The sequence below is a fragment of the Mammaliicoccus sp. FSL K6-3158 genome (genome assembly GCF_038005105.1).
Lineage (GTDB): Bacteria > Bacillota > Bacilli > Staphylococcales > Staphylococcaceae > Mammaliicoccus > Mammaliicoccus sciuri.
In genome coordinates this window covers 2,363,984-2,479,326 of record NZ_JBBOSL010000001.1, presented here as the reverse complement: position 1 = coordinate 2,479,326, position 115,343 = coordinate 2,363,984, and the positions used below count along the sequence as shown (strand labels likewise).

The window sequence follows — 115,343 nt, the reverse complement described above, 5'->3', positions numbered from 1 at the left end:
TTTACAGGTGGCGGTATCATTTCAGATAAATTAGAGAATCCGACAGAAGCATCTTATCAAGCGCTACATCATCAATTATTAGCATCTAGTTTAGCAACAAAAGCTCTTAGAGAAATTGATGCAGATGCACAAATTGGTTGTATGTTAGCGAGAATGAAACATTATCCATATACATGTAATCCAGAAGATGTATTAAAAGCTATGCAAGAAGATCAAATGAATCTACTTTATACAGATGTTCACGCATTAGGAGAATATCCGAACTACTATAAACAATTTTTAAAAGAAAATGATTTTTCATTAAAAATTGAAGATGGTGACTTAGAAATACTTAAAGCATATACAGTTGATTATATTTCATTTAGTTATTATATGTCGTTACTATCCGCAAACAGTGAAGAAGGAGAAGTAACAGAAGGCAACTTGATGAATAGTTTGAAAAATCCATACTTAGAAGCATCAGATTGGGGTTGGCAAATAGATCCAATAGGACTCCGTATCGTGTTAAATGAATTCTGGGATAGATATCATAAACCATTATTCATTGTAGAAAATGGATTAGGTGCGAAAGACGTCGTAGAAGAAGATGGAAGCATTCATGATACTTATAGAATAGATTATTTACAAAAACATATACAAGAAATGAAAAAAGCCGTACAAGACGGTGTAGATTTAATGGGATACTTAGCATGGGGCCCAATCGATTTAGTATCAATGTCTACTAGTGAGATGAGTAAACGTTACGGATTTATATATGTCGATAAAGATGATGATGGTAACGGAACGGGTAATAGATCTAAAAAAGATTCTTTCGAATGGTACAAAGAGGTTATCTTAACAAACGGCGCGCAATTATAGAATGGTGTGAACAACTAAATAGCTGATTTAATAAAAATTCGCATAATCTGACCACAATCAGATTATGCGGTTTTTTTATGCAATAATGCAATCAGTTGCATTGATGTGAAATGTTTCGGATTATATAACGAAGTAGATTACACATCTATAACAATCAGTAAACGCTTACAATAAATGCAGGGAGGTTATTTGATTGCTTAGTAAACGACAGAGAAATATATTGTCTTATTTATCATCTGAGAACAACTTCGTCACGATTTCTGAATTGGCATCTTTATTTCAAGTGAGTGAACGTACGATTCAATATGATTTAGAATATATCGAATCCTTTAAAGACAAATTGAATATTGATGTTGAAAGAAATAAAAGTTTAGGCGTCAAATTATCACATAAAGAAAGCTACATGGCATCAAATGATGTTGAGTTAGATATTCATTATTCCAAGAATGAAAGAAAAGAACAGATTATTCTAAGATTATTTGAATCAACACATCCAATCAGTTCTCAAAGTTTAGCAGATTTGTTAAATGTATCACGACGAACGGTTGTAGATGATTTAAAAAGTGTTCAAGCTTGGTTAGAAATGTATGGCCTTATGCTTGAATATAAAAAGAACAAAGGTTTTGTAATTGAAGGTAATGAAAAGCAGCTTAGAGAAGCGTATGCGCATGTGGTGAATGAATACTTTAAGAAATCTACTGCACAAATTGGTATTGAAGTATTCTCGAAAGAAGAGCTTGAGAAAATACGACGAGCTGTGATTACGACCATTAATAATCAAGATTTTCAATTAGTTCAAGTTGGTATTGATGGATTAATATATCACATTATTATTGCCATTCATCGTGCCAAAGCAGAATTTGTATTTGAAATCCCTGATGAAGAGTATAAGCGGCTACGTAAGACAGAGGCATTTCAAATTGCCATTCAAATAACTGCCGAGTTAGAAAAGTTATTTGATATCGTATTTCCTAAAAGTGAAGCGGCATTTATAACTTTGCATTTATTAGGTGCACGTGTAAACAAGTATCATCAAGAACAATCACAACAAAATATTACGGAACTATCTAAATTATTTATTCAAAAGGTCAGTGCTCAAATAGGTGTTCCACTAATGCATGATCATAAATTGATAACAGGACTTGTCACACATTTACAACCGGCAATTCATCGTATGTCATTCAATATGCAACATGAAAACCCACTAAAGCAAGAGATATTAAGAGAATATTATGAAGTCGTTTTAGCGATTAAACAACAAGTTTGGATATTTGAAGAAACCTATCAAGTTAAATTCAACGAAGATGAAATTGCATATTTAGCACTTCATATTGCATCTACAATAGAACGCATGTCTAACGAGGAAACGACACATATTAAAGTCATCTTATTATGTGGTTCTGGCGTTGGGACATCACAATTGTTGAAAAGTCGAATAAAAAATATTTACCCAGAGTTAGAAATATTAGATGCCTTTTCAATATATGACATTTCAGAAAGCTTTTTGAAATCTCATGGTGTAGATTATATACTGTCGACCGTTCCAGTAGAAGGTTTTTCAGTGCCTACGATAGAAGTGTCACCATTCTTGAATAAAGATGATAGAAACAAGATCAATGAAATGATTAATGATTATAGAGAACGATATATATCCAGTTTCAAAACGGTCGGTCCGAGTTTAGAAGACGTCATTCCAGAAGAACATATCGAAACACACGTGAAAGCTGGAAGTAGAAATGAAGCCATCCAAAAGAGTGTTGAAATGCTGGTGAATTCAAAACATGTAAATGCTCAATATGGTACCGATATTATGAAGCATTTAGATAAATTTGGACCGTATATGGTCATTGGTCCGAATATTGCTTTACTGCATTCGAATTTTGAAAATGTAAATGTACCGGTCAGCATGTCTATTACACATTTCGAGGATGGTATAGACTTCGGACATGATAGATTTGATCCTGTAAAAGTTGTGATTACACTTGCGACGAGCCAACCACAAATACATTTGAATGCACTTGGTCAGTTGAGTCAAATCATTATGGATGAAGACGCAAGGGCAGAATTAATGAAAGGCGAAAAAGCAGTAATACGACAACTCATAAAAAAAGCAAGCCAAAGTGAGGAGAGTGTCTAAATTTGACCTTGATTATAAAAGAAGAACACATTCAAATTAAAGAAAAAGTATCCAATTGGGAAGAGAGTATTCAAATTGCAGCTCAGCCGTTATTGGAAGTGGGTTATTTTAATCAAGCTTATATCAATTCAATGATTCAAAGTGTGCATGATATGGGACCATACATTGTTATTGCGCCAGAGATTGCGATTGCACATGCAAGACCGAATGATGATGTTCATAAAGTAGGATTAAGCTTACTTAAATTAAATGAACATATTAATTTCTCGGATAATAGCCATTATGCATCGTTAATATTTGTCTTAAGCGCAATTGATAACGAAGCACATCTTGAAATTTTAAGGAAATTAGCAGCTATTTTAAGCGACAAAGAAACAGTTCAATCATTGATTGACGCAAACAGTAAATCAGAAATTATCAATATATTTAAGGAGAATGATTAATATGAAAATTTTAGTAGTATGTGGACACGGTTTAGGAAGTAGTTTCATGGTAGAAATGAATGCACAAGAAGCTTTGAAGAATTTACAAGCACCATCTGATATAGAAGTAGAACACAGTGATATTATGACAGCTAGTCCAGATATGGCAGATATATTTATTTGTGGAAGAGACTTAGAAGAGAATGCGCAACGTTTAGGTGAAGTAGTCGTGTTAGATAACATTTTAGACAAAGAAGAATTACAAAACAAACTAGAAGAAAAATTAAAAGGATTGAACATATTATAAGCAAAGGGGAGACACCAACATGAATTCAATTTTAGGATTTTTTGTAGATGTATTTAGTCAACCAGCTATACTCGTAGCGCTTATCGCGTTAATCGGTTTAATTGTACAAAAGAAATCAGCAGCAGACATTACGTCAGGTACAATTAAAACGATACTCGGCTTCCTAGTCTTAAGTGCTGGGGCAGGCGTCGTAACAAATTCACTAGAACCATTTGGGAAAATGTTTCAAGAAGCATTTGGTGTTCAAGGCGTCGTGCCAAATAACGAAGCCATTATATCAATTGCGCTGAAAGATTATGGTACAACAGCAGCATTAATTATGATGTTCGGTATGCTAGTTAATATCTTTATAGCAAGATTTACAAACTTGAAATACATTTTCTTAACAGGGCATCATACATTTTACATGGCAGCGTTTCTAGCGATTCTTCTAACTGTTGGTAACATTACAGGTACGATGACAGTTGTCATGGGATCCATTATTTTAGGATTGATTATGGCTGTATTACCTGCACTTGGTCAATCTACAATGAAGAAAATTACAGGTTCTGATCAAGTAGCAATTGGTCACTTTGGAACAGTTAGTTATTGGGCAGCAGGAGAAGTTGGTAAATTATTTTCTGGGAAATCAAAATCAACAGAAGATATTAACTTCCCTAAAGGATTGAGTTTCTTAAGAGAAAGTACAATTAGTATCTCACTAACAATGATTGTTCTATATATCATAGCAGCTTTATTTGCAGGTCCAAGTTTCGTTCATTCTGAATTAAGTGATGGCACTAACTTTATTGTCTTCTCTGTTATTCAAGGCGTGACATTTGCTGCAGGTGTGTTTATCATTTTAACAGGTGTTAGACTGATCTTAGCTGAAATTGTACCAGCATTTAAAGGTATTTCTGAAAAGCTTGTACCAAATACGAAACCAGCATTAGACTGTCCTATCGTATTTCCTTATGCACAAAATGCAGTATTAATTGGATTCTTTGTAAGTTTCATTACAGGTGTCATCGGTATGTTTATTATGTTCTTAATTGGTGGCGTCGTTATATTACCTGGCGTTGTCCCACACTTCTTCTTAGGTGCAACAGCAGGTGTGTTCGGTAATGCAAGAGGTGGTATTAAAGGTGCAATAGCCGGTTCAGCATTAAATGGTATCTTAGTAACATTCTTACCATTATTACTATTACCATTCATGGGTGATTTAGGCGCAGCATCCACTACATTCTCAGACACAGACTTCTTAGCAGTCGGAATTGTAGTCGGTTATATCGCGAAATTCCTAGGAATCGCAGGTGTTATTGCAATCATTGTTATCATTGGAGCAGTTGCTGTATTATTACAACAACGTTCAAATAAAAAACTATCCGAAGAAAAGTAGAAAAAGGCTTAGGATATATTAGGAAAAACTGAACTTATTAAATTAAGTTCAGTTTTTTTCGTGTACTGGGAGTTAAAGAGGTGATAAACTCACAGCTAACAAAAAATTTCTATTTCATACCATTTCTATAAGCATTAAATTGGCATGTTATTTTCTGATGGTGGTATAGTGTTATTTCATAAGGAGGAGTTATTGAAAATGAACAAAAAATATGAACCTTTATTTAAATCTTTAAAATTACCTAATGGTGTGGAAATTAAGAATAGATTTGTGCTTGCGCCATTAACACATATTTCATCAAATGAAGATGGTACGATTTCTGATATTGAAATTCCATATATAGAAAAGCGTTCTCAAGATGTTGGTATTTCTATTACTGCTGCGAGTTATGTTGAACCGCTTGGCCAAGCTTTTCCTGGACAGCCTTCTGTATCTAAAGAAGCGGATCTTGCTGGGCTTAAGAAACAAGCTGAAGTTATGAAGAAAAATGGTGCGAAAGCTTTAATTCAAATCCATCATGGTGGTGCGATGTCATTACCTGGATTAACGCCAACTGGTGAAGCAGCTGCTCCTAGTGAAGTTGAAGTGAAGGGCTTCGGACAACAAGAAACACATGTTGCGAGAGCATTAACTGTAGAAGAAATTGAACATACTATTGAATCTTTTGCTAACGCTACTAAAATAGCAATCGATGCTGGCTTTGACGGTGTTGAAATTCATGGTGCTAACCATTATTTAATTCATCAATTCTTCTCACCTTATTACAACAGAAGAGATGATGAATGGGGCGAACATCTGAAATATCCTTTAGCAGTTATTGATGCTGTGCTTAAAGTTGTACGTGAACATGCAACACCTGACTTTATCGTAGGCTATCGCTTCTCTCCTGAAGAAGTAGAATCTCCAGGTATTTCTATGGAATTAACAGAACAACTTGTTAAGACTTTATCTGAAAAACCACTTGATTACTTACATGTGTCATTAATGGATATTCATTCAACAACAAGAGAAGGTCAATATAAAGGTGAAGAACGTATTAAATTATTATTAGAATGGATAAATGGTCGCGTGCCATTAATAGGAATTGGTTCAATCTTTACTGCTGATGATGCATTATCAGCATTTGAAACGGGTGCACCACTCATTGCACTTGGTAGAGAATTATTACTTGATTACCAATTCGTATCAAAAATCGAACAAGGAAAAGAAGACGAAATCGTTTCTGTGTTCGATCCTGAAAGAGCAGATAAACATGATTTACCAGACCCATTATGGAAACAGTTTGTAGCAGGTTTCTACCCATTACCAAGAACTGATCAAGAAACTTCTCAAACTAAATAATCCATAATTTTATATATAGTTTTGTTGCTGAGGCATTTGGTTGCCTCAGCTTTTTTGTACTCTGAACATATATTTTTGGTGTGTTAAACTTGAAACAATAATTGAAAAAATCGAATGAGGTGTTCAATGTGAATCAAGATGGTCTTAAGAGACAAGTTGCTTATGAAGCGATTAACGATATACAAGATGGTATGACGATAGGAATTGGTACAGGTTCAACTATGCATTATGCAATAGAGAAGATAGGTGAGCGTGTTAAAGATGGTCTTCAAATTAAAGGTGTACCAACATCTGAAGATACTGCTGAGTTAGCGCGTATTCATCATATTCCGCTTACTGATTTTTCAGAAGTGACTCATTTAGATTTGGTTATAGATGGTGCTGATGAAGTTGATGAAAATCTTCAATTGATTAAAGGTGGTGGTGGTGCGCTATTACGTGAAAAAATTGTTGCGAATGCAACGGATAATTTTATTGTGATTATAGATGAAACGAAATACGTTAAGACGTTAGGTAAGTTTAAGTTGCCAGTAGAAGTTGTACCTTTTGGATGGGAAATAACAGCACGTGCAATAGAAAGTTTAGGTTGCCAAGCGACATTAAGAATGAAAGATTCGAATGTATATACAACAGACAACGATCATTACATATTAGATTGTGAGTTTGGAGAGATTCATAATCCAGAACTATTAAATCAAGATTTAATATCTATTATAGGCGTTGTAGAGACCGGATTATTTATCAATATGACGAAAAAAGTATTCATGAGTCGTTCTGAAACGCAAAGTGTTGATATAATCGAGAATTAATAATGAGTTCATAGAAGTTAATAAACAGTTAATGGTTTATTGATGTCATAGAGCATAAACTTAACATATCAACTAAAGAGGAGATGTGTTAAATGAACTTAACTAAAACAACATTTGGAGCATTTGCATTAACAACAACAATATTATTAGGTGCATGTGGTAATAATGATATGCATAAAGATGATAAGATGGATACGAAAACTGAAATGAAAGATAAAGACATGAGTAAAGAAAACATGAAAGACAGTGACATGAAAGACATGGAGATGTCTGGTATGTTTAAATCTATGAATGGTGAAAAAGTAGAAGGTAAAGCAATGATTAAAGATGGTAAATTAATGCTATCAGATTTCAAATCATCAAAAGGACCTGACTTACATGTTTATTTAACTAAAGATGGCGATGTTAAAAACGGTATGAAAATTGATAAAGTAGACTACGATAAGATGGAACAAACATTTGATTTAAAAGACATGGACACGTCTAAATATAATGAAGTGACAATTTATTGTGATAAAGCACATGTTGAATTTGGTAGTGCTAAATTAAAATAAATACGTTTCACTAAGGGGGGAATTCAGTAATTCTGAGTTTCCCTTAAACTTTATAGAAGGAGAAAGCATGTCATGACAAAGATATGTACATTCATATGTTTAATCATACGCGTTTATAGTGGCTATTTAATCTATATGCAAGGTTATGAAAAATTAACTGGTGGTTTCAGTTTACAAGGATTAACGCAAGTAATCGCTCAGAATCAAGATTCTCCAATGTGGTACAAGTGGTTCTTTGAGCATATTATTGCACCTTATACGACTTTTTGGGAATGGGTTATTCCTTTAGGTGAAATATTTTTAGGATTAGCTTTAATTATCGGATTTCTGGAGTATTACGCAGCACTTTTTGGTATATTTATAATGATAAATTATATTTTAGCAGATATGATTTTTACGTATCCACTGCAACTTGTTGGTTTTATATTAATTGTATTAAATATCAGAAGTTTACGTAAATTATCATTAGCTGCTATTGTTAAGAAGTTTATGAAGAAGGAAGCGGGATAGAGATTATGGCGCATATATTAATTGTAGATGACGAACAAGATATTCTAGATATTTGTAAGACTTACTTTGAATATGAAGGGCATCAAGTTGTGACAGCATCTGATGGACAACAAGCCATTCATCAGTTGAATGACACAATTGATTTAATGATATTAGATATTATGATGCCTGAAAAAAACGGTTATGATGTCGTAAAAGAAATGAAAACACAAGAACTAGACATTCCGTTTATCTATGTAACAGCTAAGACGCAAGAACACGATACGCTTTATGCATTGACGTTAGGTGCAGACGATTATATAAAGAAACCATTCAGCCCACGTGAACTCGTGCTAAGAGCGCATAACTTATTAAATCGTACACAAAAGTATCATAAACAAGATTACTTAACATTCGGATCTTTACAATTATGTAAACAAGAAAAAATCATTAAAGTAAATGATCAAGAAGTATCATTAAGAGTAAAAGAATTTGATTTACTTTGGTATTTAGCAGATCACGAGAAAATGGTTATTTCTAAATCAGAACTACTCGAAAAAGTATGGGGATACGACTATTACGAAGATGCCAACACAGTAAATGTACATATACGTCGTATAAGAGAAAAGTTAGAACAACATCAATATGATGAATATGTTATTAAAACCGTTTGGGGATTAGGTTATAAATTTGAAAGGGCGAAATAAATGCTTACAATTCGAACACAAATTATCACTGCATTTATCAGTAGCATTGTATTAACGACAATTATTCTAGCAATTGCATATAAATGGATGTGGTTTGATGCACATACAACATTACTTTTGACGATTAGCGCGATCATTTCAAGTTGTTTAACGACAGTTATTTGTATGTTGTTTATTAATCCATTAGTTAAACGGATTAGACTGTTGAATAAGCAAACAAAATTAATAGCCAATAGACAATATAGTGAAACAGCTATAAAAATAGATAGTCCGAAAGAAATGAAAGAATTAAGTGATGCCTTTAATACTATGGCTCGTAATATTGAAGCGCAAATACAACAAGTTCAATATGAACAACAAGAAAAAAGTGAAATGGTACAAAACTTAACACACGACTTAAAGACACCATTATCGAGTATTACGTCCTATGCAGAAGGTTTAAAAGAGGGGATTATCAGTCAATCAGATGAACAACAAAAAGCTTACAGTGTCTTAATTAAACAATCTCAAAGAATTACAATGATGTTTGATGAGCTGACTAGTGTGATGGAAATTAGTCATGATCACAAACATAATTATCCATTAGAAACGATTTATTTAGATAAACTATTTGTGACGCTTTTACAATCTTATGAACAACAAATCACGAGTGAAAATCGCACGATAGATGTTAATTTATGTGAATATATCACTTACTTTAAACAAAATAAAGTACCTTTAGAACGTATACTCATGAATATTTTAGATAATGCATTTAAATATACACAACTTGGCTCGAGGATTGAAATTAAAGTTACGAAAGAAGACAGCAATATATGCGTTGCTGTTTCCGATGATGGTCCAGGTATCGCCGAGCAACATTTACATCGTATATTTGACCGAACTTATCGCGTCGAAGCTTCTAGAAACAAAGATACAGGTGGATCAGGTTTAGGTTTATATATTGCTAAGAATCTGGCCGAACAAATGGATGGTCAGCTAAAGGTAGAAAGTAAAGAGGACGTCGGTACAACATTTTATTTAACAGTACCTATGAAATAACTTAAATAAGAACCCCCAATTCAGAATGATGAATTGGGGGTTCTTATTTGAAGTTAAGATGTCACTTCACCTAATAAATGAAGCCATTTCTTAATAATTTCACTTTGTGCATATTTTTGTGATTCTGTCATACAGTTGTCTCGGAATGTTTTTTGCAGGTCAGGATTACTTAAATAAGACTTAACGGTTTCATAAAGTTTGTCTTCATCATTTCTAGGAACAAGGTAACCATTTTTACCATTAACTATCAGTTCGCTAGGTCCATAGGGAATGTCATAACTGATTGCAGGTAACCCATTTGATAAAGATTCTAGTAATGCCAATGAAAATCCTTCCATATTACTTGTAATCATACTCGCATGAAAATGATGCATTTCATTAGTAATGTTAGTGATAAACCCACGGAATTTAATATAATTTTCTAAATTTAATGAATCAGTTAATTCTTTTAGCTTTTTCAATTCGCCACCAAATCCAAATAAATGCAGTTCAATTTCGTCGAAATCGTCTTTCAGTTTATTGACGAGTCGAATTTGATGATCAAGTTGTTTCTCAGGTGCATATCGTGCAATGGACATTAGTTTCAGAGGGCCATCAGGCACAACAGGTGTAAAATTTGGCTCTCTTTGTTGAGCATATCCAACTGGAATATTAAAGACAGGTATTTTCGATTGAATACGTTTCTCTACATCTTTCTTTTGTTGAACAGTTGATACTAAAATACCAGAAAAGCGGTCTAAGTTATTAAAGACACAGTTATAAATATTTTTAATATCTGAACCTTCAATATCATTGTTATTTTTCACATGTGTACTATGTAATACAGAAATAACCGGCACTTTTTTGTCTGTGATTAAGAAAGGTGGAGAAGTGATGGCAGTCTTATCACTAAAGAACAAGTCACCGTCTTTGTATAACTGTTCATAGAAGAATGCTGTTAGTTCATTTGTATTATCAAATGTATAATCTTTAGCGTTATAATCAAAGAGCATTATTCGAGTGACAACTTCTTTTTCTTGATAAGGATCAAAGTAAATTTCGAGTTTTACTTTACCGCTCGGTGTTAAATATGTATCACATACAGGCATTTCTTTAGTACGCATATATCTAACACGACTTAAGAAACCTCTAGAATCGTAATATTCTCGTTTCATTTTTACATTTCTCGTATCAAAGTAGTTAACATAGTCTAATAATTTATAGTCCGAATCACGGAAACTTGCATATATAATTCTTACACCATTTTGATATACTCTTAAATCATTTGTATTAGGAACATATTTAATCTCATAATTAAGATCATCTTCCCAAAATGCTATCCAGTCTCTAACCGTATTAATTTGAACGTTGATCGATTCCTGGAAAAAATCATACATAGAAAAGACTTGTTTACTTACGCCGAATGTATGGGCATTTTTATGTAAACTTGAATTCCAAGCTAACGTGATAATTTTAGCTTCCAAGTTGAAATCATTAAATAATTTTAGCCTGTTTATGACAGACTTTTCAATACCTGTTATTTTATGATTGATATTATTTACAATAAAATAGTTCACTTTGAAATCACCTGCAAAATAAAATTTTATATACATATAATATACGTCATTTTTTGTGGTAATGTTAGTGTAGTTTGTTAAAAATTTACAAATAGTTTGTTTTAAAAGAAGCTATAGATCGCTATTTCTTCAAAATTTTTGTTATAATAAATGAAATACATTTATTTATAAAAATAATCTGTTAATTTATTGAAATGAGGATAAATAAATGAGTATGAAACAAATATTCGAAGATAATGAGCCGATTTTTCAAAATCAATCGAAGTATGTGACCTTGAAGTCATGTTTGCTCATTATAATATGTATGGGTACATATACATCGATTGCGTTAGCTAGCAATTGGTTCATTGTATTAATAGGATGTTTATTATTTAGCCTGTTATTTTATTTAATACATAGATTCCAATTACAACTCATTAAATTGGAATCTTTAAAGAAAGAAGACATCATTTATACACTGAGTACATTAGGTATCGCACTTATCATGTATTGGTCTGTATCAGCAATAATAGGACAACCACAAAATCAAATGGAAGTATATAAAGATTTAAACACATTACCTCTATACATCTCTATTATTATATTTGTGATACTAGGACCATTTTTCGAAGAACTTATATTTCGAGGTTTCATTCTAAAAGGAGTGTTTAAAGGACATCTATTAATAGGATATATCGTATCTAGCGTACTATTTGGATTGTTACATGGACCATCAAGTATAGGTGAGTTTATCATTTACTTTGGATTAGGATTATTATTTGGTGCACTTTATTTAAAGACCAACCGATTAGAAGTAGCCATAGTAGCGCATGGATTAAATAATTTCATACATATTCTTATATATTTGGTGTTTTTTAATTAGATATCGTGCGCTAAGGTACAAAATAAGGGTGTATCGCACGAAGACTGAGAGATATCGTGCGCTAAGGCACAAAATAAGGGTGTATCGCACGAAGACTGAGAGATATCGTGCGCTAAGGCACAAAATAAGGGTGTATCACACGAAGACTGAGAGATATCGTGCGCTAAGGCACAAAATAGGGGTGTATCGCACGAAGACTGAGAGATATCGTGCGCTCCTCATTTTATACAGAAAAAAAGCTGGAGACATCTGTTGTTAAAGATGTCTCCAGCTTTTTCTATATAATTAAAATTACTGTACGGTATCAGTCATTTTAGATGTTAAATCTAATATGGATGTTTGATTGAGTGTATCAATAATTTGTTGATCCACTTGTGTGTAAACATCATCTAATGCAGACTGTATATTTTGACCGATAATACAATCTGGATTTGTGTCTTGGTGAATTTTAGCGAAATGCTCTTCATCTTGAATAAGTTTATAAACTTCGCCTAATAAGATTTGCTCTGCTGATTGAGCGAGTCGATAGCCAGATTTACCTTGTTGGCTTTCGATTAAGTTACCATTTCTTAAATATTTACATATTTTTCTTACAAGTGTAGGGTTACTATTAATGCTACCTGCTATAAATTTACTGGATATAGGTTCTTTATTAACAGATAATAATGATAATATATGAATTGCTACTGATATTTGTGTATTCACGCTTTTCACCTCTTAGATTCCTTATTTATTATAACTTTGAGAGATGAGAATTGCGATAGTAAATGCGAATTATTTTGATAATACTGAAATTCTTTCTTGGATATGCTTGCCTTCAGTTGCTTCATCTACTAATGCAATGGCGTAATCAGCATAGCTTATTTTACTTTCACCTTTATTGTTTAAAGTGAAGACTTCCCCTGCTAAAATATATTCTCCAGTTCTTTCACCATCAGCTATGAATTCTGCTGCAGGACTTATAAATGTCCAGCGTACGTCATCTCTTTTACGAAGGTCTACAAGTGCTTTACCTTGTGCTTTGGCAAGTGGTTTAAATACTTCTGGAAAATCAGGTGTATCGAATAGTTGATTTTCTAATTGATCATCAACGTATAAACTACCAGCGCCTCCGATAATGATTAATCGTGTGTTTGTGTTTGATAAAATATCACTTAAATGTTGAATAGAGTCTTGGTGTAAATGAAGTTTATCTTCTCTAATTTCACCGAAAGCATCTACAACAACATCGAATTGTGTTAAGTCTTCAGTTGTTAAATCAAAAATATCTTTAATAATAGATTGTGTTGCCACTGTTTTATTTTCGTTACGAACGATGGCTGTTACATCTAATCCTCTGTTAATTGCTTCTTCTGTAATGAGTTTACCTGCTTTACCGTTTGCTGCTATAACACCTATTTTCATTTTACATAACCTCTTTCTTGTATTTATTTTAGATACAAGTTGAGTATAATATGTATATCTGGTTTTGTCAAAGGTTTTGTGTATAAAAAAACTGCTATGTGGAAATCCACATAGCAGATGTTTATTTATATCTTACCACCAGTTGTTAGCTTGACGGAAAGCAATTGCAGCTTCGATTGAACCGTAACGTTCTTTAGCATAGTTGATCATGCCTTTAGTTTGTTCAGCGACACTACCTGTACCCCAAGATTCTTTAGTTTGACCAAGACCTCTGTAGCCGAGTTCATTTACGGCATTTGGGTTACCACTAGATTCAGGCATTACGATGTTATCCCATAATGCTTTTGTACCGCCAGCAGCGATAAACTCTTTATATACTTCACTTGTATTAGATGAATCAGTTGATTCTGTAGTTTGAGTTGCTTGAGTCGGTTGAGCGACTTGTGTAGTTGTATAGTTATAGTTTGTATTTTGATTAGAGTAGTTTGTATATTCACTTGCATCTGCTTGAGCGCCAAATCCTGAAGCAATAATCCCTGCTGCAGCTGTTGTTGCAAATAATAATTTCTTCATAAATAAATTTCCTCCATGAGCTATTTAAAGCGTTTATATATTTTGTATCTTTATTACTTCATACACTCTAACACCATTTTTGATATCATAGGTTACAGGAGAATAAAAATAAAATTTCTTTTATGACAGTCAGATTAAAAAGATAATAGGTATATGACAAGTTGTAATTTGAAACGTTTACAGTAACTTTATAGAAATAGAGGTGTATTATTATGGAAAGAATTAAGCTTAAGATGATTAGAAATCATTTAGACAACATACCTGAATATGAATTACCAGAAGGATACTCAATTAGAATGTTTGAAGAAGGGGACGAACGTCTTTGGGCAGAAGTTGAAACGGCTGCAGGGGAATTTTCAAATATAGATGAAGCATTGCAAAGGTTTCATAAAGAATTTGGCTCTCATATAGAAGAAATGAAATATAGATGTTTATTTATTGAGAATAATTCAGGTGACGTAATAGGGACGACAACAGCATGGTTCGGTCAATTACCTTTAACAGACTTACATATAGGTAGAATACATTTCGTAGCCATTAAACCGGAATATCAAGGTAAGAAATTATCAAAGCCATTATTAAGTGCAGCACTTAACAAAATAATTGAGCTTGGTCATAAAGAAGTGTATTTAACGACACAAACAACCAGTTATCCAGCCATTAATATGTATTTAAATTATGGTTTCGAACCATATGACCCAGACAACTCGGATCAAAAAGGTTGGTTGATGATGGAAGATATATTAAATAGGAAGTTAAACGTATAAAAAATGCCCCTATACCATTATTCCCGTGGTATAGGGGCATTTTATAAAAGATGGATTATTTATCTTTCTTAGAATCTTTCGTCCATTCTTTTACTTTATCTTGGTTATCATCTACCCATTTTTCTGCAGCTTTCTTAGGAGATGTACCTTCTTGGATATCTAACATAACAGATTCCATGTCTTTAGTAGTCCAATTAAAGTTATCTAAAGTTTCATATGCTTTAGGGCTGTCTTTTTTCAAGTCTTTACGAGCCATTGTATTAATGTGCTCAGCTTTACCAAATGAGCCTTTAGGGTCTTTCAAGTATTTCAAGTCATATTTTTGGAATTTCCAGTGTGGTGACCAACCAGTTACAACGATGTCGTCACCTTTTTTCATAGCTTGACCTAATGTTGTAGCCATTGCACCTGATGAAGAAGTTTCAACTTTCCATCCATCTAAGTTATAATCTTTAACTGCTTTTTCAGATGCTTTTACAACTCCAGCACCTGGTTCGATACCAACGATTTTCTTACCAGCTTGGTCTTTCAAGTCAGAAATTGAATCGCCATCGAAATCTTTATTTACAACAAGTCCGATTTTAGCCCCTTTAAGGTTTGGACCTAAGTCATCAAGATTTTTCTTATGTTTTTTGTATAAATCCCCGTGTGTACCTGGTAACCAAGCACTAACCATTGCGTCTGTTTCACCAGAAGCAACTGATTCCCACATTACGGCATTATCTAAAGGTGTGATTTCAACATTGTAACCTTCATCTTCTAAAACTTTTTGCATAACATGTGTTGAAGCAATTTCTGAATCCCATTCAACGTAAGATAAGTTAATATCTTTTTTACCTAAGTCTCCATCTTCACTTGAGCCACCATTGCCACATGCTGCTAACACTAGTGCTAAAGAAAGCATAAGTACGAGTACACGCCATTTGTTCTTCATAAGTAATTCCTCCTAGATTATTTGTTTTTAGATGATTGTGTAAAGCGGTCGATGATAATAGCAAGGATAACGATACTTAAACCTGCTACGAAACCTGAACCGACTTCTGCACGTTGTAGAGAACTTAACACATCTCTACCTAATCCCGGTGCACCAATCATTGATGCTATTACAACCATTGATAAAGCTAACATTACAGTTTGGTTTACACCTGCCATGATAGATGCTTTAGCAAGAGGGAGTTGTACTTTAATTAATTTTTGCATGGATGTTGTACCAAATGAATCACTTGCTTCTATTAATTCAGCAGATATTTGTCTAATACCTAAGTTTGTTAAACGTATTGTTGGTGGAGTTGCAAATATAATAGATGCGAATACACCTGGAACCATACCAATTCCGAAGAATGCGACTGCTGGAATTAAATATACGAATGCTGGCATTGTTTGCATAAAGTCTAAAATAGGTTTCATAACTGCTTGGAAACGATCGCTTCTAGACATTAAAATACCGAGCGGAACACCGATAATAACAGATAGCAAACTACTGATAATAACAAGTGTCATCGTGTTCAGTAATTGATCCCATAAATCTTGGTTATAAATGAAGAATAAACCAATACCTACTAAAATAGGGGCAACAATTTTCTTATTCATAACAAAGTAAGCAAGAACCATGATGATAATGATAAAGACAAACGGATGTAACAACTCTAGTAATGAAATGATAAGTTGCATAAAGTCACCAAGATACGTCTTAATCGGTTCAAAAATAAAACTAAAAGTTTCTGTTAACCATTCTACAAATGCGTTAGCCCAATCTGATACAGGTAAAATAGGCAACATATTAAGCATGATTCATCACCTCATTTCCCTGTGCTAATACATCGAATACATCTTGGAAATTAAGTTTCCCGACAATTTTATTGTCTTTCTTAATCCAAAGTTCGTGTGTGCCAGATTTGAAGTGAGGGAATGTTTGATAAAGTAGCGACTCGGCATCTATAAATGACATGCCATCTACTAATTCAACATTCTCAACTTTCTCCATAATATGTTTAACTTTTAATACTTTAGAACGATCAATATCTTTAACAAAGTCTTTAACGTAGTCGTCACCAGGATTAATTACAATCTCTTCCGGTGTACCAACTTGAGCGATTTCGCCATCTTTCATTAAAGCAATTCTATCACCAATATGAAGGGCTTCATCTAAATCATGTGTAATAAATATGATTGTTTTTTGCATGTCTTGTTGTAGTTGTAAAAGCTCATTCTGCATTTCTTTACGAATCAGTGGATCTAATGCTGAGAAGGCTTCATCCATTAATAAAATATCTGTGTCATTAGCAAGTGCTCTTGCTAAACCTACACGTTGCTGCATACCACCAGATAATTGTTTTGGTAATTGATCTTTATATCCCGCTAGACCAACTAAATTTAAAGCATCTTCTGCTTTTTTTAAACGCTCTTTTTTTGAAACGTTTTTAATTTCTAAGCCAAATGCGACATTCTCAACAACTGTTTTGAAGGGAAATAATGCGAAACTTTGGAATACCATACTTAAATTCTCACGTCTAAAGTTACGTAAGTCTTCTTTATTTAACGAAGAAATGTTCTTATCGTTAATTAAGATATCTCCATCAGTTGGATCAATTAAACGATTAATCAAACGAATCAGTGTTGATTTACCGCTCCCGGAAAGACCCATTACAACAAATATCTCTCCATCTTCAATTGTGAAATTTGCATTCTTGACAGCTACTGTCGAACCAGTTTCCTTAAGGATTTCTTCTTTCGTTTTATCATCCTGTAAAAGTGACTTAACCTGGTCATTGTAATTGCCGAATACTTTAGTAACGTCTTTGATTTGTATATTACTCAAAATAACCAGTCCTTATCGATTTATTGACTTCTATAACGCTATCATACGAAATTTTAATAGTCAAATTGATATCGCACAATATTTTAACATTGAGAGTATAATTCTTATGATTAAATTTTACGTTTTTGTATTTAATTTTAAAAAATAAATAGTAACAATTGTTCCTATAACTAATGTAAAGAAAGCGCTTACTTAAATAAAAAATATCGAGAATCTTCATATTTAAATTAGCGCTTTAAAATTTCTAGAATTACAGAAAAAAATTTTTTTAAATCTTTTTTAATATCATATTAAGTTGTCATAAAGTCTCCGCCATTGATGTGAATGACCTGTCCGGTGACATAAGTAGAATCTTGGGAAGCTAAATAAACAAAAGCAGGTGCATTTTCACTTGGTTGCCCTCGTCTACCTAGTGGTGTATCTGAACCAGCATTTTCTACTTTGTCTTTCTCGAAAGTTGCGGGGATTAATGGTGTATATATCGGTCCTGGTGCAACTGCATTAACACGAATCCCTTTACTAGCTAACGAAGCCGCAAGAGAACGCGTGAATGATACAATGGCGCCTTTAGTAGATGAATAATCAATTAAATGGGCTGAACCACGATAAGCCGTTACACTAGTCGTATTAATAATTGTGTCTCCTTTACTTAAGTGAGGTAATACAGCTTGGCACAAGTAAAACATTCCAAAGAAATTGGTTTCAAAAGTTTCTTGTAATTGTTCCTTAGTAATATCTTCGAAATTATCTTGTGGATGTTGGATACCACCATTATTAACTAATATATTGATTTGCCCGAAGTCTTCAATGACTTTGTTTACAAGTTCTTTGGCGTGATTTTCTATTTTTAAGTCGTGTTTATACGCCTTTGCTTTGATACCTAGTTCTTCAAGTCTTGTTAATGCATATTTAGCATCTTTGTCTTCATCATAATAAGCGATAGCTACATTTGCACCTTCTTTAGCAAATAAGATGGCAGTTGCTTCACCTATACCAGAATCACCACCAGTAATCAGTGCAACTTTTCCTTTCAATTTACCACCAGCTTTATAATCTTCATCTTCAATAATAGGCTTTGGTTCCATCTCGTGCTCTATACCAGGTTGTACGTCTTGAGTGTATCCTTCTATTTCTTCGTGCTTTTGTTCGAATTTATCTTTCATGAAGTTAACCACCTCTTGTTAAAATGATAATATACTTTACCCTAAAAAAGTAAAATGAAACGAATGGGTTTGCAAATTTATGCATTAAAATGTACTTAAAACTGCATAAGTACTATCTATATAAGGTGTTGTTAAATGATGTTTTTTGCTAATTTTGTAGATATATCCTTGTATAAACGCCGTTTCTAAAGGTTTTTTACTTATTATGTCGTAATACATACTTGTACCCATATCATCTGGATATCCTTCATAAATTTTCATAATGCTTTTTTCAAAATCATCATCAAAATAAATACCTTCAGCTTTAGCAACACGATTACCTTCAACTAATAAGTTGTAACAAAGTGCATGTATTTGATCATGCTTAAGTACACGAGCTGGTTGTCTCGTTAGTGCAGTTACCGTATTAATGCCTAAATTGACGATTAATTTATACCAAACATGTTGATCATAATCTTCGAGACATTCAAGATTGAGTAAACTATCTTTAGTTAAATTTTTAATGTCTAATGTGTACGCATGAATAGGTAATCTTAAAGTCCAATCTCTAAAATGCGTTACGACGTTGCCTTCTTTTTGTCCGCTTATATATACGACAGCGTGAAATTTGTGCGGGTGATCAATTTTTTCTAACTGTCCATAGCCATTTTGAGTTAAAATAATAACGCTATTAGCATGGAGGATATGATGAAGATATGGGATGATTGCGTCGAGTTGCGTTGCTTTAACAGCGATAAATAAAATATCTACTTTTTCATGTGCATCTTCTAAAGAGTGAACGGGAAATGAATGTTGCACATCTTGATTGTATTCTTGGAAATAGACTGTAGCGTTTGATCTTCCAAAGAGTGTAACATCAAGGTTTGATTGTGTTAAAGCAAATGTAATGGCTGTACCCACAGCACCAGGACCGATTATTCCAAACTTTTTCATTTATTATTTTCCTTTCAATGTTAATATATACATAATAACAAATATAAGAGGGTGGTACGGGATGAAAACCATTAAACAATTGTTGACCATGAAAGAACAAAAAGAAAAAATATCCATGATTACAGCATACGATTATCCAAGTGCTAAACAAGCAGAAGCAGCAGGTATAGACACTATTTTAGTAGGCGATTCTTTAGGAATGGTTGTGTTGGGCTACGATAGTACAGTCGAAGTGACAATGGAAGATATGATACATCATGCGAAAGCTGTTAGAAGAGGTGCACCAGATAGTTACGTAATCGTTGATGTACCTTTTGGAGCAGTCGGTATCGACCATACAACCGATATGAAAAACGCGATTCAATTATATAAAGATACTAAAGCAAACGCTGTAAAAATCGAAGGTGTGCATACGACATTGATTCAAGGTTGTACTCAAATTGGTGTGCCTGTCGTATCTCATTTAGGCTTAACACCTCAAAGCGTCGGCATTACAGGTTATAAATTACAAGCAAGTTCAAAAAGAGAAGCTGAACAACTCATAGAAGATGCGAAAGCAGTTGAACAAGCTGGTGCAGTGATGCTCGTATTAGAAGCGATTCCAAGTGATTTAGCAGAAGTGATTACAGAACAACTGACAATTCCAGTTATCGGTATAGGCGCAGGAAAAGGTACAGATGGTCAAGTACTCGTATATCATGATTTATTAAATTACGGTTCAGAACATATTGCTAAATTTGTGAAACAATACGGTGATTTTTCAAATGGTATAGACGCACTAAAAGCATATCATGAAGAAGTTAAAAGTGGTGCATTCCCTTCAGAAGCACACACATATAAGAAGAAAGTGATGGGGGAGACAGAGTAGTGACGCAAGTAGTAGAACGAATTAAAGATATGAATTCAATCGTATCTCAATTTAAATCTCAAGGTAAAACAATAGGACTCGTACCAACCATGGGTGCATTGCATGATGGCCATTTAAAAATGATGAAACAATCAATAGAAGAAAATGATGTAACTGCAGTGAGTATTTTTGTAAATCCATTACAATTTGGACCTAATGAAGACTTTGATGATTACCCAAGACCATTTGAATCTGATTTACAGAAGCTTAAACAAATTGGCGTAGATTATGTATTTCATCCAACAGTTGAAGAAATGTATCCAGGAGAACTAGAGATGACGATTACAGTAGGTCGTTTAGCACAAGTGCTTGAAGGTAAGAAGAGACCAGGTCACTTTGATGGCGTTGTAACAGTTGTTAATAAGCTGTTTAATATTATTCAACCAACACGCGCATACTTCGGTAAAAAAGACGCACAACAACTCGCTATAATAGAAAAAATGGTAGAAGACTTTAACCACTCAATTCAAATTGTACCAATAGATATCGTGCGAGAAGCAGACGGACTAGCAAAAAGTTCAAGAAATATCTATTTAACAGAAGAAGAAAGAAAAGAAGCTGTACATTTATCTAAAAGTTTAGCATTAGCTAAGAAGAAATATGACGAAAGGGAAAGAAATAGTGATGTCTTAATACAAACCATCACGCAATATTTAGAAAGTAACGTGAGCGGAGATATCGTAGAAGTCGCAATTTATAGTTATCCAGAATTAGAAGAACAACATACAATAGAAGGACAAATCTTTATCTCACTAGCCGTTAAATTTAGCCAAGCAAGATTAATAGATAATATTATTATATAGGAAAATAATGAAGCCGATTGTGCAGGAGTACAATCGGCTTTTTTGTATTAAAATGGGGGCGCTAACGATCAAGAGTGAAAAACAAGATTGTTAGAAATTCTAACGTTCAAGAATCGCAAACAAGATCGTTAGCGCACGACATTCACACTCACACACATACACAAAAAAACGTGAGACATCATTCTGCCTCACGCTTCATCCAAGACTCCTATACTCTTACTTACACTTCCTTCAATGTTGCTTCAGCGCTCAATGCTCTTGCTTTGTCATCTTTAATTGTGACACCTTGTGCTTCTAATTGAGCGATTGTTGCTGCAAATTGTGGTAAGTATGCTTTATGAGCAATGAGTAATTCATTCATCACTTGTTTCGCAGATTCACCACTTTGAATTAATGGGTTGATAATAAATGCTTGTAATAGTAATCCGTAATCTCCTGTAACGGCTGCTTCTTCTACACATAATTCCATATTCTTCATTACTTGTAACCATCCGCGTTCTGCTGGATGTAGGGAACCGAATGCGATTGGTTGTGCACCTGTCGCGTTGATATATGCTGACACTTCTACAACATCATCAGGTGCTAAGTCTGGTACTGCACCTTTATTAACAGTAGATACAACTACATGTGTATTTTTATTTGAAGCGATAGATGCAATTGTCTCACATGCGACATCTGAATAATGTGTGCCGCCACGCTCGCTTAATTGTTCTGGTTTATGATCGAGATGTTCATCTTTATAGAGTTCAAATAATTCTTTTTCCGTTTGTCTAACTTGTTCAGCACGCGTACCGATTTCTGGATCATTGTATTCTTTAAGTGCATGTTCAAGCATTTCTTCTGCACGGTAGTAATATCTATGGTAACCACATGGAATGAGCTGCATGTGTTGTAATTGTTCTTCGAAAAATGGTACATCAAAGATATTAGAAGGTAACGATGATGCATCTTCAACTAATTGTTTATTTAATTGATCAGTCACGTCATGACCATTTGCGTCTTTAACTCGATGCCAGTGAAAATGGTTTAACCCTGCAAAGTGATGCGTAAGTTCTCCATCACCAACATTCAGCATTTCCGGCTCATTAATCAAACTATTCACAGGTACATTACATAGACCAAGTACTTTTTCCCATTTGCCGTATCGTACGATAGCATCTGTAACCATGCCACTTGGATTTGTAAAGTTAATTAACCATGCATTTGGACAAAGTTCTTTCATATCTTCGACAATATCTAATAAGACAGGAATTGTTCTTAACGCTTTGAAAATACCACCTGGACCATTCGTTTCTTGACCTAAGAAGCCATGCGATAAAGGAATGCGTTCATCTTTAATTCTAGCATCTAATAAACCCACTCTAAATTGAGTCGTAACGAAATCAGCATCTTTTAAAGCTTCACGTCTATCTAATGATAAATTTACTGTGACATCATATGGAGAAGCATCCCACATTCTTTGCGCCATTTTGCCGACAGTTTCTAATTTCTCTTTACCTTCAGGAATGTCTACCAACCAAATTTCACTTAAAGGTAAAGATTCATAACGTTTAATAAAACCTTCCATCAATTCAGGCGTATAACTGCTGCCGCCACCGATAGTTACAATTTTTATCCCTTTTTCCATTATAATGACCTCCTAATATTTTCTTTCTTATGCACGTTAAGTATAAAATAGAAGTAATCATTAAAAAGGCAAATCGGGCATTATCAAATGACATTTACAAATTTCCTGAAAATAAATGGGATTTTTGTAATGACTTTTTACAAAAGGAGATATTTATATGCTTTTAACAGAAAGAATGAAAGAAGATATATTTTCGCAAGCAGAACAAAGTATCATTCAATATTTGTTTGAAGAAAGAGAGAAGATTAAGTCCAAGACGTTAAATCAAATATCTAAAGAAACATATACACATCCTTCTACTGGTATTCGCATAGCTAAAAAGTTAGGATATGACGGTTGGTTAGAGTTAAAGGATCATTATTTAGAAGAAGTAGAATACTTAAACAGACATTATGAATCAATAGACGCAAACTTCCCATTTGATGCATCAGATAATAACATGTCCATTAGCCATAAATTAGCACGACTCAATCAAACAACGATAGACGACACCGTGCATTTAATAGATCATCAAGAATTGGATAAAGCAGTCGCGTATTTAAACGAAGCGGAAACCATCAAAATCTTTGGACTGTATCATAATTTAATGATATGTGAAGACTTTGAAATGAGAATGAATCAAATTGGCAAGACCGTTAAGCTCTGCGCACTCGAACCCCATTTTGAAATAGAAAAGTCGTCGAAACATACATGTGCCATCTTCATTTCATATAGTGGTGAAAATCAAAGCATCTTGAAATTATTACCGATGTTAAAGAAAAAGCATATTCCAATTATCGGACTGACAAGCATTGGTGAAAATACAGTAACCAAATACGCAGACAGTATATTACGCATTTCAACAAGAGAAAAGTTGTATTCCAAAATCAGTAACTTCACAACACGAGATTCCATCAGTTTCTTGATGGATATCTTGTATGCTTGCGTGTATGGAACGGATTATGACAAACATACAGATTATAAGATTAATATCGCTAAGAATTTTGACAACCGCGTGACGCATAATAAGATGATACAGGAGAAGTGATGGATGGGAAAATTTTATAATAATTTTAAAACATGTAACACATCATTCATTTATGACCAGTTAATTTAGTTAATTTCATATTATTTTAAAGGTGTTTTATATTTATTTAATTATAATATTCAATAAATACAAATAAACAAATGTATATTATTAATTGATTGAGTAGAGCGATTTTTAATTTTGCAATCTTAAATAATTATCTTTTTCTTTTGAATTTTAATGATATAATTAAAGTATGTAAAATGTATTATTTTCCCTATTTCTGAAAACACTTTTAGTATTATGTTGTTTTATAAATAGAAATAGTAGTGAATATTTCATAATATTCACTTGATATTTTACAAAATTATAAATAAAGAAATATTGGATAAGGGGACTGGAATATGAAGTTATTTTTCAAATTTATGAGTATTGCAACGGTTTTAATATACATATTAATTAAAATACAAAATATAGTTCAAGATTATTTGGAAATTAAAAATGGTGAGTATAAAGAGGAATAGAATAATCAACAGACGATTGATTATGTTGATCTTGTTTGACTGAATTTCCTAAAATTATAATAGATAACAATTTATTAGAAAGAAGAGGAAAAAATGAAAAAAAGAGTTTTAAAGAAGTATAATAATTATAAAAAAAATAAAGGTAAGTTAATATATGTAAATGCAAGACGTAATAAAAAAATTAAAAAAGGAAATATTCTTTTTGAAGCGGTGCATGGAGATACATATGGTGGCCATATTTATTACATGATAAAAGAGTTGTTAAATAATAGTAAACTTAATTTTAAAATTTATGTTTCCTTAAAAGATACTGAAGATATTGAGTTATTATTTGATAAGTCAGAATTAAAGAGAATTAATTTTGTAAAACATATGTCCAATCAATACTACGAATTAATGGCTACTTGTGAATATTTAATAAATGATACGACATTTTATCCGTTCTTTAATAAGAGAGAAGGTCAGAAATATTATATCATTTGGCATGGAACGCCTTTAAAACATATGGGGAAAGATATTCCTAAAGTAGTAGATATTGCTAATGTGCAGAGAAATTTCTATATGGCTGATAGAATATATGTTAATAATCAAAAAACAATGGAAATATTGGCAAGGACACATCATTTAAACAATGTCTATAACGGTAAATTTATAGTTGGTCCTTCTCCAAGAAATAGTGTCTTTTTTGATGAAGAGAAAAGAAATCAGAATAGAAATGATTTCAATTTAAATAATAAAAAAATGCTAGCATATATGCCTACATGGAGAGGGAATATTGGTAGTGTACAGAATTCTCAACATGTTACAAAGTTAATTACATATTTTGAAGAAAATTTAGATGAAAATACAGTGCTATACGTAAAACTTCATCCATTTGAAAAAACTATTATTCCAGATTCATACGAGAAAGTTAAACCATTCCCGTCTAACATTGAGACATATGAATTTCTAGCTGTCACTGATTGTCTTATCACAGACTATTCATCAGTAATGTACGATTACGTGAATTTAGGTAAACCAGTTATACTTTATACTTATGATTATAAAGATTATAAAGAAAATAGAGGTTTATATGACGATTTATCATTATACCCATTTATACAATCAAACAGCTTAGAAGGATTGTTAAAGCAAGTTGAACAAATTCCGCAACAAATCGATTATCAAGAATTTAAAAATGAATATAATAAGTATGACAAGATAGATGCGCCTAAAATCATTATTAATCATATGTTTTTAGATAAAGATGATTTAACGATTGAAGAACATAATCTTCATAATGGTAAAGAAACAGTAGTAATTGTTAGTGGAGGATTTTGGAGTAATGGTATTACGACTGCTTTAATCAACACATTAGAAAATATTGATACTACAGAAAAAAATTATATTTGTTTCTTTGAAAAAGATAAGGTAAAAAAAGAACATTATTATCGCTTGTTAGATTTACCTGAAAACGTTCATTTTTATCCAACAGTTGGAGAAATAAACGGTAGTATTAAAGATAGATTGCTGATGAAAAGATATTTATGGAACGAAAAATTCAAAATTAAAGGTATGGAAAAAGATTTAAGCAGAATTTTCAAAGAAGAATTTAGTAGACTATTTGGTGATTTAAAAATAGATTGGTTTATTCATTATACTGGCTTTGAAAGAAAAAGTGCTGAAATGATGCGACATATTGATACAAATACTGCTATCTGGGTGCATACTGATATGTTTGCTGAGTACGAAGCTAAAAAGAATTTTAGTAAAAAAATTATCTATGGTGCATATGAAAAAGCCAATAAAATCGTACTTGTTCATAGAAATTTAAAAGCAAATCTTATCAATCATTTACCACAAGTTTCTAATAAAATAGTCACTGTAAATAATTTCCTAGGAGAACAAAGAACAAGAAAACTAGCAAAAGAAAATTTATTAGAATCGATTGATAATGTTCATGTTGATTATGCTTATAATGAAAATATGTATTTGGATTTTGCAAATTTAGATCAAGAACAGCTAGATGATAAAATAATACAGGATTATCCAGAACAAACAGTATTGACGGAAAATATAACTGAGTCTATAAAGCAATTGGAAACTAAAGAAGAACATTCAAAATCAACATTAGTAACTCAAAAAGATAAAATAGAAAAAAGTATTGTAAACTCTATTACTGGACTTTATGAAGATTTCTTAAAAGATAGAGAGTTAACAGAAACGTTCAAACATTTATTTGTGAATAACCAAGATGTAATCGATGAATACTTTAATTTAAATGAGAAGGATCCTATTGTTAATTCTGTGGAATTATATAATCAGATGAGGGTTTCAAAATGTAGAATGCTCGATGCCTTGTATAATCCAGAAATTAAAGTATACATGAATATTGGAAGATATGATTATCAAAAAGGCCACGATAAGTTAATAGCTGCATTTGAAAAGGTCTATATTGAAAATCCAAATGTATTTTTAATTATGGTATGTCCACATGGACCTTTAAAATCTCAAACAATTCAATGGGTTCGAGATTCAGTTGCAAAGGAAAATATTGTAATTCTAGGTGGCATAAACAACCCATATCCTTTATTAGATCATGTGGATGCTTTCGTTCTATCTTCAAATTATGAAGGTTTAGGGTTAGTAGTATATGAAGCTTTAGCTTTAAATACTGATGTAATAACAGTGAATTTAAAAGAAACAACTGAATATTTAAATGAAAATCAAGCGATAATTACAGAAAACAGTGTGGAAGGTCTTGTAGATGGACTTATGATACATCTAGAAGGAAATAAATCGTTTGAAGAATTTGATTTCAATTACTATAAAGAAAAATCTAAACAAGAATTTATAAATGTATTTAAGTAAAGGAGATTATTATGACTAAAATAAAAAAAGCAATTATTCCTGCCGCTGGCTTAGGAACAAGATTTTTACCTGCTACAAAAGCAATGCCTAAAGAAATGTTACCAATATTAGATAAACCAACAATTCAATACATCGTAGAAGAAGCGTCACGTGCTGGAATTGAAGATATTATCATTGTAACTGGTAAACATAAACGCGCGATTGAAGATCATTTTGATATTCAAAAGGAACTTGAAACAACATTGTATGAAAAAGGCAAACTTGAATTACTTGATAAAGTTCAATATTCAACAGAATTAGCGAATATTTTCTATGTCAGACAAAAAGAACAAAAAGGATTAGGCCATGCGATTCACACAGCGAAGCAATTTATTGGAAATGAACCTTTCGCAGTATTATTAGGTGATGACATTGTTGAATCGGATAATCCAGCTATTAAACAATTAATGGAACAATACGAAGCAACAGGCAAATCAGTAATTGGTGTACAAACGGTACCTGAATTAGAAACACATCGTTATGGCATCATTGACCCGAATTCACAAGATGATCGTTTATACGAAGTGAATCGTTTTGTGGAGAAACCAGAACAAGGAACTGCGCCATCTAATCTAGCGATTATGGGTAGATACGTTTTATCTCCTCAAATCTTTGATTATCTTGAGAATCAAACCGAAGGTAGTGGCGGAGAAATTCAATTAACAGATGCGATCGAACGTTTAAATAAAGATGATAAAGTTTATGCGTATGATTTTGAAGGACAACGCTATGATGTCGGAGAAAAAATTGGATTTGTGAAGACGACGATAGAGTACGCATTGAAAGATGAAGAAATGCGTGATGAAATTAAACGCTATATTCAAACATTAGATATTTAAGTAAAGGAGCTAGAACTTTGAGAGCACAATGGGAACAAAGAATATCTGAAAGTTTAGTTGAACAGTTTCATAACGTTCAAACAGAAGAAGAAGTAGCAACTGGATTTACAGATGTCTTATCATTTGGAACAGCTGGTATTAGAAGTACCTTCGGTATAGGACCAGGTAGATTGAATAAATTCACGATTCAAAAGTTTGCGCTAGGTTTAGCTAAATATTTAACGCATATTTCAAATACGCCTAAAATCGTTATTCATTTTGATACACGTCATTTATCTCAAGAATTTGCGATAGAAATCGCGAAAGTATTAGGTACCAATGGTATTGAAGTTATTTTGCCAGAAACGTACAAATCAACACCAGAACTATCATTCGCAGTACGACACTTGAAAACAACTGCGGGTATTATGATTACGGCAAGCCATAACCCTAAGAATTATAATGGAATCAAAGTATATGGTTCAGATGGTGGCCAGTTATTAACAGAGCCTTCATTAGAATTAAGCCGTTATATTGATACAGTAGAAGACCCATTAAATATACAAACAGACGACTTTAAAGCGTTACAAGAATGTAAACTGATCTTACCATTTAAAGATGAAACAACTAAAGCTTATAAAGCAGCGGTTAAAAATCTTGTTGGTTCATTTGAATCAGCTGAAACAAAAACAATATTAACAAGTTTACATGGCACAAGTCTGCCTTTATTGTCTGACGTGCTTGAAGATTTGTCATATACAAACTATGTTGTTGAAGAAAAACAATCTACACCTAACGGTGATTTTCCAACAGTGCGTATAGCCAATCCGGAAGAAGCAGATACGTTTGATTTAAGTAAACAATTAGCTGAGAAAGAACAGGCGCAACTCATTATCGCAACTGATCCAGATGCCGACAGAATCGGTATTGTTGAAAGGTATCAAGACGGATCAACAAGATATTTCAATGGTAATGAGATTGGACTATTACTCATTAAACTAAGACATGCGCAATTAACAAGCGATGCACATAAATACATGATTAAATCTGTTGTAACAGGTGCTTTAAGTGAAAAATTAGCACAATCATTGAACATTGAAGTAATTAATGTGTTAACAGGTTTCAAATACATCTCAGAACAATTAAAGCAATTAGAAGAAAAACAATCACAACTAGTTATAGCTTTCGAAGAAAGCCATGGCTATTTAGTAGAAGACTTCTCAAGAGATAAAGATGCGATACAAACAGCAGCACTATTGATTAAATATAAAGAACAACTGTCACAAGATAATCAGACTTTCAAAGATGTTTTAGACAATATTTATCAAGAACTAGGTCAGTATAAAGATAAGACACTCTCACCAACATTTGAAGGTGCAGAAGGACGAGAAAAAATCCAACAAATTATGAATGACTTTAAACAGTTAGACACAATTGAGTTAGACAATTTAACACCATTGTATATAGAAAACTACATCACACAAGAATCTCATGATATACAAAGTGGTGAGACAAGCACTATTCAGTTGCCTCAAACAGATCTTATCAAATTTATATTTGAAGAAGGATTTATAGCAGTTAGACCATCAGGAACAGAACCAAAAATGAAACTGTATTTCTCATTAGACGTTGAGGAATTGGATGATGTGATTGAAGAGTTCGAAGGGAATTTTAATTTGAAATAAGAAGAATAGCGAAAAGCAACCTTTCAGTAAACGAAAGGTTGCTTTTTTGTGTGCAATTAAATTTGGTGGAAGTAGATCGGTAATAAATATACTTGCAATATAGTTAAAATGTTTAGGGTAATAGATTTAATAATGTTGAAATGTAAAATTAAAATTAAAATTGTAAAAATCAAATTTACAAATGTAATAATTTGTAGTTTAATAATAATGATGATAGTTACATAGGGAAGAGGGAAAATATGAAAAATTTAATTCTTATAGTAATTATTTTTTTTCTCACAGTTATGTCTGCAATCTTAATGATGACAACAGGAAATGACTCAACAGATATTAAAGATACTAAAAAAGAAAATACAGAAAAAGTAGTTAAGAAAAAAGAGGATTCTGATAAGAAAGAAGTAAAAGCATATAACATAAAAAATAAGGAAGATTTAGCTAAGATTATATATAGCAAACAAGATGAGCAAACAAAGATGAACGCATATAATGAAGCAATCGAAAAAGGAATATTACCACGAAGTCACAATTATCAAGAAGCAGTTTATGCATATGAAGAGTCAGTTTGGCAAGGTGAAAATGAAATTACTAATCAAAAGTAAATACAATTAGAAAAGCTTTTGATTGATATTAGAAGAAATAGTATCATGGTTATATTTTAAAAAGTGTTCGATTTGATTTTATTAATAATTCATTTATAACTTAATCTGAATTTCTATCAATCTTTAATAATGATTTAGGGCGGGAAAATAATGATTTCAATAATAATAACTGTATACAATGCAGAAAACACAATAAATGCTACAATAAATGGAATTATAAAAAATTGTAGTAATGAGTTATTTGAAATTGTCATTGTAAATGATGGAAGTCAAGATGATACATTTAATATTTTAAATAAATATAAAAATGTTAATAATATAACCATTATCAATCAAGAAAATCAAGGTGTGAGTAAAGCAAGAAATGTAGGTTTAAAGCACGTCAGTAAGTACTCTGAATACATCACATTTGTTGATGATTCTGACATGATAAGTGGAAATTTTATATCAGAAGCTAAAAGTTTTTTTGAAAACTATAAAAATATAAATATTGCCGTCTCACCAATTCTAATATGTAAAAGCGAAAGTACATATAGTCATACACTAAATTATCGATTTAATAATATTAAGGAATATGTAGATATTATCGAAGACTATCATGACATTCATTTTCATATTGGTGGAGTAGTATTCAGAACGTCATTATTTAACAATCCTGAATATAAATTCAATGAATCGATATCTTTCTGGGAAGATGCTGCACTAATTAATACAATTATTTTAGATCAAAGGTATTATGGTCTATTACATAATAGTAATTATTATTATGACAGAAATAATACTAATTCTTTAAGCCAAATAGCTTGGTATTCTGATGCGAGATATACCAATCATATCAATACAAATTATTTACCTTTAATAACAAGGTCTATATCTAAATATGGAAAAGTTATTGACTATATACAATATTTAATTACATTGCATTATTTGGAGTATATATTAGAACATAATCAAAAGTTTATTAATAAAATGAAGAATAATTTATCAAAAGATTTTATTGATATTTCTAAGAAGCTATTTGAAAATATAGATATTAAAATTATTGATCAGTTAAAATGTCCAACACGATATAAGGTGTTTTTATATCATTTGAAAGGAGAAGTATATCCATATCATTTAAGAAATAATCATATTAGATTACTTATCCATCATTATAAAAATAAAAAAATATTATTTTCTTTATCAGATGATATAGGTGTTTCAGATGATAGTTCAGAGATAACTATATATTTTAGAAATAAGATTCAGACAAAAGTAATATCAAAGCGTAGAAGAGATGTAACAATATTCGGGAAAAAAGTAAATGATCTTTCACTAAACAATTTTGAAGCTAAAATACCGAGAAGATTGATTTTATTTGGGTTTAAAGTAAAAGTAAAAGATTTAAGAAATGACAATGAAATATGGATTAAAAGCGAATCCTTATATAAGAGGTTATTGCGTAAATTTATTTAAAAGGAGAAAAATAATGAAAATTTCTGTGATATTACCTGTATATAATGTAGAGGGTTATATACAAGCATGTTTGAATTCATTATTAGAACAAAGTATAGGTGAAGAAAATTTAGAAGTAATTTTAGTAGATGATTGTTCTACTGATAACACACCAGAAAAAATCAATGAATTTAAAAATAAATTCACAAATTTTGTTTATTATCGTTTACCTGAAAATGAAGGATCGCCAGGTAAACCAAGAAATATAGGTGTAGAATTATCTACTGGAGAGTTTATTCATTTTATGGACCCTGATGACATATTAGATGAGTTTGCATATGAGACACTATTGGAATTTATGGATGAAAGCGATGATTTTTCCATGGGAAAAATGATTTCTTTTAATGAGGATGGTAGTCAGTTTGAACATACAACTTTCAGAGAATATAAGCTTAATAAAACGTATAAATCAACAAGCTTAAAAGAGACACCATTTTTTGCGCAAGTAAAAGTAGGTGTTGTATTAAAGTTGATTCGTAAATCATTTTATATCAATAATGAAATTAGTTTTATAGAAGGTATGAGAAATGGAGAAGATAAAATTGTAGATACATTACTGTACACTACAGCTTCTTCTTTTTCATATATTCCATATGTTATATATAAATATAGAAATAGAGATACAGGTGAAAATAAATCATTAACACATCAAGAAGTTGAAAGCTCAATATACAACGATATAAAAGCTTACTATGATTGTAAAAAGCATTATGATTCTGAAGCAATAGAATTCTTTAAAATCAATGTGCTTAGATCTATATTTTGGAAAATTGTAGATGATGAATTTGATTCATTAAGTAATATAAAAAAAATGAATATTTTATATTCTATATATGAAATTGTTAAAAGTTATGATGAAAATATTGTAAAGATGTACTTAAACAATGAAGAACCGATTATTAAATTAATCAGTAACAAAGACTTTGAATTAGCGATATCATATTCTGCACTATTAAATGCCCGTAGAAAATACTTTTATCAAGGGATTGAAATTGAAAAAAAATATAGAGAATTCAAGCAATTTAAGAAAAGTAAAAGTTATTTAGTGTTTAAAGCTCTGAATAAATTAAAAATTATAAAATAGGGGTATTAATTATGAAGGTATTACAAGTTTTATTTGATCTTAAGAATAAAAATATCGATTCATTTAATAGACACATTAATGATAAAACTTATGAAGAAACAATAGTCATAGATTTTGCTAAAAATCAAAGCTTTAATATAGATATAAAGAAATTTGACTATATACAATTTAATAATCCAAATTTTAATTGCGACAAAGATATTCTGATAAATACTATAAAAAAAATGGAAGTTGAACAAAAACAAATTGCACAATTTACATTAAGAGATGTAAAAAATATGACAAATTATAAATATGATTCAAAAAATTATAGAGATTTGTTTTCCACTAGTATTGTTGATACTCATTTGCTTAATTCACATAATCTACTAGAAATATTCTTCACTGCTAAGAAAAATACTTTAAATAATAATATGTTACTTGTTGAATCAAATTATATTGGTAGAGATTTAAGAAACAACTGGTATAAAGAAGATTTAATTGATCTTTTAAACTGCATGTTAATGTATACAAATTATTCAGAATTAACTAAAGTATTTCAAGATGATAGTGAAATAATAAAATTTCTAGATTTTATTATTGATAATAGAGTATTTGAAAAATTAGTAAAAAAAAGCGTTAAATTCGAATTATTACAAAAAATCAAAGAAAGATTTAGTGGATTTTATTTATTAAGATCGAAAGAAAATACACCTTTATATTTATTTTATTCACTAACAATGAAATCATATTTTGATGAAGCATTACAAGCTCTAACCTTATATCGAAGTAGAAGATATTGGTATAATAGTAATGAAAAATATAGTAATGAATTTAACGGTGAAGAGATTAATATAAGGGATACCAAAGCGTGGAAAAAAACACAAAAATTACGAGATACAAGGATTAACTTAAAATCTAGTTATTATAAAGTAGAGAAAGGTATCCTCAAAAAAATATCAAGTTTATTAAAGCTATTTAATAAACAACAAATTTGGTTACTAAGTGAAAGAAGAAATAGTGCATCGGATAATACATTTTATTTATTTAAATATTTAATGGAGAATGACCAAAAGGTTAAACCGTACTATTTAATCGAAAAAAATGCTAATGAACCAATAAAAAAATTAAAAAAATACGGCAATATTGTTTATTTTGGTTCGTTTAAACATAAATTATTTATGTTACTTGCAGATAAATTTGTGACATCATTTACATTTGAAGAAACGATGGCGCCATTTAATGCAGAACAATATAAAGAAATATATGCAAATGAGTTAAATAAGAAAAAAATCATCTCCATTCAACATGGTATGATCATCCATAATATTTCACCATATTTAAGTAAACATCAATATAGAACAGACTATATTACAGCCAATAGTATATATGAAAAAGCAATAATTAAAGACACACTCGGTTTCAAAGATGAAGAAATATTAATAACAGGTATGGCTCGCCATGATAATTTACTCATCAATTCTAGAAAGACGAATCAAATACTATTTATGCCTACTTGGCAAAGAGGGTTGCAGAATTTAAGTGAAGCGCAGTTTATAGAAACAGAATATTTCAAGAAAATTCATGAATTAGTAAATAATACAGAGGTACATAATTATTTACTAAAAAATAGATTAAAAATGTACGTTTTAATGCACCCACAATTCGAAAAATTTGCTGGACATTTTGTTAATAATAATAAACTCATTAAATATGTGAGTACGACAGAAGTTGAAATACCTGACCTTATCGCAAATAGTCTCTTTCTTTTAACAGATTTCTCATCTGTTGCGGTAGACTTCTTATTCCAAAAGAAGAATGTTATCTTTTATCAATATAACAAGTATGCATCCCACCATGTTCCGTCTAAACAAATTGAATATTCAGATATAGGAACTATCGTTGTGAACCTAGAAGAAATGTTGGATTCATTACAAGAAATAGAAAGTAATAACTTTGATTTGTTACCTAAATATTTAGATTCGTATGAAAAGTTATTTGAAGTTAAAACAAATATAAGGGAAAGAATTGTTGAAAATATTAAGAACCTTTAAAGGTGGTAACTATGGATACTAAAATTAGTTGTTCGCAAAATAATATATATATATCTGAAAAGTTAGTTCAAAGTCAAATAGATTATAAATATAGAGATAAAATTGGAATATTTTCAAAAAAATTTCCGTTGAATCTTAGTCATGAGAATGGATTCATTAAAATTAACTTAAACCTCAATTTTGGTTCAAATATTAGTGAAGACAGAAGTATCGAAATTCCAATAAATGAAAGCATTCAATTTAACGAAATGATAGAGGATGTAAATGAACTATATAATATATCAATTCAAGCTATTGAACATAAAATTATTATTGATATTACACAAAAACAAAAAGGCATTTTAAAGTTTGATGATATAATAAACCAACCCAATATTAAGAAACGTTATCTACTTAGAAAAATGATCAATAATAATCCGTTGTATTATACAGAACAAATGTACTTAAATAACTGTTTAGACATAAGTGAAATAGTTGATTTGATTTGTAACAACAGCATGAAGACGCAAGATTGGAAATTGTTAATTGAGTATAAAGATGATAATGATAATTCTTTAATCAATGAACTTAGTGTTTCAGAGATCTATAATAAATATCAAGATGATTTTAAAAAAGCGAATGTACTTATAAATCATTCTAAAAATATATTGAGATTTGATGAAATAAAGAATATATTGACTGATTATATAATTTTTAATGAGGAATATTTTGAATTGAAGTTGAATCACTATGATGCAAATCATAAGTTATATATCGTTAAAAGGGAAAGAGAAGCCAATCCATTTAATTACAAATCGTACATAATTAAAGAGATGGATGATGTAACACTTTCAATTAAGGTTCCTTACAATGAATTGTTAGTAGATTGGGCTAAGAATGGTGATAATATTGACATTCTATTTGGTACTAATTTAAATACAGCACAGTTTATAGAAATAAGTGAAAATTCTAAAATTCCAAAAAATTATATATTATTATCTAATAACTTTGATGGTAAATTTTATTTAAATGGACGCAAAGCTCTATCCATATATATTAAGAAAAAGACTAAAAAAGTTAGTGAGCATGCAACTAAAGTTGCGGTATTAGGAACGTGCTTTTCACGTAATGCATTTAATACGTCGGACTACTTTAATCCAGAGTATAAAGCACTCACGGAATGTGTTTATACACAGTTTCATAGTACGATTGAGTCACTTATAAGTGATATTAATGCACCTAAAGAATTACTAGACACATATCGAGATGACAATGAATTTAAACATATTAACACAGATTTAACGAAATCGTTCTTTGAAGAATTAAATGAAAGTGGTGCAGAATATATTATTATTGATTTATACCCTGATGCGACATTAAATCAGTTAACATTAGAAAATGATTCCGTCATTACCTATAATTATTTAATAAAAGAGAATGTTAATCTAGGTCGATATGTAAAAGGCTGGGGCGATGAGAAATTCAGTAATGAGGAATCATTTATTTCTAGATGGTTGAATAATTTAAACATATTTATGGATAAGCTCACTCAAATCATTCCTGAACATAAGATTATTCTAAATAGAGGTAGATTATCAAAATATTACTATGAAGATAACGACGTTAAACAATTTGGAACGATTCATTTGATTAATAGAAATAATTATTATTGGGAGTTACTGGATAATTTATTTATTCAACATTATCCTAAAGTTAATGTGGTAGATATAACAGATAAACCATATAAATCAGATAAAAATTATCCATTTGGATTTTCATATTCACATTATGAAAGCGACTATTACAAAACTTTTTATAGTGAAATTATAAAAATATTGTATAAAAATAAATTAGATATAGGATGAGCATTATGAATAAAATAAAAAAAGCAATTATACCTGCAGCTGGTTTAGGAACAAGATTTTTACCTGCTACAAAAGCTATGCCGAAAGAAATGTTACCAATATTAGATAAACCGACGATACAATATATTGTCGAAGAAGCAGCACGTGCTGGCATAGAAGATATTATTATTGTGACGGGTAAACATAAACGTGCGATTGAAGATCATTTCGACATTCAAAAAGAACTTGAAACAACATTATATGAAAAAGGCAAACTAGAATTACTCGATAAAGTTCAATATTCAACAGAATTAGCGAATATTTTCTATGTCAGACAGAAAGAACAAAAAGGATTAGGGCATGCGATATATACAGCGAAACAATTCATTGGAAATGAACCTTTCGCAGTACTTTTAGGTGATGATATTGTGGAGTCTGATAATCCGGCTATTAAACAATTAATGGAACAATATGAAGCGACAGGTAAATCCGTTATCGGCGTTCAAACAGTGCTTGAAACAGAAACACATCGTTATGGTATTATTGATCCAAAGGAGCAAGTGGAACGTTTATATGAAGTTAATCGATTTGTGGAAAAACCAGAACAAGGTACTGCGCCATCAAATCTAGCGATTATGGGTAGATACGTGTTATCACCAAGAATATTTGATTATCTGGAAAATCAAGATGAAGGTAGTGGCGGAGAGATTCAATTAACAGATGCCATCGAACGTTTAAATAAAGATGATAAAGTATACGCATATGACTTTGAAGGTCAACGTTATGATGTTGGTGAAAAAATAGGGTTTGTGAAGACGACGATAGAATATGCATTGAAAGACCAAGAAATGCGTGACGAAATTATACGTTATCTACAATCATTAGATATTTAGGTAAAGGAGCTAGAACTTTGAGAGCACAATGGGAACAAAGAATATCTGAAAGCTTAGTTGAACAGTTTTATAATGTTCAAACAGAAGAAGAGATTGAAGCGGGATTTACGGATGTCTTATCATTTGGTACAGCTGGTATTAGAAGTACCTTCGGTATAGGACCAGGTAGATTGAATAAATTCACAATTCAAAAGTTTGCGCTAGGTTTAGCTAAATATTTAACTCATATTACAAATATGCCTAAAATCCTTATTCATTTCGATACACGTCATTTATCTAAAGAATTTGCGTTAGAAATCGCGAAAGTATTAGGTACCAATGGTATTGAAGTAATCTTGCCAGAAACCTATAAATCGACACCAGAACTGTCATTTGCAGTGAGAAACTTAAAAACAACAGCGGGTATTATGATTACGGCAAGCCATAATCCTAAGAACTATAATGGCATTAAAGTATACGGTCCTGATGGAGGTCAGCTGTTAACAGAGCCTTCATTAGAATTAAGTCGTTATATAGACACAGTGGAAGATCCATTAAATATACAAACTTATGACTTGGAAACATTACAGGAACGTGGATTGATTCTACCATTTAAAGAAGAGACGACTGAAGCTTATAAGGATGAAGTTAAAGAACTTGTCGGTTCATTTGAAACATCGCAAACAAAAACAGTGTTAACAAGTTTACATGGCACAAGTCTGCCTTTATTGTCAGATGTGCTTGAAGATTTGTCATATACAAACTATGTTGTTGAAGAAAAGCAATCTACACCTAACGGTGATTTTCCAACAGTGCGTATAGCCAATCCGGAAGAAGCAGATACGTTTGATTTAAGTAGACAATTAGCTGAGAAAGAACGAGCTCAACTCATTATCGCAACCGATCCAGATGCCGACAGAATCGGTATTGTTGAATGTTATGAAGATGGGACAACAAGATATTTTAATGGTAATGAGATTGGACTATTACTCATTAAACTAAGATATGCGCAATTAACAAGTGGTGTTCATAAGTATATGATTAAATCTGTCGTAACAGGTGCATTAAGTGAAAAACTAGCTCAATCATTAAACATCGGCGTCATTAATGTCTTAACGGGCTTTAAATATATCTCGGAACAATTAAAGAATTTAAAAAATAATGAGTCTAATCTTGTACTGGCTTTCGAAGAAAGCCATGGCTATTTAGTAGAAGATTTCTCAAGAGATAAAGATGCCATACAAACAGCAGCGCTATTGATTAAATATAAAGAACAACTGGCACAAGACAATCAAACATTTAAAGATGTGTTAGACAATATTTATCAAGAACTTGGTCATTATAAAGACAGGACCCTTTCACCAACATTTGATGGTGCAGAAGGGCGACATAAAATCCAACAAATTATGAATGACTTTAAACAATTAGAAACAATCGATATAGAGAACTTAACACCACTGTTTATAGAAAATTATATTACGAAAGAATCACGTGATATACAAAGTGGAGAAACACGAACTATTGACTTACCTCAAACAGATCTCATTAGGTTTATATTTGAAGAAGGATTTATAGCAATCAGACCATCAGGAACAGAACCAAAAATGAAACTGTACTTCTCATTAAACGTAGAGAATTTGGACGACGTCATTGAGGAATTTGAAGGAAAGTTTAATTTGAAATAAGAAGTATAATGATAGTGTTTTCATTGATACAAGAGATAGTGTAATGTTGATTTCAAATAAATACTAAAAATGGTCTTTATTTATAACTACTCAAACAAATGGCCATATCCATTATCAACATAGTGTATTAGCTTACAATTATAGATTAAGTAATATTTCAGCAGTTATTAGTAGAGGCAATCGAGTTCCCTTTGTGTTTGCAATATAAGTCTTAGAAGAAGATCAACCTGTGGTTAGATCCTAGGAAGTTATATTTTAATAAAATTATTATTTATTTAAAAATAGGTAAATAAATTATATCAAAGTGAATATTAATAATCAGTTATAAGTGTGTGTTGCTTATAACTTTTTTATGTTATTTGACATAGGTCTACTGAGCACTTTGATGCATATAAATATGATAAGTATTTCAATATATATAGACATTTGTAAACTTTTTATCAATATTATTAATATTGATAAAAAGTTTTTATTTTAAAAAACTATTAACAAATTTTATATACTTGTATGTTTATTGCTTAGTAACTAAAGTTTAAATATAGAAAAAATGGTATTCACGATTAGTTTTGGGCATTATAAGGGGTAAATTATAGGTAAACAAGGTAACTATATGAGTGCTTTATATAGATTAAAAAATATGCTTGTAAGGAGATTTGACTGTATATCTACAAAAGATAAGACAGATAAAGTTGTTGTTGAATTTAAATATAAGAACTATTTAATGTTTAATATTGATCTCTTTACATTGCGTATTCAAAATAAAACAGTTTCAACTGTCGTAAAGAAAATAGGTATAAATCGGTTAAGAGTTGAAATTGACAAAGAGTTATTGAATTTTGAGTCTAACGAGCCATTTATTAAAATCAATTGCTTTTATAATGGTAAGAAATTATGGATTAGAAACAAAACTAAAGGAACTATCTATTTAACGTTAAATAATCAGTTATGCGAATTTGAATGTACAAAGAATATGTATATAAAAAGTTTAAATGCTGGATATTCATTTGTGAATGAAAAAGTTTCATTTCTTTAGAAAAGGTATTTTAAGAACTATTCATGAGACTTTCTTAGGTGACATCTTCTATGATGAAAAGAAACTAGTAAATCAGATATATGACTATGTTATTAATGATTCATTTAAAAATATAGAATTAGAAAAAGACAGTATCTTTAAACATATTGATAAATCTAATAATGAAAGAATTTATAATAGTATTGTTAAAAATTTCAAATAAAATAATTCAAAGGTTAGGACACCATTTTTGTCCTAACCTTTTTTATTTCACGTTATAAAATTGTAATTCTTTTTATAAGATATCCCCAATAACAAACATTTCTTTTTTAGTACGACATGATAGATATAATACATAATACTAAGTAGAAGGTTGGGATATTTATGGTTTATTTGTTTGATAAGGGGAGGTTTGTTACGACGGCTCGTAATAAACCTAAAGTAATCTATGCGCTTCATGAGCCTACTGGTAGGTAGTTAAATGATGAGCTACCTAAGAAGTTGCTTGTTATTTTTACTTGTATGCCAGATGCTAAGCGATATGATAGTTCGTTGATTCCGAACAGGATGTTTCTTAAGTTCTTTGATGGTAATGAATATACGAAATATGTGATATGTAGTGAGTATGTCGAATTGTATTATAAACAGACAGATTGTATTGATGCATCTAAGATTTACAAAATCAACTTAGCAGATAAACATATTACGTCACATCCTGAAGTTTCAAGAAATAGCGTGCCGGAACAATTAACCATCTTAAATAATTTCTTTGCAACACATATATAAAGGTTAGCTCACACGAGCTAACCTTTTTTGATACGATCTTATTCATCAACGCCTAATTCTTTCTTAGCCATCTTCTCATATGCCGCTTCTCCTGAGGCAATTGCAAATTCAGCGATAAACATTGGGAATACTGCATTTAATTCAATAATATGTTCTTTCATATGTGGCCATGTCGTACCGCCTGCTTTATCATAAGCTTCTATTAGTTCATCTAGTCCTTCATCGCCAAATACACGGTGATGTCCCATGAAATCATTGGAGGGGTCTGCGTGACTGGCTTCTGTCCAATCTATAAGACCTGTCACATTTGCTTCTTTATCCACCATAATATGTCCTGGGTGCAAGTCTCCGTGTATCATCGTGACATGATTCGGCCAGAGCTCATCTCTATCTAACCATTTTTGCCATCTATTCCATAGGTCAGGGGAGACTCCGAACGTTTCTTTCACTTTATGCATACGCTCTTGATAATCTTGTTTAATTTGTTGAATCGTTGTCGTCTTAATTTCACTTGAAACGAGTTCTTCGTCTGTTATTCTATGCAAATCAACAAGTACTTCTGCCAGTGTATTAATAAAGTTCTGAGGCACGGGTTTATGTTCTATTTCCCATACGTATTGTTGTAATTCAGTATCAATTGTAGCTGCAGGTACGCCTGTTAGTTTAGGATACGCAATTAAAGTTTCTTTATGAATTTGCCAATTAGGTACTTCAAATGATACATGTTGTTGTATGAAGTCTACGGTTTCTTTTTCTGAATCTGTTCGCTCGTACACTTCTGGTCTTCTAGGTATACGTAATACCCATTCAACACCATGTCTATCTTCAGCAAATGCTACTTGAAAATCAAGTCCTGATTCGTTTATTGTAATGGATTCAGGTTGAATATCTAAACCACATTCTGCGGCAATCGTGACAATGTTTTCATGTTGTGTCATATTGAGCGCTCCTTAAAGGTTATTTTTATATTTCTTCGTTTCTTATCCGATTTCTCCGTATTTCATCTTATAAGATACATAACCTGATTTATAAAAGTACTTTTGTTTTTCAGCTTCTTTGTAATCCACAAGTCCTAATGCAAGAATCACATTAAAAGCAAAGTCTACTGCACTAGATCCGTTTGCTGTGACGAGGTTCTTATCAACGACACTATCTTCATTCATAAAGTCTAATGCGTTTGTATAGGCTTTGTAGTTCTCTTCTGTCGTCCATTGGTTTAAATCATTTCCTGTATGTTTATATCCCGTAAGTAAACTATTTCGTGCAAAAAAGTCAACGGCCGCACATATTGCGCCTACAACAATATTGTTGTCTAATGACGTCTTAATGAGTTGTACGAGATGTTCATTTTCAATTTGTGACCAATTGTTACCGCCAATGATAATTAAAGCATCGTAAGGCTCTTTAATGTCATCTATTGTATAGTCAACAATTGTCTTCAATTGGCCGATAGATGTCACAGTTGATTCACCTAATGATACTGTATCGATTTCAAATCCGTGCGACATAGCGAGTTCTGCAGCAACGTAACTGACTTCCCAATCTGCATATGCTTCTGTAAGAACGATTAGCGCTTTTTTCATAAAAATAACACCCCTTGTTAAATTTATTTATAGATTATTTTTATCATGATACAAAGACATCTTATATGCAAATGATAACTAACGGTATTTATGGTATGATGTAATAAATGATAACGTTTCTCAATTGTAAAAGGGAATATAACGGGAGTGAAAAGTTATGCAAGTTGTACAAAAATTTTTATGGAATGATCGATTCGTAACGGTGGCAATGCCAGTTGGTTATGATGAACAAAATCCTAAACCATTTAAGACAGTAATCGTTCAAGATGGGGATTATATATTTAATAAACTGATTGAAGACAAGCCAAGAAATATTATGTATGTTGGTATTGAACCGGTTGATAGAAATAGGGAGTATACACCATGGGAAGAGAAAGTTGATCAAGCACATTATGCGGGAAATGCTGATCAATATTTAGATATGTTGGAATTTGAATTAATACCATTTCTTAAAGAACATTATCATATCTTTGATGAAGCAGAATATTTAGCAATCGGTGGTGGCTCTTTCGGCGCGTTAGTCTCATTATATGCTTTATTAACACGTCCACACTTATTTGGTAGCTATATCTTAATGTCTGCTTCTATGTGGTATCCGAACTTTTTAGATTTCATTAAAAATAGTAAATCAATAGAGTATCCACGTCATATTTATTGGTATGTAGGTGAGCAAGAAGGGGTAGAATATCCTAATATTTTAAAATGGATGGTACCGAATACGTATGAAGCGGTTGAATTGGTGAAAGAGAAGCTGGTCAATGATGATTCGACTTTAACGTTTATTACTGATGAAGAAGGTATCCATAGACATGAATACTTTGAAAAATATTTCGACAAAGCGATTCATACGTTGTTTTAGATGTATATAACTATAAAGGACTTAGACATGATGAGGTGTCTAAGTCTTTTTTGTTGTTTAAATAATTAAATTTAACGTACGTGAATTGCTGATATAATAGGGGTTAACATCGTTTAGGACGAATGAAATAAATGAAGAATGTTTGACAAATAGCATGAATGATATTATAGTTGATTACACAACTAATCAACCAATCATGTTATAGGATAAGGAGAATGAAAATGAAACCTATTTTAAATGAAGATACACCTATATTTTTGCAAATTGCAGATATGATTAAAGATGATTTAGTTGAAGGACTTTTGTCAGAAGGCGAACAAATACCTTCCACAACGGAACTTTCAAACTTTTACAATATTAATAGAGCGACGGCTCAAAAAGGTATTGCACTGTTGATGGATGAAGGCATTGTAGCTAAGAAGAGAGGGATTGGTGTATTTATAGCTGAAGATGCGCGCGACAAGCTCGTAAATACAAGAATGCAAGACTTCTCAAACTCTTATATCCAAAACATGGTTAAAGAAGCTAAGAGACTTAATATAAGTAAGGAAGAACTCATAAGAAGGGTGGAACAAGACTATGACAATCATTGATATTCAGAACATGTCGTTTAAGTATAAAGATGAATATGTACTTCAAGATTTAACACTTCAAGATGATGAACCAATGATTATTGGTTTATGGGGACGAAATGGTTCTGGTAAGACGACGTTAATGAAACTCATGTCAGGTCAAGAAAAACAAAATTCAGGTGACATAGCGATATTAAACTATAAACCTTATAACAATGCAGAAGCTTCAAAGCAAATTACGTATTTAAGAGAGAATCACTTCTTTGGAAAGTCATGGAATGTAAATGACGCGATGAAATTTGCAGCGATGTTCAATGACAATTGGGATCAAGAAGAAGCGGATTATTTAATAGATTTATTTGAACTACCACGAAAGAAGAAGATTCGAAACTTTTCTAAAGGTATGAAATCAATGGTTCAAAGTATAATTGGGCTTGCAAGTCATGCACCTGTAACAATGTTAGATGAACCGACAAACGGATTAGATGCTTATATGAGAAAGTTATTTACACAAGCGTTGAGAGAATCGTTCGAAGCGGATCCGAGATATATTATGATAGCTTCTCATCATATTAAAGAAATTGAGAAGATATGTGAAAAGCTCATTGTTATATCTGATCATCGTGTGAAGTTACATGAACCGATTGAATACTTTCAATCTAGAGGTGCGATATTAGTTGGTAAATTAGAGGATATCCATCAAATTACTTCTAAGGATGCTATTATCGAGCAATCAACGATTATGAGTCAGCATAAAGTGATGGCGGATATCCCTTATGATGCAGCATTACAAGAACAGTGTAGAGCGTTGAATGTGAAAGTTGATAAAGCAAGTATTCAAGATTATTTAGTAAATATGACAATGACAAAGGAGGCTAATCATGGGTGATTTAAAAGGGTCTTTCTCGATTATCTTTAAAGAACTAAAAGTACAATTATATACGTTTAGTATCGTACTTGTTGTTTTAGCCGCGATATACTTTGTAATTGGATTTTATATTGAACCATCAGATTCATTTAATCCTTTATTATCTGGGCCAGTATACGGCATATTAGGTTTCTTACCATTATTCATGTTTGGTGATCCACTTAAATCATCAATTGAACTTGGTGCGACAAGAAGACAGTATATCGTAAGTTTATGGCTAAGTTACATTATATTTATAGTTATGATGCTTATCATTCAAGAAGTGATTAGCTTTATATTAGAACGTGTAGCAAGTGTGACGAATAGCGACGTAACACTTATGAGAATATCGGATATACTGCCTAACGCTAGTGGATTGGATAGTATGTGGGTGGATTTCCTAGCTATTTTGTTTATCGCAGGAATTTGTTTCTTACTCGGTGCGATTATTTATCGCATAGGTGTTATCCCAACAATGATCGGTGTACTATTTCTAGGTGTCATCGTATTTATCTGGTTTGTACTCGGTAATTTCACGCCATTCTTCAAATGGGTATATCAGCATATTTATGAAATGTTTCATATATTAGGCGCAATTGGAATCATATCAGCATTATGTATATATCCAATTATGATTCAAGCAAGATTGAAGGCATAGAAGTAAAAGGCTAGGACAACTTGAATTGTCCTAGCCTTTTATAATGCGATGTGACAGGGCATGTGACAATATTGTTCGTTGTATTTTTTTGTATAAATGATAAATTATAACAAGGAATTAAGGGAGGCATTTGTTATGAATCCAACTGCATCGAATCATCGTATTTATGAATTAGATTATATTAGAGGATTTGCTTTATTAGGTATTATTTTTCTTAATGTTTCGAGCATTATACAAGTACCATTTGATTTTTCATTATTAGAAGTTCGTTATCAGAAGTTTTTAGATATATTTATTGAATCAAAGTTTATGTCGATTTTTTCATTTTTGTTTGGTGTTGGTTTTTATATTTTTATCAATCGTGCGAAAGAAAAAAGTGAGCAACCATATGTAATTTATTTGAGAAGAATTGTAATATTGGCGCTGTTAGGATTAGGACATATGCAACTCCAACCGGGAGAGGTATTGCTTGTTTACGCTATATTTGGTTTAGTATTGCTACCACTGTTTAAAGTGAATAAATGGGTGAATTTCGCAATCGGTATGATACTCTTATGCGTAGCGATTGGATTGGGCGGTAAAATATTAATGCCACTTCCACTGTTCACTTTAGGTTTAACATTTGCCCAATTTGGTCTACATCAAAAAATGTACCAATATAGACAGTATTATGCCATTATTGCGCTATTGACGATGATCATTTCGGTAATCGGCATCTATTATTTGAATCAAATCTATGTTGGCGCTTCTTACCAAGCGATTAAATATACAGGTATCACTGAAGCGCAATATTTGAAACAATATGCTTTAACGAATCAATTGATTTTAATTTTGAGTCCAATTATGACGATATGTTACTTTAGTGTACTCGTCACGTTGTTACAATATAAAGTCGTGCAACAATTATTGAAACCGTTAAGAACGTATGGGCAAATGGCACTTACGAATTATATCGGGCAGACGTTGTTGATACTATTGTTTAGCTATGGATTAGGTTTGTCAGATTGTCGTTTAATCCATACGGCGAATCTTTGTTTAATCATTCTTGTGATACAGTTAATATTCTCAAGTTTATGGCTAAGTTACTTTAAATATGGTCCGTTAGAATACTTGTGGAAAATCGGTACTTATTTCAAGATGTTTCCGATAAAATAATAGAGACTGGGACATAATGTAATGTCTCAGTCTCTTGTAGTATCTTGGCAGTAGATGACTGAATTGAAATGCGCTTGTACCAAGCTTTTTCAACTCTAGTCATCCTTGCCGGGGCGGGACTACGAAATCTTTTTTTACAAATTAGATTTCTGTCCCGCTCACTTTTTATATGATTTCAATCATAATTTTAGTGATATATTCATTCTCATTATTTTTAATAACTGAATCAAATACATATTCTTCATATACATATTCACCCATCGTTAAATTCAATTCATCGATTTTATTTAGCATTTTGTTATACGCTTCTTCAACATGTTCATCAATCCCAATATAATAACCGACTAAATATTTACCTTTTAACGTAACGGTATTTTTGTAGTGCTTTTTAGAATTTGGGATATTCACGTAAAGGTAACTATAATGATAATAATTACCACTTAAAATATCATTTTTATGCGTTACGACACCAATTGGCTGACTAGAAAAAATTTCGTGTGATTTCAGCTCATCAATAAACTGGTTAATCGAAATTAAGAAATCGAGTTCTGAAGCATTCGCGATGTTGTCACTGATATAGAAAGTCATTTCATCATATTCTTCAATTTCAATTTGATCAAAGGATGTTTCCATTGCATCTCTGATGAGTTGAATCTTACTATCAATGATCATTTCATTGTATTCTAAATGCTTCTTCTGCTCTTGGATCGTTTTTTTCTGTTGTGTCATCAAATTTAAAAAGTGCTCTGGTGATTTATTTTGTGTGTATTCTTTAATTTCTTTTAATGGCATGCCGAGTTCTTTCAATAAAGTAATCACACTTATAAGTTCAATTTGTTTAATGGAGTAATATCGGTACCCAATTTCATTTTTATAATCTGGTTTAAAAAGATTGATTTTATCATAGTATATGAGTGTCTGACGGCTAACATTTGTTAAGCTTGCAAACTCACTTATAGGTATTTGATTAATTTTTTGCATAAATTAAGTTCCTCCTATTGACTGTATAGTTACTATACACTATAAATTGTATATATTAAAGATTGCATTATGTTATGCAAATCAAAATAAATAGATTAGAATATAGTGAAAATCACTTAATATTTATAAAAGTAATGAAGAAGGAGGTCTAAAATGAATAATAAGTTAAATGTTTTATATTTTAATATATTTTTAATGTTTTTAGGTATTAGTATTGTCATACCAGTATTACCTACAATTTTGCATGATTTAGATTTAAATGGAAGTGATTTAGGCTTGCTGGTCGCAGTATTTGCAATGTTCCAAATGATCGCTTCACCGTTTGGAGGACGATTTGCAGATAAGTTTGGCAAAAAAATTATTATCATTATCGGCCTGCTGTTATTCTCCATTTCAGAATTTATTTTCGCAATGGGTAATACATTTTCAATACTTTTAGTTTCAAGAGTATTAGGTGGCATTAGTGCAGCGTTTGTCATGCCTGGTGTAAATGGTATGATTGGTGATTTATCAACTTCAGAAAATAGAGCAAAGAACTTTAGTTATATGTCAGCCGTTATTAATACAGGGTTCATAGTTGGACCAGGTGTAGGAGGATTCTTAGCAGAAATTTCGCATAGAATGCCTTTTTATTTTGCTGGTGCACTTGGAATCATCGCTTTGTTATTCTCAGTATTCCTTTTAAAAGAAGCAAGTGACGATGATTCAAATGAAACAGCACGTCCTAAAGTCAAAGAGCCATTTCCATATAAATTGTTTGTCGTACCTGTCATCATTATGTTGATATTGTCTTACGGTTTAGCATCTACCGAAACAATGTTCTCATTATATACAGCAGAGAAAGTAGGCTTTGAACCGAAAGATATTTCTATCGCGATTACAGGCGGAGCAATAGTAGGGGTTATATTCCAATTATTCTTATTCGAGAAACTTGTCGGTAAGATCGGTGAAATTAAATTAACGCTATTCTCATTAATCTACTCAGTGTTAATTCTAGGAGCTTTTGTATATGCTTCTCACTACATTACAGTGATGTTAGTCAGTTTCGTAATATTTATAGGATTTGATTTGATCAGACCATCTATGACGAACTATTTCTCTAAATTAGCAGGTAATAACCAAGGAACAGCAGGTGGCTTGAACTCAGCAGCCACAAGTGTTGGTAACTTGATAGGACCATTAGTAGCCGGAGCAGCATTCGATATTAAAATCGACTTCCCGTTATTTATTGCCATGGCATTCTTTATCATCGCTTCAATTATCATCGCATTTTATAGACCAGATAAATTAAAATTCTAATAAAAAGTCAGGGACATCTCGCGTGATGTCCCTGACTTTCTTTTTCGGAGAAGTAAATGGGGTGAGGAGTGTATTGGGGATGGTGTGATGGATAGAGAGGTTTGTAATTATAGAAATGGGGTCGACAAGATAAATAGGAGCGTTGTATTTATCAAGACTGAGTAAACAAGATAAATAGGAACCTCGAATATTGCAAGTGGAGGGTGACTAGCAATGTTGGAGCCGTGAATATTGCAAGTGGGCCATGACTAGCAACATTGGAGCCGTGAATATTGCAAGTGGAGGGTGACTAGCAATGTTGGAGCCGTGAAAATTGCAAGTGGACCATGACTAGCAACATTGGAGCCGTGAATATTGCAAGTGGGCCATGACAAGCAACATTGGAGGCCTGAATATTGCAAGTGGGCCATGACTAGCAACATAGAACCGTCGTATATTGCAAGACTACCCAAACAAGCAACATACGCTTCCTCAAATACCTCCATCACTCACCAAATACATGCTTCCACCACATCTCAAATATGATAAAAGGCTGAGATAGCGGTCAATTTCCGCTGTCTCAGCCTTTCTTTTTATTATATTTGATTTAATGCTTGGTTTAAGTCTTCTACTAAGTCTTCTGTATCTTCTATACCGATAGATAAACGGATCATGCCGTCTGCGATACCTTCTTTATGACGAATTTCTGCTGGTATTGATGCATGTGTCATAAGACTTGGTACTGAAATTAAACTTTCTACTGCGCCTAAGCTTTCTGCTAATGTGAATAATTTTGTATGTTTAATCACTTCTTTTGCTTTTTCTACATCAGCGACTTCAAATGAAATAATACCTGGGTATCCTGAAGCTTGTTTGAAGTGAATGTCGCGATTCACATGGTCTTCGTTTAATGGGTGAATTGTTTTAACAACATTTTCATGTTTGTTTAATAATGCTACGACTTCTTTAACGTTTCTATTAATTTGTTCTACTCTTAAACCTAATGTTTTGATACCACGTGTTAATAAATAACTATCTTGAGGCCCTAAAATACCACCAGTTGAATTTTGGATGAAACCAATTCTGTCTCCAAGGCTTTCGTTTGCTGTTACAATTAAACCTGAAACAACATCACTATGTCCGCCTAAGTATTTAGTAGCTGAGTGAAGAACAATATCAGCACCTAGGTCTAATGGATTTTGGTAATAAGGTGTCATAAATGTATTATCTACAACAGTTAACATGTCATGTTTTTTAGCAATGTCACTTGCTGCTTTAATATCTGTTACTTGAAGTAACGGATTTGATGGTGTTTCGATAAATAACATTTTAGTTGTGTCTTTAATAGAAGATTCGATATTGCTTACATCAGTTGTATTGATAAAATCAAATTCAATACCGAAGCGAGAGAATACTTTTGTTAATGCGCGGTAAGTACCACCGTATACATCTGAATTAATTAAAATATGGTCACCTTTGTCTAATAACATGATGACTGCTGAGATTGCTGCCATACCAGAACCGAAAGCATAACCATTTGTACCGTGTTCTAAATCCGCAATTAATGTTTCTAATGCCGTACGAGTAGGGTTAGCTGTTCTTGAATATTCATAACCTTGTCTTAAATTTCCGATTCCGTCTTGTTCATAAGTGCTTGTTTGATAAATTGGTGTTGTTACCGCACCTGTATATGCATCTGTTGTTTTACCACCATGGATGAGTAATGTTTTTTTATTCATAATCTTTTCCTCCATAATTAAATATATTTTTAGACATATATCTATCACTGCCATCAGGGAAAATGACGACGATATGTCCTTGTTCGATTTGTTTTGAAAGGTCAATTGCTGCTTGTAATGCTGCGCCTGATGAACTACCAGCAAGAATACCCTCATTTAGTGCAAGACCTGATACATTTGTAAATGCATCTCGATCCGAAATGACTTTAATATCATCGATTAAATCTCGCTTTAGAAATGGTGGCCACTTTTCAACGCCAATACCTTCAGTATCGTGAGCATGCGTTTCGCCACCAGCAAGAATGCTTCCTTCAGGTTCTACAATGATATTTCGTACTTGATGTTCTTTCATGACTGAAGCTATTCCTGTAAAAGTTCCGCCAGAACCAGCGCCAGCAATCAAATGTGTGATGTCTGGACATTGTTCAAGAATTTCTGTCGCTAAAGTATGAATATATGCTTGTGGATTCTCTTCATTTTCAAATTGATTGATATAATAAGCGCCGTATTGTTCAGCGTAGGACTGTGCTTGTTGACGGGCACCTAACATACCTTCAGAACGTGGTGTTCTTCTTACTTCTGCCCCTAAAGCTTTCATGATATTCATTTTTTCTTCAGAAAAGCCTTCAGGTGCAAAGATAACGCAGTTAATATTGTAATGGTTCGCTACGATAGCAAGTCCTATACCTGTGTTACCGGCAGTGGCTTCAACTATCGTATCTCCAGAATGAATATTACCTTCAGCTAGTGCATGTTCTATCAAATGCTTGCCTAGTCGATCTTTAATGCTGCCACCTAAGTTATAACTTTCTAATTTCGCAAATATTTTCACGTTGTCTGTACTGTAATGTTCCAATAAGACAAGTGGTGTATTCCCGATTAAATCGAATGCTTTCATCCCATTACCCCAATATAAATTAATAAATACCTTAGTTTTTCAATAAGAATTATAGGTTAAACATTATTAAAAATCAACTAAATTAAATTTGTTAGAATATTGAAAATATAATAAAAACAAAGTTAGTATATTTTTTATACTCAAAACTGTTGACATTTATTAGTAAGGGCGTTATAGTTATCTCGAAATCGAAATAATATTTGAATAGGTGATGAACATGGATAGAACGAAAGAATCATTAAAAGCGCTAGTAGGTATAAAACGTACAAATGATACGTTAGATCGTATTGTTAAACAAGATATGAAAAACTACGGTTTAAATATTACTGAATTTGCTGTAATGGAACTTTTGTATCATAAAGGTGATCAGCCTATTCAAAAAGTAAAACAACGCATTTTAATCGCAAGCAGCAGTACAACTTACGTCATCGATCAACTTGTTAAGAAAGGATATGTAACACGTCGACAAGATGAGCAAGATAAACGTATTATGTATGCTGTTCTGACTGAAAGTGGCCATGAATTGATGGAACGTATTTTTCCACAACATGCCGAAACAATTGAAAAAGCATTTTCGATATTAGATGACGAAGAGCTTGCGATTTTTCGTAGAGCACTTAAAAAAATAAGCGCAAATTCTACTGAGTAGGGGATAGCGCAAATTTTTTTACAACTTATTATTTCGAATTCGAAATAAAAATAAAGAAAGAAGGAAACTATAATGAGTAAACCAGAACTTATCGGTATCCATCACGTAACTGCAATGACAAATGATGCAGTAAGAAACTATGAATTTTTCACACAAGTACTAGGTATGCGTTTAGTTAAGAAAACAGTAAACCAAGATGATATATATACGTACCATACATTTTTCGCAGATGATCAAGGGTCTCCAGGTACAGACATGACATTCTTTGATTTTCCAAATAACCCGAAAGGTAGTCGTGGTACAAATTCAATTAGCCGTGCAGCATTCAGAGTGCCAAACGATGCAGCGCTTGAATATTATTTAAATCGCTTTGAAGAATTTGGCGTTAAACATGATGGTATCCAAGATCTATTCGGTAAAAAGGTATTACCTTTTGAAGAAGAAGATGGCCAAAGATATCAATTAATTTCAGATGAATTAAATGAAGGTGTTAAACCAGGTACTCCTTGGAAAAATGGTCCAGTACCCGAAGATAAAGCGATTTATGGTTTAGGACCAATTGAAATTACAGTGAGCTATTATGAAGATTTCAAATCTGTACTGAAACAAGTTTACGGTATGAAACCAATTATTGAAGAAGATAACGTAACATTGTTAGAAGTTGGTGAAGGCGGTAACGGTGGTCAAGTTATTTTGAGAAAAGACGACCAAGGTCCTGAAGCAAGACAAGGTTACGGTGAAGTACATCATGTATCATTCAGATTGAAAGACCATGAAGCGATTAAAGCATGGGAAGAAAAATATAACGAACTTCGTATTGGTAACTCAGGTAATGTCGATAGATATTATTTTGAAGCGCTATACGCAAGAATCGGTCATATTCTTATTGAAGTATCAACTGATGGTCCAGGATTTATGGGAGATGAACCTTATGAAACTTTAGGTGAAAGTCTTGCATTACCACCATTCTTAGAAGCAAAACGTGACTACATTGAATCTGAAATTAAAGCTTTTGATACTAGTAGAAAACATTAATAAGAAAAGGTGTGGCTAAGATGAAGGAGATACGACCAGAAGTCTTATCGCAAAAAGAAAACTATAAATTGTTAATAGGATCTATTATTCCTAGACCAATTGCATTAGTAACGACAGAATCAGATGATAACGTATTGAATATAGCGCCGTTTAGCTTTTTCAATGTTGTATCTTCAGACCCACCGATTCTTTCCATTGCAGTACAAAGAGTGAATGGTGAAATGAAAGATACTGCACGAAATATCGTTCAGAATAAAGAAGCGGTCGTGCATATTGTAGATACAGATAATGTGCGTGATGCGAATCAAACAGCAGCTTTGTTAAGTCATGAAGAGAGTGAACTCGAACGTACGAATTTTGAAACAGTAGATTCAGTTGAAGTTTCTGTGAAAGGCTTAAAGCAAAGTAAAGTTCGATTTGAAGCGGTTCTATATGATGATATTGTAATTGAAAAAGACGGACAACCTATTTCAGATTTATTATTGCTAGAAGTGAAGTATTATCATTTTGACGAGCGTATCTATAATGATGGCTATATTAATAAAGAAGAGCTCAATGCGGTAAGTAGACTTGCCGGGAATGATTATGCAGAAATCGGACACACATTCACAATCGAAAGACCATAATATGATGGGAGATAGTAAATATGAAACATATATTTAAACAAGGTGCACAAGGTAAACCAGTATTTCTATTACTTCACGGAACAGGTGGAGATGAAAGAGATTTATTACCATTAGCAGAAATGCTTGATCCGACTTATAGTATTTTGAGTGTTAAAGGTGAAGTATCTGAAAATGGTATGGCTAGATATTTCAAAAGACTCGGAGAAGGGCAATATGACTTAGAAGATTTAGAATATAGAGGACAAGAACTGTATGAATTTATAGAAGGATCATCTAAAGAATATGGCTTTAACTTAGAAGATGTTATTCCAGTAGGATTCTCTAATGGTTCTAATATGGCGATTAATCTCATATTAAGAGAACAAACACCATTTCAAAAAGCATTACTCTTTGCACCACTTTATCCATTAGATTTAGAAAATAATCATAAAGATTTATCTCATTTTAATGTCTTTTTATCAATGGGGGCAAGAGATCCAATCGTTACAAACGCACAAAGCGAGCGCGTGATAGAAATATTTAAAGAACGTAACGCAACAGTGACAGAAGCATGGGTTAACAGTCATGAAATTACGCAAGAAGCGGTACTTAAAGCAAGAGAAATATTATAAAAAGAAGACCAGCTCAACCGAGCTGGTCTTTTCTTGTGTGAGGGGGAGTAGTAGTAGGGAGTGGCTAACGATCAAGAGTAGAAAACAAGATCGTTAGAATTTCTAACGTTCAAAAAAACAAAACAAGATCGTTAGCACGCAAAATCGCAAGGATTCAAAGAGAAAAAATAACATAATAAAAAATCTCATGTGGCAGTGAATGATTCAGTCACATGAGATTTTTATATTTTATGATGGTACTTCTGTTCTTTTTCCGCTATGTTTTCTAAGGATAGCAGCTGATATAGATGATACACCACCGAAGATGATAAAGCCTATAAACATCCACATTGTACTATTAAGTTCGATATCGTGGTGTAAATACAATAGTCCTCTTAATGTTTCTGCATAATGTCTAAATGGATTCCATCCAATCATATAGTCTTGATAAAATTGTGGCAACATTTGTGTTGGTAACATTATGAGTTGCAAACTAAAGAATAACAATACCATAAATAATGGAATAGCTTTGACACCCAACCATGTCATAAATCCTAAGATTAGACTGATGAAAGCAAGGATCGCGATTGAAATATATAAACCTATTTTAATTGGTTCATGAATTGTTACATTTAATACGTGCGTCATAAAGTAAATATATCCAAATCCACCGATTAATGCTGTAACAATAGCGCCGCCTAATTGGCCAAGTGAAGCGATAATTCGGTCTTTAATTGTGATATTATTACTTGTTCTGAATGAGAAGAATAGAACAACTGAGCCAACTAATGATGCTAACCATACTGGTGTGAACATTAAGAGTGGTAAGTTTCCGTTAGCTTGATGTGATTTAACAGCGTTCATGTTTGTTTTATCCACTTTAATTGGATTTGTGATACCTTGAATATCTGAAGCTGAAACGTCGACATCCATTTTATCTAAAGTTTGGATACCTTGTTTAGAAATTTGTGTATTTAGTTGATCGCCGATAGTCGTTAACATTGTATTCGCGAGTTGTGCACCTTGCATGCTTGCACCTTCGTTAACGATAATCTCAACTTGTCCTTGTTTAACTTTAACAGGTTCAACTTTGTTTTGTTCTTGCATTTTTTTAGCTTGTTCAGGTGGAATTTGTCCACTTTCAATTTTTTCTTTCATTTGTGACTGCATTTCTTTAATTTTTGCCTCTTGAACTGTCTTTTGAACTTTACTCATAGAATCTTTTGAAAGATTTTCATCTAAAATTAATGCCCCATAATATTTGTTGTCTTTGAAGCCTTGTTTTAAATCTTTCTTACTATCTACATCTACCCATTCAACTTTGTCTGATAAATCTTTATTGTCTTTAATTTTATCTGCAAAAGTTTTCCCGATATTGACATCTTTGTCTTGCATTGTTGTACCCTTATCTTGATTCACAATTGCAATTGGTACTGATTTAGGTTCTGGATTATATGCTGGAATAAAAGCAATCGCTAATAATAATAGTATGACGATTACTAGAATAGGTGTCATCCAAAAAAGTTTCTTTTTGAAAATATTCATATTTTTTCCTCCTTTATTAATGAACAATGTGTTGATTATTAATAACATTGTTTATTATAATAGAATTTAAGATAGTTACAATCGTCAATTGCTTACGATACGTTTATTAATCAACAAATACATGTAAATTGTTCATTAAAATAAGGAGATTGGTTTAAAATGGCAGAAGATCGACGCGTAAGAAAAAGTAAAAGAGCAATTAAACAAGCTTTTATTCAGTTGTTAACAGAAAATAACCTTGATCGTATTACGATACAACAAATTTCAGATTTAGCAGATGTTAATAGAGGAACCTTTTATTTAAATTATGAAGATAAATATGCATTGTTAGATGAAATGGAAAATGAACAAATTGAAGAAATTAAAGGATATGTAGATATACGGAAGATGGATTTATCCACTAAGACGAGTGATCGTTTTATTGAAGAATTTGCGAATAAAGTCATTAAAAATGTTATTACACATATTGAGCAAAATATGGAATTTTATCAAGTGATTCTGAACTTAGAACGTAAAAGTCAAATCGAAGAACAATTAGCAGATATAGTGAGAAGTAATATTAAGCATTTAATAGGTAATAAGGATAATGTATTTGGCATTCCAGAAAATTACTACTTAAGTTATGTAGTTGGTTCAATGATGTCGATGATCAAATATTGGGTATCAGATGAAAATCGTGTATCTGTAGAAGAACTCGTAAATTATGTCTCAACAATCGCATCAACTGGACCATTGTCTATTATGAAACGTATGGTAGATGAGAATATTAAGTAATATAGAAGAAAATAATCATGAGATGAATATAATCGGTAGATGGTAGAGAATCTACTGGATTGTGCGCACGAAGACTGAGAGATATCGTGCGCTAGGGTACAAAATATGGGCATAACGCACGAAGACTGAGAGATATCGTGCGCTGGGGTACAAAATATGGGCATAACGCACGAAGACTAAGAGATATCGTGCGCTAGGGTACAAAATAGAGGCATAACGCACGAAGACTAAGAGATATCGTGCGCTAAGGTACAAAATAGAGACATATCGCACAGTCATCCACTCAATACAATCCATTCACATTATATGAATATAGAAAAGGCAGGGGCTATCTTAGCCCCTGCCTTTCTTATTTCTTTATTTTATTTCATCGCGAGATTTAATGATTTTATTGATAAACCCATAGTCTTTTGCTTCTTGTGTGCTTAACCAGTAGTCACGGCCAGTGTCTTTTTCTACTTTTTCAATATCTTGGCCAGTTTCTCTTGCGATTAATTCATTAATTTTATGTCTTGTACGAATAATTTCTTTAGCTGTGATTTCCATTTCAACAGATTGACCTTGTACACCGCCAGAAGGCTGATGAATCATGAATCTTGTATTAGGTAAACTGTAGCGATTTTCTTTTTTGCCAGCTAAATAAATAATAACGCCCGCACTTACTACCCAACCAGAACCGATAATATTAACTTCTGGTTTAACGAAATTAATCATATCATGAATGTAATAACCTGAATCTACATGACCGCCTTGGCTTGAAATAAATAGATTAATAGGTTCATCACTCATTGCTTCTAATAGTAATAGTTGATTACCGACTTCTTTTGCCACTTTATCATTGATTTCCCCGGTAATAATAACAGTACGTGTTTCTAATAATTTTTCAGTAAGTATATCTTTTTCGTTATGTTTTTCTTCAGACATGAAATCACTCCTATAATGATTGATAATACTATTGTGAACGAGTGCGATTTTGATTTCAAATAATTTGACCTATTTTGACTAAATTTAAATATTAAATAAATCGTTAAATGATTCTGACATTGTAGGGTGCGTATATATGTTATCTCTTAAAATGGTATATGGAATTTGTTGATCCATTGCAAGTTTCAGAATGTTAATCAATTCTTCAGATTCTTTACCATAAAGACTTCCACCTAGAATGAGCTGACTATCAGCATCTACAACAACTTTAAATAAACCTCTGTCATCATGATTAATTTTATGGCGAGGGATATTCTTCACTTCAATTTGACCTTCTAAAATATTGTGACCATTTTTCTTAGCTTTACTTGCAGTGTAGCCAATTCTTGAAAGTGGAGGATCTAGAAATACTGTGTAAGGCACATATCCTCTATTTTCTGTTGTGCGGTGCTGTTTGCCAACTAAATGGTCTTTAACAATACGGTAATCGTCTAATGAAATATAAGTAAATTGAGGACCGCCTTTAACATCTCCGACAGCATAAATATGGTCTACAGAAGTTTGTAGATGTTCATTAACTTTAATTTCACCTTTATCTCCAAGTTCGATATCTGTATTTTCTAAAGCTAAATCAGTATTAGGCACACGACCAGTCGCAAGTAATACCGCATCCCCAGTTATATCGCCTTGAGAAGTATGCACAACAGGACGATTTTTTTCAGTAGAGAAGGCTGTTACTTCAGCTTCATCAATAAATTCAATATCTTGACGGACGATTTCGTCATAAATAAGAGAAGCAATATCTTTATCTTCAGTTACTAATACATGCTTACGAGGATGGACGATTTTAATTTTACTGCCCAATCTTGAAAAGATTGTCGCAAATTCTAATGCAATATAACCAGCACCAATAATGACAAGTGTTTCAGGTAAGTGATCTAATGACATTATGCCTTTAGAATCATAAATATTTTCAGTAGTCTCAATACCTTCTATTTCTGGAATATTTGAACGCGTACCCGTATTAATGATAATCTTATCCGCTTGAATCGTTTCAACTGTTTCATTAGATTCATTTAAAAGTAATACCGTATGGTTATCTTTAAAATGTGCTTTATAAGTGTACACTTCGATATTGTCATCAGAATTAAGATTGTTAAAATTCTTCTTATTTAAAGCAGCAACGACATCTTTCTTACGATTCATCGCTTCAGAAAACGAATGATGTTCCAGGCTTTCATGGAGTAATGTCTTACTCGGAATACAACCAACATTTATACAAGTTCCGCCATACATATTTGAATTTTGTTCAATAACCGCGACCTTCTGACCTTGCCCTGCAAAATCTTTAGCAAGTGTCTTACCAGCCTTACCAAAACCAATAATCAACATATCAAATCGTTTCATTTACAAAACCTCCATTTGTGATGATTTATGTTTAGTATAACGTTTTTAGGAATGTAAATCTGTGTAAGATGCTTCAATATGAGATAACAAAACTTCTATTATTTTAACGTTTTCAAATTTATGCATAAAAATCCAAATTAATTATGAAAGCGTTTAATACTATAATGAATTTACAAATTACATAGGAGGCAAAAGATATGTCTAATAATTGGTTAGAGATAGAACGTAAAGTCATAATTGTTACAGGTGGAACATCTGGAATCGGTAGACAGATTGTGAATTCTCTATTAGAAAATGGTGCAATTGTATATAATGTAGATTTAAAAGATAATCCAATTGATAATGAACATTATTATTTTATTCAAACGGATGTTACAGATGAAGAGGCGGTTCAAAGTACAGTTAGTCAAATTTTAGAAGAGCAATCTCAAATTGATGTACTCGTTAATAATGCAGGCATAAACTTACCTAGATTATTAGTGGATGTTAAAGGTGAAAAACCAGAATACGAAATAAATATGAAAGATTTAGATTTAATGTTTGGTGTGAATTTAAAAGGACCCATATTATTTAGCCAAGAAGTAGGTAGACAATTCGTCAAAAATAATAAAGGCATTATTGTTAATATTGCGAGTGAAGCTGGTCAAGAAGGCTCAGAAGGTCAAAGTATATATTCTGCTACAAAAGCCGCATTAATCGGATTTACAAGAAGTTGGGCTAAAGAATTAGGTAAATATAATATTAAAGTTGTAGCAATTGCTCCAGGAATATTAGAAGAAACTGGATTACGAACTAAACAATATGAGGAAGCATTAGCTTATAGTAGAAATACAACTGTCGATAAGCTTAATGGTGATTATTCAAAATCTATACCGTTAAGAAGAGTTGGAGAATTAAAAGAAGTAGCTGATTTAGTTTGTTATTTAAGCTCAGATAAATCGAGCTATATTACGGGAACAACAATTAACATTTCTGGTGGTAAATCAAGAGGTTAAATTAAGAGATAGAAAGGTGGGGAAGTTATGTTATTGAATAAAAAACATTTATTAGTAATAGAAGTATTGCAGAAAGAACATATATCAACTGATAAACTTGCCCACCAACTTTCTATATCTCAAAGAACCTTATCTAACTATATTAATCAATTACTTACACATTTTGGTGGCTCAATTAGTATTATTAAAGATCACCATGAAATATCGATGATTGTATTAGATGAATCAGTATTCTTTAATATTTTACAAAAACTAAAAAATAATATAAATAAAAGCATTCATGAAGTAGAAGCTAGAGAGGAAAGTGTTTTTAATTATTTATTGAATAATGGTATTTGCACAATCGATGATATTGCTGAAGAGCTATATTTGAGTAAAAGTATCGTTAATAATACTTTGATAGAAATAAAAAATATATTAAAAAATTACAAAGTTGAAATTAAAGGTACTCAAAATGTAGGACTCAGAATCGAAGGTACTGAAATTGAAATAAGGAAAGTATTGATTGAATGTTTTCCAAATCAATACAAAAGTACTATTTTACCAGAACGTATAAATGAAATATTAAAAAATATTCAAGAGAAGTTTAACTTAGACGCTACTAGTTATAGAAGGTTAAGACTTTCTATACAGGTCATATTAACTAGGTTAGACGAAGGATTTAATATTCAACAAAATGTTCAAATAGACGAGAGAGTTTATGATTCGGAAGACTTCAAAGTTGTTAGTGATATAAAGGATTATATTGAGAAGCATTATGAAGTTGTATTTCCAAATTTAGAAATTTTACTAATCGTTTTTCAAATTATAGGTAGGAGAGCTTCAATTATTGATGAAATGATAAATGAACAAGATCAGACAATACTTAATAGTATTATTGAAAATACTATTAAAGACATTAACTTTTACTACACTATAAAAATAGATGAGCAACTGTTCAGTAATGATATAAAACTCCATATCAAATATCTTATTAATAGACTCATATTCGAAATTAATATTCATAATGATTTAATAGATGAGGTTAAAAAGAGATATCCATTTGCTTATGAATTATCAAAGGTACTTGCAGAAAATATTGAAAAAGAATTAGATATAGAAGTTCCTTTAAATGAACTTGGATTTTTATCAATTTATTTTAGTGTTTACTTGCAGCAATTAGAACAAAAGTTAAAAGAAATAAAGACGATTGCGTTTATAACAGACCAGGGATTAAGTAGTGGAAAATTGGTCACAGTTCAACTAGAAAGAATCTTTGGTAAAGATATTCAAGTGAAAGTAATAAATGAAAATCAAATTCAATTGAATGATATAGATCAATTTGATTTAGTAGTTTCAACAATAAAAAGTAATAGATTATTTAATAAAATTATATATGTAGACAATATTTTAGATGAGCAAGCTTTGAAACTTAAGATAGAGCAGTTTCTAATATATAAAGATGTTAATAATCGCCAATTATTTAATAATAGTATTTTAGTTGATTTTATAAATGAGTCTGATGTTTATCATATTAGTAAAAGAATGAACTACAAAGATGTCATTCGCTATTTATCACTTGAAATGATTGATGAAGAGAAAGTAGATTCTAGCTTTTCGAATAGAATCCTAGAAAGAGAAGATAATAAATCTACCATAACTGGTTTATTAGGCTTCCCTCATACTAGCCACAGTCTAAATGATATATGGGTGAAGTTTTGTATATTAGATGAACCTCTATTAGATTATGAAAATGTAAAAATTATTGTAATGGTAGCAACACCAGAAAATGAAGGTAATGAAGCGGTACTAATTCGGTTATATGAAGAAATATTAGCAATTACAGCTAACAGTTATATCATTGAAAAAATCAATTGTGATACGGATTATATATCGCTTGCACATATACTAAATAAAGAAATCGGAGGTTAGTTATGTTTTTTATTATATTGATTATCATGTTAGCTGTTGGATTTGTAATTCAGTATTTATTAGGACTACTTCAAATTAAAAATTTTACAAAGCATTATACAAATATGCGTGAAAAAGGGCGTGTAGCAATAGGTAGAAGACCAGCAATTTTTAAAGCTGGGACACTCGTTTTACTACAAATAAATAATCGAAATGAAATAGTAGAAGCGAGATATATGCAAGGGGTAACCGTATTTTCTAAATTTAAAAAATTAAAAGGTTTAGATGGTTCTAAAATCAATAAATTAAGAGATACAGACTTGAAAAAATATAACAAGTTGTTAATTAAAGCAATATTGGACGCACAACATACATTTAACGTCATTCAATCAGGAGGAGAAATTGAGAAGATACCATCTCCAATGATAAAGGCAGTTAAAAAAATAAATGGAATGTTTAAAAAAGAAGGGAGTAAATCAACATGGACTTCATAGTTAAGTTAGCTGAAGGATTTATTAAGTTATTTCAAACAGGTGCAGATACATTTATAGACTGGATGACAACAATTGTACCACTCGTTCTGATGTTATTAATTGCAATGAATACTTTAATTCAATTAATCGGGGAGCACCGCATTAATATTATTGCTCAAAAATCATCTAAAAACCCATTATTAAGATATTTGGTATTACCATTCCTAGGATCGTTTATGTTAGCAAATCCAATGGTACATTCGCTCGGTAGATTTATGCCTGAAAAATATAAACCAAGTTATTTTGCTTCAGCTGCACAATTTGCACATACAAGTAATGGTATTTTCCCACATATAAACCCAGCAGAGTTATTTATTTTTATGGGGATTGCAAATGGTATTCAACAGTTGGGATTACCAATGACAGATTTAGCAGTTAGATATTTACTAGTTGGTCTTGTTATGAACTTTATTGGTGGATGGGTAACAGACTTTACAACAAGTTATGTTGAGAAACAACAAAAAGTTAAATTAAGTACTGAAGTTAAACTTGAAGGGTGAGGTGACATAAAATGAGTCAAAAAGCTAAAATTGTAAAAGGTTCAGGTGGATTTGGCGGACCATTAGAAATAGGTATTGAAGGTAAAAAAGATAAAGTTATGTATGTTACTGGTGGTCATAAACCAGATATCGTTGATAAAATTTGTGAAATAACTGGAGGAACACCAGTTAATGGTTTTGAAACATCAGTACCTGAAGATGAGATCATGGTTGCTGTAATTGATTGTGGTGGAACTTTGAGATGTGGTATATATCCTCAAAAAGGTATCCCTACAATAAATATAATGGCAACTGGTAAAAGTGGTCCATTAAGACAATATATTACTGAAGAAATTTATGTTTCTAACGTGGATGTTAATCAAGTGACAGTAGCTGGAGAAAATAATTCTACTGGTAATCGTACTGACTCTAACAATTCTGCAGATACTTCAGAAGAAAAAACGACTTATTCTAAGAATAAAAAAATTATGGAAACAAGAGCAGAGCAAGAGAATAAATCACTTTTAACTAAAATTGGCTTAGGTGCAGGTAAAGTAATCAATACTTTCTACCAAGCTGCACGCGATGCAGTAGAAACGATGTTACATACAATTATTCCATTTATGGGATTTGTAGCTTTGCTAATTGGTATTATTCAAGGATCAGGAATTGGAGATTTATTTGCTAAATTCATGTCACCATTAGCAGGTAATATTTGGGGATTATTAGCTATTGGACTTATATGTTCATTACCATTCTTAAGTCCATTATTAGGACCTGGTGGCGTTATCGGTCAAGTATTAGGAACACTTATTGGTGTTGAAATTGGTAAAGGTAACATCCCTCCTCATTTAGCATTACCAGCATTATTTGCAATAAATACACAAAATGCTGCAGACTTTATTCCGGTTGGTTTAGGTTTAGCAGAAGCAGAAACTAAAACGATTGAAGTTGGTGTGCCATCTGTTCTATATTCAAGGTTCTTAAACGGTGTACCTAGGGTGTTCGTCGCCTGGTTAGCAAGCTTCGGTTTATATAAATAATTAAGGAGAGTAAATGATATGTATCAAACAGAGATTAAAAAAATAGGAAAAGATGCTAATGCATTTGAAGCAGAAAAGATGATTATATTATTCGGTGATAACGCACCAGATGAATTAGTAGATTTTTGTTACATTATTGATATTAATCGAGTTGAAAATGAGATTACTGAATCAAACAAATTAGTTATTGATGGAACAGAATATGGAATTACAAAAGTCGGTTCTGCAGTAAATAAAAATTTAAATGATTTAGGGCATATTACTTTAAAATTTGATGGAAGTACAAATGCAGAACAATCTGGATCATTATATTTAGAAGACAAACCACTTGTTTCACTTCAAGTCGGTTCAAAGATTGAAATCATGTAAAATAACTTGAACAGAAAAAAGCTTTGAAATCAGTTTTTTTCTGTTTTTTTATAAAATCATCCAAGAAATATGAGTAATATTACAAAATTGGTCGACCACTTATAAGGCTACTAAACTTATGTGTTTGTGGTGGTTTTCACAAAAGTGAACGCTCAACAAAGTGTAAAATTACAGTTGTGCTTATTTTTCAATATGGTAGTATACATAACTATATTGAAAGGGTGTTTATAAAAACATGAAATTCAACAAGAATAAAATAAATGTTGTAGATATGAAACAAACTAAAAAAAGTGTTTATGCTACAGGTATTGGTAATGCTATGGAATGGTTTGACTTTGGTCTTTATTCTTATTTAGCAATTATCATTAGTAAGAATTTCTTTACATCAGTTGAAAATGATGAACTGAAATTAGTCTTTACTTTCGCTACATTTGCGATTGCGTTCTTAATGAGACCTCTTGGTGGTATTATATTTGGTAGAATCGGAGATAAACTTGGCCGAAAAACTGTTCTTACAACTACTATCGTATTGATGGCAGCTTCAACGTTATTAATTGGATTATTGCCTACTTATGATCAAATAGGTATTTGGGCACCAATTTTATTATTACTAGCGAGAATTATTCAAGGGTTCTCAACTGGTGGGGAATATGCAGGTGCAATGGTATATATTGCAGAATCTTCTCCAGACAATAGAAGAAGTGCTTTAGGTAGTGGATTAGAAATTGGTACTTTAGGTGGCTATATTTTAGCTTCGTTATTAGCAAGTGGATTATTTATTGGTTTATCAGATGCACAAATGCAAGCATGGGGTTGGAGAATTCCATTCATTCTAGGTGCACCACTTGGTTTAGTTGGACTTTATTTAAGAAGACATTTAGATGAAACACCAATTTTTGAAAATGATATTTCTGAGAATGATGAAAAACCAGAACCATTCATTTCAATTATTCAAAATCACAAAAAAGATATTATCGTTTGCTTTATAGCAGTTGCGTTCTTTAATATTACAAACTACATGTTACTTTCATATATGCCGTCATACTTGGACGAAGTAATTGGTATTTCAACAACAGTTAGTACCATCCTTATTACAAGTGTTATGGTTATTATGGTGCCATTAGCATTTATATTTGGTCGTTTAAGTGACAAAATCGGTAACAAAAAAGTTGTGTTATTCGGTACATTTGGTTTAACAGCATTTTCAATGCTAGGGTTCTATTTCATAGGACTTAACCAATTAATGTTTATTTCATTAGGTATCTTTATTCTTGGCTTCTTCTTATCAACATATGAAGGTGCAATGCCAAGTTTATTACCAAGTATTTTCTATACAGATGTTCGTTACCGTACATTAGCCGTTACATTTAATGTATCTGTTTCAATATTTGGTGGTACAACACCATTAGTTTCAACATGGTTAGTGCATGTCACACAAAATCCATTAGCACCAGCTTATTATTTAACAGCTGTAAGTGTTATAGGATTTGTAACGATACTATTCCTGTTTGAAACAACATCAGGCAAAGCATTAAAAGGATCATATCCAACAGTATCTTCTAAAAAAGATTACGAACATGTCGTTAAAAATCCTGAAGATGCATTATGGTGGACAGAACAAGAATTACAAAAAGGTAAAGTAAAAGCAGATTAAGGTAGATATTAAGAAAGCCGAAGACGTTTGTGACGTCTTCGGCTTTCTTAATGTTTGCTTTTAACAAATAATGATGTAATGAGTCCTAATGCTGCAACTGTACTTATAAAATAAAATACAAATTGTACAGCATGTGCTATTATTTCTCTTCCATTTAAATCACTTGAGCTACCTGTCACTTGTTGTTGTCCGATAGTATACAGTGTTATAGCTAGTGCGGTACCAGCAGAACCTGCAACTTGCATTAATGTATTCATAGCGGCTGAACCATCTGCGTACAAGTTTGGCGGTAGTTGGTTAAGACCATTCGTTTGAGCGGGCATCATAACCATCGTTACACCTAGAAATAAGACGATGAATAAGCAAATGATTACCCAGACAGGTGTTGATGATGAGAGTACGATTGTAAATCCAATACTCGAAATTAATATTAATAAAAATCCAGATATACCAAAATATCTTGCGCCGTATTTATCAAACATTGTTCCGATAATTGGAGATAAAACAAAGTTTGTTGCGTTTCCTGGTAATAGAACTAAACCAGCGAGTGCAGCTGATAAAAGTAGGCTACCTTTTAAATAAATAGGTAATAAAATAGCTGTTGATAATATAACCAACATTAATAAGAAAATCATTATGACACCTAACGTAAACATCGGATGTTTAAAGACCGATAGATTTAACATAGGTTCTTTCATATTTAATTGTCTCATACAGAAAAGTATTAATGCTATTATCGCAATGATAAGTGGTAACCATACGATAGGAGAACTGATTGAAATTTCTGCCATCGTACTTAATGCGTAAATTAATCCTGCAAATCCAATGGTTGATAAAATGATAGATATAAAGTCGATTTTTGGTTTCGTAATTTCTGAGACATTACTAATTTTAACGTATGCGAAAATGGATAAAACGATATAAAATAATGCGCTAAACCAAAAAATAAAATGCCAACTTAATGTTGATATAATAATCCCTGAAAGCGTTGGTCCGATAGCTGGTGCTAGCGTAATAACTAAGCCCATTATACCCATTACGATACCACGCTTATTGATTGGGAATATTGTGAGCATAACGGTCATCATAACAGGAAGGATAATACCTGTTCCAATAGCTTGAATGAGACGCCCAATCATCAATATGGCAAAGATAGGTGAATTGGCCGCAAACAAAGTACCTATTAATGAAATAATAAATCCACCTAAAACAAGCTGACGTGTTGTAAACCAACGAGTTAAATAGGCGGAAATTGGAACGAGTATAGCAAGGACTAATAGATAACCAGTTGTTAACCATTGAGCTAATGGTGCACTTATACGATAATCTTCCATAACATTTGTTAAACCCATGTTTAATGCTGTTTCTCCAAATAAGCCTATAAATGCACCTAACATTAATATTAAAGCCATTGCTTTTGGACTTTTAACTTCTACTTCTGCTTTGTTCATGAATTCTTTAATCTCCTTCTACTAGTGAATACACGATTAATGTGTATTAATATTTTGCTGAGAGCGTATGCAACTAGCAAAAGCATAGTTTGAATTATTAGTATTATTATTAAAATAATAACTCATTTACTTTAGCAGAAATTTCGTCGTATTGTCAACTTGGTTTACAAAAAGTTATTCTATTTGCCAATCCATTTTCATAATTTCTATTAGTTTATGAACGGTTTCCTCACCAATTATGTCTATAATTTGTTGTTCTAACAACGCTTTATGTTGTTTACTTTCAAGATAACAAGATTCTCCAAGAGCGGTTAATTGTATGGACTTTTCTTTCTTGTTGCCTTCAACATCTTGTATATCGACAAGGCCTTTGTCGTTTAATTGTTTTACAAATTTATGAACAGCTTGTCTAGAGATATTAACGTGCTTGTTAATATATGCCATCGTTCTTTTATGTTTATAAATTTTAGCCATAATGTACCATTCAGATCCTGAAATATGCATGTCATGTGTTTCGTTCCACATATTTTCTATTTTTGAACGTACAAGTCCGTGGCGTTCACTAATTAAATCAAATAAATCTAGTTCTTGTAATTCACTATTTGATATCACACTTAAAACCTCAACTTTCCAACGTATGAATTGACTCAACTATTCCGAAATATTTTTTTAATATGGCTTTATATTGATCACGTTTGAAGCTTTCTTTTTGTTTATGATTTTGAGACGTAATGGTTAAATGATCAGAAGACATGCTGACTCTACCATATTCTGTGGCCATTGTAATAATAAGCTTCTGAACGAATATTGAATCAGGATTGTGTTCATTATAATCTAAATGTTCTATAAAGAAGTCCCAAGGTCTACTGATTTCATTTGTTAAATAAGATGTGCGCCATGATTGGTCATCTAACTGCTTTTGAAGGTGTATGACACTATCCTTATCTAAAATAGCACGATAATGCCCGTTAGTATCATCAATGACTTGAATATTATCTGGGTCAGAAATTGGAATAGCTTTTGTTGGTAAATCACCAAATCCTACGTCTGCAATATAAGGTTGATCTAAATGTACGATTGTCGACATATGTGAACCGTCTCTACTCCAATTGTCATCTGGTGTATGAATTGTTCCTGATACACGATCAACCTTAAATCCCTTTTCTTTTAAATAATATTGAAAAATCGTATTTAATTCATAACAAAATCCACCACGGTGGCGATGAACAATTTTGTTAAATAAATCATCAACATTTACTGATATCGGTTCTTTATTTTGAACGCTAATATTTTCAAAAGGTACAGTGTACATAAATCTTTCGATATAGTGGTTCAAAGTGCGTAAATCAACTTGATTAAAAAATTCCGTGTCTATTTTTAAGTAGTCTTCAAATTGTAAAATGTTCAACTAATAACCTCCTATTTAAATCATAATTCTATTATAAAGGATACATGGGTAGAATATGTTAATATAAAATTGATATACAACGTTATTTTAAAGAAAGCTAGGTCATGCATATGAGAATTGGTACCATTTCAGATTTGCATATAGATAGAAGTAAAGATTATTACCCTCAAGATTTTGAGTATATTTTAGCTCATGAAATTACACATTTGAATTTAGACCTTTTATTAATAGCGGGTGATGTTTCAAATCATTATTTACAGACGATGCAGTTTGTTCAAAATGTTAAGCGTCATTCTAAAGTTGAAGTGCTGTTTATACCTGGCAATCATGATTATTGGAAAAAAGATCAAGAAGAAAAAAGTTCATATGAAATTTTTGAATATTATAAAGCACAACCTGAAAGTATCATAGCAAGTCCATACATTGTGAATGAAGATTGGGCGATTGTCGGACATAGTGGTTGGTATGATTATAGCTTTGCAGATCAAAATAAATTTAGTATGGAAAGGCTAGAACGGAGAAAATATTACGGCTCTACATGGTTAGATAAAGAACATATCGATTGGGGAAAATCAGACTTAGAAATGTCTCGATTAGCTGCAGAATCCGTAAAAAATGATTTAGAACAGGTAAAAGATAAAAATATTATATTAATGACGCATATTGTGACCAATCGAAAATTTGCAGTCCCAATGCCACATAGAATTTTTGATTATTTTAATGCATTTATAGGTACATCAGACTTTGATAAATTTTATGAAGTTTATCCGATCAAATACAGCATTATGGGTCATGTGCATTTCCGTAATATAATAGAAGAAAGTGGTATTCAATATATATGTTCATGTCTCGGATATCAAAGAGAGTGGCGAACGACTGATTTAGCAACTGAAATTAAAAATACAATACAAGTTATCGAAATATAAAAACATATATCGAAGAAAATTTATGATTATAATAGGTGATTAAATGAAAAAGTATATATCATTATTTATCATAGCAGGTAGTGTGCATGCGCTATTTTCATTGTATTGGGGACTTGGTGGAGAAGCGGGTCTCATAACAGTTGGATCTTGGGTCTTTACATTAAGTGCACAGTTTGGAGTATGGATTAATATCGCCCTACTATTAATAGGTGTGTTTAAATTTTTAGCAACCATTGTGCCATTAACATTAACCAATCATTTTGATAAGAAAATATATATGATATCTTTAATTGGAAGTATTTTTCTCATGATATATGGCGGATTAAACATGATAATTGGCATATTAAAGATGTGTGAAGTAATCGAGAACCATAACTATTTTACAACCTTTGGACAAGCATTCGTGTGGGATCCATTATTTTTATTGTGGGGAATCGGATTGTTTGGATATGTTATGAAAGTGAAACAGAATAGATAAAGGAAAACGCCACTGGCAGGAGCTAGTGGCGTTTTTTTGATGCGATTGAATACTCAATAAATTATTAGTGAATAATAAATTGTCCATAGTTAAGGACAGATATTGAAGTGTAAACGTTTACAATTAAAGTATAATGACACTTAACAGGAGGTGATGACATGTTATTCAGCTCTAAGGAAGAGCAACTCATCAATCAGTTAAACTTTTACGATTTTATCTCTTCCAATGATGTATCTAATAAATTATTAGTCTCATCTAAAACAATCTATAGACTTGTTAAGAAAATTAATGAAGTCACAGAAGAACAATATGGTGAGAAGATGATAGAGTCTGAAACTGGCAAAGGTTATAAAATCAATAAATTTTATATTGATAAGAACATTTATTCAATTGTGACAATCAAAGAAGAAAATTTCTTGTTAGAGATTATGATGAACTTGTTATTTCAACATCCTAAAAAGTTAAGGAAAAATCATATTTTTAGTCAAAGTTATTTTAGTGAGAGTACTGAAGAAAGAAGAATTAGAAGTATCATCGAATATTTAAATGACTTTGATATTAATGTATACAATATGCATAACGTCATTTATGTAAAAGGTAATGAAGTTGATATAAGACGCGCTATTAATGCGATACTGCTTTCAATAAATAAAAATCAAGTGCTAGATGATATGGGCTTAGATATTAATGCATCAGATAAACACTTTCTAGATCATCAAATACTTCTTATAGAAGAAAAGTTAAACGTAAATTTATATTACCCATATGACGTCAACATATTTACTCATTTATATATGGTGTTGAAACGTTATAGAGAAGGTAAAGTCAATCAATTACAAAACCAAGATGCTTTAGATGATGAAGAAAAGGATAAAATGCAACGAAATAAAAATATAAAAGAAACAGCAGATATTCTTTCGCATAATTTAAGTAAACATCTTTGTTGCGAATTACATGAATTAGAAGCATTCTTCATTTTTCAAAACTTGTATTCGTTAAATATCGAGAAAAAAGAGTATATGAAAAAGGATAAATTTAATGCAAATGAAATAACCCTTGAATTTGTATCACAATTTTTCGGTATAGAAAAAAGTGATGTAAATGAGAAAGAAAAATTATATCAAGATTTATATAACCATATATTGCCCATGATAGGAAGGCTAAGAATTGGGATAAAGCTTGAAAATAATATGTTGAAAGAATTGATTTTAGAATATCAAGAAACTTTTATTAAACTGTTAGAAATATCTGAAGGTATTAACAAACATTTAAATGAATATGCAGATATTGATGAAGCGGAAGTAGGATATATTTCATTGTATTTTGAAAAATTCAAATTAGAAAAAGAACATAGAAAGAAAGTATTGCTTGTTTGCTCAACTGGTATTGGGACTTCTGAACTGCTTCAAATTAGATTGAAAAATAGTTTTCCAAATTTAAAAATAATATCGACTATGAGTCATAGACAAATGCAGAAGAACAGTAAGTTCATTGAGGAAGAAGTAGATATTATATTTTCAACAATAAGAGTAGATAACAAACATTTTGAGAAACCAGTTATTTGCATCAGTCCAGTGCTTTCTGACAAGGATATAGATCTAATTGATTATTCATTAAAGGAGTTGAGTTAAATGGAAGATACGATTAATTTAAAAACTATCATCAACAAAGACTTAATGATTATAAACAGCGATGCAAATAGTAAAGAAGCTATATTAGAAGATTTATGTAGCTTATTAAAAAACAAACAATATATTGAAGATCAACAGCAATTTTTAGAAGATATATATTTACGAGAAAGTGAAGGCATAACGGGTATTGGAGACGGTATTGCAATACCACATGGGAAGTCTGGATCTGTAGGTGAAACAACTGTCGCAATAGCGACATTAAAAAATAAAATCGCTTGGGAAACGCTAGATGAAGAACCTGTTGAAGTTGTCATATTGTTTGCTGTAAAAGATACAGATGCGACGACAACACATATCATCTTATTGCAAAAAGTGGCGACATTATTAGCTAGAGAATCATTCATTAATGCAATAAAACAAATCAATAATAAAGAAGAATTATACGATTTAATTATAAATGCATAAGGGGAGATTAATATGTTAATCAGTGGTAAAGAAATTTTAAGAGTAGCTAATGAAAACAAATTCGCAGTACCAGCATTTAATGCAGGTTCTGGACAGTTATTAGACGCAGTAATGCAAGCTTGTGAAGAAACTGAATCACCAGTTATGATTGCGATTCATCCAGATGAGTTAAAGTTTTTAACAGATAGTTTCGTTGCTCAAGTTAAATATTTTGCAAATCATAGTAAAGTGCCTGTGTGTATTCATTTAGATCATGGTGCTAGCTATGAACAAGTTATACATGCTATTAAATTAGGTTTTACTTCAGTTATGATTGATGCATCTCATTTACCATTTGAAGAAAATATCGCGGTTACTAAGAAAGTGGTTGATATTGCTCATCCTGTTGGTGTATCGGTAGAAGCGGAATTAGGAACGATTGGCGATACGGGTAATACGGTTGAAGGTGGTGTGTCTGAAGTGATCTATACAGATCCATCGACTGCACAAGAATTTCTTGAAAGAACGGGTGTTGATAGTTTAGCAATTGCTATAGGAACTGCGCATGGTATATATCCTAAAAACATGAAACCAGAATTAAAGTTAGATATTTTGAAAGAAACAAGTCATCTGACAGATATACCATTAGTACTTCATGGAGGATCAAGTAATCCGGATAATGAAATTCAAGAGGCAGTTAAACTCGGAATTAATAAAATTAACATTTCAAGTGATATTAAAATTGCATTTACGAATAAACTACGTGATGTTTTAGACAATCAAGATAGTGAAGCGAGAGAACCTAATGTGCTCTTCCCATCTTGTATTGAAGAAACTAAGAAAGTTGCTGTAGAAAAAATAAACTTATTTAATTCAGTTAATAAAGCAAATTTATATTAAGGGGTGGATGTTATGAATATAGTAGGTATTGCAGCATGTACTGCAGGTATTGCACACACATATATAGCAAAAGAAAAGTTAACAAATGTAGCAAAAGATAGAGGACATGAAATTAGTTTAGAAACTCAAGGATTATCGGGCACACAAGATGAACTTAAACAAGAAGATATTAATAATGCAGATGTGGTATTAATTGCAGCGGATATTAAAATAGGTGGACGTGAAAGATTTGAAGGGAAGAAAGTTGTAGAAGTTCCAACGAGTTTAGTTGTTAAATCACCAACAAAGTTAGTTGAAAAGTTAGAAGAGTTGACGATTTAAATCAAAAAGGGGTTTGATAAATAATGATACTCAAAGAAATTGGATTTAAACGACATTTAATGACGGCAATTTCATTCTTTTTACCAATCATTGTTGCATCGGGGTTTTTGTTAGCAATTGGGAACTTAACAGGTGGTCAAGAAATAGAGAATTTTAAAGAAGGATTTAAGTTTTCTGATGCTATGACTACAATGGGTGGATATGGGTTGAGTCTATTGCCCATGATTGTATCAACAGCTATTGCGTACTCTATTGCAGATAAACCGGGAATTGCACCGGGATTAATTGTAGGGATGGTTGCATCTGGTATTGAAGCGGGATTTCTTGGAGGACTCGTAAGTGGTTATATTGTTGGAATAGTTGTTGTCTTATTAACGACTTACATTAAAGTTCCATCATGGATGGAAGGACTAATGCCAACGCTTGTATTTCCTTTTTTAAGTACTTTTATTGCTGGTGTTATTATGTATTATGTTGTTGGTACACCGATCACTTGGTTTACTGAATTGATTACAACATATTTAGGTAACTTAAATACATCTTCACTATTTTTATATGGTGCAATAATAGGTATATTATCTTCTATAGATTATGGAGGACCAATTAATAAAGTTGTGTTTGCATTTGTATTCGCATTATTTTCAGAAGGTATCTATGAACCAGTTACGGTACTTATACTCGCATCTATGGTGACACCATTTGGTTTAACGATGGCATATTTTATAGGAAAAGTAGTTAACAAAAATATTTTTAATAAACAAGAAATTACTACTTTAAAAACTGCCTTTCCAATGGGTGTATGCCAAATTACTGAAGGATGCTTTCCAATTATTTTAAATGATTTAGGTAAAAATATTATCGCCACGGGAATAGGTGGAGCTATTGGTGGAGGTCTCAGTATGCTATGGGGAGCAGATAGTCATATTCCAGCATCAGGTATGTTTGCATTACCAACTATGACTAATCCTCTTAGTTTTATTTTCGCATTACTGATTGGCTCTTTAGCAACAGCAGTTACAATATTAATATTGAAAAAACGAGTAGATGTAAATGCTGAAGTAGTCGTTAAAGAAAAACAAGAAGAAGAGATTTCATGGGACGATCTTAAAATATCATAATAAAGGTGATAGTTATGAATAGTCATTATAAGAATAAAGTGAAAGAATATTTTTTGTCATCGAATATAAATTTTACAGATTATGAAATTGAAAATATAGAATATGCTGACTTTGGACTCAATCATATTGAAACAGAAGGCCTTAACTTAATTGTTTACGTTAATGATAATGGCTATTGCGCTAAAGAAATGGTGTTGTTGCCACGTCAAACATGCCCAGAACATATACATCCAGACAAACTAGGGAAGAAAGGTAAAATAGAAACTTTTAGGTGTAGAAAAGGAGAAGTATATTTATATGTAGAAGGTGAAAGAAATGTTGGTGAATTATCAGCGAAGATACCAGAAGGAAAGGCTGAATATTATACAGTATTTCATGAAGTACAATTATTGCCAGGAGAACAATATACCATCCCATCACATACAAAACATTGGTTTCAAGCAGGAGAAGAAGGTGCCGTTATATCTGAATTCTCAACAACTAGTTATGATGAACTAGATGAATTTACAGATATTCATGTAGTTAGGTAAGGAAGATATATTAATAGAAGAAACGCCACTGGCAGGAGCCAGTGGCGTTTTTCGTCATATAAGATGATAAAGTTTGAATGTCGTAAGGGACAGAATTCCGAGAAATGTCCGTAACGGGTGTTGTAAGGGACAGAATTCTGAGAAATGTCCGTAACGGGTGCTGTAAGGGACAGAATTCCGAGAAATGTCCGTAACGGGTGTTGTAAGGGACAGAATTCTGAGAAATGTCCGTAACGAGTGCTGTAAGGGACAGAATTCTGAGAAATGTCCGTAACGAGTATCGTAAGGGACAGAATTCCGAGAAATGTCCGTAACGGGTCTCGTAAGGGACAGAATTCTGAGAAATGTCCGTAACGGGTCTCGTAAGGGACAGAATTCTGAGAAATGTCCGTAACGAGTGTTGTAAGGGACAGAATTCTGAGAAATGTCCGTAAGAGAGGTCCCTCTAATTACCACAATTCAGAATAATGGAAGATAGGCGCACCTTCAACACCACCATCCATACTTATTATTTCTGCTCTTGTAATTTTTTCGCGATTTGTTGTATTTCTTGTATTTGTTTCGTAGTGGATTTAATACCACCTGATGAGAAGTACCATGATTTTGCGTCTAAGTTTATGATGTGATTATTTTTTACGGCATCTACGTCTTTAAGTACGTCGTTTCCTAGTACTTTCTTACTTGTTCCTTTTCCGTCTGTTGCTTTGTCTCTATCCATTGAGAATATGACTTCTGGATTTTTTGAAGCGACATATTCAAAGCTGACGGGTTGGCCGTGTGGATTTGGTTTGACTTTCTTATCTGCTGGTTTAAATCCAAGTTGATCGTAGAGTAGACCACCAAACCTTCCACCTGGTCCGTAAGTAGATAATTCACCTTGACTTGTAAGCAGTAGCATGACACTGTTATCTATATTTTTAACTGATTTCTTCGCTTTTTGTTCTTCGTTTTTAAGTTGATCTGTAAGTTCTTTAGCTTTCTTTTCTTCCCCAAAAATTTTGCCGAGTTTCGTCGTATTATCTGATACTGATTTTATGACAGCATTATCATCTGATCCTATATAGAGTAATGATGCGTTAGGGGCAGCTTTCTTAAATTCTTTTAATGTTTCGCTGCTTGCTGTACGATTTGAAAAGATAATTAAATCTGGGTCGATTTCAGCTATTTTTTCAAAATTCGGTTTTCCTAATTCACCTACATTTGTATATTTATCTTTCGTAAATGATTTTAATTCTTTAGGCAACATTGAGTCACTTGAACCTATTGAAATACCGGCTACATTATTTTCTTTACCGAGTGCTTTTATGATATCTGTTGCACCGTAATCAAATGTGACGACTTTTTTAGGATCTTTTGTGACTTTGACTTTTTCCTCTTTTTGTTCTGCATCTCTTCCGTCTTTGTATTTACCACGTAATTCATATTTTTGAGTAACTGTGACCGTTTGCTTCTTGCTGTTTGAATCACTTGTTCCTTTTGTTTGACCACATGCTGCTAATAAAAGTGTGATGACCATTAGTAAAAGTAACTTCTTCATTATGTATGCTCCTTTATTTTAATATATTTATTGATGGAACGACTTTAAATAAACCTGTTGATTCTATCATGAATTTTAAAATTCTGACATGACTCATGCCTGTAAAGACAACCGTTTTATCATGGTTGAGCGCATTTTTCATAATGTGATTTGCCATAAATTGATTACGTTCTGACCATTCGAGGGAAAAGGCGATACCAGGACTATCTGCAAGTGAACGAATGGCAAAAACTTGTTCTAAAGGAATGACTGTATCATGATATTCAGTTAATTGTTCATATAATGATAAATCTTGTGCCTTTTTATTTTGATGACTTTGTTTTGCCTCGTTTAAAAGTTGGTATATTATAGGGTTATCATTTTCAAGGTATTCATCTGCAAAGGCTGCACGAATTTTACGTGTTTGCATTTGATTGTTGTCGATTGGTATAACAGTTGGTAATTTTAATTTCAATGCGAGTGGTATCGCTAAAAAATGATGTTCGTTTAGTTGAAGTGGCAATTGTTTGCGAGATAGTAGATTAAAGTCTTTAAGCAATTGTCCTTTATTTTTAATATCCCATTCAATAGCGATTAAATCTGGATTGTATTGCTGTAATTTATTCAAAATGACGTTAGCATCTTCTATGTAACGTTGATAGGATTCTAAAAAATATTGATTGCTTTGGTCTAACCGAATATGTGGTGTACCAATAATGCAAATTTCTCTTTGTGCCAATGTGACACCTCCTTAATTGATAATCGTTATCAATTATACAGTAACACTTTTATAAATACAATGTAGCTATTATTTTAAGATAATTAAATAATAATGTTATAATTAAATAATAGAAAATTTAGATTCAGGAAAGGGCTGACAGAATGTTTTTAGCTTGGAATGAAATGAGACGAAATAAGACGAAGTTTGGTCTAATCATTGGCGTATTAGTTATGATTAGCTATCTTTTATTCTTATTATCGGGGTTAGCAAATGGTTTGATGAATATGAATAGAGAAGCAGTAGATTTATGGAAAGCAGATGCGATTGTTTTGAATAAAGATGCCAATCAAACAGTTGCACAATCATCTATTAATACAGATGATGTAAAAGGCAAATTTGATAAAAGTGAAGGCTTAAAGCAAACGGCTGTTATTGCTTCAGACGGTAAAAACAAAGAGAATGCCACAGTCTTTGGTATCGATGGAAAAGGCTTCCTAATGCCTAAAATAGAAGACGGCAAACTGTTTGAGAAAGATAATGAAGTCGTTGCAGATCATACTTTAAAAACAAAAGGATTCAAAATCGGGGATACATTAACACTTTCAAATAGTGATGAAGAATTAAAAATTGTCGGTTTCTCAGTAAGTTCTAAATTTAATGCATCACCTGTCTTATTTACAAATAATGAAACGATTGGGAAATTAAATCCGATGTTAAAAGGCGATAAGATCAATGCGCTAGTCGTTAAAGATAAAAATTGGAAAGATGTTGAATTGAACAAAGATTTAGAAGTAGATGACATTGAATCATTTATTACGAAACTACCAGGCTATCAAGCGCAAAATTTAACATTAAACTTTATGATTGTGTTCTTATTTGCGATTTCAGCAATGGTTATAGGTATATTCTTATACATTATTACGTTACAAAAGAGAAATTTATTTGGTGTCTTAAAAGCGCAAGGATTAACGAATGGCTTTTTAGCACGTTCAGTTATGAGTCAAACTATTATTATTGCTTTAATCGGTACATTGATTGGCTTTGGATTAACGATGTTAACAGGATCGTTCTTACCAGAGGCAGTACCTATCAAATTTGATTATTTAACAATGTTGTTATACGGCATCGTGCTTATTATCGTTGCAATTTTAGGTAGTTTATTCTCAGTATTAAGCATTCGAAAAGTAGAACCATTGAAAGTCATTAGTTAGGAGGCGGAATCATGTTAGCATTTGAGAATGTAACAAAGTCATTTAAAGACGGTAATAGAACGATAGAAGCAGTGAAATCAACTAACTTTAAACTAGAAAAAGGCGAACTAGTTGCCATTATTGGACCATCCGGGTCAGGGAAAAGTACACTGTTAACAATGGCGGGTGCACTACAGTTACCATCAGAAGGTACAGTATCTTTAAATGGTCAAAATATTAATCATTATAATGAAAAACAATTATCTAAACTTCGATTAAAAGAAATCGGATTTATACTTCAAACAAGTAATTTAATACCGTTTTTAACCGTTCAACAACAATTTGAATTACTTAAAAAGGTAAAAAAAGATGTCATGAATGCAGAAGAACATTCAAGATTATTAAAACAACTTGGTCTGGATAAAATATTAACCCAATTACCAAGTGAAATATCAGGCGGTCAAAAACAAAGAGTCGCTATCGCTAAAGCACTTTATACAAATCCATCCATTATACTAGCAGACGAACCTACTGCATCATTAGATACAGAAAATGCAATAGAAGTAATGGAAATATTGAGAAGAGAAACAAAAGAATTAAATAAATTATGTATTATCGTAACGCACGATCAAAGACTGACATCATACTGTGATAAAGTATTTAAAATGGTAGATGGTGAGTTGAAAGAAGAATAACGAGGTTGATTTAATAGAATAAAAAGTAAGAGGCTAGGATATTGATGATATCCTAGCCTCTTACTTTTTATTCATAACTTTTTAATGCTTTTTCCATGATGTCCCAAGCTAAGTCTACGTTTACTTCTGTAGCGAAATAGGCATTAGGTTCTTGTTTATAAGTATTATGCAAATCAACAGACATTGTGCCATATGTGAGGTCACTTTGATGCTCAATTTGGATAAATGTTTTTTGTAATGTGAATATTTCAGGATGCAGTAAATATAAAATTGTACAAGCATCATGGATAGGACCTCCGTCCATATCGAATTGCGATTTATATGTAGATTTAAAGAACTTTAAGAGTTCAACTACGAAATGTGATATTGGATTATTGATTTTATGAAATCTTTCAATAACAGCATCGTCTGCTAATAATTGATGTGTTACATCTAATCCGAATACTACAACTGGGATACCACTTTCAAATACTTTTTTAGCTGCTTCTGCATCAACCCAAATATTAAACTCCGCTGTAGGTGTCCAGTTTCCGAATGTTCCTCCCCCCATAATGACGATTTCTTCTATATTATGAGCAATCTTAGGTTCTTGAATAAGTGCCATCGCAACATTTGTTAAAGGTCCTGTTGCTACGAGTGTTATAGGATCGTTACTTTTTAATACTTCTTCAATTATGACATTTACACCATGCTGATTTGTAGGCTTTAAGTTTGGAACTTTCGGTAATTCAGGACCATCTAAGCCACTTTCACCATGAATACTTTCAGCAAATGCAGCTTTCTTGATTAAAGGTCTGTCCGCACCGACTGAAACAGGAATGTCGCCTCTATTCATAATATCTAATACGTTTAAAGAGTTTGTTGTATTCTTATCTACTGATTGATTTCCCGCAACAGTTGTCACTGCTAAGATATTTAATGGGCTAGATTGAGCGCCAGCCAATATTAATGCGATAGCATCGTCATGCCCAGGATCACAATCCATGATGATATTTCTATTTTGTAACATTTAAACACGTCCTCTAAATTAATTTATGTCTTTATTTCATTATACTAAAGCGCTTTCAACTAAACAAAATAAACAGACTATAAAAAATTATTCTAAATAAGGTCTTGTATTTTAAAAGATATAAGTATATAATTTTAAATCGTAAACGTTACTATTTGTAAAAGGAGTGTACGAAATGAAAAAATGGATTGGGGTATTAACAGTTGTTTTTGCAATTTGTATGGTATTAGCAGGCTGTAATCAAACAGATAGCAAAAATAATGATTCTGATAAATTAAAGGTTAAGACGACGGTTTACCCATTGAAATCTTTTATAGAACAAATTGGCGGTAAGCATGTAGAAGTAGAATCTATTTATCCTGCAGGAACAGATTTACATAGTTATGAACCAACGCAAAAAGATATTTTAAACGCGAGTAAAGCGGATTTATTTGTTTATACAGGAGACGATTTAGATCCAGTAGCAAAGAAAATTGCCTCAACTATTAAAAAAGATGATAAAAAATTATCACTTCAAAATAGTATGGATCAATCTGAACTTTTAACAGATCAACATGAACATGGTCATGAGCATGGGGAAGGTCACGATGAAGATGAACATCATGAACATGGAGAAGAGCATGAAGAACACGAGCACGAACATGAACATCATCACCACGGTGGATTTGATCCTCACGTATGGTTAGATCCTAAAATTGACCAAGAAATGATTAAAGGAATTAAAGATGAATTAATTAAGAAAGATCCAGACCATAAAGCAGATTATGAGAAAAATTATAAAAAATTAAATAATGAATTATCGGATATCGATCAATCATTAAAAGATGCTACTAAAGGTCATGAAGGTCATACAGTGTTTATATCACATGAATCTTTAGGTTACTTAGCTAATCGTTATGGATTTGTACAAAAAGGTGTTCAAAGTATGAATGCTGAAGATCCATCACAAAAAGAATTAACTGAAATTGTTAAAGAAATTAAAGATACAGATGCGAAATATATTTTATATGAAAGCAATATCTCATCAAAAATTACAGACACAATTCGTAAAGAAACAGATGCTAAACCATTAACATTTAATAATATGGAATCTTTAACGAAAGAACAATTAAAAGAAAAAGACCTTTCATATCAATCATTAATGAAGGAAAATATTAAAAATATCGAAAAATCTTTAAATGACAAGATTACAACAAAAGATGACAAGAAAGCTGAATCTCATGATAAAGCAATTGAAAAAGGGTATTTCAAAGATTCACAAGTAAAAGACCGTAAACTATCAGATTATGAAGGTGACTGGCAGTCAGTATATCCATATTTAAAAGACGGCACACTTGATGAAGTCTTCGAACATAAAGCTGAAGAAGATGGTAAGATGTCTGAAAAAGAATATAAAGCTTATTATGATAAAGGCTATAAAACAGATGTTGAGAACATCAAAATTGAAGGCAATAAAATCAGTTTCACTAAAGAAGGTAAAACAACAACTGGAGAATATGAGTACGATGGCTATGATATCTTGAAATATGAAAAAGGTAATAGAGGCGTAAGATACACATTTAAATTAAAAGGTGAATCAAACGATAATTTACCGAAATATGTACAGTTTAGCGATCACAATATTTATCCTAAAAAAGCTGCACATTTCCATATATTCACTGGCAATGATAAAGATAAAGTCTTAAAAGAATTAGATAACTGGCCAACATATTATCCAGCTAAATTATCTAAAGACGAAGTAAAAGAAGAAATGTTAGCACATTAAAGCAAAGAACCTGAGACCACGGTGGTCTCAGGTTCTTTTATATATAATGTAATTATTTTTGGCACTACTATACCTACATCATATCGAATACTTAAATATAAGTCTACTTTTTATATAAATGATTGCTATACTAAATTTAATAAAAGGGGGATGTTAAAATGACAAATATTTATGATCAAGATGATTTCTTTGAAGGTTATAAACAAAAGAGAAATCATGCATTAAGTTATAACGAAGTTGTTGAAATGCCTGAAATAAAGCGGTTAATGCCAGATTTAGAAGGCAAAACAGTACTTGATATTGGCTGTGGTATGGGGCATTTGATTGCGCATATGTTGAAGTTAAATCCTAAACATATTACAGGAATTGATGAGTCACTTAATATGATTAGCGCAAGTCGCGAAAAATTCAATTCTAACAATGTCTCGTTATATCATGAATCATTTATGGCGTTTCAGACGAATGAAAGGTATGATGTAATCGTATCTTCTCTTGTATTTCATTATATCGAAGATTTTAAACGATGTGCCGAGAAGTTGAATGAGCTATTAAATAGTGGTGGTACGTTACTATTTACAATGGAACATCCCATACAAACAGCTACTAAAGATCCGGAAGTCGTACAAGAAGATGACAAAGGGATGTTTTTACGAATGGAACATTATTTTGATGAGTCTACTCGCTCAGCAAATTGGTTAGGTGCTGATGTTTATAAATATCATCATACGATTGAAACAATCTTCAATAATTTAATAGAAAATGACTTTGAAATCCAATGTGTAAAAGACCTAGGGCAGTCTGAGGAAGTATTTAAAATGTATGATCAAGCTCGTATCAATAAGTTGAAACAATTTCCACCATTTCTATTAGTAAAAGCAAAGAAAAAGTAGAATAGGACCAGTTAATATTTATAAAAAAGCACACATATAAAGTTAGATGTTTTTTAACTTTATATGTGTGCTTAAAATGATGATAATTAATATTTTATTTCATTGATTTCAGTTGTTTTAAGATGATTTCTCTTTGTTTTTCTAGAGAAATTGGATCATTATATTGCGTTTGTTGTAAATCTAATTCGATAACATGGTTATTTTTAACTGCATCAAGGTTTTTCCAATTAGTTGTTTGAGTGAATTGTGGTGTTTCTCCCATTGTTGCTAGGATAATATAATCACCTGTATAATCAGAAAGTTCTTCTTCAGATGGAGTTGCCATATAAGCATTCTTTGTTTCTTTTTCTAATTTTTCAGGTTGTGCCATTCCGTAACCACCGTAAACAATCTCTGTACCACGTCCATAGTTTTTACCGAAAGCTGTTAGACCTTTTGGAGTTGATTGAAGGACAGTAATAGTTTTACCGTCTACTTTATCGCCTAACGTTTTTTTATCTTTTTTGAGTTTTTCTTCCCACTCTTTTATCCATTTTTCTGCTTTGTCTTGTTCATTTACAATTTCCCCGAGTTCTTTAGTAGCAGCTTTGTAATCTGATTTCATAGCATCCATTTGGACAGTTGGTGCAATTTTTTTGAGTTTATTAATGTTTTTATCTTCTTTAGTAGTGATGATTAAATCTGGCTTTGTTTTAGCAATATCTTCAACATTATTTTGACCTAACATTTTTGCACCTTTAGTTGCATCAGATAAAGTTTTATTTTGCTTTACAAAATCAATGACGCCAATTGGTTTATGGCCAAATTCAACTAATGCACCTATATATGTAGGGTGTAATACGACAATTCTTTTCGGATCTTTAGGTATTTTAATTTTTTCACCATCATCTTGTTTAAATACTTTAGTATCAGATGAAGAATCTGATTTTGTTTCTGACGACTTTTCTTTAGTATCTGAATTATTACTACAAGCTGCCAAGAAAAATAATAAACATAAACTAAATATAAATAATTTTTTCATAAAAAAACCTCCCATTTTTTTGATAATGATAATCAATATCATTTAAATTATAGCAATTAAAGTTAATTATTCAATACTTTATTTTTAAATTTATTTGACTTTGTCATTTTTTAACTATATCTTTGGTTTGTGTTAGTAAAAGAAGGGGTGAATATTTTGGTTAAACGATTAATTAGTGCAAATACGTCTGATATTTTGAACTTTTCATCAGGGGAATTGAAGCAAAGTATTAAGGCGAGTGAAGGTAGAACGGTACTTAGCGAGAATGTTGTCGTACATACGCCTGCTCTAGTTCAAGATATTACAAATGCGGAAATGGCAACTGCTTTTGGAGCAGATATGATTTTACTGAATGCTTTAGATGTCAATGAACCAGTGATTAAAGGTCTTTACCATGAAGCTTATAAAGGTACTGGCAATTCTGTTCAAGATTTAAAGAAACTTATCGGTAGACCTATTGGGGTAAATTTAGAACCAGTTGATGATAAAGCGAATATGGCAGAATTTAAACTGGATATTTCTGCGGGTAGAAAAGCGACTAAAGAAACTTTTATACGAGCTGAAAAATTAGGTTTTGATTTTGTATGTTTAACTGGGAATCCAGCAACAGGCGTTACAAACAATCATATTTTAGAAGCGATTAAAGTAGGAAAGTCTCATTTTAATGGACTTATTATTGCGGGTAAAATGCACGGATCAGGTGTAGATGAGCCGGTAGTTAATTTAGAAGCTATAACGAATTTTGTAGAAGCTGGGGCAGATATTATATTAGTGCCTGCAGTTGGAACAGTATGGGGTGTCAGTGAAGAAGAGGTGAGAGAAGCTGTTCAAGTTGCACATAATCATGGGGCACTTGTGATGAGTGCAATCGGTACATCTCAAGAAGGTTCGGATGAGGCGACGATTAGAGAAATGGCTATTAAAAATAAAACATTAGGCGTTGATATTCAACATATAGGAGATGCAGGGTATGGTGGATTAGCACCAGTCGAGAACATATATGCATTAAGTAAAGCCATAAGAGGGCAACGTCATACAGTATCTAGAATAGCAAGATCAATCAATAGATAAATAAGAATGAAGAGAGGATGAGACAGTGTGGGCTGTCTCATCCTTTTCGTATTTGTTTGGAAAGGTAGTATCGGTCCAGAAACGGGAAATATGGACCGATAAAAAAATTTACCGGTCCAGAAACAAGAAATATGGACCGATACGAAAAATTATCGGTCCAGAAATAGGAAATATGGACCGATACGAAAAATTATCGGTCCAGAAACGAAATTTGCAGGCCGATAAATAAAAATATCGACCCGAAAACGAGACTTACAGGCCGATAAAAAAATTTATCGACCCGAAAACTTCATGTAATTATAATCTGCTATCCAATCACCACAATAAAACATCCAAATCTGCATAAAATCTACCTATTATAAAAGACTTCCGTAATACTACGGAACTTTTCGATATGCTACTCATTTATGAAAACGTTTACAATAAAATTGTATTAAGAAATGTTTGATTAAAGGAGGAAGGTTTCAATGTCAAAACTACCAGAGGATTTTTTATGGGGAGGTGCTGTAGCAGCGCATCAACTTGAAGGTGCTTGGCAAGAAGATGGTAAAGGAATCAGTGTTGCAGATGTTATGACTGCAGCTTCTCACGGGAAACATCGAGAAATTACAGACGGCGTTATTGAAGGTAAATATTATCCAAACCATGAAGCAATTGATTTTTATCATCGATATAAAGAGGATATTCAATTATTTAGTGAAATGGGCTTTAAATGTTTCAGAACTTCGATTGCATGGTCAAGAATTTTTCCGAATGGCGATGACCAAGAACCTAATGAACAAGGTTTAGCATTCTATGATGATTTATTTGATGAGTGTTTGAAGCATGGGATTGAACCTGTCGTAACATTGTCTCACTTTGAATTACCTTATCATCTTGTAACTGAATATGGTGGCTTTCGTAATAGGAAAGTGATTGATTTCTTCGTTCGCTTTGCAACAGTTTGTTTTGAAAGATATAAAGACAAAGTTAAATATTGGATGACTTTCAATGAGATTAATAACCAAGCTAACTTTGATGAAGATTTTGCGCCATTTACGAACTCAGGCGTGAAATATCAACCAGGTGAAAATCGTGAACAAATTATGTATCAAGCAGCACATTATGAATTGGTTGCGAGCGCTCAAGCAACTAAAATTGGTCATGACATTAATCCAAACTTTGAAATAGGATGCATGATAGCAATGTGTCCAATATATCCAGCAACTTGTAATCCGAAAGATATCTTAATGGCTCAAAAAGCGATGCAAAAGAGATATTACTTTACGGATGTCCATGTTCATGGTGCATATCCAGGTTATATGACACAGTATTTCAAAGATAAATCTTTCAATTTAGATATTACAGATCAAGATATTGAAGATTTGAAACAAGGCACAGTTGACTACATTGGCTTTAGTTATTACATGTCATTCGCAATTTCACATGAGAAATCTAACGATAAATATGATTATGTTGAAACACGTGATTTAGTAAAAAATGACTATGTACAAGCTTCGGATTGGGGATGGCAAATTGACCCTGAAGGCTTAAGATATGCGATGAACTGGTTTGCAGATATGTATCATTTACCATTGTTTATTGTTGAAAATGGCTTTGGTGCAATTGATGAACTTGGTGAAGACGGCATTGTTCATGATGATTATAGAATTGAATATTTAAAAACACACATCGAACAATTTATCAAAGCTGTCGATGAAGATGGTGTCGATTTAATGGGATATACACCATGGGGTTGTATAGATTTAGTATCTGCCGGAACGGGCGAGATGAAAAAGAGATACGGCTTTATTTACGTAGATAAAGATAATGAAGGTCACGGCACGTTAGACCGTTCTAAAAAAGATTCATTCTATTGGTACAAAGAAGTTATTGCAAGTAACGGTGAACAATTATAACATTTGGAGGTTTTTATTATGAAAAAAGCGTTAATTATATGTGCAGCAGGTATGTCATCATCACTTATGGCTAAAAAAACAACGAGTTACTTACAAGAAAAAGGACATGACATTGAAGTCGATGCCGTTTCAGCAAATGAAGGCGGGAAAATGATTGAAAAACAATCTTTCGATTTATATTTAGTGAGTCCACAAACTAAAATGTATTTTAAAAAGTTAAAAGAAGCTGGAGATAGAGTTAATAAACCAGTAGTAAATATCCCGCCACAAGCCTATGTTCCGATTCCAATGGGCATTGAAAAATTGGCAAGTGTAATTTTGCAAGACATAGAATAATCAGTATAATATTCTCTATGAAATGAGGGAAGCTTATGCTTAGTCAAAGAGAAATAGATATACTCAGTTATTTATCACAGCGACGTAATGAATTTGTCAAAAGCTCAGAAATTGCAACGATCTTGCAACTCTCAGATAGAACGATTCGAAAATATATCAAAACCCTTAAACCTGAAATTGAAAAAAATGGTGCAACTTTGATTGCTAAACAAGGGTATGGTTATCAACTCAAAATCAATTTAATGATTGAATTTGAAAACTTTTTAAAAAGATATTTGAGTACTAAATCTGTGAATCAAGAAAGTATCAATGATTCAAAAGATAGACAATATTATATTTTGAATTTATTACTTTTTAATAAGACAGCTATTACGATTGAGCAATTAAGCGAACAATTATTTATCTCGAGATCCACAATATCTCACGATATCGCAAATATAAAAAAGGTTATTGGACAATATAACTTAGAACTCGTGAGTAAACAGCAACATGGAATTGTAATTGCTGGAGATGAACGAGATAAACGACATTTTATAATGGATTATTTCTTAGGAAATAGTTTCTTTCATTCTATTAATAAATATTTTCAAGATACGCCACTTTTGCAGCAAATTAATATGGAAGAGTTGGCAATCATTGTTGTAGATGAAACGAGAGAATCTAAAGTATATTTATCAGATTATATACTCCAAAATCTTGTACTACATTTAGGACTCATGATCAGAAGACTGTTAGATGGGCATTGTTTAAAAACAATTGCTTCTAATGAAGAGGTATTAACAGAAAATGAATTGTCAGTCGCTAGAAAAATTTTAAATCGTGTTGAACGTATTTATCAAATATCGTTTCCAGAAGAAGAAGCGAAGTATATCAGTTTGCATATTATGAGCAAAGGTTCAAAACAACAAGAAAGCGACGAAGAGTGTGATTTATCTTATCGCGTGTCTCAAATACTAGGAAAAATAGAAGAGGATTTTGGATTTCCAATGTCGTCAGATAGTCAATTGTTGTATGGACTTGTTACCCATTTACAACCGTTGATTAAACGGATTCGCAATAATATCCACTTGGAAAATCCGATTTTGAATGACATTAAATCACAAAATGAAGCGTCACTTACGATGACAAAAAATTATTTTGGTGAATTAGAAGAGTTAAAAGACCAGGATGTCAGTGAAGGAGAATGGGCGTATTTAACATTACATTTACTTGCAGCTATTGAAAAATATTACCAAAGAGAAAAGTTAAATGTCCTCGTTATTTGTGCAACTGGTTATGGTAGTGCACAGATGTTAAAGGTTCGAGTAGAAAAAGAATTTAGTTTGCAGATGAATATCATTGATGTGATTAGTTACTATGAAATAACAGACGAAAAATTAGAAAATATTGATTTAATTATTTCATCTATTGATTTATCAACCATCGTATTTAAAGTACCTGTCATACAAGTGAATGTATTACTCAATGATCAAGATATTAAGAAAATTAATACATTTGTTCATCATCATGATTCAAAATTCTCATATAATCATGTGTTAGAAGAGAATATGGCACTTAAACAATATAGTTCTTTCTTTAGTCAATATTGTAGTGAATATGCGTTTAATTATATCGAAGAACCAATCACTAAACATCAGCTATATCAGCTTTTGATCAAGCAATTAAGTATTAAAGAAGAGCCTTGTTTTGAAGAGAAGTTGAAACGACAACTTCGGTATAGAGAAGAGTTGAGTACAGTTGTATTCAGTGATGAAGTAGCTGTTCCACATACAGCACAGCCAGTTGGAGATTATTCAAGTATAGCCGTAGCACTTGTACCTGGCGGGGTGTATTGGAATGAACAGTTTCCCAATATTAAGCTAATCATTATGTTATCACCTTCAAAATATAACGACAATGAGCTCAAAACGATCATCGATATTATCGTGAACCTCATAGATTCAGATGACAAAATTTCTGAACTTATGAATTGTAAGGATTATAACAGCTTTAAAAACTATATGATTGGTCAATATCACAAGTAAAGGGAGTTAGTCTATGGAACAAGAAGAAATTCAAGTTGTTGCTTTTGAAATTATTTTACATAGTGGGACTGCGCGTACAAATATACATGATGCTTTTAAAAAGATGCGTGAAAACAACTATGAAGAAGCGGAACAACTATTAGATGAAGCAAACCAAGAGATTACGTTAGCGCATCAATCTCAAACAGATTTACTACAAAAATATGCATCAGGTGAGTCTATTAATATGGAAATTATTATGGTTCATGCACAAGATCATCTCATGACAACAATGACGTTAAAAGAAGTCGCAATTGAGATGTTGTATTTGTATCAAAAAGTAAATGATGCAGTATAAACGAGGGATGAAAAATGGATCAAGAAACAAAAAATAAAATTGAAAAAAATAGAAGAGAAACAAGTCTCAAAGCTATGTACTTCAATCGATTTTTATTAGTGAGATATATGTCTGCTTTGTTCTTCTTTTCTAATTTATATTGGTTTTTTACACTTGTGATGAGTCGCTCTTTAGCATTGATACTGCCACTTGTGTTGATGATTGTGATTTTGATCAGCGTTGCAGAACAAGTCAGAATGTATGGTAATCATACAAATCAAGCGAAATATACTTATTATTGCTTTTTAAGTATAAGCGCAGTCAATCTATTGCTTATACCAATTATATTATTCACACCATTATTCCAATATTTATATCCATTTATTGTGGATCAATCAGCATCTCGACTTTTCGTAGTTGGCATATTGGTATGTGGTTTATGTATCAGTGGATTCATCTTATTTAGATTACACAATATTCGACACAATAAAGACTGGCATTATAAACGACTACAAAGATTTGAAAATGCACTGAACTAATCAAAGAAAAGGGGTCTTGATATGGGATCAGAAAATAAAGTTTTTGCTTTTTTAGAGAAGTATTTAATGGGTCCAATGGGGAAAATTGCTTCATTTAGAATTGTAAGAGCGATTATGGCAGCTGGTATGGCATGTATACCTTTTACAATTGTAGGGTCAATGTTTTTAGTGTTAAACGTTATTCCACAGACTTTTACGTTTTTAGAAGGATTTTGGAATAGCACATTTTTAAAAATTGGTGATTTGTACATGTTAGCCAATAAAGCAACGATGGGGATACTAGCCTTGTATTTCTGTTTAGTTATTGGTTATGAATATACTAAAATTTACGCAGATGAAGAAGATTTAGATGTTAATCCACTTAACGGTGCATTATTGTCTATGTTTGCTTATTTTATGGCCATTCCACAGTTAGTAATGGATGACGGTAAAATGGTCTTAGTTAATATTATGAAAAAAGATGTCAATATCTTTAATGGTTGGGAAATGTCTGGTGATGGTGTCAGTAGGCTAGGTACGACCGGGATATTCACAGCAATTATCATGTCTATTATAGCCGTTCAATTATATAGACTATGTGTGAAACGTCAATGGATTATTAAAATGCCAGAAGCGGTACCAGAAGGGGTTTCAAGATCATTTACAGCATTAATTCCAGCATTCTTAGTTGCTTTCGTTATACTGGCGTTTACGGGAATATTAGTAGCTTTTGATACGGATATTTTCAAAATTATTGCTGTACCATTTGGATTTGTTGTTAACTTAACAAGTAGTTGGATTGGTATACTCGTGATTTACTTCTTAATTCATGCACTTTGGATTGTAGGTATTCATGGCGCAAATATTATCAGTGCTTTTATTACACCAATTGTATTATCAAACATGCAATTAAATATTGAAGGGGCGAATATTCCATTTGCAGGAGAATTCCAGAACTCATTCGTTGTTATGGGTGGATCAGGTGCGACATTAGGACTATGTGTGTTTATCGCATTTTTAGCTAAATCAGAGCAACTACGTGTATTAGGAAAAGCATCATTAGCACCAGGATTATTTAACATTAATGAACCACTTGTATTTGGATTACCAATTGTTTATAACCCATTCTTAGCCATTCCATTTTTCCTAGCACCAATGGTATCAGCTTCAATAGGGTATTGGACAATTAAATTAGAACTTGTGAAACCGATTATTGCACAAGTACCATGGCCATCACCGATTGGATTTGGGGCATTTATTGGAACAGCAGGAAGTCTAATGGCAGTACTTGTTTCATTAATTTGTGGATTTGTAGCATTCTTAATTTGGTTCCCATTTATTAAGATATATGATAAAAAATTAGTAGAACAAGAAAAAGGAAACGACGCATTAATATAGAAGTTTGAGATGAAGAGGCAACGCTGAGGTGGCGTTGCCTCTTCCTTTTTGTGTTGTGTGATTTCTGGACCGATAAATGGAATTATCGGTCCAGAAATGAGAAATACGGATCGATAAAATAAAATATCGACCCGCAAACGAGATTTACAGTCCGATAAAATAAAATATCGACCCGAAAATCCACTCCGCATGACCTCATCCTCCATTTTATTTCGGTTACAAAAACAATTTTAAATAAATTCTTAAAAATTGCAGAAAAATTATAATTCTATAGTATAATTAAATTTGGTCGAAATTTATTTAGGAGGTCCATTATGAAAGAATTCTTCCAATATTATAAACCCTATAAAGGATTGTTTTTCTTAGATTTTGGTTCGGCTGTTTTCGTAGGTATTCTTGAATTGGTGTTTCCACTTATAACGAGTATATTTATTGACCAGCTATTGCCAACTAAGAATTGGAGTTGGATTGTGATTTTTGTTTTTCTTTTATTATTCATATACGTTGTTGAATCTGTATTAAAATTCATCGTGACGTATTGGGGGCATAAACTGGGGACTAATATTGAAAGAGATATTCGTAATGAGCTTTATGAGCATATTCAAAAAATGAATTTTGGATTCTTTGATAACCAAAAATCAGGTAAAATCATTGGACGATTAACGAACGATTTAATGGATATTGGAGAAGTTGCTCACCATGGACCTGAAGATGTGTTTGTAGCTGTGATGACGCTTGTGGGTTCATTTGTCATTATGTTGACGATCGATGTGAAACTTGCGCTTATTACGTTCTGTGTTGTACCGATTATTTTTGTATTAACGATTTACTTTAATCAAAAGATGTCAGGTGCTTTTAAGAACTTATTTAGCAATGTTTCAAGATTTAATGAGCTTATTGCTGATAATGTTGGTGGCATGCGTCTTGTACAAGCATTTACAAATGAGGGTCACGAATTAGCAAGATTTAAAAAGGTCAATGATAATTTTAGAGCGACAAAATTAAAAGCATATTCATATATGTCTTGGAACTTGTCAATTAGTCATATTGCTCAAAAATTAACGTTAATCTTTGTGCTGATTTTAGGAAGTTATTTTGTATTAAATGGGTCGTTGTCATATGGTGGATTTGTAGCATTTATTATGATTACAAATCTGTTATTTAAACCGTTAGAGTCTATTAATATGGTTATTGAACTATTTCCTAAAGGTATTGCAGGATTCAAAAATTTTAAAGAGATTGTCAATATGGATCCAGAAATTAAAGATAATGACGATGCTATCGAATTTATAGATGAACCAGATACAATTGAATATGAAGATGTATCATTCAAATATTCAGAGAAATTAATCTTAAATCAGCTTTCTATCAAAATTGAACAAGGTGAAAAAGTAGCACTTGTAGGACCGAGTGGGGGAGGTAAAACGACAATTTGTTCGTTATTACCAAGGTTCTACGACCCGTTACAAGGTAAGATTAAAATCAATAATCGAGATATTAAATCTTATAAGTTGGAATCATTAAGAAAACAAATTGGTGTTGTACAGCAAGATGTATTTCTTTTCGGTGGAACATTAAGAGATAATATTATTTATGGTAATTTAAATGCGACAGAAGAAGAAATTAATTACGCAGTTGACCAAGCACAATTAAGAACGTTTGTAGATGAATTGCTAGAAGGTTTAGATACTGTAGTTGGGGAACGCGGTACAAAATTATCTGGTGGACAAAAGCAACGTATTTCAATTGCGAGGATGTTCTTGAAGAATCCGCCAATTATTATTCTTGATGAAGCAACAAGTGCTTTAGATGTTGAAACAGAAAATAAAATACAATCAGCATTTAAGAATTTATCACGTGGTCGAACTTCACTGATTATTGCACATAGACTGAGTACAATTAGACATGTCGATAGAATTGTATATATCGAACAAGGTCAAATTCAAGAAATGGGCAGTCATGATGAACTCATGGATAAAGGTGGTAAATACAAAGATTTATACATGTCACAGTTTGAACAAATTGATGAATTTTAACATTTTGCCAGAGATCTTTTTGAAGAAAAAGGTCTCTGCATTTTTATATTTTGAGCTAAATAATAGACTTTCATTTCAAAGCTGTTATTATAGAGTGGTAATATCTATGATTAAGAGGTGTAACATGAAGATTTCTAAAGGATCAGATTATGGGTTACATGCATTGGCATATTTAATTGCTAAAAGAGATCAACAACCCATCAATGTTAAAAGTTTATCTGAAACGTTAAATGTATCTGTAACATATTTATCTAAAATATTAACGCAATTAGTAAAAGCAGGTGTTATTAAATCTGCATCTGGTGCAAAAGGTGGTTATTACTTAGTTAATAATTGGGAAGACATAACTGTCTATGATATTATTACAGCAATTGATGGTCATCAAAGTACGCTTGAAGATAGTTTTGATCACGGTCCTGAATGTAAAATACAAGCGATATTAACTTCAGCTGAAGATGAAATGACGCAAGCTTTGAAAAATAAAACTTTAAAAGATTTAATGTAAGTTAAATCTTTTTTTATCTATGAATTATAGATATTACGACTCTATAATAGTTATGAAAGGTGGAAATACCATGTTTGATTGTATCGTAATAGGTGGAGGGCCAGCAGGATTAGCGAGTGCACTCACGTTAGGAAGAGCTTTAAAGAAGACATTAATGATAGACAATAATAATGCGAGAAATAAAGTGACACAGCATTCACATGCATTTTTAACACAAGACGGTGTAAGACCAGAAGAATTGAGAGCTAAAGGAGAACATGATGTTGATCAATATGATGATGTAACACGTATCAATGACACGGTGTTAAACATATTGAAAGAAGAGCATTATTTTATTGTTGAAACAGCCAATCAACAATATAAAGCTAAAAAAATTATGGTATGTACAGGATTGCGAGAAACATTACCAGAAATTGAAGGTTTAAAAGAAAGTTATGGCAAATCTGTCTTTTATTGTCCATGGTGTGATGGATATGAATTGAGACATAAACCATTACTTGTAGCTGTTCAACCTGAACATGTGAAACATATGGCGATGCTTATTAACAATTGGACAGACGATATCGTTATAAGTAGTCGTGATTTTTCATTATTAACTGAAGAAGATAAAGCGTTTATTGAAAGTAAACATATCACATTAGTAGAAAGCGAAGTAGCTGAATTTAAACATCATAAAGGACAAATTAATGAAGTTATCTTTAAAAATGGTGAACGAATCAATAGAAGCGGTGCAATCATTGGTGTGAAGTGGGATACTGATTTTGAATTTTTAAAAGGGCTCAATATTGAAAGAGAAGACAACGGAAAAATAAAAATAAACGAGTTAGGTGAATCATCTGTACCAGGATTGTTTGTAGCAGGAGAGAGTAAAGATTTCATGGCATCTCAACTTATAGACGCAGCAGCAAATGGTAATCAAGTCGCAAAATTTGTAGCAATGCAAATCATTATGGAATCATAAAAAAGGAGTAGGACGAAAAATATAGTCCTACTCCTTTTTTGCTTATTTTTTAGTTATTTTAATATTAATTTCAAAGTCACCGAATTGAACATTTTGATGTTCAGAATCTGAAGTTGGTTGAAGTATTGTGTTCTCAACTCTGCATAACTCTTGGATTAATGAGTTCTTCTTCTGGGTCTTAGCTATTGAGCCTGAAAAGCTTTTTGGTGGATTTGCCTTTAATTCTAATAGTTCTGATAAAATATCGTCTCTTGTTCTCATACTTATTGCCTCCTAATTTAATAGTTACAATAAAACAGCTCATCTTAAGATTAAGAAGAGCTGTTTAGAGAATCTTCTTATCTTTCAAGTTAAACTTGTTGGATTTAGCACAGTACATACGCCTGTTGCTGAGGTTTCATCGGGCCAATTCCCTCCGCCTACTCTTAATAAGACTACGAGCTATTTTATTGTTTCTTAATCATAACGAATTAATTGTATTTTGTCTAATTTTAAAAAGTTAAATGTTTAAAAAGTTTGAGATGGTCTATATATTAAATGAATATAAAGCATAGGAGGAATAGAATATGAAGTATAAAATGCTTTCTTTATTATTGTCAGCAGGTATCGTGTTAGCAGCATGTGGTAATAGTGACGATGATAACAATGATAAAAAAGATAATCAAAATGATGAAAAAACTGAACAAACAACTAAAGAAAATAGTAACGACGATCAAAACACAGATGATGATCAAAGTTCTGACAAAGCAACTGAAAATACAGTTAAATGGGAAGACGTTAAAGTCTCTCCAGAAGATGCTGTAAAAGCTGCACAAAAAGAATCAAAAGGTGAACTTAAAGATTTATCGTTTGAAAAAGAAACAGGTGATTGGAGTTATAAAGTTGAATTAGTTGATGGAACAAATGAAAATAAAGTACTGATAAATGCAGATGATAAATCTGTTACGAATGTTGAAAAAGAACAAGAAGATAGTGATGATAATGACCAAACATTCAAATTATCAGATGTCGCTAAATTTGAAGATGCACTCAAAGTAGCACAAGACAAAGCTAAAGGTGATATAAAAGAATGGTCACTAAGTGAAGATAACGGAAAACTTGTTTATTCTATTGAATTAAAAGAAGGTAATAAAGAATCAACAGAATTTACAATTGATGCTAAATCTAAAGAAATTCTCGAACAAGAAACAGATTAATATATTAATAGGCATAGGATAATTCATTTTATCCTATGTTTTTTTGTGTTCTCTTAATGATTATCATTCTCAATTAATGATTTCAAAGAAATCCTAAAAAAAATTAAGGTTTCTAAATACTATAGGTACAGACTTATATTTGTATTTTTCATGAATTCTATAAAATTTTTATTGACTATTACACATTATAGGCATAAATTAAAGATGATAATGATAATCAATTAGATGGGGAGTGTTATGATGAAAAAGTTAGCAACAACTTTATTAGCAAGTACTTTAATTTTAACAGCGTGTGGGAATAGCGCTGATAAGAAAGAAAATGAAGATAAAAAAGAAACAAAGGAAACGAAAAAGTCTGAAAAAGCGGATTTCTCAAAAGAAACAAAAGCTTATAAAGATTTTACAACTGAACAATTGGATAAATTCTTAGCGGATACTGAAAAATTCGTTGAAGCGGTTAAAGCAGACGATATCGAAAAAGCGAAAGAAATTTATCCTACAGCTCGTATGTACTATGAAAGATCTGAGCCAGTTGCTGAAAGTTTCGGTGATTTAGATCCGAAAATTGATGCACGTTTAGCAGATATGAAAGAAGAAAATAAAGAAGACGAATGGTCTGGTTATCACAAAATTGAAAAAGCATTATGGGAAGATAATACAACTAAAGATATGGCACCAGTTGCTGATCAATTATTAAAAGATACGAAAGAGTTACGTGCAAAAGTAGATACAGTAGATGTGACACCTAAATTAATGTTACAAGGTTCAATCGACTTATTAAATGAAGTATCTAGCTCAAAAATTACGGGTGAAGAAGAAATTTATTCACACACAGATTTATATGACTTTAAAGCAAACATTGAAGGGGCAGAAAAAATCTTTGAAATATTTAAAGATAAAGTAGCAGATAAAGATAAAAAGCTTGCTGACACAACACAAGAAAGATTTGATAATGTTAATAAATTATTAGATCAGTATAAGACTAAAGATGGTGGATATGAAGATTATACGAAACTATCTAAAGATGAAACGAAAAAACTTTCTGAAGCTGTTGATAAATTAGGGGAATCTTTAAGTCAAATGGCTGTTATTACGGAGTGATGATTGATGTCTAATAATGAAAATCATATAGCTAGAAGGGATTTTCTAAAGCTTGCTGGTGTTGGAGGTGCAGGTTTACTGATAGGTTCTACTGGTGTAGGTGGTACTTTTCTTGCATCTCAATACTTTGCTAAAGATAAAAAAGGCGTAAAAAATAAAATCAATTTTTATGGTAAATACCAGTCTGGCATCACGACAGAACAACAAAAACATATTTACTTTGTCGTTCTGAGCATTAACAAAATGTCAGTTTCAGATGTTAAAGAAATGTTTAAAGTATGGACAAATTATAGTGTCCATTTAATGAATGGTGAATATGTAAAAGAGCTTAGTAAAAACAAAATGTTACCAAGTCCAGATACAGGGGAGGCGATTGGCTTAGATGCCAGTCGTCTGTCTCTTACTTTTGGTATAAGTCCTTCATTCTTTGAGAAAGTAGGATTGAAAAAGCATAAACCAGATTTATTAAAAGATTTACCACATTTTCCTAAAGACCAAATTGATGACAACTATTCAGGTGGAGACATTTGTATACAAGCATGTTCAGATGATCCGCAAGTTAATTTTCATGCTATCAGAAACTTAATTAGAGTGGCTAAAGGTGAGGTTTCAATGAAGTGGAGCCAAGCAGGATTTACCTCATTTGAAGAGAAAGGTGGTAAAAAAGAAACGCCAAGAAATTTATTCTCTTTTAAAGATGGAACAGGTAATCCTGATGTCCAAAATAAAAATGATTTAAATGAGTATGTCTTTATACAAGATGGTTGGGCTGAAAATGGTTCATATTTAGTCGCAAGAAGAATTCAAATGTTGTTAGAAACATGGGATAGAACGGCTTTAGGTGAACAAGAAGCTACATTTGGTAGATACCGTCATTCTGGTGCACCAATTGGTAAAGAAAAAGAATTTGATACATTTGACCCTGATATTAAAGATAAAAATGGCGAGAACTTGATAGAAAAAGAGTCACATGTCAGTTTAGCAAAAGCATCTAAAACGAATTTATTAAGAAGATCTTTTTCATATTCAGATGGTATAAACGCAAACACAGGCGCTTTTGATGCAGGATTACTCTTCCTAGCATTTCAAAAATCACCTGAACAATTTATTAAAATCCAAAGTAAAATGGGTGCCATTGATAAATTAAACGAATATATTACACATCGAGGTTCAGGTATTTTTCTATGTTTACCAGGTGTCCAAGAAGGAGGATATTTAGGTGAAACGTTATTCAATCGTATTTAGTTTAGTCGCAATACTATTTATGCTGTTATCTTTGACCGCTAAAGCAGAAACGAGTTTAAGCGATATTTACATCAGTGTGACAGATGCCAAATCGGCTATACAAGATAAAGACGAAAAGGCATTCGACAAGCATTTCAAAGAGATTAAAGATAATTGGCAAAGTACGAATAAAAAAGATCATAAACTTGTGGAAAAAATAGATCAAGATATCGAAAAAGTTAAAAAAACAAAGTCTCAAAAAGATAGAGAAAGTGCGTTAAATACACTGACTTCTGATTTAATTGATTATGAAAAAGTATTAAATCCTGTTGATAAACAGAAGAAACGAGATCAGTTACAAAATGAAATGCAGCCATTGATTAAAAATATAACAAAGGCGATTTCAGATAAAGATTTTGATAAAGCAAAAACGATAAACAATCAATTAAATGCGACTTGGACAAAGAATGAAAAAATTGTTCGAGAAGAAGATATTGGCAGATATGGTCAAGTTGAAACCGCATTAATGTTTACAAGAATTGAATTAACGAAAGATAAAGTAGACGCTAGTAGTGCACAAATGCAAGTCGATCAATTGAAAAAAGAACTTGATGATTATCATGCAGGGAAAAAATCAGATGCTAAAACAAGTGATCAAGATGTTAATATTTTAAATGAACATTTAGATACTGCTATTAAAAATATAAAAAATGATGATTTAGCTAAATCAAAGCAAGCGTTACAACAATTTATTATTGCATGGCCAAATGTTGAGAGTGAAATTAGCACGAGAAATGGTGCGTTGTATACTAAAATAGAACAAAAAATTCCTCAATATGCAGGTCAACTTGATGAAGATAATAAAGATGACATTGGTAGCCATTTAGAAACACTCAATCAAGAAATTAAATCAACTATTTCTAAGACGAGCTATACATTTTGGGATGCAGCTTTAATCTTATTACGTGAAGGTGTAGAAGCATTGCTTATTATTATGGCATTGCTTACTGTAACACGTAAATCTGAACAAACAAAAGCATCAAAATGGATTGTTGCAGGTAGTGTTATCGGTATTGTATTAAGTATTGCGTTAGCTTTCATATTTAAAGCAATATTTGAAAACTTAGGTTCAACAAGAGAGTTAACAGAAGGTTTAGTAGGTATAGGATCTGTAATATTAATGATTATCGTAGGTATCTGGTTGCACTCTAAATCAAGTTTAGATTCGTGGCAGAACTTCATCAATAAAAATATGGATAAAGCCATGTCTACTGGAAGTATCGTTACTTTCGGGTTAGTCGCTTTCCTATCTGTGTTTAGAGAAGGGGCTGAGACGATTATCTTCTATTTAGGTATCGTTGGGAAAATCTCAACATGGTCATTAATATTAGGAATTATCGTCGCATCCGTCATACTGGCGTTAATCGCAATCTTCTTTAACCAAATTACAAAATGGATACCAATACATCGCTTATTCTTTATCATGTCATTATTCATATTTATATTGGCATTTAAAATATTAGGCGTAAGTATTCATACATTACAAATATTAAATATAGTACCACAACACACAATTAATCACTTACCATTCATAGACTTAATAGGATTTTATCCAACATACGAAACATTGATACCACAATTAGCATTAGTCATTTTAGTTGTGATTTATTATACAATGAGTAAGAAAAAATAGAGTAATTTAAAACGCTAAGACAAAAAGAATTGTCTTAGCGTTTTTAGTGTGTCGCCAAAGTCTTAGACTTTGGTGGTATTTTTTATGCGCATGCTTTCCGCGGGCATGTTCTCAGCCTGTAGTCTTCGAATCATGCTGTTCCCGCAGGAGTCAGCGTTAAAAAATACCCTTTGAAATGATTTCTGTTTCAGATTTAGTACTTAAAAATCAATTTAGTTTTCGTGGTAATTGACATAATAAACTTGATCAATAAATTCTTGTATGAGTTCATCTTCATATTTATATGCTATCTTCTCACTCATCTTTTCATCTAAAATTATATTGTCAATTATATAATCTTGATAATGTCCAATTTCATGCGCTAAAGTTCTTAAAATATTTAAATCACTATCGAAAAGTGACATTTCTTTTTTTAATTGTTCATAGCTATTTGTGGAAACGACTATTCTCGGATACTTAAATAAAGATTTGGGATATTGGAAGTAACATAAGAATCTTCGAGTTCTTTATGCGTAATATGAATATTAACCTTTATAGGAAAGTCCAATTCTTTTTTAATGAAATTTCTAAATTGTACAAAGGCCTTCTTTAAATGAGCACTTATTTCAGAATCAAACTTCAACGTGAGTCCATCCTTAGATGGTGTAGAACTATTATTATGACAAAATAAATATTTGTAAGTTAAATAATTACTAATTCGAAGAATATTTTGTTCAAAACTTTCAAAATGATTAATGAGTTCTTTATGTGTAACTTTTTCGTACTCTAAAGTATAGAATTGTGCGATATGATAATTTAAATCATATAAAATTTCAGAAAGTGCACATTCCAATCTGTTTACAACAATGTTATAGCTCTTCTTAGCAACAAGATATTCTTCAATATTATATAAAGAATAATATATATGACGATTATCAAAGTCTACTTGGCAGTCTGAAAGATAACCATAAGAACTGATTGGAGCATCATGGATAATAATTTTAATGCTTTGATTTAATATGTTATTTCTATTAATTCATTTAATATAATTTCTGATGCTTTGAACTACACTTGTGTGATTACTTTTATTTATTACTGTTATTTTATTCATCTTCATCATCCTCAAATACTTCTTACAATAAATTATCTATATATTACAAATATTGTCAATTGCATTCTACATGCCTTTCATGACATTTGTCATATGATATTCGTGACAGTTTGTACTTATAACAGGTGGTGTGATTTTTTATAATATAGGTAACTTATAAAGGACGGTGATGATTGTGATTGATGTTCAAAATGTAACGAAAATCTATAATCAGAAAAAAGTTGTGAGTGATGTTTCTTTTCAAATTAATGAGGGTGAATGTACGGCTTTAATTGGTCCAAATGGTGCTGGTAAGTCTACGTTGATTGATATGATTATTGGTGACAGATACCCTAATGACGGGCAAATTATTAGTGATGATCAACAATTAGATAAGAAGCGGATGGGTATTTTGTTTCAAACGACGGCTTTTCCGGATGTGATGAAAGTTAAGGAGTTGTTTTATCTTTTTAAGTCTTTTTATAAAGATACGATTTCGATAGAAACTTTTAAAGAAATTACACGATTTGATAATGATAAACTTGAACAATTTGCTGCTAAATTATCTGGTGGTGAACGTAGAATATTGGATTTTACATTATCTATTATTGGAAAACCGGACTTTGTCATTTTAGATGAGCCGACAAGTGCGATGGATACTGAAATGAGAAAGCATTTTTGGAAAGTGATTGAGGAAATGAAACAAGAAGGTAAAACGATATTTTATACTTCTCATTATATTGAAGAAGTTGAAAGAATGGCTGACCGTGTTGTTGTACTTAATAAAGGTGAGCTTGTTATGGATAGTACACCTAGAGCGATACGTCATAGCGAAAACAAAACGATGATTCAAATTCCTTTATCGAAAAAAGAAGTAGTGAATATTCTTAAAAATGTTTCGGTTGAAGCATCTAAAGATATGCTCATCATTACCACTGAAGATGTAAATCCTGTTATTAAAGCTTTTATAGACTATGGCATTGATTTTAATGAGGTAGAAATTATTAAAGAGTCATTAATGGATACGATATTTTCAAAAAATGAAGAAAGGGTTTGATGAGATATGTTATGGGCGTATTTTAAATCTGAATTGTTATTGTTAACGAGAAAAAAATCATATTTAATACTTTCGATTATGTTACCGTTAGTATTTTATTTAATATTCACAGCGCTACTGGATTTACCTAAAGAATACGAAGCTAAATTTTATAAAGAATATATGTTTAGTATGGCGACGTTCAGTTTAAGTAGTTTCTGTATTATGACATTTCCATTAGAGATGATTGAAGATAAGAAAATAGGATGGTCAAAAAATTTATTCAAAACACCTTTATCACCGAGTTATTACTATGCAGGGAAAGTAATGAAATTAATGTGCATGTTTTGTTTAGCTATTATCGCATTATTTTTAACAGGTGCTTTTTATAAAGGTGTTGAAATGTCAGCAGGTGAGTGGATCGGCTCAGGATTGATGTTATGGGTTGGTTCTAGCATGTTTTTATCAATGGGCGTTCTCATATCTCAAATAAAAGATATTCAAAAAGCTAGTGCTATCGCGAATATCATATATTTAGGACTTGCTGTATTGGGTGGACTTTGGTTCCCAACAGATCAGTTTCCAGATTGGCTAAAGCATGTATCTTATGCAACGCCAACATATAATTTAAGAGAACTTTCTTTATCTGTGACAACTCAAGGTGGTATACACTTTGTTTCACTTCTTATATTGGCAATTTATTGTATACTGTTTATAAGTATTGCGTTGATTATACGTAAAAAGACGGAAGTGGTTTAATGACATTAATAGAAAGAATTAAAGAGAATCCTATAGGTTCATCAAACTTAATTTATCTCATCTTTCCGATATTGAGTTTGACAGTACTTGGTCATAGAGGACCTTTATGGAGCGGTATATTGGTTACCGCTCTATTTACGATAAGTTACTTAATGATGATTTATGTAAATTTATCTAAAAGAACTATACTTAGAAGAATACTTTTAACGGTTCATTTTTTAGGTATATTTTATTTTGTAGATTATTTTAATGCTTCTCATTTATTATTCTTTTTCTATGCAGCTTATATTATTCCATATGTCTTTCAAACTAAAATGAAATCTATCGAAGTATTGATGTATATTGTGTCGTTTATGATTGCGATTTATATTATTGCAGTTGATCATAGAGACTATTTAATTATTATGATACCTATGAGTATTGTCATTATATTTATTATGTTTGGAAATTTTAAAGCGTTAGAATCTGAACAATTAAAGGAAGAAATTAGAAGTAAAAATGAACATATCAATACGTTAATTGCTGAACAAGAACGAAATAGAATCGGACAAGATTTACATGATACGTTAGGTCATGTGTTTGCGAGTTTAAGTATTAAATCTGAACTTGCGATGAAGTTAGTGGACAAAGATATTGATAAAGCGAAAGAAGAAATGGCATCTGTGAATGGATTATCTAAAGAAGCTCTTGTTAAAGTAAGAGCAATTGTAGATGATTTGAAGTTGCAGTCTTTTGAAGAAGAAGTGAAGACGATGGAGACATTGTTAGAAAATGCGAACTTATCATTTGAATTTAAAAATGCTGATCGAGCTCAGTCACTCAGTCCAACTCGGCAGTCAGCACTGTCAATGATTTTGAGAGAAGCGGTTAACAATGTCATTAAGCATGCACAGGCTACTAAAGTAACAGGTGAAATCGTTGAAGAAAATGAACATTTAACATTGGTAATCATAGATGACGGCATAGGTATGAAACACATTGATGAAGATGATTTTAAGAGTATTAAATATCGTGTTCATGCATTAAAAGGTCAATTAAAAGTAAGTAATTTAAATAAAGGATTAAAAATGACGATCACATTGCCTAGAGGGGATGACACATTATGATATCAATTGTTATAGCAGAAGACCAAGAAATGTTACGGAAAGCCATGGTTCAATTGATGGAAATGAATGATGAATTGAATATTTTAGGGGACTTTTCAAATGGAGAAGATGCATTAGAACGTATTCAAACTCTCGAGCCAGATGTCGCGATACTAGATGTCGAAATGCCTAAAATGACAGGATTAGAAGTATTGAAAAAAGTAAAAGATTCAAATTTAAATACGAAAGTCATCATCGTTACAACTTTTAAAAGACCAGGATACTTTGAAAGTGCGGTAGCAAATGATGTTGATGCATATGTATTGAAAGAACGATCAATAGATGAACTTGTAGAAACAATTAAGAATGTAATGGACGGTAATAAAGAATATAGTGAATCTTTAATGACATCAATGTTTAAATATAGAAACCCATTAAGTCCGAAAGAACAACTCGTATTGAAAGAAATAGGCAAAGGCTTATCCAGTAAAGAAATATCAAAAGAATTATATTTATCAGACGGCACAATCAGAAATTATACATCGATTATTATAGATAAATTAGAAGCAGATAACCGGTTTGATGCATGGCAGAAAGCAATAGAAAAAGGATGGATATAGTGAGGTGCAAGGGGAGTAAAGGTTATTAGGGAATTTCTGGACCGATAAAAAAATTTATCGACCCGAAAACAGGATTACCAGTCCGATAAATGAAAAGCTGAGCCATCATTTGATGATGTGCTCAGCTTCCTTATTGATTATTTTGTTTTTACGGTGTGTATAAACTCATATAATCCGTTTAGTTGATCGAGTTGTTGATTACAATGTTCACTATCATGGCAAATGTAATTACCATTTTTAGTATATGTTCCATCACCTTTAGATTTCGTCGTAGATAGAAACATGGAAACATTGGATTCTTTCTTACATATACTACAGATTCCAGGCTTAATGGTTGGTGATAAATCGCCTGATACACCTATCAATTTATCGTCTTCATAGAGCACGATAAATTTCTTTTGTTTACCAGAATCATTCCAACCTATATATGAAGACTCTTTTAAGTCTATGTTATCCCATTCTGGTTGTTTTAACTTTTTAGTCTTTTTAAAGATCTTTTCAAGTTGCTTACTTGAAGGCTGTTCAAATGGGACGACGTAGCTTTTAAGCCCAAATAATAATTTCTCAATTTGTGCTCGAGAAATCTTTTTATTCATAATGATTTTTGTGAAATCTTCTATTTCTGAATACTTTTCCTCAAAAAGCTGTGAAATATGGTCGTATGTTATAGCTTGAAACGTATCGATTGTTTTTATATCATTTACAGATTTATAAACGTTAAATAACTGTTCTGATTTTTCTTTAATACTAACGAATTGATATGGTTTAATGTAATTATTCATATTAAATCCCTTCTTTTAAATTATTTCATTTGATCGTTGGGTATGAATAATTGTAGAGAACATGACACATTTAGTAGCATCTTAAGATCCCTCCTTATCAGACACTAGTATAGTCCTTTAGCAATGTAATTTCAAATGTATATTATTATAAAAATTATTCGAAATAGTGTAAAATTAAAAGACAACCAAATATGGTTGGAATTTTTTATTATATGGAGGAATTAATTAATAATTGGGGACCACAATTAGTTTAATCACGTTTATTGTATTACTCGCTTTAACCGGATTCTTTGTTGCGACGGAGTTTGCGATTGTAAAGGTCAGGTCATCTAGAATTAACTATTTAGCAGAACAGAATTATAAGAACGCTCAACCAGCTAAAAAGGTAGTTGAACATCTTGATGAGTATTTAGCGGCATGTCAGTTAGGTATAACCATTACAGCACTCGGAATTGGTATGGTTGGAGAATCAACATTTGAGTTTATTTTGCATCCACTTTATAGTAGCTTTGGATTATCAGAATCGGTTATTCATATCTTAACTTTAGCAAGCGCATTTATTATTGCAACATATTTACACGTTGTAGTAGGAGAAATGGCGCCAAAGACTATCGCAATTCAAAAAGCTGAACAAGTTACATTGTTCTTTGCAAGACCGATTATACTGTTTTACAAATTATTATATCCTTTTATCTTTATTTTAAATGGGTCAGCAAGAATGATATTGAGCTTATTTGGTATGAAACCTGCGAAAGAATCTGAATTATATCACTCTGAAGAAGAATTGAAGATGTTGATTAAAGAAAGTCACCAAGGCGGAGAAATTTCATCAACAGAATTAGAACATATTAATAAAGTATTTATTTATGATGAACTTGTTGTCAAAGATTGTATGATTTCTAGAGACAATATGACAATGATCAATAGTAAATCTAGTCAACAAGAAGCCATTCAATTTGTGAAAAATGGTTATTATACAAGATATCCAGTGTATCAAGATGATAAAACAAATGTTATTGGATATATACATGCGAAAGATTTATTGAAAGACAACATACAAGATATAACTGAATTAATTCACGAAATCATATATGTCAAAGAGACAGACGCCATTCAAAACGTATTGGATAAAATGAAAAAACAACGTGCACATATCGCAATCGTTCATAATGAAGACGGTCAATTAGCAGGTATGATTACGATGGAAGACATACTTGAAAATATTGTCGGTAACATTGAAGATGAACACGATAGATAGACGTAAAAAGAACCTGAGCCAAAAAATGGCTCAGGTTCTTTTATTCTGACTGTTTCTTTTTTGGTGGCCATATGAAATACGAGATGGTGATGGCTAAATCAATAATGAGCACTATTGACCAAATGTGGATGACACCATCCATAGCTTCAGTCCTACTTTTGTCATGAATTAAGTAAATGATTAAATGTAGAATACCTGTCCCTATAATGTAAGAGAGTAAATGTTTGAACCAACTTTTCGCATACAGTTTCGCATACGCGAACCCACTAGGCTTCTCAGGTTTGCTGCCTTCTTTCATGACATAATATCTGAAGCGGTCATCAGCCCATTGAATCATACTTTTACCAAAGACAATTGAAACGGATATATAAACAGCAGCAATAGCATGAGGTGTTTCGGCCGTTGCGCCATTCATTAAATCTACTGCTGTTGTGATTAATAGAATCAAATCAATAACGGGTGTTAGTGCTAGAAAAATGAGCCCAAGCTTTTTCTGTCTGAATACATATCTTGTGACGAGTCCGAGTAGTATAACGACCCAGAATGCAACTTCACAAAAAATAATGAGCCACACAATAAAATTCATGACTTATCCTCCTTTATCTCGTAAGCTTTGAAATTTCTTCGAATACAATTGCTTCAATATCTTCATTTGAGGTCTGTTTTGGATTTAACAATTTATGAAGTGCTAATCCATCAATTAATGCGTGAAGTCTCATTGAATTAAGATGTATATTGCTGTTGTTTTTTAATAAGTTGTCGCGTTCTAAAATCGTTAATACCGTTGTACATAGTTCGTCTAATCCATCATCTAAAGTACTTTGTCCGTATTCATGGCTGTCATATCGAAAGGCCATCCATACTTCCATATCAGCTAATCTCTCTTCATCTAACGGTAAAACGGCGAGTAAACATGCTTTTACTTTATCAATTGTGTCTTGGTTATCAGACGTGAGTATTGCTTCGATTCTCCTTCTTACTTTTAGTTCTACTTCAGACATAACTGCACTGAGTAATTCTGAATGACTTGGAAAATAGTATCTAATTTGTCCAGGTGTCATTTGTGCGAGTTTAGCAATTTGTCTAACCGTAGATCCCTTTGCACCATTTTCAACAATTGACTGAAAAGCATATTGAATAATTTGTTCTTTTTTTTCTTTATGATTAATAATTTTTGGCATAGTAGAAGTCTAACATATTTTAATACACCTGTGTTAAATAAAAGTTTAAAAAATAAATTAAATTAATTAATAAAAATATAAAAATGCATTGACTTTAACGTTTGCAATACATATGATGAAATTATAAATTGAAATTTACAAAATCTTTACATTCTTTACAAATAATTAATATTAGGAGGTATGAGTATGGCGAATTTCTTGAAACCGGCTAAACATATAGATCCTCTGCCAAGTGAACAGGTAGATGATACATATAAGAAATTGAGACTTCAAGTCTTTATAGGTATATTTCTTGGTTATGCTGGTTACTATTTATTAAGGAAAAACTTTTCACTTGCGATGCCAGCATTAATTGATGAAGGCTTTAGTAAGACGGAATTAGGGTTTGCTTTATCAGCTATTTCAATTGCTTACGGTTTTAGTAAATTTATTATGGGTACAGTAAGTGACCGGAGTAACGCAAGAATATTTTTAACATTAGGTTTAGTATTAACGGCAATCGTTAATTTATTGATGGGTTTTATACCTGTCTTAACATCTAGTGTATTTATCATGTTTATCATGCTTTTCTTAAATGGTTGGTTCCAAGGTATGGGGTGGCCGCCATCTGGTAGAGTACTTGTACATTGGTACAGTGTTAGTGAACGTGGTGGTAAGACAGCAATTTGGAATGTCGCTCATAATGTTGGTGGTGGATTGATGGCACCAATAGCTTTGTTAGGTATTTCGATTACAGGAACATTATCGTTTGGTTACTTAAAAGGCTTTGAAGGTGCTTTTATTTATCCGGCTATTATTGCATTAATTATTGCACTTGTTTCGTATATTCTAGTTAGGGACACACCTCAATCAATGGGGTTACCACCAATTGAAGAATATCGAAATGATTATCCGAATAAAGAACAGAAATCTTTAGAAGTAGAGCTATCAACAAAAGATATTCTCTTTAAATATGTATTGAATAACAAATGGGTTTGGATGATTGCTATTGCAAATATCTTTGTTTATTTTGTTCGTTACGGTGTGCTAGACTGGGCACCTACGTATTTAAGTGAAGAAAAAGGTTTCGATTTAAATGCATCAGGTTGGGCATACTTCTTATATGAATGGGCAGGTATCCCAGGAACATTATTATGTGGTTATATTTCAGATAAAGTGTTCAAAGGTAGAAGGGGACCAGCAGGATTTATATTCATGTTAGGTGTGACAATCGCTGTCATTGTATATTGGTTAAATCCAGCAGGAAACCCATTAGTAGACAATATTGCATTAGTCGCGATAGGCTTCCTAATATACGGACCAGTTATGTTGATTGGCTTACAAGCATTAGATTATGTACCTAAAAAAGCAGCAGGTACTGCTGCGGGATTAACTGGATTGTTTGGTTATTTAGGTGGTGCTGTAATGGCTAATATCATTATGGGACTAACAGTTGATAAGTTCGGATGGGATTCAGGATTTTTATTATTGACAATCATTAGTGTCCTTGCAATGCTAAGTTTCATCTTAACTTGGAATAAACGTGGACAAGAGGTTGTAAAATCATAATATTATATGAACTGAGACTAGGGTAGTTGTACCTTAGTCTCTTTTTGTATTTAATGAAGTTGTATTAAGTCGAAATATCGAATGGTAAACGTTCGCGAAATTCAATGATACGATTCAATATATTCTCACTTTATAAATTGTATGATTCTTTCAAAATATTAAAACATTTACCTTAATCTGATTTTCTTCAATTTATATATTTACTGATTAAAGTTTTCGAATTATAATAACGTCATTATAATTCTATATTATTAAATAAGTAATTCGATGTTTACTTATGGGATTTGGATTAAATTTATTAAGATATCAAAGAATTAGGAGATTTGTTGTGAGAAATATATATGAAATCAAATACCTAAAATATTCTGCTACTAAATATCGCAATCATATAGGTATTTCTTTTTTTGTAGTATTAAAGGGGCATGTTATGGTTACGATCAAAGAGAATAGTAACCAATATAAAGAAGGGGAAACGTTTGTTGTTAAACATAATGAGTGGTATAAACTCGATGTGCTAGAAGGGAATATTGTTGTACAAATTCATTTGTATGAGTCATTAATATCAACGATGATACCGGAGTTACTTTCATATCATCAGTATATACAAAACCAAACAGAATTAGTCACTTTAAGAGACCATTTAATATGCTTGTGTGATTTATATTTAATACAAGAAAACAACCGCAATTTAAAAATAATGAAGCAACTTATTACAATATTAGAATTTTATAGAGACCGTTTAACGGTTTATTCAAAAGAATGTCCAATTGTTAACCGACATATGAACCCGATAATTGATGAAATTAAAGATTATATATATGATCATTATAATGAACGTATAACCATCAATACATTTACCGATAAATATCATATTTCTGAATCGTATTTTTCGAAATTATTTAAAGAACAAATGGGTGTGAACTTTAAAGATTATTTAACGGACATCAGATTGTTAAATAGCACGTATGATTTAATTCATACACAAGAAAAAATAATCGACATATCTGAAAAACATGGATTTTATAATGTATCGTCTTATATTTATTCTTTTAAATTGTATTATGGTGTTACGCCAAAAAAGTATCGTGATATGATACAACGTAAACACGCACAAATTGAACGACAAAGCTTTTTTAATGAAGTAGATCATGAGCGAGATTTATCAGATGAGGAAGTTAAATATTATTTAAAAAAGTTTCAAGAGGATTATTCAAGTATGATATTTACATAAAAATTTAGTATTTTTATGTAAATAAAACCTCCCAATCTCTTTTAAGGTTAAACAGATTGGAAGGTAAATAGTTCGTATTAAGATTGTGCAATATATTTTTTGATAACTTCTTTGTTTTTTTCTTTGAAGATATCATTGTGGCTCGATACGCGACCGCCTGCTTGTGCTTCAGGATCGATATAGCTTTTAGCTAAGTTCGCAGCATTTGCGGCATCATTGAAACAAGAAGCAATCAAATGGACTTTTGCATCATGTTTAAGAATATCACCTGCACCGAATATACCAGGTACTGAAGTTTGACTGTTTCCTAAACCTTCAATAAAGAAATCATTAACTAAATTGACTTTTGTTTGTGCATTATGAAGTAACTCTGATTCACGATCAAAACCATGACTAATGATGACTTCATCAACAGGTACGATTTCTTGTTCATTTGTATCAACATGTTCTAAAACAACCTCTGTGATAACTGGTTTATTAGGATCACTGTTAAGTTGTTTAATAACCATACTTGGTTTTTTAGTGATATCAAGTTTATCTAATAATTGTTTCATATGTTCATGCCCAGAAATTTCCTCTTTTCTGTAGCAAAGCGTAACACTTTTCGCATATTCTGATAAATCACAAGCCCAATCTAATGCAGAGTTACCTGCCCCCGAAATTAATATGTGTTTGTCTTTAAATTTCTGGATAGACTGCACAACATAATTTAAATTGGACAATTCAAAACGCTCAGCACCTTCAATATCTAAAGTTAAAGGCTTAATTATGCCACCACCAACAGCAATAATGACAGATTTTGAATGATACTCATGACCTTTTTCTGTATATATAATAAAATGTTGTTCTTCAACTTTTTTAATATCAATAACTTTTTCTTCTAAGCACACTTCTGGACCGAAATGTAAGCCTTGTTGCACTAAATCTTGAATAACTTCATAACAAGGTTTTGGCGCAAGTGCCCCTATATCCCAAATGACTTTTTCAGGGTAGACATGCATTTTACCGCCTAATTTATTTTGGAAATCTATTATTCTTACGCTCATTCCTCTTAACCCGGAATAAAAACTCGCAAATAATCCCGCTGGACCCCCGCCGATAATCGTAACGTCTGTAATATTCATCAGTCATGATTCCTCCTAATTATTTCAACTTACGGTTATTATCCTATATTTGCAAATGATAATCAATATCAATGAAGGAATTGTCATAATTTTTATTTAAATACATATGTGAATTTTTTTAGATGAATAAAAATTAGGTGGGCATACTTGTATGGGCGGGATTGATAGATAGATGACTGTATGGTCGAAAAATGAGGTGGTGTTAGAGACAGAATTCTGAGGAATGTCCCTTAGTGACCGCCCTCTAATTACCAGAATTCATAAAAAATGAAAGCTAACACACTGTCACATAATGAAAGGCTGAGACAATTTTTCCTGTCTCAGCCTTCTTATCAAACTTATGCGATTGGGAAGAGTGATTCTATAAGTTGAATGTTCTCTTCTGTTAAGTTCACTTCTAATGCTTTTAAGTTATCGATAACTTGTTCGCCTCGTTTAGCGCCTGGTATGATCACATCTAATGATGGTTTTGTTAAATAATATGCTAACACAATATGCGCTACGTCTACGCCATGCTCTTGAGCGATTTCGCTAAGTTTGTCTACTTTTTTTAGATTTTCTTTAAAAGCTTCACCTTGGAATTCTGGTTTTTCTGCTCTTAAATCATCGAATGTTGTATTCTCATCATATTTACCAGCTAATAATCCTGCAGCTAATGGGAAATATGGAATAAATGTAATATCATGTTCTGCGGTATATTCTAAGATGTGTTCATTCTCACGATTTAATAAATTATATTCATGTTGAATAACATCTACATTACCATTTTTATTGGCTTCTTTAAGTTGTTCTAAAGTGAAGTTAGAAACACCGATTGCTTTAATTTTTCCAGAATCTTTTAATTCTTGTAAAGCTGCAACTGCTTCGTCTTTAGGTGATTCATCATCTGGGAAATGAATATAATATAAATCGATATAGTCAGTTTGCAATCTTTTAAGGCTGTTTTCAACTTGTTCTTTTAAAAATTCAGGGGCGTTAGATAATTTCGTATCATCACCGTCAAAGTAATGAGCCCCTTTAGTAGCGATAACGACATCTTCGCGATTGTATTCTTTAACGACTTCTCCGACAAGTTCTTCTGATCTTCCAGGACCATAGATGAAAGCAGTATCTAATAAATTAACGCCATTGTCTAGGGCAGCTCTTACAACATTTTTACCTTGTTCTTCATCTAGGTTTGGATATAAATTATGACCGCCAACAGCATTAGTTCCTAAACCAATTGGGTTAACTTCAATATTTGATTTACCTAATTTTACACGTTTTGCCATTTCAATCATCCTTTTCTCATTGTTTGTTTTAAATTTGAATAAGTTTGAATTAAAATTCTTCATAAGTTGCTGGATCTTGATCTTTAAGTCGTCCATCAGCTTTAGTTAATGCATCGATTGCGTGTAAATCTTCTGATTCTAAATAGAAATCAAACACATCTAAATTTTGTAGTTGTCTTTCGTTAGATGTTGATTTTGGAATTGGGACAATACCATTTTGAACGTGCCATTTTAAAATGATTTGTGGAATTGTTTTATTATATTTTTCAGCGATTTTACCAATTTCTTTATCGTTTATAACTTCTGAAGCGCGACCTAGAGGACTCCAAGCTTCTATTATAATACCTTTTTCTTGATGATATTCGAGTACATCTTTTTGGTTGAAATAAGGATGTAATTCTATTTGGTTAACTGCAGGTAGTACACCAGTTTCTTTTTCTAATGTATCAATATGTTCTTCTAAGAAATTACATACACCTATAGATTTAATAAGGCCAAGTTTCTGTGCGTCTATGAGTGCTTTCCAAGCTTCTACATATTTGCCTTGTTTAGGGTTTGGCCAGTGAATTAAATATAAGTCAATATATTCTGCACCTAATCGATAAATCGATTCTTGTATAGCAGTAATGGCTTGATCATAACTATGATAACGACCAGGTAGCTTTGATGTTACGATAATTTGATCGCGACTAACATGGCTTTCTTGTATCGCTTTTCCGACAGTACCTTCATTTTCGTAGTTATATGCAGTATCTAATATGCGATATCCATTGTTTAATGCGTTTACGATTGCATGCACACCAGATGATCCGTTCAATTTATACGTACCAAATCCTACTTGCGGTAACACTTGTCCATCATTTAAATGATAATTTTCCATGATAAAATGCCTCCTAAATAAATATAATGACTGTACACTTGTAAACTATATCATAACTATTTTTGTTGATAGGAATAATCAGCTTATAAATATTTTGGAAAACGTATTGAATTCATATAGTGAATGTAGTAAGATGTATCTCATTGCGCAAGATAAGTAGCTAATAGCTAGAGTCATATTATTGAGAAAAGAAGGGTTAAAATGGAGCGTGTATGTGTCATATCATTAAGCATTATAGATGCAATCATGATACTCATGTTGGTACTGTTTAATACGGCAATTATTTCTAATATTTATGT

General features: G+C 32.0%; 115 protein-coding genes and 1 riboswitch (2 of these 116 running past the window's edge). Of the genes, 81 read left to right on the top strand and 34 right to left on the bottom strand.

Going from position 1 to position 115,343, the window contains the following annotated elements; all coding sequences use genetic code 11:
• The 11 genes from MHH94_RS12560 to MHH94_RS12510 all read left to right on the top strand — a co-directional run.
• Nucleotides 1-858, top strand: the 3' portion of a protein-coding gene (locus MHH94_RS12560) for a glycoside hydrolase family 1 protein (RefSeq protein ID WP_119469651.1). 597 nt of this gene lie to the left of the window's left edge; only the last 858 of its 1,455 coding nucleotides appear in the window; the start codon falls outside the window, past its left edge; the stop codon is at nt 856-858.
• A 193-nt stretch (nt 859-1,051) separates the two neighbouring features.
• Nucleotides 1,052-2,995: a BglG family transcription antiterminator gene (locus MHH94_RS12555; protein ID WP_107603029.1), complete on the top strand. Its 1,944-nt coding sequence runs from the start codon at nt 1,052-1,054 to the stop codon at nt 2,993-2,995.
• 2 nt (nt 2,996-2,997) lie between these two features.
• A complete protein-coding gene (locus tag MHH94_RS12550; protein WP_119469650.1) occupies nt 2,998-3,438 on the top strand; it encodes a PTS sugar transporter subunit IIA in 441 nt (146 codons plus the stop codon).
• 1 nt (nt 3,439) lies between these two features.
• Nucleotides 3,440-3,724, top strand: a complete 285-nt coding sequence (locus MHH94_RS12545; RefSeq protein ID WP_025906341.1) for a PTS sugar transporter subunit IIB — start codon at nt 3,440-3,442, stop codon at nt 3,722-3,724.
• Nucleotides 3,725-3,743: 19 nt separating this feature from the next.
• The gene (locus MHH94_RS12540) at nt 3,744-5,102 is read left to right on the top strand and encodes a PTS ascorbate transporter subunit IIC (protein ID WP_058591789.1); all 1,359 of its coding nucleotides are present in this window, start codon (nt 3,744-3,746) and stop codon (nt 5,100-5,102) included.
• Between the two features lie 198 nt (nt 5,103-5,300).
• Nucleotides 5,301-6,443 (top strand): NADH-dependent flavin oxidoreductase, encoded by a 1,143-nt coding sequence (locus MHH94_RS12535; protein WP_107609026.1) that lies wholly within the window; start codon nt 5,301-5,303, stop codon nt 6,441-6,443.
• A 128-nt stretch (nt 6,444-6,571) separates the two neighbouring features.
• Nucleotides 6,572-7,252, top strand: coding sequence for a ribose-5-phosphate isomerase RpiA (gene rpiA, locus MHH94_RS12530; RefSeq protein ID WP_084755296.1), 681 nt, complete (start codon nt 6,572-6,574; stop codon nt 7,250-7,252).
• Between the two features lie 92 nt (nt 7,253-7,344).
• The gene (locus tag MHH94_RS12525) at nt 7,345-7,806 is read left to right on the top strand and encodes a DM13 domain-containing protein (protein WP_107603025.1); all 462 of its coding nucleotides are present in this window, start codon (nt 7,345-7,347) and stop codon (nt 7,804-7,806) included.
• Between the two features lie 72 nt (nt 7,807-7,878).
• Nucleotides 7,879-8,316, top strand: a complete 438-nt coding sequence (locus MHH94_RS12520) for a DoxX family protein (RefSeq protein ID WP_119469649.1) — start codon at nt 7,879-7,881, stop codon at nt 8,314-8,316.
• A gap of 5 nt (nt 8,317-8,321) precedes the next feature.
• Entirely contained in the window at nt 8,322-9,002 is a 681-nt protein-coding gene (locus MHH94_RS12515; protein ID WP_119469648.1) for a response regulator transcription factor, read from the top strand.
• Nucleotides 9,003-10,043: a sensor histidine kinase gene (locus MHH94_RS12510; RefSeq protein ID WP_119469647.1), complete on the top strand. Its 1,041-nt coding sequence runs from the start codon at nt 9,003-9,005 to the stop codon at nt 10,041-10,043.
• A gap of 53 nt (nt 10,044-10,096) precedes the next feature.
• Here the strand turns inward: MHH94_RS12510 and MHH94_RS12505 are convergent, their stop codons facing one another.
• On the bottom strand, nt 10,097-11,599 hold the full coding sequence (locus tag MHH94_RS12505) for a glycosyltransferase (protein WP_340841315.1): 1,503 nt from the start codon (nt 11,597-11,599) through the stop codon (nt 10,097-10,099).
• A gap of 208 nt (nt 11,600-11,807) precedes the next feature.
• On the opposite strand from MHH94_RS12505, the gene MHH94_RS12500 reads away from it, so the two are divergent.
• Nucleotides 11,808-12,461, top strand: coding sequence for a CPBP family intramembrane glutamic endopeptidase (locus MHH94_RS12500; RefSeq protein WP_153653667.1), 654 nt, complete (start codon nt 11,808-11,810; stop codon nt 12,459-12,461).
• Between the two features lie 291 nt (nt 12,462-12,752).
• Here MHH94_RS12500 and MHH94_RS12495 read toward each other — a convergent pair whose 3' ends face one another.
• From MHH94_RS12495 to MHH94_RS12485, 3 genes are all read right to left on the bottom strand, one after another.
• Nucleotides 12,753-13,166 carry an Rrf2 family transcriptional regulator gene (locus tag MHH94_RS12495; protein WP_078355084.1) on the bottom strand — a complete coding sequence of 138 codons (414 nt, stop codon included), beginning with the start codon at nt 13,164-13,166 and terminating at the stop codon, nt 12,753-12,755.
• 69 nt (nt 13,167-13,235) lie between these two features.
• Nucleotides 13,236-13,865 carry an NAD(P)-dependent oxidoreductase gene (locus MHH94_RS12490; protein ID WP_058591797.1) on the bottom strand — a complete coding sequence of 210 codons (630 nt, stop codon included), beginning with the start codon at nt 13,863-13,865 and terminating at the stop codon, nt 13,236-13,238.
• 132 nt (nt 13,866-13,997) lie between these two features.
• A complete protein-coding gene (locus tag MHH94_RS12485) occupies nt 13,998-14,438 on the bottom strand; it encodes a hypothetical protein (protein WP_048541671.1) in 441 nt (146 codons plus the stop codon).
• A gap of 212 nt (nt 14,439-14,650) precedes the next feature.
• Here MHH94_RS12485 and MHH94_RS12480 point away from each other — a divergent pair, with 212 nt between their 5' ends.
• Nucleotides 14,651-15,205, top strand: a complete 555-nt coding sequence (locus MHH94_RS12480) for a GNAT family N-acetyltransferase (protein ID WP_106417501.1) — start codon at nt 14,651-14,653, stop codon at nt 15,203-15,205.
• A gap of 55 nt (nt 15,206-15,260) precedes the next feature.
• Here MHH94_RS12480 and MHH94_RS12475 read toward each other — a convergent pair whose 3' ends face one another.
• The 5 genes from MHH94_RS12475 to MHH94_RS12455 form a co-directional block, all read right to left on the bottom strand.
• On the bottom strand, nt 15,261-16,139 hold the full coding sequence (locus MHH94_RS12475) for a glycine betaine ABC transporter substrate-binding protein (RefSeq protein ID WP_048541674.1): 879 nt from the start codon (nt 16,137-16,139) through the stop codon (nt 15,261-15,263).
• A 17-nt stretch (nt 16,140-16,156) separates the two neighbouring features.
• The gene (locus MHH94_RS12470; RefSeq protein WP_048541676.1) at nt 16,157-16,993 is read right to left on the bottom strand and encodes an ABC transporter permease; all 837 of its coding nucleotides are present in this window, start codon (nt 16,991-16,993) and stop codon (nt 16,157-16,159) included.
• Entirely contained in the window at nt 16,986-18,023 is a 1,038-nt protein-coding gene (locus MHH94_RS12465; RefSeq protein ID WP_048541678.1) for a quaternary amine ABC transporter ATP-binding protein, read from the bottom strand. Before MHH94_RS12465 ends, MHH94_RS12470 begins: the two co-directional genes overlap by 8 nt.
• Nucleotides 18,024-18,313: 290 nt before the next feature.
• Entirely contained in the window at nt 18,314-19,186 is an 873-nt protein-coding gene (locus tag MHH94_RS12460) for an SDR family oxidoreductase (protein WP_058591799.1), read from the bottom strand.
• An 84-nt stretch (nt 19,187-19,270) separates the two neighbouring features.
• On the bottom strand, nt 19,271-20,119 hold the full coding sequence (locus MHH94_RS12455) for an oxidoreductase (protein ID WP_088592526.1): 849 nt from the start codon (nt 20,117-20,119) through the stop codon (nt 19,271-19,273).
• Nucleotides 20,120-20,180: 61 nt separating this feature from the next.
• On the opposite strand from MHH94_RS12455, the gene panB reads away from it, so the two are divergent.
• A complete protein-coding gene (gene panB / locus MHH94_RS12450; protein ID WP_058591801.1) occupies nt 20,181-20,987 on the top strand; it encodes a 3-methyl-2-oxobutanoate hydroxymethyltransferase in 807 nt (268 codons plus the stop codon).
• Entirely contained in the window at nt 20,987-21,829 is an 843-nt protein-coding gene (gene panC / locus MHH94_RS12445; protein WP_119650362.1) for a pantoate--beta-alanine ligase, read from the top strand. Before panB ends, panC begins: the two co-directional genes overlap by 1 nt.
• A 220-nt stretch (nt 21,830-22,049) precedes the next feature.
• On the opposite strand, the gene MHH94_RS12440 is transcribed toward panC, so the two are convergent.
• Entirely contained in the window at nt 22,050-23,456 is a 1,407-nt protein-coding gene (locus MHH94_RS12440) for a 6-phospho-beta-glucosidase (RefSeq protein WP_252572152.1), read from the bottom strand.
• A 157-nt stretch (nt 23,457-23,613) separates the two neighbouring features.
• On the opposite strand from MHH94_RS12440, the gene MHH94_RS12435 reads away from it, so the two are divergent.
• The 14 genes from MHH94_RS12435 to MHH94_RS12370 all read left to right on the top strand — a co-directional run bounded on the left by MHH94_RS12435 (nt 23,614) and on the right by MHH94_RS12370 (nt 41,766).
• Complete coding sequence (locus MHH94_RS12435; protein WP_232156757.1) at nt 23,614-24,483, top strand: MurR/RpiR family transcriptional regulator; 870 nt, start codon at nt 23,614-23,616, stop codon at nt 24,481-24,483.
• Between the two features lie 596 nt (nt 24,484-25,079).
• Entirely contained in the window at nt 25,080-27,836 is a 2,757-nt protein-coding gene (locus MHH94_RS12430; protein ID WP_340841306.1) for a CDP-glycerol glycerophosphotransferase family protein, read from the top strand.
• A gap of 11 nt (nt 27,837-27,847) precedes the next feature.
• Nucleotides 27,848-28,714, top strand: a complete 867-nt coding sequence (gene galU, locus MHH94_RS12425; RefSeq protein ID WP_340841304.1) for a UTP--glucose-1-phosphate uridylyltransferase GalU — start codon at nt 27,848-27,850, stop codon at nt 28,712-28,714.
• A 17-nt stretch (nt 28,715-28,731) separates the two neighbouring features.
• The gene (locus MHH94_RS12420) at nt 28,732-30,378 is read left to right on the top strand and encodes a phospho-sugar mutase (protein ID WP_340841302.1); all 1,647 of its coding nucleotides are present in this window, start codon (nt 28,732-28,734) and stop codon (nt 30,376-30,378) included.
• 239 nt (nt 30,379-30,617) lie between these two features.
• Nucleotides 30,618-30,977: a hypothetical protein gene (locus tag MHH94_RS12415; RefSeq protein ID WP_340841300.1), complete on the top strand. Its 360-nt coding sequence runs from the start codon at nt 30,618-30,620 to the stop codon at nt 30,975-30,977.
• Between the two features lie 150 nt (nt 30,978-31,127).
• Nucleotides 31,128-32,432 carry a glycosyltransferase family 2 protein gene (locus MHH94_RS12410; RefSeq protein ID WP_325888122.1) on the top strand — a complete coding sequence of 435 codons (1,305 nt, stop codon included), beginning with the start codon at nt 31,128-31,130 and terminating at the stop codon, nt 32,430-32,432.
• Between the two features lie 13 nt (nt 32,433-32,445).
• Entirely contained in the window at nt 32,446-33,555 is a 1,110-nt protein-coding gene (locus tag MHH94_RS12405; RefSeq protein ID WP_058591809.1) for a glycosyltransferase family 2 protein, read from the top strand.
• A gap of 11 nt (nt 33,556-33,566) precedes the next feature.
• Entirely contained in the window at nt 33,567-35,588 is a 2,022-nt protein-coding gene (locus MHH94_RS12400) for a CDP-glycerol glycerophosphotransferase family protein (RefSeq protein WP_325882242.1), read from the top strand.
• An 11-nt stretch (nt 35,589-35,599) separates the two neighbouring features.
• Nucleotides 35,600-37,432, top strand: coding sequence for a DUF6270 domain-containing protein (locus MHH94_RS12395; protein WP_058591811.1), 1,833 nt, complete (start codon nt 35,600-35,602; stop codon nt 37,430-37,432).
• A gap of 5 nt (nt 37,433-37,437) precedes the next feature.
• Nucleotides 37,438-38,304 (top strand): UTP--glucose-1-phosphate uridylyltransferase GalU, encoded by an 867-nt coding sequence (gene galU, locus MHH94_RS12390; RefSeq protein WP_340841296.1) that lies wholly within the window; start codon nt 37,438-37,440, stop codon nt 38,302-38,304.
• Nucleotides 38,305-38,321: 17 nt separating this feature from the next.
• Nucleotides 38,322-39,968, top strand: a complete 1,647-nt coding sequence (locus tag MHH94_RS12385) for a phospho-sugar mutase (RefSeq protein ID WP_340841295.1) — start codon at nt 38,322-38,324, stop codon at nt 39,966-39,968.
• 610 nt (nt 39,969-40,578) lie between these two features.
• The gene (locus MHH94_RS12380; RefSeq protein WP_058591814.1) at nt 40,579-41,001 is read left to right on the top strand and encodes a hypothetical protein; all 423 of its coding nucleotides are present in this window, start codon (nt 40,579-40,581) and stop codon (nt 40,999-41,001) included.
• Nucleotides 40,979-41,203: a hypothetical protein gene (locus MHH94_RS12375; RefSeq protein WP_325888123.1), complete on the top strand. Its 225-nt coding sequence runs from the start codon at nt 40,979-40,981 to the stop codon at nt 41,201-41,203. Before MHH94_RS12380 ends, MHH94_RS12375 begins: the two co-directional genes overlap by 23 nt.
• A 278-nt stretch (nt 41,204-41,481) precedes the next feature.
• On the top strand, nt 41,482-41,766 hold the full coding sequence (locus MHH94_RS12370; protein ID WP_340841292.1) for a hypothetical protein: 285 nt from the start codon (nt 41,482-41,484) through the stop codon (nt 41,764-41,766).
• Between the two features lie 38 nt (nt 41,767-41,804).
• Here the strand turns inward: MHH94_RS12370 and MHH94_RS12365 are convergent, their stop codons facing one another.
• Together MHH94_RS12365 and MHH94_RS12360 are read right to left on the bottom strand one after the other, a co-directional pair.
• On the bottom strand, nt 41,805-42,704 hold the full coding sequence (locus tag MHH94_RS12365; protein WP_340841290.1) for a macrolide 2'-phosphotransferase: 900 nt from the start codon (nt 42,702-42,704) through the stop codon (nt 41,805-41,807).
• Nucleotides 42,705-42,746: 42 nt separating this feature from the next.
• The gene (locus MHH94_RS12360) at nt 42,747-43,349 is read right to left on the bottom strand and encodes a DJ-1/PfpI family protein (protein WP_058591817.1); all 603 of its coding nucleotides are present in this window, start codon (nt 43,347-43,349) and stop codon (nt 42,747-42,749) included.
• A 157-nt stretch (nt 43,350-43,506) separates the two neighbouring features.
• Between MHH94_RS12360 and MHH94_RS12355 the strand changes: the two genes are divergently transcribed.
• The 5 genes from MHH94_RS12355 (at nt 43,507) to MHH94_RS12335 (ending at nt 47,500) form a co-directional block, all read left to right on the top strand.
• Complete coding sequence (locus MHH94_RS12355) at nt 43,507-44,208, top strand: alpha/beta hydrolase (RefSeq protein ID WP_107609151.1); 702 nt, start codon at nt 43,507-43,509, stop codon at nt 44,206-44,208.
• Between the two features lie 221 nt (nt 44,209-44,429).
• On the top strand, nt 44,430-44,801 hold the full coding sequence (locus MHH94_RS12350) for a GntR family transcriptional regulator (RefSeq protein WP_340841287.1): 372 nt from the start codon (nt 44,430-44,432) through the stop codon (nt 44,799-44,801).
• Nucleotides 44,788-45,669, top strand: a complete 882-nt coding sequence (locus MHH94_RS12345) for an ATP-binding cassette domain-containing protein (protein ID WP_058591819.1) — start codon at nt 44,788-44,790, stop codon at nt 45,667-45,669. The genes MHH94_RS12350 and MHH94_RS12345 overlap by 14 nt, the downstream gene beginning before the upstream one ends.
• Complete coding sequence (locus tag MHH94_RS12340; RefSeq protein ID WP_340841285.1) at nt 45,662-46,345, top strand: hypothetical protein; 684 nt, start codon at nt 45,662-45,664, stop codon at nt 46,343-46,345. Before MHH94_RS12345 ends, MHH94_RS12340 begins: the two co-directional genes overlap by 8 nt.
• A gap of 135 nt (nt 46,346-46,480) precedes the next feature.
• Nucleotides 46,481-47,500 carry a DUF418 domain-containing protein gene (locus MHH94_RS12335; protein WP_158259697.1) on the top strand — a complete coding sequence of 340 codons (1,020 nt, stop codon included), beginning with the start codon at nt 46,481-46,483 and terminating at the stop codon, nt 47,498-47,500.
• 165 nt (nt 47,501-47,665) lie between these two features.
• Here MHH94_RS12335 and MHH94_RS12330 read toward each other — a convergent pair whose 3' ends face one another.
• Nucleotides 47,666-48,481, bottom strand: a complete 816-nt coding sequence (locus MHH94_RS12330) for a MerR family transcriptional regulator (protein ID WP_049319595.1) — start codon at nt 48,479-48,481, stop codon at nt 47,666-47,668.
• Between the two features lie 153 nt (nt 48,482-48,634).
• Here MHH94_RS12330 and norA point away from each other — a divergent pair, with 153 nt between their 5' ends.
• Nucleotides 48,635-49,780, top strand: coding sequence for a multidrug efflux MFS transporter NorA (norA, locus tag MHH94_RS12325; RefSeq protein ID WP_088592515.1), 1,146 nt, complete (start codon nt 48,635-48,637; stop codon nt 49,778-49,780).
• A 575-nt stretch (nt 49,781-50,355) separates the two neighbouring features.
• On the opposite strand, the gene MHH94_RS12320 is transcribed toward norA, so the two are convergent.
• Both MHH94_RS12320 and MHH94_RS12315 read right to left on the bottom strand, forming a co-directional pair.
• Nucleotides 50,356-51,498: an aminotransferase class I/II-fold pyridoxal phosphate-dependent enzyme gene (locus MHH94_RS12320; RefSeq protein ID WP_107616969.1), complete on the bottom strand. Its 1,143-nt coding sequence runs from the start codon at nt 51,496-51,498 to the stop codon at nt 50,356-50,358.
• On the bottom strand, nt 51,491-52,396 hold the full coding sequence (locus MHH94_RS12315) for a PLP-dependent cysteine synthase family protein (protein ID WP_340841280.1): 906 nt from the start codon (nt 52,394-52,396) through the stop codon (nt 51,491-51,493). The genes MHH94_RS12320 and MHH94_RS12315 overlap by 8 nt, the downstream gene beginning before the upstream one ends.
• Nucleotides 52,397-52,613: 217 nt before the next feature.
• Between MHH94_RS12315 and MHH94_RS12310 the strand changes: the two genes are divergently transcribed.
• From MHH94_RS12310 to mhqD, 4 genes are all read left to right on the top strand, one after another.
• Nucleotides 52,614-53,045: a MarR family winged helix-turn-helix transcriptional regulator gene (locus tag MHH94_RS12310; protein WP_048541713.1), complete on the top strand. Its 432-nt coding sequence runs from the start codon at nt 52,614-52,616 to the stop codon at nt 53,043-53,045.
• Between the two features lie 72 nt (nt 53,046-53,117).
• On the top strand, nt 53,118-54,080 hold the full coding sequence (gene mhqE / locus MHH94_RS12305) for a ring-cleaving dioxygenase MhqE (RefSeq protein ID WP_048541715.1): 963 nt from the start codon (nt 53,118-53,120) through the stop codon (nt 54,078-54,080).
• 20 nt (nt 54,081-54,100) lie between these two features.
• The gene (locus tag MHH94_RS12300) at nt 54,101-54,706 is read left to right on the top strand and encodes a flavin reductase family protein (protein ID WP_232201953.1); all 606 of its coding nucleotides are present in this window, start codon (nt 54,101-54,103) and stop codon (nt 54,704-54,706) included.
• A gap of 20 nt (nt 54,707-54,726) precedes the next feature.
• Nucleotides 54,727-55,317, top strand: coding sequence for a methylhydroquinone degradation carboxylesterase MhqD (gene mhqD / locus MHH94_RS12295; RefSeq protein WP_107609146.1), 591 nt, complete (start codon nt 54,727-54,729; stop codon nt 55,315-55,317).
• Nucleotides 55,318-55,545: 228 nt separating this feature from the next.
• Here mhqD and MHH94_RS12290 read toward each other — a convergent pair whose 3' ends face one another.
• Nucleotides 55,546-56,841, bottom strand: a complete 1,296-nt coding sequence (locus tag MHH94_RS12290) for a YhgE/Pip domain-containing protein (protein ID WP_232156739.1) — start codon at nt 56,839-56,841, stop codon at nt 55,546-55,548.
• A gap of 159 nt (nt 56,842-57,000) precedes the next feature.
• Between MHH94_RS12290 and MHH94_RS12285 the strand changes: the two genes are divergently transcribed.
• Nucleotides 57,001-57,615: a TetR/AcrR family transcriptional regulator gene (locus tag MHH94_RS12285; RefSeq protein WP_078355113.1), complete on the top strand. Its 615-nt coding sequence runs from the start codon at nt 57,001-57,003 to the stop codon at nt 57,613-57,615.
• Between the two features lie 357 nt (nt 57,616-57,972).
• Here MHH94_RS12285 and MHH94_RS12280 read toward each other — a convergent pair whose 3' ends face one another.
• Both MHH94_RS12280 and merA read right to left on the bottom strand, forming a co-directional pair.
• Entirely contained in the window at nt 57,973-58,539 is a 567-nt protein-coding gene (locus tag MHH94_RS12280) for an ATP-dependent Clp protease proteolytic subunit (RefSeq protein WP_048541725.1), read from the bottom strand.
• A gap of 84 nt (nt 58,540-58,623) precedes the next feature.
• Entirely contained in the window at nt 58,624-59,946 is a 1,323-nt protein-coding gene (merA, locus tag MHH94_RS12275; RefSeq protein WP_340841273.1) for a hypothiocyanous acid reductase MerA, read from the bottom strand.
• A 197-nt stretch (nt 59,947-60,143) separates the two neighbouring features.
• Between merA and MHH94_RS12270 the strand changes: the two genes are divergently transcribed.
• The 7 genes from MHH94_RS12270 to MHH94_RS12240 all read left to right on the top strand — a co-directional run bounded on the left by MHH94_RS12270 (nt 60,144) and on the right by MHH94_RS12240 (nt 66,909).
• Nucleotides 60,144-60,941: an SDR family oxidoreductase gene (locus MHH94_RS12270; RefSeq protein ID WP_048541729.1), complete on the top strand. Its 798-nt coding sequence runs from the start codon at nt 60,144-60,146 to the stop codon at nt 60,939-60,941.
• Nucleotides 60,942-60,968: 27 nt separating this feature from the next.
• Complete coding sequence (locus MHH94_RS12265; protein WP_232156666.1) at nt 60,969-62,852, top strand: BglG family transcription antiterminator; 1,884 nt, start codon at nt 60,969-60,971, stop codon at nt 62,850-62,852.
• Nucleotides 62,853-62,854: 2 nt separating this feature from the next.
• Nucleotides 62,855-63,325, top strand: coding sequence for a transcriptional regulator GutM (locus MHH94_RS12260; protein ID WP_058592463.1), 471 nt, complete (start codon nt 62,855-62,857; stop codon nt 63,323-63,325).
• Nucleotides 63,313-63,864, top strand: a complete 552-nt coding sequence (gene srlA, locus MHH94_RS12255; protein WP_025905738.1) for a PTS glucitol/sorbitol transporter subunit IIC — start codon at nt 63,313-63,315, stop codon at nt 63,862-63,864. The genes MHH94_RS12260 and srlA overlap by 13 nt, the downstream gene beginning before the upstream one ends.
• An 11-nt stretch (nt 63,865-63,875) precedes the next feature.
• Entirely contained in the window at nt 63,876-64,886 is a 1,011-nt protein-coding gene (gene srlE, locus MHH94_RS12250; protein WP_107603204.1) for a PTS glucitol/sorbitol transporter subunit IIB, read from the top strand.
• 18 nt (nt 64,887-64,904) lie between these two features.
• Nucleotides 64,905-65,255 (top strand): PTS glucitol/sorbitol transporter subunit IIA, encoded by a 351-nt coding sequence (locus MHH94_RS12245; RefSeq protein WP_078355120.1) that lies wholly within the window; start codon nt 64,905-64,907, stop codon nt 65,253-65,255.
• Nucleotides 65,256-65,490: 235 nt separating this feature from the next.
• On the top strand, nt 65,491-66,909 hold the full coding sequence (locus MHH94_RS12240) for an MFS transporter (protein WP_058592460.1): 1,419 nt from the start codon (nt 65,491-65,493) through the stop codon (nt 66,907-66,909).
• A 47-nt stretch (nt 66,910-66,956) separates the two neighbouring features.
• Here MHH94_RS12240 and MHH94_RS12235 read toward each other — a convergent pair whose 3' ends face one another.
• From MHH94_RS12235 to MHH94_RS12225, 3 genes are all read right to left on the bottom strand, one after another.
• The gene (locus MHH94_RS12235) at nt 66,957-68,360 is read right to left on the bottom strand and encodes a DHA2 family efflux MFS transporter permease subunit (RefSeq protein ID WP_107603205.1); all 1,404 of its coding nucleotides are present in this window, start codon (nt 68,358-68,360) and stop codon (nt 66,957-66,959) included.
• Between the two features lie 174 nt (nt 68,361-68,534).
• Nucleotides 68,535-68,972, bottom strand: coding sequence for a MarR family winged helix-turn-helix transcriptional regulator (locus MHH94_RS12230; RefSeq protein WP_078355122.1), 438 nt, complete (start codon nt 68,970-68,972; stop codon nt 68,535-68,537).
• A gap of 10 nt (nt 68,973-68,982) precedes the next feature.
• Complete coding sequence (locus MHH94_RS12225) at nt 68,983-69,768, bottom strand: arylamine N-acetyltransferase family protein (protein ID WP_078355123.1); 786 nt, start codon at nt 69,766-69,768, stop codon at nt 68,983-68,985.
• A 110-nt stretch (nt 69,769-69,878) separates the two neighbouring features.
• On the opposite strand from MHH94_RS12225, the gene MHH94_RS12220 reads away from it, so the two are divergent.
• The 8 genes from MHH94_RS12220 (at nt 69,879) to MHH94_RS12185 (ending at nt 76,116) form a co-directional block, all read left to right on the top strand.
• Nucleotides 69,879-70,694: a metallophosphoesterase gene (locus tag MHH94_RS12220; protein ID WP_340841603.1), complete on the top strand. Its 816-nt coding sequence runs from the start codon at nt 69,879-69,881 to the stop codon at nt 70,692-70,694.
• A 43-nt stretch (nt 70,695-70,737) separates the two neighbouring features.
• On the top strand, nt 70,738-71,172 hold the full coding sequence (locus MHH94_RS12215) for a DUF3995 domain-containing protein (RefSeq protein WP_058592456.1): 435 nt from the start codon (nt 70,738-70,740) through the stop codon (nt 71,170-71,172).
• A gap of 158 nt (nt 71,173-71,330) precedes the next feature.
• Complete coding sequence (locus MHH94_RS12210; protein WP_078355125.1) at nt 71,331-72,803, top strand: BglG family transcription antiterminator; 1,473 nt, start codon at nt 71,331-71,333, stop codon at nt 72,801-72,803.
• Entirely contained in the window at nt 72,804-73,268 is a 465-nt protein-coding gene (locus tag MHH94_RS12205) for a PTS sugar transporter subunit IIA (RefSeq protein ID WP_078355126.1), read from the top strand.
• Nucleotides 73,269-73,280: 12 nt separating this feature from the next.
• Entirely contained in the window at nt 73,281-74,147 is an 867-nt protein-coding gene (locus MHH94_RS12200) for a ketose-bisphosphate aldolase (protein WP_049319623.1), read from the top strand.
• Between the two features lie 12 nt (nt 74,148-74,159).
• Nucleotides 74,160-74,468, top strand: a complete 309-nt coding sequence (locus MHH94_RS12195) for a PTS fructose transporter subunit IIB (protein WP_049319624.1) — start codon at nt 74,160-74,162, stop codon at nt 74,466-74,468.
• A gap of 23 nt (nt 74,469-74,491) precedes the next feature.
• Nucleotides 74,492-75,586: a PTS fructose transporter subunit IIC gene (locus MHH94_RS12190; RefSeq protein WP_078355127.1), complete on the top strand. Its 1,095-nt coding sequence runs from the start codon at nt 74,492-74,494 to the stop codon at nt 75,584-75,586.
• Nucleotides 75,587-75,600: 14 nt separating this feature from the next.
• The gene (locus MHH94_RS12185; RefSeq protein WP_049319626.1) at nt 75,601-76,116 is read left to right on the top strand and encodes a D-lyxose/D-mannose family sugar isomerase; all 516 of its coding nucleotides are present in this window, start codon (nt 75,601-75,603) and stop codon (nt 76,114-76,116) included.
• A 508-nt stretch (nt 76,117-76,624) separates the two neighbouring features.
• Here MHH94_RS12185 and MHH94_RS12180 read toward each other — a convergent pair.
• Entirely contained in the window at nt 76,625-77,653 is a 1,029-nt protein-coding gene (locus MHH94_RS12180; RefSeq protein WP_058592455.1) for a siderophore ABC transporter substrate-binding protein, read from the bottom strand.
• A gap of 13 nt (nt 77,654-77,666) precedes the next feature.
• Entirely contained in the window at nt 77,667-78,371 is a 705-nt protein-coding gene (locus tag MHH94_RS12175) for a DUF5694 domain-containing protein (protein WP_048541752.1), read from the bottom strand.
• 143 nt (nt 78,372-78,514) lie between these two features.
• Here MHH94_RS12175 and MHH94_RS12170 point away from each other — a divergent pair, with 143 nt between their 5' ends.
• Complete coding sequence (locus tag MHH94_RS12170; RefSeq protein WP_058592454.1) at nt 78,515-79,564, top strand: ABC transporter permease; 1,050 nt, start codon at nt 78,515-78,517, stop codon at nt 79,562-79,564.
• A gap of 11 nt (nt 79,565-79,575) precedes the next feature.
• Nucleotides 79,576-80,238, top strand: a complete 663-nt coding sequence (locus MHH94_RS12165; RefSeq protein ID WP_078354707.1) for an ABC transporter ATP-binding protein — start codon at nt 79,576-79,578, stop codon at nt 80,236-80,238.
• A 67-nt stretch (nt 80,239-80,305) separates the two neighbouring features.
• Here MHH94_RS12165 and MHH94_RS12160 read toward each other — a convergent pair whose 3' ends face one another.
• The gene (locus MHH94_RS12160) at nt 80,306-81,247 is read right to left on the bottom strand and encodes a nucleoside hydrolase (RefSeq protein ID WP_340841261.1); all 942 of its coding nucleotides are present in this window, start codon (nt 81,245-81,247) and stop codon (nt 80,306-80,308) included.
• A 175-nt stretch (nt 81,248-81,422) separates the two neighbouring features.
• Between MHH94_RS12160 and adcA the strand changes: the two genes are divergently transcribed.
• Together adcA and MHH94_RS12150 are read left to right on the top strand one after the other, a co-directional pair.
• Entirely contained in the window at nt 81,423-83,012 is a 1,590-nt protein-coding gene (gene adcA / locus MHH94_RS12155; protein WP_084755214.1) for a zinc ABC transporter substrate-binding lipoprotein AdcA, read from the top strand.
• 158 nt (nt 83,013-83,170) lie between these two features.
• Entirely contained in the window at nt 83,171-83,902 is a 732-nt protein-coding gene (locus tag MHH94_RS12150) for a class I SAM-dependent methyltransferase (RefSeq protein WP_084755212.1), read from the top strand.
• A gap of 94 nt (nt 83,903-83,996) precedes the next feature.
• Here MHH94_RS12150 and MHH94_RS12145 read toward each other — a convergent pair whose 3' ends face one another.
• A complete protein-coding gene (locus tag MHH94_RS12145; RefSeq protein WP_058591699.1) occupies nt 83,997-84,923 on the bottom strand; it encodes an ABC transporter substrate-binding protein in 927 nt (308 codons plus the stop codon).
• A 156-nt stretch (nt 84,924-85,079) separates the two neighbouring features.
• Here MHH94_RS12145 and MHH94_RS12140 point away from each other — a divergent pair, with 156 nt between their 5' ends.
• The 10 genes from MHH94_RS12140 (at nt 85,080) to MHH94_RS12095 (ending at nt 95,986) form a co-directional block, all read left to right on the top strand.
• The gene (locus MHH94_RS12140; protein ID WP_088592513.1) at nt 85,080-85,994 is read left to right on the top strand and encodes a DUF7916 family protein; all 915 of its coding nucleotides are present in this window, start codon (nt 85,080-85,082) and stop codon (nt 85,992-85,994) included.
• A gap of 467 nt (nt 85,995-86,461) precedes the next feature.
• Nucleotides 86,462-87,892, top strand: coding sequence for a 6-phospho-beta-glucosidase (locus tag MHH94_RS12135; RefSeq protein ID WP_084755211.1), 1,431 nt, complete (start codon nt 86,462-86,464; stop codon nt 87,890-87,892).
• Between the two features lie 18 nt (nt 87,893-87,910).
• Nucleotides 87,911-88,228: a PTS cellobiose transporter subunit IIB gene (locus tag MHH94_RS12130; RefSeq protein ID WP_037589330.1), complete on the top strand. Its 318-nt coding sequence runs from the start codon at nt 87,911-87,913 to the stop codon at nt 88,226-88,228.
• A 35-nt stretch (nt 88,229-88,263) separates the two neighbouring features.
• On the top strand, nt 88,264-90,252 hold the full coding sequence (locus MHH94_RS12125; RefSeq protein WP_232201964.1) for a BglG family transcription antiterminator: 1,989 nt from the start codon (nt 88,264-88,266) through the stop codon (nt 90,250-90,252).
• A gap of 13 nt (nt 90,253-90,265) precedes the next feature.
• Entirely contained in the window at nt 90,266-90,589 is a 324-nt protein-coding gene (locus tag MHH94_RS12120; RefSeq protein WP_058591695.1) for a PTS cellobiose transporter subunit IIA, read from the top strand.
• 14 nt (nt 90,590-90,603) lie between these two features.
• On the top strand, nt 90,604-91,107 hold the full coding sequence (locus MHH94_RS12115; RefSeq protein ID WP_049319639.1) for a hypothetical protein: 504 nt from the start codon (nt 90,604-90,606) through the stop codon (nt 91,105-91,107).
• Nucleotides 91,108-91,128: 21 nt separating this feature from the next.
• Nucleotides 91,129-92,484: a PTS cellobiose transporter subunit IIC gene (gene celB, locus MHH94_RS12110; protein ID WP_049319640.1), complete on the top strand. Its 1,356-nt coding sequence runs from the start codon at nt 91,129-91,131 to the stop codon at nt 92,482-92,484.
• Between the two features lie 311 nt (nt 92,485-92,795).
• Entirely contained in the window at nt 92,796-94,520 is a 1,725-nt protein-coding gene (locus MHH94_RS12105) for an ABC transporter ATP-binding protein (RefSeq protein WP_340841602.1), read from the top strand.
• 124 nt (nt 94,521-94,644) lie between these two features.
• Entirely contained in the window at nt 94,645-95,025 is a 381-nt protein-coding gene (locus MHH94_RS12100; RefSeq protein ID WP_025904984.1) for an RrF2 family transcriptional regulator, read from the top strand.
• A 70-nt stretch (nt 95,026-95,095) separates the two neighbouring features.
• Complete coding sequence (locus tag MHH94_RS12095; protein WP_106417326.1) at nt 95,096-95,986, top strand: NAD(P)/FAD-dependent oxidoreductase; 891 nt, start codon at nt 95,096-95,098, stop codon at nt 95,984-95,986.
• 42 nt (nt 95,987-96,028) lie between these two features.
• On the opposite strand, the gene MHH94_RS12090 is transcribed toward MHH94_RS12095, so the two are convergent.
• Complete coding sequence (locus tag MHH94_RS12090) at nt 96,029-96,247, bottom strand: hypothetical protein (protein WP_048541782.1); 219 nt, start codon at nt 96,245-96,247, stop codon at nt 96,029-96,031.
• 74 nt (nt 96,248-96,321) lie between these two features.
• A riboswitch (SAM riboswitch) is annotated at nt 96,322-96,421 on the bottom strand.
• A gap of 131 nt (nt 96,422-96,552) precedes the next feature.
• Between MHH94_RS12090 and MHH94_RS12085 the strand changes: the two genes are divergently transcribed.
• From MHH94_RS12085 to MHH94_RS12070, 4 genes are all read left to right on the top strand, one after another.
• A complete protein-coding gene (locus tag MHH94_RS12085) occupies nt 96,553-97,182 on the top strand; it encodes a PepSY domain-containing protein (protein ID WP_058591692.1) in 630 nt (209 codons plus the stop codon).
• A 240-nt stretch (nt 97,183-97,422) separates the two neighbouring features.
• Nucleotides 97,423-98,283 (top strand): iron uptake system protein EfeO, encoded by an 861-nt coding sequence (gene efeO, locus MHH94_RS12080; protein ID WP_037589373.1) that lies wholly within the window; start codon nt 97,423-97,425, stop codon nt 98,281-98,283.
• Nucleotides 98,284-98,289: 6 nt separating this feature from the next.
• Nucleotides 98,290-99,528, top strand: coding sequence for an iron uptake transporter deferrochelatase/peroxidase subunit (gene efeB, locus MHH94_RS12075; RefSeq protein WP_058591691.1), 1,239 nt, complete (start codon nt 98,290-98,292; stop codon nt 99,526-99,528).
• Nucleotides 99,503-101,200 carry an FTR1 family iron permease gene (locus tag MHH94_RS12070; protein WP_340841251.1) on the top strand — a complete coding sequence of 566 codons (1,698 nt, stop codon included), beginning with the start codon at nt 99,503-99,505 and terminating at the stop codon, nt 101,198-101,200. The genes efeB and MHH94_RS12070 overlap by 26 nt, the downstream gene beginning before the upstream one ends.
• 212 nt (nt 101,201-101,412) lie before the next feature.
• Here MHH94_RS12070 and MHH94_RS12065 read toward each other — a convergent pair whose 3' ends face one another.
• Both MHH94_RS12065 and MHH94_RS12060 read right to left on the bottom strand, forming a co-directional pair.
• Nucleotides 101,413-101,604 carry a hypothetical protein gene (locus tag MHH94_RS12065; RefSeq protein ID WP_340841250.1) on the bottom strand — a complete coding sequence of 64 codons (192 nt, stop codon included), beginning with the start codon at nt 101,602-101,604 and terminating at the stop codon, nt 101,413-101,415.
• A gap of 38 nt (nt 101,605-101,642) precedes the next feature.
• A complete protein-coding gene (locus tag MHH94_RS12060) occupies nt 101,643-102,032 on the bottom strand; it encodes a hypothetical protein (protein WP_340841249.1) in 390 nt (129 codons plus the stop codon).
• Nucleotides 102,033-102,465: 433 nt separating this feature from the next.
• Between MHH94_RS12060 and MHH94_RS12055 the strand changes: the two genes are divergently transcribed.
• Genes MHH94_RS12055 through MHH94_RS12040 form a run of 4 tightly spaced genes read left to right on the top strand, consistent with a single transcriptional unit; the run spans nt 102,466 to nt 105,769 of the window.
• On the top strand, nt 102,466-103,326 hold the full coding sequence (locus tag MHH94_RS12055; RefSeq protein ID WP_058591687.1) for an ABC transporter ATP-binding protein: 861 nt from the start codon (nt 102,466-102,468) through the stop codon (nt 103,324-103,326).
• 6 nt (nt 103,327-103,332) lie between these two features.
• The gene (locus MHH94_RS12050) at nt 103,333-104,064 is read left to right on the top strand and encodes an ABC transporter permease (RefSeq protein WP_106417328.1); all 732 of its coding nucleotides are present in this window, start codon (nt 103,333-103,335) and stop codon (nt 104,062-104,064) included.
• Nucleotides 104,064-105,170: a sensor histidine kinase gene (locus MHH94_RS12045; RefSeq protein ID WP_058591685.1), complete on the top strand. Its 1,107-nt coding sequence runs from the start codon at nt 104,064-104,066 to the stop codon at nt 105,168-105,170. The genes MHH94_RS12050 and MHH94_RS12045 overlap by 1 nt, the downstream gene beginning before the upstream one ends.
• A complete protein-coding gene (locus MHH94_RS12040) occupies nt 105,167-105,769 on the top strand; it encodes a response regulator transcription factor (protein ID WP_058591684.1) in 603 nt (200 codons plus the stop codon). Before MHH94_RS12045 ends, MHH94_RS12040 begins: the two co-directional genes overlap by 4 nt.
• Before the next feature lie 137 nt (nt 105,770-105,906).
• Here MHH94_RS12040 and MHH94_RS12035 read toward each other — a convergent pair whose 3' ends face one another.
• Nucleotides 105,907-106,551: a FusB/FusC family EF-G-binding protein gene (locus MHH94_RS12035; protein WP_107602287.1), complete on the bottom strand. Its 645-nt coding sequence runs from the start codon at nt 106,549-106,551 to the stop codon at nt 105,907-105,909.
• A 232-nt stretch (nt 106,552-106,783) separates the two neighbouring features.
• On the opposite strand from MHH94_RS12035, the gene MHH94_RS12030 reads away from it, so the two are divergent.
• On the top strand, nt 106,784-107,809 hold the full coding sequence (locus MHH94_RS12030) for a hemolysin family protein (RefSeq protein WP_078355441.1): 1,026 nt from the start codon (nt 106,784-106,786) through the stop codon (nt 107,807-107,809).
• A 40-nt stretch (nt 107,810-107,849) separates the two neighbouring features.
• On the opposite strand, the gene MHH94_RS12025 is transcribed toward MHH94_RS12030, so the two are convergent.
• Both MHH94_RS12025 and MHH94_RS12020 read right to left on the bottom strand, forming a co-directional pair.
• Nucleotides 107,850-108,395 carry a hypothetical protein gene (locus MHH94_RS12025; RefSeq protein ID WP_048541801.1) on the bottom strand — a complete coding sequence of 182 codons (546 nt, stop codon included), beginning with the start codon at nt 108,393-108,395 and terminating at the stop codon, nt 107,850-107,852.
• Nucleotides 108,396-108,408: 13 nt separating this feature from the next.
• Nucleotides 108,409-108,990, bottom strand: a complete 582-nt coding sequence (locus tag MHH94_RS12020; RefSeq protein ID WP_107602288.1) for a TetR/AcrR family transcriptional regulator — start codon at nt 108,988-108,990, stop codon at nt 108,409-108,411.
• 186 nt (nt 108,991-109,176) lie between these two features.
• On the opposite strand from MHH94_RS12020, the gene glpT reads away from it, so the two are divergent.
• Together glpT and MHH94_RS12010 are read left to right on the top strand one after the other, a co-directional pair.
• Entirely contained in the window at nt 109,177-110,538 is a 1,362-nt protein-coding gene (glpT, locus tag MHH94_RS12015) for a glycerol-3-phosphate transporter (RefSeq protein WP_048541804.1), read from the top strand.
• Between the two features lie 427 nt (nt 110,539-110,965).
• The gene (locus tag MHH94_RS12010) at nt 110,966-111,769 is read left to right on the top strand and encodes a helix-turn-helix transcriptional regulator (protein WP_253918747.1); all 804 of its coding nucleotides are present in this window, start codon (nt 110,966-110,968) and stop codon (nt 111,767-111,769) included.
• 77 nt (nt 111,770-111,846) lie between these two features.
• On the opposite strand, the gene MHH94_RS12005 is transcribed toward MHH94_RS12010, so the two are convergent.
• The 3 genes from MHH94_RS12005 to MHH94_RS11995 form a co-directional block, all read right to left on the bottom strand.
• Complete coding sequence (locus MHH94_RS12005) at nt 111,847-112,887, bottom strand: NAD(P)/FAD-dependent oxidoreductase (RefSeq protein WP_107602292.1); 1,041 nt, start codon at nt 112,885-112,887, stop codon at nt 111,847-111,849.
• 344 nt (nt 112,888-113,231) lie between these two features.
• Nucleotides 113,232-114,164, bottom strand: coding sequence for an aldo/keto reductase (locus tag MHH94_RS12000; protein ID WP_340841239.1), 933 nt, complete (start codon nt 114,162-114,164; stop codon nt 113,232-113,234).
• 49 nt (nt 114,165-114,213) lie between these two features.
• The gene (locus tag MHH94_RS11995; protein WP_340841237.1) at nt 114,214-115,044 is read right to left on the bottom strand and encodes an aldo/keto reductase; all 831 of its coding nucleotides are present in this window, start codon (nt 115,042-115,044) and stop codon (nt 114,214-114,216) included.
• A gap of 201 nt (nt 115,045-115,245) precedes the next feature.
• On the opposite strand from MHH94_RS11995, the gene MHH94_RS11990 reads away from it, so the two are divergent.
• On the top strand, nt 115,246-115,343 hold the beginning of the coding sequence (locus tag MHH94_RS11990) for a hypothetical protein (protein WP_048541810.1). It continues 112 nt past the right edge of the window; only the first 98 of its 210 coding nucleotides appear in the window; its start codon is at nt 115,246-115,248; its stop codon lies off the right edge, out of view.

Coding starts and splice junctions, on each gene's coding strand:
- MHH94_RS12215 (WP_058592456.1), top strand. CDS start 70,738: ATGAAAAAGTATATATCATTATTTATCATAGCAGGTAGTGTGCATGCG.
- MHH94_RS12520 (WP_119469649.1), top strand. CDS start 7,879: ATGACAAAGATATGTACATTCATATGTTTAATCATACGCGTTTATAGT.
- MHH94_RS12120 (WP_058591695.1), top strand. CDS start 90,266: ATGGAACAAGAAGAAATTCAAGTTGTTGCTTTTGAAATTATTTTACAT.
- MHH94_RS12180 (WP_058592455.1), bottom strand. CDS start 77,653: ATGAAGAAGTTACTTTTACTAATGGTCATCACACTTTTATTAGCAGCA.
- mhqD (WP_107609146.1), top strand. CDS start 54,727: ATGAAACATATATTTAAACAAGGTGCACAAGGTAAACCAGTATTTCTA.
- MHH94_RS12090 (WP_048541782.1), bottom strand. CDS start 96,247: ATGAGAACAAGAGACGATATTTTATCAGAACTATTAGAATTAAAGGCA.
- MHH94_RS12210 (WP_078355125.1), top strand. CDS start 71,331: ATGTTATTCAGCTCTAAGGAAGAGCAACTCATCAATCAGTTAAACTTT.
- galU (WP_340841304.1), top strand. CDS start 27,848: ATGACTAAAATAAAAAAAGCAATTATTCCTGCCGCTGGCTTAGGAACA.
- MHH94_RS12485 (WP_048541671.1), bottom strand. CDS start 14,438: ATGAAGAAATTATTATTTGCAACAACAGCTGCAGCAGGGATTATTGCT.
- MHH94_RS12330 (WP_049319595.1), bottom strand. CDS start 48,481: ATGCAAAAAATTAATCAAATACCTATAAGTGAGTTTGCAAGCTTAACA.
- MHH94_RS12200 (WP_049319623.1), top strand. CDS start 73,281: ATGTTAATCAGTGGTAAAGAAATTTTAAGAGTAGCTAATGAAAACAAA.
- MHH94_RS12525 (WP_107603025.1), top strand. CDS start 7,345: ATGAACTTAACTAAAACAACATTTGGAGCATTTGCATTAACAACAACA.
- MHH94_RS12435 (WP_232156757.1), top strand. CDS start 23,614: ATGCTTTTAACAGAAAGAATGAAAGAAGATATATTTTCGCAAGCAGAA.
- MHH94_RS12000 (WP_340841239.1), bottom strand. CDS start 114,164: ATGGCAAAACGTGTAAAATTAGGTAAATCAAATATTGAAGTTAACCCA.
- MHH94_RS12460 (WP_058591799.1), bottom strand. CDS start 19,186: ATGAAAGATAAATTCGAACAAAAGCACGAAGAAATAGAAGGATACACT.
- MHH94_RS12410 (WP_325888122.1), top strand. CDS start 31,128: ATGATTTCAATAATAATAACTGTATACAATGCAGAAAACACAATAAAT.
- MHH94_RS12315 (WP_340841280.1), bottom strand. CDS start 52,396: ATGAAAGCATTCGATTTAATCGGGAATACACCACTTGTCTTATTGGAA.
- MHH94_RS12470 (WP_048541676.1), bottom strand. CDS start 16,993: ATGCTTAATATGTTGCCTATTTTACCTGTATCAGATTGGGCTAACGCA.
- MHH94_RS12010 (WP_253918747.1), top strand. CDS start 110,966: ATGGTTACGATCAAAGAGAATAGTAACCAATATAAAGAAGGGGAAACG.
- MHH94_RS12280 (WP_048541725.1), bottom strand. CDS start 58,539: ATGTCTGAAGAAAAACATAACGAAAAAGATATACTTACTGAAAAATTA.
- MHH94_RS12025 (WP_048541801.1), bottom strand. CDS start 108,395: ATGAATTTTATTGTGTGGCTCATTATTTTTTGTGAAGTTGCATTCTGG.
- MHH94_RS12475 (WP_048541674.1), bottom strand. CDS start 16,139: ATGAAGAACAAATGGCGTGTACTCGTACTTATGCTTTCTTTAGCACTA.
- adcA (WP_084755214.1), top strand. CDS start 81,423: ATGAAAAAATGGATTGGGGTATTAACAGTTGTTTTTGCAATTTGTATG.
- MHH94_RS12285 (WP_078355113.1), top strand. CDS start 57,001: ATGGCAGAAGATCGACGCGTAAGAAAAAGTAAAAGAGCAATTAAACAA.
- MHH94_RS12490 (WP_058591797.1), bottom strand. CDS start 13,865: ATGAAAATAGGTGTTATAGCAGCAAACGGTAAAGCAGGTAAACTCATT.
- MHH94_RS12480 (WP_106417501.1), top strand. CDS start 14,651: ATGGAAAGAATTAAGCTTAAGATGATTAGAAATCATTTAGACAACATA.
- MHH94_RS12440 (WP_252572152.1), bottom strand. CDS start 23,456: ATGGAAAAAGGGATAAAAATTGTAACTATCGGTGGCGGCAGCAGTTAT.
- MHH94_RS12115 (WP_049319639.1), top strand. CDS start 90,604: ATGGATCAAGAAACAAAAAATAAAATTGAAAAAAATAGAAGAGAAACA.
- MHH94_RS12270 (WP_048541729.1), top strand. CDS start 60,144: ATGTCTAATAATTGGTTAGAGATAGAACGTAAAGTCATAATTGTTACA.
- MHH94_RS12335 (WP_158259697.1), top strand. CDS start 46,481: ATGAATCCAACTGCATCGAATCATCGTATTTATGAATTAGATTATATT.
- srlE (WP_107603204.1), top strand. CDS start 63,876: ATGAGTCAAAAAGCTAAAATTGTAAAAGGTTCAGGTGGATTTGGCGGA.
- merA (WP_340841273.1), bottom strand. CDS start 59,946: ATGAAACGATTTGATATGTTGATTATTGGTTTTGGTAAGGCTGGTAAG.
- MHH94_RS12290 (WP_232156739.1), bottom strand. CDS start 56,841: ATGAATATTTTCAAAAAGAAACTTTTTTGGATGACACCTATTCTAGTA.
- MHH94_RS12220 (WP_340841603.1), top strand. CDS start 69,879: ATGAGAATTGGTACCATTTCAGATTTGCATATAGATAGAAGTAAAGAT.
- MHH94_RS12380 (WP_058591814.1), top strand. CDS start 40,579: ATGAGTGCTTTATATAGATTAAAAAATATGCTTGTAAGGAGATTTGAC.
- MHH94_RS12170 (WP_058592454.1), top strand. CDS start 78,515: ATGTTTTTAGCTTGGAATGAAATGAGACGAAATAAGACGAAGTTTGGT.
- MHH94_RS12510 (WP_119469647.1), top strand. CDS start 9,003: ATGCTTACAATTCGAACACAAATTATCACTGCATTTATCAGTAGCATT.
- MHH94_RS12340 (WP_340841285.1), top strand. CDS start 45,662: ATGGGTGATTTAAAAGGGTCTTTCTCGATTATCTTTAAAGAACTAAAA.
- MHH94_RS12455 (WP_088592526.1), bottom strand. CDS start 20,119: ATGAAAAAGTTTGGAATAATCGGTCCTGGTGCTGTGGGTACAGCCATT.
- MHH94_RS12245 (WP_078355120.1), top strand. CDS start 64,905: ATGTATCAAACAGAGATTAAAAAAATAGGAAAAGATGCTAATGCATTT.
- MHH94_RS12065 (WP_340841250.1), bottom strand. CDS start 101,604: ATGTCACTTTTCGATAGTGATTTAAATATTTTAAGAACTTTAGCGCAT.
- MHH94_RS12430 (WP_340841306.1), top strand. CDS start 25,080: ATGAAAAAAAGAGTTTTAAAGAAGTATAATAATTATAAAAAAAATAAA.
- MHH94_RS12130 (WP_037589330.1), top strand. CDS start 87,911: ATGAAAAAAGCGTTAATTATATGTGCAGCAGGTATGTCATCATCACTT.
- MHH94_RS12165 (WP_078354707.1), top strand. CDS start 79,576: ATGTTAGCATTTGAGAATGTAACAAAGTCATTTAAAGACGGTAATAGA.
- MHH94_RS11995 (WP_340841237.1), bottom strand. CDS start 115,044: ATGGAAAATTATCATTTAAATGATGGACAAGTGTTACCGCAAGTAGGA.
- MHH94_RS12395 (WP_058591811.1), top strand. CDS start 35,600: ATGGATACTAAAATTAGTTGTTCGCAAAATAATATATATATATCTGAA.
- MHH94_RS12150 (WP_084755212.1), top strand. CDS start 83,171: ATGACAAATATTTATGATCAAGATGATTTCTTTGAAGGTTATAAACAA.
- efeO (WP_037589373.1), top strand. CDS start 97,423: ATGAAAAAGTTAGCAACAACTTTATTAGCAAGTACTTTAATTTTAACA.
- MHH94_RS12050 (WP_106417328.1), top strand. CDS start 103,333: ATGTTATGGGCGTATTTTAAATCTGAATTGTTATTGTTAACGAGAAAA.
- MHH94_RS12400 (WP_325882242.1), top strand. CDS start 33,567: ATGAAGGTATTACAAGTTTTATTTGATCTTAAGAATAAAAATATCGAT.
- MHH94_RS12190 (WP_078355127.1), top strand. CDS start 74,492: ATGATACTCAAAGAAATTGGATTTAAACGACATTTAATGACGGCAATT.
- celB (WP_049319640.1), top strand. CDS start 91,129: ATGGGATCAGAAAATAAAGTTTTTGCTTTTTTAGAGAAGTATTTAATG.
- MHH94_RS12515 (WP_119469648.1), top strand. CDS start 8,322: ATGGCGCATATATTAATTGTAGATGACGAACAAGATATTCTAGATATT.
- MHH94_RS12535 (WP_107609026.1), top strand. CDS start 5,301: ATGAACAAAAAATATGAACCTTTATTTAAATCTTTAAAATTACCTAAT.
- MHH94_RS12405 (WP_058591809.1), top strand. CDS start 32,446: ATGAAAATTTCTGTGATATTACCTGTATATAATGTAGAGGGTTATATA.
- MHH94_RS12205 (WP_078355126.1), top strand. CDS start 72,804: ATGGAAGATACGATTAATTTAAAAACTATCATCAACAAAGACTTAATG.
- MHH94_RS12265 (WP_232156666.1), top strand. CDS start 60,969: ATGTTATTGAATAAAAAACATTTATTAGTAATAGAAGTATTGCAGAAA.
- MHH94_RS12020 (WP_107602288.1), bottom strand. CDS start 108,990: ATGCCAAAAATTATTAATCATAAAGAAAAAAAAGAACAAATTATTCAA.
- mhqE (WP_048541715.1), top strand. CDS start 53,118: ATGAGTAAACCAGAACTTATCGGTATCCATCACGTAACTGCAATGACA.
- srlA (WP_025905738.1), top strand. CDS start 63,313: ATGGACTTCATAGTTAAGTTAGCTGAAGGATTTATTAAGTTATTTCAA.
- norA (WP_088592515.1), top strand. CDS start 48,635: ATGAATAATAAGTTAAATGTTTTATATTTTAATATATTTTTAATGTTT.
- MHH94_RS12135 (WP_084755211.1), top strand. CDS start 86,462: ATGTCAAAACTACCAGAGGATTTTTTATGGGGAGGTGCTGTAGCAGCG.
- glpT (WP_048541804.1), top strand. CDS start 109,177: ATGGCGAATTTCTTGAAACCGGCTAAACATATAGATCCTCTGCCAAGT.
- MHH94_RS12100 (WP_025904984.1), top strand. CDS start 94,645: ATGAAGATTTCTAAAGGATCAGATTATGGGTTACATGCATTGGCATAT.
- MHH94_RS12035 (WP_107602287.1), bottom strand. CDS start 106,551: ATGAATAATTACATTAAACCATATCAATTCGTTAGTATTAAAGAAAAA.
- MHH94_RS12240 (WP_058592460.1), top strand. CDS start 65,491: ATGAAATTCAACAAGAATAAAATAAATGTTGTAGATATGAAACAAACT.
- MHH94_RS12085 (WP_058591692.1), top strand. CDS start 96,553: ATGAAGTATAAAATGCTTTCTTTATTATTGTCAGCAGGTATCGTGTTA.
- MHH94_RS12160 (WP_340841261.1), bottom strand. CDS start 81,247: ATGTTACAAAATAGAAATATCATCATGGATTGTGATCCTGGGCATGAC.
- MHH94_RS12045 (WP_058591685.1), top strand. CDS start 104,064: ATGACATTAATAGAAAGAATTAAAGAGAATCCTATAGGTTCATCAAAC.
- MHH94_RS12540 (WP_058591789.1), top strand. CDS start 3,744: ATGAATTCAATTTTAGGATTTTTTGTAGATGTATTTAGTCAACCAGCT.
- efeB (WP_058591691.1), top strand. CDS start 98,290: ATGTCTAATAATGAAAATCATATAGCTAGAAGGGATTTTCTAAAGCTT.
- MHH94_RS12320 (WP_107616969.1), bottom strand. CDS start 51,498: ATGAATAAAAAAACATTACTCATCCATGGTGGTAAAACAACAGATGCA.
- MHH94_RS12365 (WP_340841290.1), bottom strand. CDS start 42,704: ATGACACAACATGAAAACATTGTCACGATTGCCGCAGAATGTGGTTTA.
- MHH94_RS12185 (WP_049319626.1), top strand. CDS start 75,601: ATGAATAGTCATTATAAGAATAAAGTGAAAGAATATTTTTTGTCATCG.
- MHH94_RS12040 (WP_058591684.1), top strand. CDS start 105,167: ATGATATCAATTGTTATAGCAGAAGACCAAGAAATGTTACGGAAAGCC.
- MHH94_RS12235 (WP_107603205.1), bottom strand. CDS start 68,360: ATGAACAAAGCAGAAGTAGAAGTTAAAAGTCCAAAAGCAATGGCTTTA.
- MHH94_RS12310 (WP_048541713.1), top strand. CDS start 52,614: ATGGATAGAACGAAAGAATCATTAAAAGCGCTAGTAGGTATAAAACGT.
- galU (WP_340841296.1), top strand. CDS start 37,438: ATGAATAAAATAAAAAAAGCAATTATACCTGCAGCTGGTTTAGGAACA.
- MHH94_RS12500 (WP_153653667.1), top strand. CDS start 11,808: ATGAGTATGAAACAAATATTCGAAGATAATGAGCCGATTTTTCAAAAT.
- MHH94_RS12095 (WP_106417326.1), top strand. CDS start 95,096: ATGTTTGATTGTATCGTAATAGGTGGAGGGCCAGCAGGATTAGCGAGT.
- MHH94_RS12350 (WP_340841287.1), top strand. CDS start 44,430: ATGAAACCTATTTTAAATGAAGATACACCTATATTTTTGCAAATTGCA.
- MHH94_RS12415 (WP_340841300.1), top strand. CDS start 30,618: ATGAAAAATTTAATTCTTATAGTAATTATTTTTTTTCTCACAGTTATG.
- MHH94_RS12355 (WP_107609151.1), top strand. CDS start 43,507: ATGCAAGTTGTACAAAAATTTTTATGGAATGATCGATTCGTAACGGTG.
- MHH94_RS12260 (WP_058592463.1), top strand. CDS start 62,855: ATGTTTTTTATTATATTGATTATCATGTTAGCTGTTGGATTTGTAATT.
- MHH94_RS12195 (WP_049319624.1), top strand. CDS start 74,160: ATGAATATAGTAGGTATTGCAGCATGTACTGCAGGTATTGCACACACA.
- MHH94_RS12145 (WP_058591699.1), bottom strand. CDS start 84,923: ATGAAAAAATTATTTATATTTAGTTTATGTTTATTATTTTTCTTGGCA.
- MHH94_RS12345 (WP_058591819.1), top strand. CDS start 44,788: ATGACAATCATTGATATTCAGAACATGTCGTTTAAGTATAAAGATGAA.
- panB (WP_058591801.1), top strand. CDS start 20,181: ATGAAAACCATTAAACAATTGTTGACCATGAAAGAACAAAAAGAAAAA.
- MHH94_RS12545 (WP_025906341.1), top strand. CDS start 3,440: ATGAAAATTTTAGTAGTATGTGGACACGGTTTAGGAAGTAGTTTCATG.
- MHH94_RS12360 (WP_058591817.1), bottom strand. CDS start 43,349: ATGAAAAAAGCGCTAATCGTTCTTACAGAAGCATATGCAGATTGGGAA.
- MHH94_RS12300 (WP_232201953.1), top strand. CDS start 54,101: ATGAAGGAGATACGACCAGAAGTCTTATCGCAAAAAGAAAACTATAAA.
- MHH94_RS12125 (WP_232201964.1), top strand. CDS start 88,264: ATGCTTAGTCAAAGAGAAATAGATATACTCAGTTATTTATCACAGCGA.
- MHH94_RS12375 (WP_325888123.1), top strand. CDS start 40,979: ATGAAAAAGTTTCATTTCTTTAGAAAAGGTATTTTAAGAACTATTCAT.